Origin of the sequence: Nostoc sp. C117 (genome assembly GCF_043099735.1) — a bacterium.
GTDB lineage: Bacteria > Cyanobacteriota > Cyanobacteriia > Cyanobacteriales > Nostocaceae > Nostoc.
Map to the genome: position 1 here is coordinate 7,685,444 of NZ_CP170991.1, position 115,343 is coordinate 7,800,786.

101 protein-coding genes, 1 tRNA gene and 2 pseudogenes (1 of these 104 cut by a window edge) are annotated in these 115,343 nt (G+C 40.7%); 58 read left to right on the top strand and 46 right to left on the bottom strand.

What is annotated here, in order from left to right; all coding sequences use genetic code 11:
• The first annotated feature begins 114 nt into the window (after window positions 1-114).
• Window positions 115-375, top strand: coding sequence for a hypothetical protein (locus ACFG4S_RS32875; protein WP_392533031.1), 261 nt, complete (start codon window positions 115-117; stop codon window positions 373-375).
• 82 nt (window positions 376-457) lie between these two features.
• Here ACFG4S_RS32875 and ACFG4S_RS32880 read toward each other — a convergent pair whose 3' ends face one another.
• Entirely contained in the window at window positions 458-2,095 is a 1,638-nt protein-coding gene (locus tag ACFG4S_RS32880) for an iron uptake porin (protein ID WP_392533032.1), read from the bottom strand.
• Window positions 2,096-2,240: 145 nt separating this feature from the next.
• Entirely contained in the window at window positions 2,241-2,837 is a 597-nt protein-coding gene (locus ACFG4S_RS32885) for a Crp/Fnr family transcriptional regulator (RefSeq protein WP_392533033.1), read from the bottom strand.
• Between the two features lie 442 nt (window positions 2,838-3,279).
• On the opposite strand from ACFG4S_RS32885, the gene ACFG4S_RS32890 reads away from it, so the two are divergent.
• Window positions 3,280-5,169: an ISL3 family transposase gene (locus ACFG4S_RS32890; protein WP_392529995.1), complete on the top strand. Its 1,890-nt coding sequence runs from the start codon at window positions 3,280-3,282 to the stop codon at window positions 5,167-5,169.
• Window positions 5,170-5,201: 32 nt separating this feature from the next.
• Window positions 5,202-5,552 (top strand): four helix bundle protein, encoded by a 351-nt coding sequence (locus tag ACFG4S_RS32895; RefSeq protein ID WP_094343524.1) that lies wholly within the window; start codon window positions 5,202-5,204, stop codon window positions 5,550-5,552.
• A 264-nt stretch (window positions 5,553-5,816) separates the two neighbouring features.
• On the opposite strand, the gene phoU is transcribed toward ACFG4S_RS32895, so the two are convergent.
• Genes phoU through ACFG4S_RS32910 form a run of 3 tightly spaced genes read right to left on the bottom strand, consistent with a single transcriptional unit; the run spans window position 5,817 to window position 8,651 of the window.
• Complete coding sequence (phoU, locus tag ACFG4S_RS32900; protein ID WP_392533034.1) at window positions 5,817-6,485, bottom strand: phosphate signaling complex protein PhoU; 669 nt, start codon at window positions 6,483-6,485, stop codon at window positions 5,817-5,819.
• A gap of 28 nt (window positions 6,486-6,513) precedes the next feature.
• A complete protein-coding gene (locus ACFG4S_RS32905; RefSeq protein ID WP_392533035.1) occupies window positions 6,514-7,845 on the bottom strand; it encodes a sensor histidine kinase in 1,332 nt (443 codons plus the stop codon).
• 53 nt (window positions 7,846-7,898) lie between these two features.
• Entirely contained in the window at window positions 7,899-8,651 is a 753-nt protein-coding gene (locus ACFG4S_RS32910) for a winged helix-turn-helix domain-containing protein (RefSeq protein WP_392533036.1), read from the bottom strand.
• 473 nt (window positions 8,652-9,124) lie between these two features.
• Here ACFG4S_RS32910 and ACFG4S_RS32915 point away from each other — a divergent pair, with 473 nt between their 5' ends.
• From ACFG4S_RS32915 to ACFG4S_RS32925, 3 genes are all read left to right on the top strand, one after another.
• A complete protein-coding gene (locus ACFG4S_RS32915; protein WP_392533037.1) occupies window positions 9,125-10,108 on the top strand; it encodes a hypothetical protein in 984 nt (327 codons plus the stop codon).
• A 60-nt stretch (window positions 10,109-10,168) separates the two neighbouring features.
• The gene (locus ACFG4S_RS32920; protein ID WP_392533038.1) at window positions 10,169-11,248 is read left to right on the top strand and encodes a hypothetical protein; all 1,080 of its coding nucleotides are present in this window, start codon (window positions 10,169-10,171) and stop codon (window positions 11,246-11,248) included.
• A gap of 518 nt (window positions 11,249-11,766) precedes the next feature.
• Complete coding sequence (locus tag ACFG4S_RS32925; protein WP_392533039.1) at window positions 11,767-11,973, top strand: HNH endonuclease; 207 nt, start codon at window positions 11,767-11,769, stop codon at window positions 11,971-11,973.
• Window positions 11,974-11,984: 11 nt separating this feature from the next.
• On the opposite strand, the gene hisA is transcribed toward ACFG4S_RS32925, so the two are convergent.
• The 3 genes from hisA to ACFG4S_RS32940 form a co-directional block, all read right to left on the bottom strand.
• Complete coding sequence (hisA, locus tag ACFG4S_RS32930) at window positions 11,985-12,758, bottom strand: 1-(5-phosphoribosyl)-5-[(5-phosphoribosylamino)methylideneamino]imidazole-4-carboxamide isomerase (RefSeq protein WP_392533040.1); 774 nt, start codon at window positions 12,756-12,758, stop codon at window positions 11,985-11,987.
• Between the two features lie 118 nt (window positions 12,759-12,876).
• Complete coding sequence (locus ACFG4S_RS32935) at window positions 12,877-13,164, bottom strand: DUF3593 domain-containing protein (protein WP_392533041.1); 288 nt, start codon at window positions 13,162-13,164, stop codon at window positions 12,877-12,879.
• Window positions 13,161-13,496: a DUF2499 domain-containing protein gene (locus ACFG4S_RS32940; RefSeq protein WP_392536139.1), complete on the bottom strand. Its 336-nt coding sequence runs from the start codon at window positions 13,494-13,496 to the stop codon at window positions 13,161-13,163. The genes ACFG4S_RS32935 and ACFG4S_RS32940 overlap by 4 nt, the downstream gene beginning before the upstream one ends.
• Window positions 13,497-13,819: 323 nt before the next feature.
• Here ACFG4S_RS32940 and csaB point away from each other — a divergent pair, with 323 nt between their 5' ends.
• Window positions 13,820-14,857, top strand: a complete 1,038-nt coding sequence (gene csaB, locus ACFG4S_RS32945) for a polysaccharide pyruvyl transferase CsaB (RefSeq protein WP_392533042.1) — start codon at window positions 13,820-13,822, stop codon at window positions 14,855-14,857.
• A 245-nt stretch (window positions 14,858-15,102) separates the two neighbouring features.
• A complete protein-coding gene (locus ACFG4S_RS32950) occupies window positions 15,103-15,570 on the top strand; it encodes a VOC family protein (RefSeq protein WP_392533043.1) in 468 nt (155 codons plus the stop codon).
• Between the two features lie 140 nt (window positions 15,571-15,710).
• Here ACFG4S_RS32950 and ACFG4S_RS32955 read toward each other — a convergent pair whose 3' ends face one another.
• Window positions 15,711-16,292 (bottom strand): hypothetical protein, encoded by a 582-nt coding sequence (locus ACFG4S_RS32955; RefSeq protein WP_392533044.1) that lies wholly within the window; start codon window positions 16,290-16,292, stop codon window positions 15,711-15,713.
• 311 nt (window positions 16,293-16,603) lie between these two features.
• Between ACFG4S_RS32955 and ACFG4S_RS32960 the strand changes: the two genes are divergently transcribed.
• A complete protein-coding gene (locus ACFG4S_RS32960) occupies window positions 16,604-16,885 on the top strand; it encodes a hypothetical protein (RefSeq protein ID WP_392533045.1) in 282 nt (93 codons plus the stop codon).
• Between the two features lie 122 nt (window positions 16,886-17,007).
• Here ACFG4S_RS32960 and ACFG4S_RS32965 read toward each other — a convergent pair whose 3' ends face one another.
• Both ACFG4S_RS32965 and ACFG4S_RS32970 read right to left on the bottom strand, forming a co-directional pair.
• The gene (locus ACFG4S_RS32965) at window positions 17,008-17,706 is read right to left on the bottom strand and encodes a Uma2 family endonuclease (RefSeq protein ID WP_392533046.1); all 699 of its coding nucleotides are present in this window, start codon (window positions 17,704-17,706) and stop codon (window positions 17,008-17,010) included.
• 34 nt (window positions 17,707-17,740) lie between these two features.
• Window positions 17,741-18,493 (bottom strand): class I SAM-dependent methyltransferase, encoded by a 753-nt coding sequence (locus ACFG4S_RS32970; protein ID WP_392533047.1) that lies wholly within the window; start codon window positions 18,491-18,493, stop codon window positions 17,741-17,743.
• Window positions 18,494-18,499: 6 nt separating this feature from the next.
• On the opposite strand from ACFG4S_RS32970, the gene ACFG4S_RS32975 reads away from it, so the two are divergent.
• Together ACFG4S_RS32975 and ACFG4S_RS32980 are read left to right on the top strand one after the other, a co-directional pair.
• On the top strand, window positions 18,500-19,318 hold the full coding sequence (locus tag ACFG4S_RS32975) for a class I SAM-dependent methyltransferase (RefSeq protein ID WP_392533048.1): 819 nt from the start codon (window positions 18,500-18,502) through the stop codon (window positions 19,316-19,318).
• Window positions 19,319-19,501: 183 nt separating this feature from the next.
• On the top strand, window positions 19,502-21,772 hold the full coding sequence (locus tag ACFG4S_RS32980) for a cation:proton antiporter (protein WP_392533049.1): 2,271 nt from the start codon (window positions 19,502-19,504) through the stop codon (window positions 21,770-21,772).
• A gap of 98 nt (window positions 21,773-21,870) precedes the next feature.
• Here ACFG4S_RS32980 and ACFG4S_RS32985 read toward each other — a convergent pair whose 3' ends face one another.
• The 6 genes from ACFG4S_RS32985 to glcD form a co-directional block, all read right to left on the bottom strand.
• Window positions 21,871-23,439 (bottom strand): metallophosphoesterase family protein, encoded by a 1,569-nt coding sequence (locus ACFG4S_RS32985; RefSeq protein ID WP_392533050.1) that lies wholly within the window; start codon window positions 23,437-23,439, stop codon window positions 21,871-21,873.
• A 790-nt stretch (window positions 23,440-24,229) separates the two neighbouring features.
• A tRNA-Lys gene (locus tag ACFG4S_RS32990) sits at window positions 24,230-24,301 on the bottom strand.
• Window positions 24,302-24,364: 63 nt separating this feature from the next.
• The gene (locus ACFG4S_RS32995; RefSeq protein ID WP_392533051.1) at window positions 24,365-26,620 is read right to left on the bottom strand and encodes a GAF domain-containing protein; all 2,256 of its coding nucleotides are present in this window, start codon (window positions 26,618-26,620) and stop codon (window positions 24,365-24,367) included.
• A gap of 438 nt (window positions 26,621-27,058) precedes the next feature.
• Window positions 27,059-27,628: a hypothetical protein gene (locus ACFG4S_RS33000; protein ID WP_392533052.1), complete on the bottom strand. Its 570-nt coding sequence runs from the start codon at window positions 27,626-27,628 to the stop codon at window positions 27,059-27,061.
• Between the two features lie 53 nt (window positions 27,629-27,681).
• Window positions 27,682-28,911: a glycoside hydrolase family 10 protein gene (locus tag ACFG4S_RS33005; protein WP_392533053.1), complete on the bottom strand. Its 1,230-nt coding sequence runs from the start codon at window positions 28,909-28,911 to the stop codon at window positions 27,682-27,684.
• A gap of 302 nt (window positions 28,912-29,213) precedes the next feature.
• Window positions 29,214-30,686 (bottom strand): glycolate oxidase subunit GlcD, encoded by a 1,473-nt coding sequence (gene glcD / locus ACFG4S_RS33010; RefSeq protein WP_392533054.1) that lies wholly within the window; start codon window positions 30,684-30,686, stop codon window positions 29,214-29,216.
• A 220-nt stretch (window positions 30,687-30,906) separates the two neighbouring features.
• Between glcD and ACFG4S_RS33015 the strand changes: the two genes are divergently transcribed.
• A complete protein-coding gene (locus tag ACFG4S_RS33015; RefSeq protein WP_392533055.1) occupies window positions 30,907-31,119 on the top strand; it encodes a DUF2281 domain-containing protein in 213 nt (70 codons plus the stop codon).
• A 70-nt stretch (window positions 31,120-31,189) separates the two neighbouring features.
• Here the strand turns inward: ACFG4S_RS33015 and ACFG4S_RS33020 are convergent, their stop codons facing one another.
• Window positions 31,190-31,438: a hypothetical protein gene (locus ACFG4S_RS33020; RefSeq protein ID WP_392533056.1), complete on the bottom strand. Its 249-nt coding sequence runs from the start codon at window positions 31,436-31,438 to the stop codon at window positions 31,190-31,192.
• Between the two features lie 251 nt (window positions 31,439-31,689).
• Here ACFG4S_RS33020 and ACFG4S_RS33025 point away from each other — a divergent pair, with 251 nt between their 5' ends.
• Window positions 31,690-32,418, top strand: coding sequence for a Uma2 family endonuclease (locus ACFG4S_RS33025; protein WP_392533057.1), 729 nt, complete (start codon window positions 31,690-31,692; stop codon window positions 32,416-32,418).
• Window positions 32,419-32,478: 60 nt separating this feature from the next.
• Here the strand turns inward: ACFG4S_RS33025 and miaA are convergent, their stop codons facing one another.
• On the bottom strand, window positions 32,479-33,381 hold the full coding sequence (gene miaA, locus ACFG4S_RS33030; RefSeq protein WP_392533058.1) for a tRNA (adenosine(37)-N6)-dimethylallyltransferase MiaA: 903 nt from the start codon (window positions 33,379-33,381) through the stop codon (window positions 32,479-32,481).
• 276 nt (window positions 33,382-33,657) lie between these two features.
• On the opposite strand from miaA, the gene gyrB reads away from it, so the two are divergent.
• Entirely contained in the window at window positions 33,658-35,595 is a 1,938-nt protein-coding gene (gene gyrB / locus ACFG4S_RS33035) for a DNA topoisomerase (ATP-hydrolyzing) subunit B (protein ID WP_392533059.1), read from the top strand.
• A 1,523-nt stretch (window positions 35,596-37,118) separates the two neighbouring features.
• Window positions 37,119-38,288 (top strand): RNA polymerase sigma factor RpoD, encoded by a 1,170-nt coding sequence (rpoD, locus tag ACFG4S_RS33040; RefSeq protein WP_335118850.1) that lies wholly within the window; start codon window positions 37,119-37,121, stop codon window positions 38,286-38,288.
• Between the two features lie 138 nt (window positions 38,289-38,426).
• Here rpoD and ACFG4S_RS33045 read toward each other — a convergent pair whose 3' ends face one another.
• From ACFG4S_RS33045 to ACFG4S_RS33055, 3 genes are all read right to left on the bottom strand, one after another.
• Window positions 38,427-38,612, bottom strand: a complete 186-nt coding sequence (locus ACFG4S_RS33045; protein WP_118165232.1) for a chlorophyll a/b-binding protein — start codon at window positions 38,610-38,612, stop codon at window positions 38,427-38,429.
• Window positions 38,613-39,242: 630 nt separating this feature from the next.
• A complete protein-coding gene (locus tag ACFG4S_RS33050; protein WP_392533060.1) occupies window positions 39,243-39,434 on the bottom strand; it encodes a hypothetical protein in 192 nt (63 codons plus the stop codon).
• Between the two features lie 32 nt (window positions 39,435-39,466).
• The gene (locus tag ACFG4S_RS33055; protein WP_392533061.1) at window positions 39,467-42,010 is read right to left on the bottom strand and encodes a DNA topoisomerase (ATP-hydrolyzing) subunit A; all 2,544 of its coding nucleotides are present in this window, start codon (window positions 42,008-42,010) and stop codon (window positions 39,467-39,469) included.
• Between the two features lie 569 nt (window positions 42,011-42,579).
• On the opposite strand from ACFG4S_RS33055, the gene ACFG4S_RS33060 reads away from it, so the two are divergent.
• A complete protein-coding gene (locus ACFG4S_RS33060; RefSeq protein WP_392533062.1) occupies window positions 42,580-42,984 on the top strand; it encodes a response regulator in 405 nt (134 codons plus the stop codon).
• Window positions 42,985-43,299: 315 nt separating this feature from the next.
• Here ACFG4S_RS33060 and ACFG4S_RS33065 read toward each other — a convergent pair whose 3' ends face one another.
• Window positions 43,300-44,184: a tetratricopeptide repeat protein gene (locus tag ACFG4S_RS33065; RefSeq protein ID WP_392533063.1), complete on the bottom strand. Its 885-nt coding sequence runs from the start codon at window positions 44,182-44,184 to the stop codon at window positions 43,300-43,302.
• A gap of 491 nt (window positions 44,185-44,675) precedes the next feature.
• Here ACFG4S_RS33065 and ACFG4S_RS33070 point away from each other — a divergent pair, with 491 nt between their 5' ends.
• The 7 genes from ACFG4S_RS33070 (at window position 44,676) to ACFG4S_RS33100 (ending at window position 51,481) form a co-directional block, all read left to right on the top strand.
• Window positions 44,676-45,263: a hypothetical protein gene (locus ACFG4S_RS33070; protein ID WP_392533064.1), complete on the top strand. Its 588-nt coding sequence runs from the start codon at window positions 44,676-44,678 to the stop codon at window positions 45,261-45,263.
• 102 nt (window positions 45,264-45,365) lie between these two features.
• A complete protein-coding gene (locus ACFG4S_RS33075; RefSeq protein ID WP_392533065.1) occupies window positions 45,366-46,973 on the top strand; it encodes an efflux RND transporter periplasmic adaptor subunit in 1,608 nt (535 codons plus the stop codon).
• 22 nt (window positions 46,974-46,995) lie between these two features.
• Window positions 46,996-48,276: an ABC transporter permease gene (locus ACFG4S_RS33080; protein ID WP_392533066.1), complete on the top strand. Its 1,281-nt coding sequence runs from the start codon at window positions 46,996-46,998 to the stop codon at window positions 48,274-48,276.
• 11 nt (window positions 48,277-48,287) lie between these two features.
• On the top strand, window positions 48,288-48,539 hold the full coding sequence (locus ACFG4S_RS33085) for a four helix bundle protein (RefSeq protein ID WP_392533067.1): 252 nt from the start codon (window positions 48,288-48,290) through the stop codon (window positions 48,537-48,539).
• 52 nt (window positions 48,540-48,591) lie between these two features.
• On the top strand, window positions 48,592-49,263 hold the full coding sequence (locus ACFG4S_RS33090; protein ID WP_392533068.1) for an ABC transporter ATP-binding protein: 672 nt from the start codon (window positions 48,592-48,594) through the stop codon (window positions 49,261-49,263).
• Window positions 49,264-49,382: 119 nt separating this feature from the next.
• Complete coding sequence (locus tag ACFG4S_RS33095; RefSeq protein WP_392533069.1) at window positions 49,383-50,795, top strand: TolC family protein; 1,413 nt, start codon at window positions 49,383-49,385, stop codon at window positions 50,793-50,795.
• A gap of 122 nt (window positions 50,796-50,917) precedes the next feature.
• The gene (locus tag ACFG4S_RS33100) at window positions 50,918-51,481 is read left to right on the top strand and encodes a DUF3124 domain-containing protein (RefSeq protein WP_392536140.1); all 564 of its coding nucleotides are present in this window, start codon (window positions 50,918-50,920) and stop codon (window positions 51,479-51,481) included.
• A 158-nt stretch (window positions 51,482-51,639) separates the two neighbouring features.
• Here ACFG4S_RS33100 and ACFG4S_RS33105 read toward each other — a convergent pair whose 3' ends face one another.
• Entirely contained in the window at window positions 51,640-53,193 is a 1,554-nt protein-coding gene (locus ACFG4S_RS33105) for a cation:proton antiporter (protein ID WP_392533070.1), read from the bottom strand.
• 158 nt (window positions 53,194-53,351) lie between these two features.
• Between ACFG4S_RS33105 and ACFG4S_RS33110 the strand changes: the two genes are divergently transcribed.
• The 5 genes from ACFG4S_RS33110 (at window position 53,352) to ACFG4S_RS33130 (ending at window position 63,436) form a co-directional block, all read left to right on the top strand.
• The gene (locus tag ACFG4S_RS33110) at window positions 53,352-53,891 is read left to right on the top strand and encodes a PadR family transcriptional regulator (RefSeq protein WP_392533071.1); all 540 of its coding nucleotides are present in this window, start codon (window positions 53,352-53,354) and stop codon (window positions 53,889-53,891) included.
• 39 nt (window positions 53,892-53,930) lie between these two features.
• Window positions 53,931-57,164, top strand: a complete 3,234-nt coding sequence (locus ACFG4S_RS33115) for an efflux RND transporter permease subunit (protein ID WP_392533072.1) — start codon at window positions 53,931-53,933, stop codon at window positions 57,162-57,164.
• 140 nt (window positions 57,165-57,304) lie between these two features.
• Window positions 57,305-58,738, top strand: coding sequence for an efflux RND transporter periplasmic adaptor subunit (locus ACFG4S_RS33120; RefSeq protein WP_392533073.1), 1,434 nt, complete (start codon window positions 57,305-57,307; stop codon window positions 58,736-58,738).
• 140 nt (window positions 58,739-58,878) lie between these two features.
• Window positions 58,879-62,838, top strand: a complete 3,960-nt coding sequence (locus tag ACFG4S_RS33125; protein WP_392533074.1) for a PAS domain S-box protein — start codon at window positions 58,879-58,881, stop codon at window positions 62,836-62,838.
• A 166-nt stretch (window positions 62,839-63,004) separates the two neighbouring features.
• On the top strand, window positions 63,005-63,436 hold the full coding sequence (locus ACFG4S_RS33130; protein ID WP_392533075.1) for a DUF6228 family protein: 432 nt from the start codon (window positions 63,005-63,007) through the stop codon (window positions 63,434-63,436).
• A 51-nt stretch (window positions 63,437-63,487) separates the two neighbouring features.
• Here ACFG4S_RS33130 and ACFG4S_RS33135 read toward each other — a convergent pair whose 3' ends face one another.
• The 6 genes from ACFG4S_RS33135 to radC form a co-directional block, all read right to left on the bottom strand.
• The gene (locus ACFG4S_RS33135; RefSeq protein ID WP_392533076.1) at window positions 63,488-64,075 is read right to left on the bottom strand and encodes an Imm21 family immunity protein; all 588 of its coding nucleotides are present in this window, start codon (window positions 64,073-64,075) and stop codon (window positions 63,488-63,490) included.
• Between the two features lie 260 nt (window positions 64,076-64,335).
• Window positions 64,336-66,015, bottom strand: a complete 1,680-nt coding sequence (locus ACFG4S_RS33140) for a patatin-like phospholipase family protein (protein ID WP_392533077.1) — start codon at window positions 66,013-66,015, stop codon at window positions 64,336-64,338.
• Window positions 66,016-66,295: 280 nt separating this feature from the next.
• The gene (locus ACFG4S_RS33145) at window positions 66,296-68,239 is read right to left on the bottom strand and encodes a GMC family oxidoreductase (RefSeq protein WP_392533078.1); all 1,944 of its coding nucleotides are present in this window, start codon (window positions 68,237-68,239) and stop codon (window positions 66,296-66,298) included.
• A gap of 144 nt (window positions 68,240-68,383) precedes the next feature.
• The gene (locus tag ACFG4S_RS33150) at window positions 68,384-69,292 is read right to left on the bottom strand and encodes a hypothetical protein (RefSeq protein WP_392533079.1); all 909 of its coding nucleotides are present in this window, start codon (window positions 69,290-69,292) and stop codon (window positions 68,384-68,386) included.
• A 271-nt stretch (window positions 69,293-69,563) separates the two neighbouring features.
• Complete coding sequence (locus tag ACFG4S_RS33155) at window positions 69,564-71,327, bottom strand: peroxidase family protein (RefSeq protein WP_392533080.1); 1,764 nt, start codon at window positions 71,325-71,327, stop codon at window positions 69,564-69,566.
• Between the two features lie 815 nt (window positions 71,328-72,142).
• Window positions 72,143-72,874 (bottom strand): DNA repair protein RadC, encoded by a 732-nt coding sequence (radC, locus tag ACFG4S_RS33160; protein WP_392533081.1) that lies wholly within the window; start codon window positions 72,872-72,874, stop codon window positions 72,143-72,145.
• A gap of 166 nt (window positions 72,875-73,040) precedes the next feature.
• On the opposite strand from radC, the gene ACFG4S_RS33165 reads away from it, so the two are divergent.
• Window positions 73,041-73,631: a hypothetical protein gene (locus ACFG4S_RS33165; protein WP_392533082.1), complete on the top strand. Its 591-nt coding sequence runs from the start codon at window positions 73,041-73,043 to the stop codon at window positions 73,629-73,631.
• Window positions 73,632-73,735: 104 nt separating this feature from the next.
• Here the strand turns inward: ACFG4S_RS33165 and ACFG4S_RS33170 are convergent, their stop codons facing one another.
• Window positions 73,736-74,671, bottom strand: a complete 936-nt coding sequence (locus ACFG4S_RS33170) for a phosphoribulokinase (protein ID WP_392533083.1) — start codon at window positions 74,669-74,671, stop codon at window positions 73,736-73,738.
• A 234-nt stretch (window positions 74,672-74,905) separates the two neighbouring features.
• On the opposite strand from ACFG4S_RS33170, the gene ACFG4S_RS33175 reads away from it, so the two are divergent.
• The 4 genes from ACFG4S_RS33175 (at window position 74,906) to ACFG4S_RS33190 (ending at window position 80,301) form a co-directional block, all read left to right on the top strand.
• Entirely contained in the window at window positions 74,906-75,568 is a 663-nt protein-coding gene (locus ACFG4S_RS33175; protein WP_392533084.1) for a class I SAM-dependent methyltransferase, read from the top strand.
• Between the two features lie 842 nt (window positions 75,569-76,410).
• The gene (locus tag ACFG4S_RS33180; protein WP_392533085.1) at window positions 76,411-76,755 is read left to right on the top strand and encodes a hypothetical protein; all 345 of its coding nucleotides are present in this window, start codon (window positions 76,411-76,413) and stop codon (window positions 76,753-76,755) included.
• A gap of 554 nt (window positions 76,756-77,309) precedes the next feature.
• A complete protein-coding gene (locus ACFG4S_RS33185; RefSeq protein ID WP_392533086.1) occupies window positions 77,310-78,209 on the top strand; it encodes a hypothetical protein in 900 nt (299 codons plus the stop codon).
• 631 nt (window positions 78,210-78,840) lie between these two features.
• Window positions 78,841-80,301 (top strand): DUF4114 domain-containing protein, encoded by a 1,461-nt coding sequence (locus tag ACFG4S_RS33190; protein ID WP_392533087.1) that lies wholly within the window; start codon window positions 78,841-78,843, stop codon window positions 80,299-80,301.
• 371 nt (window positions 80,302-80,672) lie between these two features.
• Here the strand turns inward: ACFG4S_RS33190 and ACFG4S_RS33195 are convergent, their stop codons facing one another.
• From ACFG4S_RS33195 to ACFG4S_RS33205, 3 genes are all read right to left on the bottom strand, one after another.
• On the bottom strand, window positions 80,673-81,254 hold the full coding sequence (locus tag ACFG4S_RS33195; RefSeq protein ID WP_392533088.1) for a Uma2 family endonuclease: 582 nt from the start codon (window positions 81,252-81,254) through the stop codon (window positions 80,673-80,675).
• 90 nt (window positions 81,255-81,344) lie between these two features.
• On the bottom strand, window positions 81,345-82,061 hold the full coding sequence (locus ACFG4S_RS33200; protein WP_392533089.1) for a hypothetical protein: 717 nt from the start codon (window positions 82,059-82,061) through the stop codon (window positions 81,345-81,347).
• Window positions 82,042-82,221 (bottom strand): hypothetical protein, encoded by a 180-nt coding sequence (locus tag ACFG4S_RS33205; RefSeq protein WP_392533090.1) that lies wholly within the window; start codon window positions 82,219-82,221, stop codon window positions 82,042-82,044. The genes ACFG4S_RS33200 and ACFG4S_RS33205 overlap by 20 nt, the downstream gene beginning before the upstream one ends.
• Window positions 82,222-82,476: 255 nt before the next feature.
• Here ACFG4S_RS33205 and ACFG4S_RS33210 point away from each other — a divergent pair, with 255 nt between their 5' ends.
• A complete protein-coding gene (locus tag ACFG4S_RS33210; RefSeq protein ID WP_392533091.1) occupies window positions 82,477-82,773 on the top strand; it encodes a hypothetical protein in 297 nt (98 codons plus the stop codon).
• A gap of 325 nt (window positions 82,774-83,098) precedes the next feature.
• Here the strand turns inward: ACFG4S_RS33210 and uvrB are convergent, their stop codons facing one another.
• The gene (uvrB, locus tag ACFG4S_RS33215) at window positions 83,099-85,096 is read right to left on the bottom strand and encodes an excinuclease ABC subunit UvrB (protein WP_392533092.1); all 1,998 of its coding nucleotides are present in this window, start codon (window positions 85,094-85,096) and stop codon (window positions 83,099-83,101) included.
• 253 nt (window positions 85,097-85,349) lie between these two features.
• Here uvrB and ACFG4S_RS33220 point away from each other — a divergent pair, with 253 nt between their 5' ends.
• From ACFG4S_RS33220 to ACFG4S_RS33235, 4 genes are all read left to right on the top strand, one after another.
• On the top strand, window positions 85,350-85,817 hold the full coding sequence (locus ACFG4S_RS33220) for a hypothetical protein (RefSeq protein WP_392533093.1): 468 nt from the start codon (window positions 85,350-85,352) through the stop codon (window positions 85,815-85,817).
• 345 nt (window positions 85,818-86,162) lie between these two features.
• Window positions 86,163-86,345 (top strand): CsbD family protein, encoded by a 183-nt coding sequence (locus tag ACFG4S_RS33225; RefSeq protein WP_392533094.1) that lies wholly within the window; start codon window positions 86,163-86,165, stop codon window positions 86,343-86,345.
• Window positions 86,346-87,052: 707 nt separating this feature from the next.
• Entirely contained in the window at window positions 87,053-87,691 is a 639-nt protein-coding gene (locus ACFG4S_RS33230) for a histidine phosphatase family protein (RefSeq protein WP_392533095.1), read from the top strand.
• Window positions 87,692-87,897: 206 nt separating this feature from the next.
• Window positions 87,898-88,449 carry a hypothetical protein gene (locus tag ACFG4S_RS33235; protein ID WP_392533096.1) on the top strand — a complete coding sequence of 184 codons (552 nt, stop codon included), beginning with the start codon at window positions 87,898-87,900 and terminating at the stop codon, window positions 88,447-88,449.
• Between the two features lie 73 nt (window positions 88,450-88,522).
• On the opposite strand, the gene ACFG4S_RS33240 is transcribed toward ACFG4S_RS33235, so the two are convergent.
• Window positions 88,523-88,756: a hypothetical protein gene (locus ACFG4S_RS33240; protein WP_392533097.1), complete on the bottom strand. Its 234-nt coding sequence runs from the start codon at window positions 88,754-88,756 to the stop codon at window positions 88,523-88,525.
• A 402-nt stretch (window positions 88,757-89,158) separates the two neighbouring features.
• Between ACFG4S_RS33240 and ACFG4S_RS33245 the strand changes: the two genes are divergently transcribed.
• From ACFG4S_RS33245 to ACFG4S_RS33265, 5 genes and pseudogenes are all read left to right on the top strand, one after another.
• Entirely contained in the window at window positions 89,159-90,139 is a 981-nt protein-coding gene (locus ACFG4S_RS33245) for an aldo/keto reductase (protein WP_392533098.1), read from the top strand.
• A gap of 154 nt (window positions 90,140-90,293) precedes the next feature.
• Window positions 90,294-91,667, top strand: coding sequence for a DUF2252 domain-containing protein (locus ACFG4S_RS33250; protein WP_392533099.1), 1,374 nt, complete (start codon window positions 90,294-90,296; stop codon window positions 91,665-91,667).
• A 187-nt stretch (window positions 91,668-91,854) separates the two neighbouring features.
• Window positions 91,855-92,709, top strand: coding sequence for a sulfurtransferase (locus ACFG4S_RS33255; RefSeq protein WP_392536141.1), 855 nt, complete (start codon window positions 91,855-91,857; stop codon window positions 92,707-92,709).
• Between the two features lie 350 nt (window positions 92,710-93,059).
• Window positions 93,060-93,548 carry a DUF1499 domain-containing protein gene (locus tag ACFG4S_RS33260; RefSeq protein ID WP_392533100.1) on the top strand — a complete coding sequence of 163 codons (489 nt, stop codon included), beginning with the start codon at window positions 93,060-93,062 and terminating at the stop codon, window positions 93,546-93,548.
• A 117-nt stretch (window positions 93,549-93,665) separates the two neighbouring features.
• Window positions 93,666-93,825 (top strand): annotated as a pseudogene (locus ACFG4S_RS33265) (Uma2 family endonuclease); the annotation flags it as partial.
• A 195-nt stretch (window positions 93,826-94,020) separates the two neighbouring features.
• Here ACFG4S_RS33265 and ACFG4S_RS33270 read toward each other — a convergent pair.
• Both ACFG4S_RS33270 and ACFG4S_RS33275 read right to left on the bottom strand, forming a co-directional pair.
• Window positions 94,021-94,443, bottom strand: coding sequence for a hypothetical protein (locus ACFG4S_RS33270; protein ID WP_392533101.1), 423 nt, complete (start codon window positions 94,441-94,443; stop codon window positions 94,021-94,023).
• Between the two features lie 171 nt (window positions 94,444-94,614).
• Window positions 94,615-95,496, bottom strand: a complete 882-nt coding sequence (locus tag ACFG4S_RS33275; protein ID WP_392533102.1) for a phosphodiester glycosidase family protein — start codon at window positions 95,494-95,496, stop codon at window positions 94,615-94,617.
• 278 nt (window positions 95,497-95,774) lie between these two features.
• On the opposite strand from ACFG4S_RS33275, the gene ACFG4S_RS33280 reads away from it, so the two are divergent.
• From ACFG4S_RS33280 to ACFG4S_RS33290, 3 genes are all read left to right on the top strand, one after another.
• Window positions 95,775-96,035: a hypothetical protein gene (locus ACFG4S_RS33280; RefSeq protein ID WP_392533103.1), complete on the top strand. Its 261-nt coding sequence runs from the start codon at window positions 95,775-95,777 to the stop codon at window positions 96,033-96,035.
• Between the two features lie 231 nt (window positions 96,036-96,266).
• The gene (locus ACFG4S_RS33285; protein ID WP_392530294.1) at window positions 96,267-97,595 is read left to right on the top strand and encodes an IS701 family transposase; all 1,329 of its coding nucleotides are present in this window, start codon (window positions 96,267-96,269) and stop codon (window positions 97,593-97,595) included.
• Window positions 97,596-97,686: 91 nt separating this feature from the next.
• Window positions 97,687-98,211 (top strand): DUF2085 domain-containing protein, encoded by a 525-nt coding sequence (locus tag ACFG4S_RS33290; protein ID WP_392533104.1) that lies wholly within the window; start codon window positions 97,687-97,689, stop codon window positions 98,209-98,211.
• Between the two features lie 250 nt (window positions 98,212-98,461).
• Here ACFG4S_RS33290 and ACFG4S_RS33295 read toward each other — a convergent pair whose 3' ends face one another.
• The 4 genes from ACFG4S_RS33295 to ACFG4S_RS33310 all read right to left on the bottom strand — a co-directional run bounded on the left by ACFG4S_RS33295 (window position 98,462) and on the right by ACFG4S_RS33310 (window position 101,302).
• The gene (locus ACFG4S_RS33295; RefSeq protein ID WP_392533105.1) at window positions 98,462-98,677 is read right to left on the bottom strand and encodes an NAD(P)H-quinone oxidoreductase subunit O; all 216 of its coding nucleotides are present in this window, start codon (window positions 98,675-98,677) and stop codon (window positions 98,462-98,464) included.
• A 332-nt stretch (window positions 98,678-99,009) separates the two neighbouring features.
• Window positions 99,010-99,888 (bottom strand): DNA-formamidopyrimidine glycosylase, encoded by an 879-nt coding sequence (locus tag ACFG4S_RS33300; RefSeq protein ID WP_392533106.1) that lies wholly within the window; start codon window positions 99,886-99,888, stop codon window positions 99,010-99,012.
• 282 nt (window positions 99,889-100,170) lie between these two features.
• Window positions 100,171-100,383 (bottom strand): photosystem I reaction center subunit IV, encoded by a 213-nt coding sequence (locus ACFG4S_RS33305; RefSeq protein ID WP_392533107.1) that lies wholly within the window; start codon window positions 100,381-100,383, stop codon window positions 100,171-100,173.
• Between the two features lie 328 nt (window positions 100,384-100,711).
• Window positions 100,712-101,302: a PAP/fibrillin family protein gene (locus tag ACFG4S_RS33310; protein ID WP_392533108.1), complete on the bottom strand. Its 591-nt coding sequence runs from the start codon at window positions 101,300-101,302 to the stop codon at window positions 100,712-100,714.
• A 242-nt stretch (window positions 101,303-101,544) separates the two neighbouring features.
• Here ACFG4S_RS33310 and ACFG4S_RS33315 point away from each other — a divergent pair, with 242 nt between their 5' ends.
• Window positions 101,545-101,781 (top strand): DUF3134 domain-containing protein, encoded by a 237-nt coding sequence (locus tag ACFG4S_RS33315; protein WP_392533109.1) that lies wholly within the window; start codon window positions 101,545-101,547, stop codon window positions 101,779-101,781.
• A gap of 78 nt (window positions 101,782-101,859) precedes the next feature.
• On the top strand, window positions 101,860-102,963 hold the full coding sequence (gene mraY, locus ACFG4S_RS33320; protein ID WP_392533110.1) for a phospho-N-acetylmuramoyl-pentapeptide-transferase: 1,104 nt from the start codon (window positions 101,860-101,862) through the stop codon (window positions 102,961-102,963).
• 200 nt (window positions 102,964-103,163) lie between these two features.
• Here the strand turns inward: mraY and ACFG4S_RS33325 are convergent, their stop codons facing one another.
• Window positions 103,164-103,547 (bottom strand): Fur family transcriptional regulator, encoded by a 384-nt coding sequence (locus ACFG4S_RS33325; RefSeq protein WP_392533111.1) that lies wholly within the window; start codon window positions 103,545-103,547, stop codon window positions 103,164-103,166.
• Window positions 103,548-103,693: 146 nt separating this feature from the next.
• Here ACFG4S_RS33325 and purS point away from each other — a divergent pair, with 146 nt between their 5' ends.
• Both purS and purQ read left to right on the top strand, forming a co-directional pair.
• A complete protein-coding gene (gene purS / locus ACFG4S_RS33330; RefSeq protein WP_392533112.1) occupies window positions 103,694-103,972 on the top strand; it encodes a phosphoribosylformylglycinamidine synthase subunit PurS in 279 nt (92 codons plus the stop codon).
• A gap of 168 nt (window positions 103,973-104,140) precedes the next feature.
• Window positions 104,141-104,818 (top strand): phosphoribosylformylglycinamidine synthase subunit PurQ, encoded by a 678-nt coding sequence (gene purQ / locus ACFG4S_RS33335; protein ID WP_392533113.1) that lies wholly within the window; start codon window positions 104,141-104,143, stop codon window positions 104,816-104,818.
• Window positions 104,819-105,044: 226 nt separating this feature from the next.
• Here purQ and ACFG4S_RS33340 read toward each other — a convergent pair whose 3' ends face one another.
• Together ACFG4S_RS33340 and ACFG4S_RS33345 are read right to left on the bottom strand one after the other, a co-directional pair.
• Window positions 105,045-105,758 (bottom strand): cupin domain-containing protein, encoded by a 714-nt coding sequence (locus ACFG4S_RS33340; protein WP_392533114.1) that lies wholly within the window; start codon window positions 105,756-105,758, stop codon window positions 105,045-105,047.
• A 326-nt stretch (window positions 105,759-106,084) separates the two neighbouring features.
• On the bottom strand, window positions 106,085-108,427 hold the full coding sequence (locus ACFG4S_RS33345; RefSeq protein WP_392533115.1) for an NACHT domain-containing protein: 2,343 nt from the start codon (window positions 108,425-108,427) through the stop codon (window positions 106,085-106,087).
• 218 nt (window positions 108,428-108,645) lie between these two features.
• On the opposite strand from ACFG4S_RS33345, the gene ACFG4S_RS33350 reads away from it, so the two are divergent.
• From ACFG4S_RS33350 to ACFG4S_RS33370, 5 genes and pseudogenes are all read left to right on the top strand, one after another.
• Complete coding sequence (locus ACFG4S_RS33350) at window positions 108,646-108,987, top strand: hypothetical protein (RefSeq protein WP_392533116.1); 342 nt, start codon at window positions 108,646-108,648, stop codon at window positions 108,985-108,987.
• Between the two features lie 256 nt (window positions 108,988-109,243).
• A complete protein-coding gene (locus ACFG4S_RS33355; protein WP_392533117.1) occupies window positions 109,244-109,483 on the top strand; it encodes a hypothetical protein in 240 nt (79 codons plus the stop codon).
• Window positions 109,484-109,778: 295 nt separating this feature from the next.
• Window positions 109,779-109,868, top strand: a complete 90-nt coding sequence (locus ACFG4S_RS33360) for a hypothetical protein (protein ID WP_392536142.1) — start codon at window positions 109,779-109,781, stop codon at window positions 109,866-109,868.
• A gap of 2 nt (window positions 109,869-109,870) precedes the next feature.
• Window positions 109,871-109,996, top strand: a pseudogene (locus tag ACFG4S_RS33365) (pentapeptide repeat-containing protein); the annotation flags it as partial.
• A gap of 3 nt (window positions 109,997-109,999) precedes the next feature.
• Entirely contained in the window at window positions 110,000-110,290 is a 291-nt protein-coding gene (locus tag ACFG4S_RS33370) for a hypothetical protein (protein ID WP_392533118.1), read from the top strand.
• A 140-nt stretch (window positions 110,291-110,430) separates the two neighbouring features.
• On the opposite strand, the gene ACFG4S_RS33375 is transcribed toward ACFG4S_RS33370, so the two are convergent.
• Window positions 110,431-112,311 carry an ABC transporter ATP-binding protein gene (locus tag ACFG4S_RS33375; RefSeq protein WP_392533119.1) on the bottom strand — a complete coding sequence of 627 codons (1,881 nt, stop codon included), beginning with the start codon at window positions 112,309-112,311 and terminating at the stop codon, window positions 110,431-110,433.
• A gap of 549 nt (window positions 112,312-112,860) precedes the next feature.
• On the opposite strand from ACFG4S_RS33375, the gene ACFG4S_RS33380 reads away from it, so the two are divergent.
• The 3 genes from ACFG4S_RS33380 to ACFG4S_RS33390 form a co-directional block, all read left to right on the top strand.
• The gene (locus ACFG4S_RS33380; RefSeq protein ID WP_392533120.1) at window positions 112,861-113,883 is read left to right on the top strand and encodes a tetratricopeptide repeat protein; all 1,023 of its coding nucleotides are present in this window, start codon (window positions 112,861-112,863) and stop codon (window positions 113,881-113,883) included.
• Window positions 113,884-113,954: 71 nt separating this feature from the next.
• Window positions 113,955-114,896, top strand: coding sequence for a GNAT family N-acetyltransferase (locus ACFG4S_RS33385; RefSeq protein WP_392533121.1), 942 nt, complete (start codon window positions 113,955-113,957; stop codon window positions 114,894-114,896).
• Window positions 114,897-114,952: 56 nt separating this feature from the next.
• Window positions 114,953-115,343: the beginning of an oxidoreductase gene (locus ACFG4S_RS33390; protein WP_392533122.1), read on the top strand. The gene runs 455 nt beyond the window's last position; 391 of the gene's 846 nt are visible here — the first part of the coding sequence; it begins with the start codon at window positions 114,953-114,955; the stop codon falls past the right edge of the window.

The window sequence follows — 115,343 nt, forward strand, 5'->3', positions numbered from 1 at the left end:
ATAATTAGGGTTTGATAGCCTTTTCGATTATTTGGCCGAAATATTTGTGAGAATTTTTGAATTGATTCAACTACACTATTTCCAATTCCCAACTCTTAATTCCCTGTCCTAATCATGGACGCTTTTGCTCCTCTCCCACCTGAATGGACGAATCAAGCAATACACGCTTATGAGTTTTGCTGTCCTAACTGCCGCTCAAGTAGCCTAGAAGCTGAAAAAGTTTGGTTAAATAGGCGATCGCCTGTGCTTACAGAAGACCGTCGTCGCAAATGGCAAGAGTTCTATTATTGCCACTGTGGTAGTGTTTGGTGGGCTTGGAGTAGCGATCGCCCCCCAAAAGATATATCCACTCAGTCAGACTATAATCCTACATAGCTAATTTTCTTCCTAAACAAAACCCCACCTAAAAGTGGGGTTTTGTTTATCTAATTCCGAGCTTTATACTTCATCACCAATTTTAGAAGCTGAAGGTAGTACGCAGAGTACCTACATATTCAGTATCATTATTGTCGTTGTTTTCTGGATTGAAGATTACCAACAAGCCAGGAGTGACTTGAATATTATCGGAAACCTTGTACTTGTAAAGACCCTCTAAATGATAAGAGGTGCCAGAGTCTAAGTTACTACCTGTTTTGATGCTACCACCACTAATTCTGGGTGGTTGACCAAAAATAATACCTAAAACGTTACCTTCTTTACCAAAGTCTCTCAAAGCAAGTGTTGCACCGTAGTACCAAGCTTCAGCGTCTCTACCAGCATTAGCACCAGTAAGAGCATCAGCAGTTGTATAGCCTCCCCAACCACTAATAACCAATTTAGGGCTAAATTGAAAACTAGCTTCTACACCATAATTGTTGGATTCGGTACGAGTGCCATTTCCAAAGGGATTGTTAGCAAAAGCGCTACCTGTACTCTGGAAAAGGTTGTTGTTAGCACCATCAGTTTGGTAAGTACGGGCGTAGGTTAGACCAATATTAAAAGCTTCGCTGGGTTTGAAAGATAATTGACCGAAGATGACGCTATCACCATTAAACAGTCCATTATTCACGGTAGGATCGTTAGCAGTCCTAGCTACATAAGCACCACTCAAGCTAATAGGACCTTTAGGATTGAAGGTGACAGTTAAACCAGCACCACCTTGACCTTGGCGATATATAGGACTGAAACGTCCATACCGGGAGAGCGCACCTTTACCAGAGCTTGCAAAGTCAGAGTTGAAGTTATTGACGTTTTCGTATAACTCAGCACCAGTAGCGTCAATTTTAACGCGCACTGCATCAGTCAAGTTGAAAGCATAGTTGATTTTATCGATTACAACAGAGTTACCAGTCCCAGTAACACCATCAAAACCTAAGCGGGTCATGTTTGTACCAGTTACACCAGCATTAGAGATGATGTTTCCAGCATTCAACCGAGTTTGCAACTGGTCTGTACCCATGAAACTGCTATACAAGTTCAAACGAACGCGGTCATCAAATGTGGTATTTGCGTCTAGATTCTGATTTGAATTACCAGCTGCAACCGCTCTATTTCCACCAAAAGGCTGAGATACGTTGAAAATCGCTTCTCCAACTAACTTGGTAGTGGTGGAGAATTGATTAGCTTCCAATTCAGAAGTGCGGGCTTCTAGTCCATCAACACGACCACGCAGAGTTGCTAGTTCAGCAGAGTATTCTTCTTGTAAACGTTGTAAAGTAGCCAGGTCTTGTTTGCTAACCAAATCAGCGGTAGCTGTAGCAATTAGTTCGTTAACCCGATCTAAACAGGCATTCAAACCTGCGGCAAATTCATAACGGGTCAAAGCACGATTACCACGATAGGTACTGTTTGGATAACCTGCAATACAACCGTAACGTTCAACTAAGGATTGTAAAGCTTGGAATGCCCAATCTGTAGGCTGTACGTCCGAAAACTGAGAAACTGATGTTACCTGACCCATATTGTTAGCATCTTGGGCATCAGATAACTGGGCAACATTTGTTAATTGTTCGTTTTCGTTATTAACTTCAGCAGCTAACCCACTATTAGCAGCGAAAAATGTAGCGGCTAGAACAACCGGACTGACCTTAATAAGATTCCAGAATTGCTTTGTCATGTTTTTTATTTCACTCACACCTAATTAATCCAATCAATCTAAAATGCCTAAAGCACTTTACTTTCGGGGATTCCACACACAATCACAAAACCGATTATACATGATGTCCTGTAATTAATACAAGCAAATTAATAGACTGGCGAACTCATTTTGGTAACTGCAAAATAATGCGGCGCTTGTGACGTAAAACTGTTCCTTCTTCCTCAAACTGCTGTAAAAGTCGGGTAACTGTTACTCGTGTAGTATTTAAAACTTCTGCAATATCCTGATGAGTAATATTCAGATCTATTAGCTTCCCTTTGTCTATGTCCCGTCCAAATTTTTCACTTAACCAGACTAAAAATTGCCATAAACGCAACGAAATTGGTTTACGATGTACTATGCTGAGTAAGTCTTCTGCTTGTTGAATGTGAGATAACAAAGCATTTATATCTTGATGCCACAAATGAGGGGGCACAATGCTAACTTCTACAACTGAGAGACATTCAATTTGGTAAGGCTTTATTTTGGACAAAGGATAACCAATTAGATCTCCTAGTCCCCAATAACCGAGAGTGATGAATGTTCCGTCTTCACTCCAAGTTAGGGTACGAACTGCACCATGTTCAATGCGCCAAAGTACATCATATCGAGGTGGAATGACTTCCCGACGAGTAAATAAGCATTGTGATAACTGTCCTCCTAAAGCAGAATTATTTGACAGCCCTGGAGATTTAGCATTGGGAATTGTGGAATACATCATCAACGGTAACCACAGAGATTATTAGGGATTATTGCTACTTACAATTATTAAAAAAATCTAATTTTTTTAGATATCAAAATTTACTTATGTGAAGTTTCAACAACGAGCAATTAAATCAACAGCTTAACAATGGCAACAACTTTTGATTGATGCCATTTACTAACTGAGATACTAGAAAATTGTTTAGTTGTTTCTCCGTTACTCTAATTGTGGAAGTTTAAGAACAGGTAAGCTTTTTGTAAAATATTTAGTTAATTTTGTGCTACTTTATTAAAAGTTATACCATTCCCGGTTTAAGTTAGGGGTTCTTGGCAACTTTTGGTGATCTCGCTTGGGGGAAGGCAGAGGGCAGAGGGCAGAAGGCAGAAGGGGGGAAAAAAAGAAGGAGGAAGGGATAGAATTGAATTACTAACTTCAAACTTTACTCCGTCAAACTTTTGGTATGGAATTGCTATACCACCTGTTACCTGATACAACAAACCTTCAACTGAAGAGATGGCAATTTGACAAAGTACAAGGGACGATTACGTTGATTGTCTCTGCGATGCAAACTGTCATTAATTGCCCAGTTTGTAACCACCCAACTCACCGAATTCATAGCCGCTACGAACGTAAGTTAACAGACCTGCCCTGGGCTGATTACAGTATTACCCTACAGTTACGGGTGCGAAAGTTTTTTTGCATTAACACTTTATGTAAACGGCGTATTTTTACCGAAAGGCTGACAAGTGTAACCGCACCTTGGGCGCGAAGGACTCAGCGTTTAGCGCAACGACTGAGCGCAATTGGTTTATCTGTGGGTGGTGCAGCAGGGGTAAGACTCTCACAGCAATGGGGGATAAAAGTTTCTCGCAACACACTGTTAAATTTAGTCCGCTCAATCCCACTGCCATCAATCGTAACGCCACATACTCTTGGGGTAGACGACTTTTGTTTTCGCAAATGCAAAACTTACGGCACAGCATTGATTGACCTGGAACGTAGCCGACCAATCGCTCTACTCAAAGACGCAAAAGCTGAAACCTTAGCAGAATGGTTAAAAGCTCACCCTGGTGTCAAAGTCGTCTCACGAGATCGGTCAAAAACTTATGAAAGTGGTATTCGTCAAGGCGCGCCAGAAGCCATTCAAGTTGCAGACCGTTTTCACTTATTGCAGAACTTATCTCAAACGCTCTATCAAGTCTTTGGTATTCACGCCAAAGTACTTAAAGAAGTGGAGAAACAAGTATTTAGTACTAATACTAAAGTGCATTTAGAGGTGGAAACAGCACTTGAAGAAGGCATTGGGGAATTGGATGGGGATACATACCCCACCCAATTGCAGACCACTGAAATTCAAAACTTGGCTGGGGGTCTTAAACCCTTTTTGGCAGAGAATACAGACGGATTGGCTGCACAGGAAAACCCTCAAACCAACCTTCTGCCGTCTGCCGTCTGCTCTCTGCCTTTCCCCGATAACCTTTCCATGATTGCTGAGACTAATAAAAGTTCAGTTGTGCCAAGGTTTCCCCAAAACACATCTTTAAAAAGAAAAGTTCAATCCGCCAAAGCACGGGATAGACGGAGGGAAATCCATGAGCAAGTTTGGAGACTGCGGTCTGTTGGCTTCTCAGGGCTAGCAATCGCTCAAGAGCTGGGAGTTTCTAAAACTACCGTATTCAATTACTTGCGTAGCTCAACTTTTACCGAACGTCGTGAACGTAGCGACCACGGTCTGAGTCTTCTCAACCCTTATCATGATTACCTCCTCAGTCGCTGGAATAGCGGGAACCACAACACCCAAGAACTGTTTGAAGAAATTCGCACCTGCGGCTATATCGGTGGTTATGCCACGGTCGCTCGCTTCACTCGTTATCTCAAGACCTTGCCCGGATTTGGGCCAGCAAAGTGTTCAAAGAAAAATGCGTCCCCTAGGGTTAGTTCTTCCTCCCATCGTCCTCTCACCCCCAGTCGCGTCACAGCTTTAGTCTTGCGACGACCAGAATTAATACAGCCTAATGAGCGTGAAATCATCGCTCAACTACAAACAGCCCATTCTGATTTGAAGTCAGCTATTGAACTAGCTCAACAGTTTGCATTCCTTGTGCGTCAACGCCTACCTGAGCAGCTCGATGCTTGGTTCAACAAAGCTAAAAACAGCTCTGTTTCTTTGTTGCGCTCCTTCGCTGTTAGTTTAGAGTCTGACTACAATGCTGTGAAAGCAGGTGTAACTATGTCAGTTAGTAATGGCCCAGTTGAAGGCCATATTAATCGCTTGAAAATGTTAAAGCGACAGATGTATGGTCGCGCCAAAATAGATTTACTTGAACGACGATTTTTGTTGGCTATTTGAGGAGAAAATTTTGACAATTTACACTTGATTATATGAGTTATAGAAATCAGTTTATCTGGCAAAGGGCGGTTCAACTTGCTATCAATTGTTATAAATTTACCCGCCTATTTCCTCAATCAGAATTGTATGGTTTAACCAGCCAAATCCGACGTTCTTCTGTATCTGTAGCATCCAATATAGCTGAAGGCTATGGAAGGCGCTCAAAGCCAGAATACATACAGTTTTTACATATTGCATTAGGCTCTTTGAGAGAACTTGATACCCAATTAATCATAGCTAAAGAAGTAGATTTAGCTGACAAAAACCTTTTCACTCCCCTATTGAATGAGGTCGAGGAAATGCAAAGTATATTAGTTGCTAGCTTAAACAAACTCAAAGCTTGAATTTATTACTTCTACCCTTCCGACTTCTGCCCTCTGCCCTCTGCCTTCTGCCTTGCCCCAACCAAGATCACCAAAAGTTGCCAAGAACCAAGTTAGGGTTTAAATCTTTAACACAAAGACTTAGATATCCTGCCAAATCCCCCATTTGGAAGGAGGATTTGGAAAATCTGATTCCGGCTTGTTTAATCCGAATTGAGGGGATCAAAAAATATTTGATACTTCGGAGATATCCTCTCACTCAAAGCTTGATAACTACTGATTTGATTAAGAGCGTTGACCAGTGACGATATATGCTACCCTTTGACCGATGTTAGTGGCATGATCTGCCATACGTTCCAGACAACGAATTGCCAGGGCTAGCAGCACAATAGGCTCGACGACACCTGGTACATCGCGTTGTTGAGCTAAAGTCTGATAAACGCGATCGTAGGCATCGTCTACAGTATCATCCAGATGCTTTAAACATCGCCCTCTTGCTTCATCAAAATTTGCTAAAGCCACTAAGCTAGTTGCTAACATTGCCTGAGCGTGATGGGACATAACTTCAATCTCTGGTAAAGACGTATGAGGCGCATAAGGAAAGATTTTAATCGCAATCTCAGCTAAATCCTCAGCATAATCGCCGATACGCTCTAAGTCTCGCACCAACTGCATAAAAGCACTTAAGCAACGCAAATCTTGTGGCGTAGGTGATTGCAGCGTCATAATCGCTGTACAGTCTGATTCTATTTGTCTATAAAAACGATCGATTTTTTTATCTAATAGCGGAAGTTCCTCAGCTGCTGCTAAGTCACGAGAAAATAAAGCTTGGTGGCTAAGGCGAAATGATTGTTCTACCAAAGCTCCCATGCGTAATACATCCCGTTCTAAACGCCTAATACCGCGTGCCAGCTGGGGTCTTTGAGGATTGGGACTATAACGGACAGCTTTCACACTTGTAATCTCAAAGCTGAAGATATTCTTAACTATAGTCTTGGGTTAGGGAGTTTGCCATGACTTCAGGAAATTGAATTTGCATCCACGCCCCACCGGTTTCTGGATCATTCATGGCTTTGATTGAACCACCGTGGGCGAGAAGTATTTGCTGAACGATCGCTAAACCTAAGCCATTACCAACGATCGCCCCGATAGAATTATTATCCTGTGGGGAATGGGTTCGCGCTTTATCTCCCCGGTAAAATCGCTCAAAAACGTGGGGTAAATCTGCTTCGGAAAAACCTACTCCCGAATCAATAAGATTTATTTCTAAGCATGAGAAACCAGAATTGCCCTCATTATTATTCGTTGGTAGGATTTTTGCTTGGACGTGAATGCTTGTAGAAGGGAGACTGTACTTAATGCTGTTGTCTAGTAAGTTGAGAAAAACTTGGTAAATACGGGCTTGATCTGCCTTAATCCAAAGATTTTCGGGACCAGAATAGGTCAGAGACAGATTTTGTCGCTGTGCTAAAGGTTCTAGGGTTTCCCAAACAGATGTAATTAGCGATCGCAATTCTACAGCTTTGGCTTGCAATTGTATGTTGGGATTTGCTTCCATTTGGGTGAGTTCTAACCAGCTTTGCACCAAGCTAATCAGGCGATCGACTTCTTGCATCAGGCGGTTAACCCAGCGATTTAAAGGTGGTTCTAAGCGGTTTTGTAAAGTTTCCACAACCAAGCGAATGGAAGTCAAGGGGGTTCTGAGTTCGTGGGCTAAATCAGAAAAAGAGCGATCGCGTGCTTGATTTATATCCAATAGGGGTTGACGATTTTCTAAAAATACTCCTACTTGTCCATTAGGTAAAGGCAAGCTAGATGCTCGCAAAGCCAGAGACTTCATTTTTGGCATCTCTGCTGCGTTATCACATGATGGGTGAAATACCCACTCCCTCGTCTCTGGTTTTTGCCAATCACGAGTTTGTTCAATTAAATGATCCAGCTCATAAGACCGTACCAACTCCAGCAACAACCTGACCTCTCCTGGTTGCCACTTTTGCAGATATAAAGTTTTTTGCGCTTGTTGATTGCACCATAGCAGTTGATTTTCTTCATCTACCTGTAGATATCCCACTGGTGCAAATTCCAGTACATCTTGATAAGTTTGCAAAGACTGCTGTAAATCTTGTCGTTCCTGCTTCACCCTCAGTATTTCCTGCTGCAATCGAGGAATCAAGGGTAGTCCTACTTTATCAAAGTGGGAGGTAAACGGTTGGAGTACGCGCCCCAGGTAGCGGTTAAGTTGAACCTGTTGCCAAACCCAAAACCCAATGCCTACCGCTAAACCGAGAAAAAATGCCAATCCCAATAAGAGCATTCGAGTTGTTAGTTTTTTGCTGACTACTAAAAACTAACAACTATCTAAACTAATTATCCAAACCTATAGCCAAAACCTCTTACAGTCACAATATATTCGGGATGGCTAGGATCTTGCTCTAATTTTTCACGCAACCAACGGATGTGAACATCTACGGTTTTACTATCCCCAACGAAATCTGGACCCCAAACCTGATCCAATAATTGTTCCCGTGACCAAACCCGTCGGGCGTAACTCATAAATAGTTCCAGCAAGCGAAATTCTTTCGGGGAAAGACTCACCTCTTGACCACGAACCAGCACGCGACATTCTTGAGGATTCAAAGTAACATCCTTGAATTTTAATACTGGTAATTGTGGCAAATTGCTTAGGCGTTGACGTCGGAGTAACGCACGACATCGGGCTACTAACTCGCGCATACTAAAAGGTTTCGTCAGGTAGTCATCTGCTCCCACCTCTAACCCCAAAACACGGTCAGTTTCGCTACCCTTAGCACTAAGCATTAAAATGGGTACAGGGTTTCCTTGATGACGCAACAAACGGCAAATATCTAACCCATTAATCTGAGGTAGCATCAAATCAAGGATGATCAAATCAAAGGGAAGTTCCCCTGAGCTGGTTTCAAAACTTTTGAGATACTCTACAGCAGACCGCCCATCGGGGACAGTTATCACCCCATAGCCTTCCTCTTCCAGGGCTACAGCTAGCATTTCCTGGATTAGTTCTTCATCTTCTACTACTAGAACACGGCAGGTTTGTCCAATGTCCGTTCTAGTAGAGTACTTGGTAGATTCACTTGTATACATTGATATCACAAAAGTCTAGGACTGTGCTTGTATCAATTACGATGATCAAATCTATTATCTAGCCTTAGGGCAACCGCACTTCTACTAAGGTTAATTCTTTTAGATTTCCTTTACAAAAGGTAACAGAAGTCACAGTAATGGTTTTATATTATAAAACACTGGGATGCGAAGCTGTCAATAATTTTTAGTAACTTTAAGTCTTCAAATTCTTAAATAGCTTTAATTGTTTCTTGACAAGAGTAAACCATCTATAGTACAAATATACTATTATCTCCCTAGGAAAAATATACTTAATAAACAGAAAGACACTGGTGTGGATAACACTTACATATCTAAGTGTCATATGTTGATTATTTCAGTGTTTACACTGCGCTAAAAATGCGATGCAAAGGCTACTCTGATGTCTGCATAGGGTAGTCATTGGTATGGCTTGCTACCCAATAAATCATTTGCCTATTGAACGGAGTTGGAATATGACTACAGTTGGAGTCAAAGACAGCAAACAACAACTAATGCAAGCATTTCAACAAATTATTATCCAAAGAAAAAAGCTTGAGTCTAAAATAGCAACCAAACAAGAGGAAGCGGAAAAGGCAAGAAGTCAAGAAATTCTGCAAGCAGCTTCTAAATATACAGTTGATAGTATTGTCAAAGGTTTAGCTGATTTACAATTAGAGTTTGGCAGTATTCTCAATGGATTATCGGAAAAACTGGCTCAGGAAAACTCCAAGTTAGATGAATTAAACCAAGCAATAGAAATTGAAACTCAACGGCTACAAGAACTTCAGCAAATTAGAGTTGTTGCTGATACTCTAGACATTTTAAGTCAAGAACACCAAGAGAAATTAAAAGTTTTAGAACAAGATACTATTAGTAAAAAGGAAGCTCTAGAAAAAGAAATTACAATCAGGCGTAAGGAATGGCAAAAAGAGCAAGCAGAGTATGAAGATAAACTCCAAGTATACAACGACCTATTAGCCAAAGATCGCCAGCAAGAGCAAGAAGAATATCAATATAAGTTAGAAACAAATCGCAAACTCAATACAGACAGCTACGAAGCTATAAAGCGCCAACAAGAAAGGGAAATACAAGAAAATTCTCAAAATAAACAGAAAAAGTGGGCTGAACGAGAAAAAATACTCACTGAACATCAACCTCTATTTGCAGATTATCAACAAAAAGTAGCTACATTTCCTAACGAACTAGAAGAAGCTATTAAGAAATCTAGAGAAGAAGCAATTAAGGAAACCAGTCAAAAAGCGAAGATTGAGGCTGATTTATTTGAGAAAGAATGGGAATCTAACAAACAGAGTTATGAACTAAAAATTCAATCTTTGGAAGAAACAATCAAGAAGCAATCTGAGCAAATAGAAGGTATTTCTGCTCAATTGCAAACCGCATTGAAACAAGCACAGGACTTAGCTATGAGGGCTTTTGATAGTTCTAATTCTAAATAGTTATAAGTCTGTAACGTCTTAATCATTTTGAATTTTAAATTCCTGAAGAGGAGGTTTATTGTGGTGGTAAAAAAACCGACTGATAAGAATACTAAAGTAGAAATTCTTCAGGCGTATGAGGAGTTATCCAAAGAAAAAGCAGCGCTCAAATCTCAACTTGAGCAAGTCAGCAAAGAAAACCAATCTGTAGCTCAAGAACAGCCTAAAGTAGAACAAAAAATACCTATGAATCAGCTTTCTAGTGTCCAACAAAAAATGAATAATACAATTGAAAGCTTAGCAAAAATTCAATTAGGTTTTGGAAGTGCTGCTAATGAGTTATCGGAACATTTGACAACTAAAGCTTCTAAATTAGAAGAAATCAGACGAACTTTAGAAGAGGAAATTCAACAATTAAGACAGTTGCATAATTTAGAGATGTCTGATGATATTTTGGATACTCTTATCCAAGCATATGAAGATAATTCTAAAACGTATCAGGAAGAGTATAGCCAACGTTCTGAAGCTTTATTGCAAGAAATACTAGATCAAAGAAATACTTGGGGAAAAGAACAAGAAGAACATCAAAGGGCGATAAAAGAACGGAACGAAAACCTAAATAAGAGTCGTCAACGCGATGCCGGAGAGTATAAGTATACTTTAGAACTCCAGCGCCAACTAGAAACTGACGAATACGAACAAGGACAGAAAGCACTATATAAACAGTTAGAAGAATTACTACAAGAAATAGAAAAACAGTGGGCTGAACGAGAGAAACTAATTTCTGAGAAAGAAAAACAATTTGAAGAACTTAAAGCTAAAGTTGAGGCTTTTCCTAAAGATAAAGAAGCAGCTATTAAAAAAGCTACAGAAGAAGGTAAAGGCATAGCTCACTACCAAGCTAAAATCAAATCAGATTTATACTCTAAGGAAGTGGAAGGGCAAAAGCGCTTTTATGAACAAAGATTGCAATCTTTAGAACAGACTATTACCAATCAAGAAACGCGGATTCAAAATCTTTCTAAACAACTTGAATCTGCCTTGAAACAAGTTCAGGATTTGGCAGTTAAAGCTATTGAAGGTACTTCAAATGTGAATTCATATCAGGCAATGAAAGAAATAGCTTTAGAACAAGCAAAGACTCAAGCGAAAAATAAATAAGCTTATAGCGGTTGACAATTGGGTGGATTACAGACAATGAATAGGGTAGCATAACTATGCTACCCTACTTGTAACTTATTCAAATGAAAATCGCTAGATTGATTTTTGAGAATAATTATAGAGACTTAATTCAATTAAAGTATCTACAAAGATTGATAAGAGTTTTTATTCAGTTTTCTTTGGTTTCTTGATGTCTGGGGGAGGTTGAAGTTTCTTCTTCTTTATTCCAGTAGGCTGTGTTTGATTATATGCTTGATTGGAATTTTGCTCTTGACTAGACATAATACTAAATTTTGAAATCTATTACAATAATTTAATATACATTACGGGTATTGTCGATTACAGAAATCTATCAGAGAAAATTTAAGTTTATTGAAAAAAGTAGGAATCTTAGCTTTTAACGGGATAAATACAAATCTTAATCTATATAAATCTTAATCTATGAGTTAGCGATCGCTTGGTGTGTGGAGAAAATAGATAATGTAACATGGTATCCGGTAATACTGACCACACGGATTATGCCCTCTCCTATCAAAGCTTTCAGATTTGAGGATGTACCTCATAGCTGCTGCAAGTGCTGTATTGAAGCAGCCCACATTGTTCCTTATAGAAATCAAGATTCTCATAATATTGCAAATGGTCTACTACTGCGAGTAGATTTACATAGACTTTTTGTCCGTACCATTCACTGTTTAGTTAACCCGATCAATTTACGCTGTCGCTAAAGTCGGGTGAATCAAGCAAAGCTAGAAAAACCTAAGTTGGGTGGTATATCCTGAATCCGTCCAGGACCGATCGCTTGTAATGCTTCTTTGAGTAAAATATCGCCAGTATACAAAGCACGTCCGACAATTACACCAGTTACGCCTTGTGCTTCTAACGCCAGCAAACTCAACAAATCAGTAAGAGAACTCACGCCACCGGAGGCGATTATCGGGATGGAAATTGCTGCTGCAAGTTCTCGCAAAGCTTCTAAATTTGGTCCGGTGAGTGTACCATCTCTGTGGATATCTGTGTAAATTATGGCGGCTGCGCCCAATTCTTGCATTTGTACAGCGAGTTGGGTTGCTAAAACTTCTGAGGTTTCTAACCAACCGTGAGTTGCTACGCGGCCATTACGAGCGTCAATACCGATAATAATCTGTTCGGGGAATTCTTCACATAGTTGTTGCACAAGCTGAGGTTGTTCTACAGCGATGGTGCCGAGAATTGCCCACTGTACCCCCAAATTAAAAACTTGTTGCACGCTGGTGCGATCGCGCAATCCTCCACCAATTTCAATGGGTATCGATGCCACAGAAGCGATCGCTTCTATTGCCCCCAGGTTTACTACTTTACCTGCTTTGGCACCATCTAGATCGACTATGTGTAATCTAGTAGCACCTTGATCTACCCACTGTTTGGCAACATCAGCGGGATTTTCGCTAAAAACTTGGGAGCGATCGTAGTCTCCTTGATACAGTCGCACACAACGACCTTCTAGTAAATCTATTGCTGGAATTACATCCATTTATTTTTTCCTGATGATTTATAGATTTTTTTCTCACGCAGAATTGCAGCACTTCGACTACGCAGTTCGACTGCGCTCACCGTAAACTCAGTGATCGGCGCACAGAGGAAGGCGAGAGTTAATTTTTTAGTTGCCTTATCGCTTGTCCAAAGCCCAGCACCAGCAAGATGTTAGAAAGGGTCAAAAATACTTCTGCACTACCGTGTAACCAATCTACATTGGCCAAAGACTCGCCATAATGCAGTTGTGCGTAAATTCCTGCTGGGATGGTGATGGCAACAAAGACAAGAGTCCCATAAAATCCATACAGTGCTAGACGTGGCATTTGCGGACTGCGGCTGATAAACCACAAGAAACCCAAATAGGGAAACAGTGAAAGTGCAAACAGGGTTTCTTTAGAAATCATTGTTCTGATTCAATAGGTTTTGGTTCAAGAGTGTTAGGAGATTTGGTAGAACGCCAAATCAAAAACGCCGCCGCCCAAAGTGTAAAATTACCAACTAAAGTCATGGTAGCTTGAAGCGTTACCAGCCATTCGAGAGATTCGGCGTTGTCGAAATAATGCCAGGTACAAGCACACATGGCGCTGACTAAAGCTGGTAACATGGCCAGGGATAATCCCCACCAATTCTGGTTACCAGTGAGTTCGCCATAAGTCCAAATTAACCAAATGGCAACAATCCACTCAATAACGCTAGAAATATGAATAATCCAGGTGGGAATGGAAAGGGCGTGCATACAGTTGGGAGTAATTAAGTTCTGTTGTCTTTCTATAAAATCATCTTCCCACAAGAAAATTCATCTTTGGTAGAGAGGATGGGGGACATTTAGTCAAATATTTAGAGAACTCCAAGAAATAAATTATCCCACTTGAAGTTGCTGACTGTAGTCATTGAATCTCGACTCACTTCGACGCCGCTCAGTGCAAGTCGCTCGATTTGAGCGTAGTCGAAATGAGCCGAAGTGTTAACTGTGAACAGTGGGATATTTTTTTATTTGTCAGTCCCTTAGAAAAAAGTTAATCATCCAAAATCTAAAATTCAAAATCTAAAATGGTCAAGATGCGGGCATTATTGTCTGGGTATTATGGTAAAGGAAATGGTGGTGACGAAGCTTTGTTGGCAACGCTTTTGCAAATGCTACCATCTGATGTGACGCCTGTGGTGCTTTCGGGCAATCCAAAGGAAACACGCGATCGCTACAATGTAGAAACCCACGATCGCATGAGTATTTTACAGGTTTTACAAGCTTTGCGCTCTTGCGATGCCTTGATTTGGGGTGGTGGCAGTCTCATTCAAGATGTTACCAGTAGTATCAGCCCATTTTATTATGGGGGATTGATGGCATTGGCGCAGAAAATGGGTTTGAAAACTATTGCTTGGGCGCAGGGTATTGGCCCTTTGGTGCGTCCCCAAACTCGCTGGTTGGCACGGCAAACTTATAGTAATTGTAGCAAAATTAGCGTGCGCGATCGCACCAGTGCTGCTTTATTATCTGATTGGCAAATTCCTTGTATCATCGCTCCTGACCCAGTTTGGGCGTTAGAATCTAAACCAGTACCAGGACTTTGGGATTTACGCGCGCCGAGAGTTGCTGTAACGTTGCGATCGCATCCTCAACTTACAGAAGCACGTTTGGCTAACTTGACTCGTGCTTTAGTCGATTTTCAAAAAGCCACACAGGCATTTATCTTACTACTCCCATTCCAAAAAAGTGAAGATTTAAGTATTGCCGAAGGTATTCAACCACACCTTCAAGATGTCAGCCAGATTTTATGTCTGGAAGATCCGCAACTTTTAAAAGGTGTGTTTCGCGGTGTGGAAATGGCAATTGGTATGCGCCTACACAGCTTAATTATGGCTGCTGCTGAAGGCTGTCGCTGTTTTGCTCTCAGTTACGATCCTAAGGTAAATCGGCTCATGGAAGACTTAGAAATACCTGGGTGGGATTTGGCGAGTTTACCAGATGACCCCAACTTGATTAGTCTGACTTGGATGGAGCATTATGCTAATGGCGATCCACTCTCACCAGAGCAAATACAATCTTTAGTAGATAGAGCCTTAATGCACCGTGAGTTATTGAGTCAAGTCTTAAGTTAAGGTAAAGGGGACTGGGGACTGGGGATTGGGGATTGGGGATTGGGTGTCAAACCCTTAAAATTATGGTGGGGGCTTTTACCCACCACCAAATTTTAAAAAACTTTTTTCCAGTCCCCAGTCCCCAATCCCAAAGCGGCGTTCCTCCCCCACCAACTTTTTGCGTATGGTGGGGGATGAACGCCGTGACCAGTTAAAAGCTAGAAACTTTTGTTGGTAAAAAAACAAAATTTGGCTGGGGACATACTATGCTACATACAACCAAATCTGCCAATAGTGTCCTTGCTCCAGGGAATTTGCGTAAAGTGCATCATATTGCCCTCAACGTTAAGGATATGCAAGCTTCCCGACATTTTTATGGGACTATCCTCGGTTTGCATGAACTTACAGGCGACGAAGTACCCGCAACTCTGATTGAACTTGTCGCATCAGGAAAAGTAGCCAATTTCGTCACCCCGGATGGTATGATACTAGACTTATTTGGGGAACCAGAATTATCACCGCCAGATCCGAATCCAGAAAAGACTTTTACCAGAGCCTACCATCTGGCGTTTGATATTGATTCGGAGTTATTCGATCGCGCGGTGGCAGTAATCAGAGAAAATGAAATAGCGATCGCACATGGCCCAGTCACTCGCCCTACTGGTAGAGGTGTGTATTTTTACGATCCAGATGGCTTTATGATTGAAATTCGTTGCGATCCAGAAGCTGTTTAAGTGTATATTGAAGAATTATGTGTAAGTTTTAAACATTTACTGTCTACGCTTTACAAGCAAAATTACACCATTAACAAAGATGTCAAACAACCTTTAGAGTTAGACCGCAATCTCTATTGCTTGCAGCTATGACTGAATACTCACTTTGAGGTAGGTTGTTTTTGAGTAGGTTGATTGGAAGTAGGTTGGCTAACTGGAGCTTGGAATGTTGGTTGTAACTGAATTTGGAACCAAGTTCCCAAGGCTGCACCAAGTATCAAAGTAATCACCCAAGATCCAAAAGATACAGTCCGTCTTATACCTTTTCCTTGTTCAGCTTCTGCTCTTAATTGATTCCTAAGTGCTTCTTCCAACTCTGCTCGCATAGCAGCAAAATCATCTTGATTGATTTTTGCAAGAACAGCATATCGTTCAGCAGTTTGTTTCTTCTCCTCAATCTCCTTTGCTAACAAGTCAAGTTGTTTAACTTGCTTTTCAAGGTCATCCTGTAAGCTAGTGATTATCTTGGCAGCTTCCGTTATGTGTGTCTTAGCAAAAGATATACGTTGTTCCGCTTCTGCGTCTTTTTGAGATGTAGGAAGCCAGTCAACAAAGTACTGCCCAACAACATGTTTACTGATACTTTCAATCTGAGTTTCTGTAAGTAATTTACCTGTAATAAGCTTACTAAGTTGTTTAGTTGCTTCGGAGCTAATAAGAGAAACAAGAGAATTTGTATACATCACTTTTTATCGTTTATAACTGCTAATCTTGCTTATCTGAACACTCCACCTTAAAATTAGGTAGACTTTCATCATTTTCTACACTATAAATTTCTAATAGCCTACTCAGTACAAGCTCTTAATAAAATGTGATTTAATTATTTAAGTTTGTTCAAGTTTAACTTAAAGCAATAAACTGTTAAAATTATTACATCAAGGTGGCACATTTTCAGCTTAATAGACACTAATTGTTGAAAGCCCACATTTTAAGTGTTTAATGTCCATTAAACGATGGATAATAGCAAAAGTATCTACTTTTAGTAACAACACCAATGCAAATATTTAAAGTAATTGAAGACACGATCGCAAAACCGCCAATTCCCCACGAACCATACAAGCAATCATTGAAAGCCTGGGCGATGTATTGTTTGCGAGATAAAGGTTTTATAGTTGTTTATGCTCAAAATGCCGACTTTGCTATTGAAAGAAAAGGCACAGAAAAGCTATACTTCAAAGTTTCAAATAGCCCCGATGATTTAGATAATTCTGTTAGCTGGATTGTTTGGGATAACACAACTAAAAGCGCCAGTCTGATTCCACAAAAAATAGACTAATGCCAAAATATTCATCAAATGTTTCCCTGATTTTTTAACTATTCTGATTCCTGAATTCTGACTCACTTCTCTACGAGAGGCTGCGCCAACGACTACGCAGTTCAACTGCGCTCACCATAAACTCAGTGACCACCTGAATTCTGATTAGACAACTGCTGTACGAATATTTGATGTTCTGGTGAATTTAATCCCGACTGCAACACAGCCAATACTTGCTGCACATTGCCAGCAAGTAAATTTGATATTGACAACCACAAACCAGGAAATATTTGACTTTTGATAATTCCGTTTGCGTCCACTTCTAAGGAAACATATTCTCCTTGTTGTAGGCTAAACCAATCTAATTTATTTTCAAATATTTGCCAAATAATATATTCTTTTACCCCATTACGACAATAGGCTTTTTTCTTGTCATGTAAGTCAATAGCAACACTGCTGGCTGCTATCTCTATGACAAGTTCTGGCGCACCTTCAATGTAATCGTCATCGCTGAAATGAGATTGTCCTTTAGCTGTTGGTGTAATTAATAGCACTCCATCTGGTTGTGGTTCATTGTCTCGATCTAAGCGGACTCTTGGCTCAATTCCCAATCTCACACCAGGGGTTGATGCTTCATAAACTCCCAACCAAGTAATTATATGGCCATGTGGTTCAGCATGACTTTCAAAGCGTAATGGGGATGCCAAGTATACAACTCCTTCAATTAATTCTGCTTTTTGATGACGGGGCATTGCTTGATAACGTCGCTCAAATTCGTAGCAAGTGAGGCGATCGCCATTTTCTAAAGGAGGAAATTGCTGCTTGAGTGATACTTTTACCATGATTTTCTACTCTGGCAATGAGTCTTATTTTATGTCAAAATTCGCTAGAATCCGGTTTCTGAAACACCATTAAATGCTGTTGAGGTAACAAGTTTTTGGTTTCACACCAAACTAAACCAACAGCTTGCATTTCTTTACGGACTTGCTTTTGAGTCATTTTATGCAGACCTTTGATCGTAATAAAGGGATTTTCACCCCGATACTCAACTAGCACCACCCGACCACGAGGTTTCAGTGCTTTGACAATTTTTTGCATCACTTCTTGGGGATATTCAAGTTCATGATAAGCATCCACCATCAACGCCAAATCGACACTTTCATTTGGTAGATTTGGGTCGGTAAGGGTTGCCAAAATCGGCTCAACATTGCTGATATTTTTCTCTTTTTTGAACAACTCAATAATCTCGAACATTTCTGGCTGAACATCTACAGCCAAAACCTTACCTGCTGTTAATAACGGTGCGATGCGAAAGCTCAAGTAACCCGTACCAGCGCCAATATCTGCCACCACATCGTTAGGTTTTAGGTTCAGGAGGCTGACTATTTTACTTGGCTGTTCCTCTCCCTCTCGGCTTGGACGTTCTAACCAGCCAGCGCCAGTGTATCCCATCACTTTGGCAATTTCGCGCCCCATATAATATTTGCCAATACCGTCTGGATTGTGGATTATCCGTTGTTCGTAAACCGTGGTGGATGGAGATACGGCTTGTGCTGTGTTAATTGGGTTCAGCAGCGAAAAACTCAAGATGACAACAAGATTTACTATAAAGTGGAGAAAATTGGGCATTTGGTTATGACCGATCGCGATAGTTATAAGCAGCAACTAAGAGAATTTTATGGTAGTAGAACGACTTATGACCATGAAGAAGGTACTCGCCATCCTTTAGAAGCCAAGCTTTTAGTTGACTTTGTGACGCTACATTCGGGACAGAAAATTCTTGATGTGGCGACTGGAACAGGTTTAGTTGCGATACCCGTAGCGGAAAAAGTTGGTTCAGAGGGTTACGTGATTGGGGTTGATATGACCCCTGGAATGTTACATCAAGCAAGACTGAAGATTGCAGCAGCAAGATTACAAAATATCGAGTTGATTGAGGCAGATGCAGAATATATTAACTTTAGTGATAGTAGTTTTGATGTTGTTTTTTGCTGTGAGGCAATTGTACTTTTTCCTGATATCCTTGCTATTTTGCAAAAGTGGTATCGCTTCTTGAAAACTGGAGGGTTTGTGGCATTTACATGTCCTCCTGAAACTGCTTATATGGCATCTCTTCATCAGAGGATCTACACTAAAGTTTTGGGGATATCGCTACCACATATCCTTGAACCACTTGGGACTCCAGAAAAATGTCGTAATTTGCTCAATCAGGTAGGTTTTAGAGATATCGAAATTAAGATTGAGCCATCAGGGCGTTATCGCCCTCTCAGGGATAACAAATTATCTGAGATAGCAATGAATATAAATTTTAAAGGTAATCCCCTGTTGTCAAAATTATCACCAGAACAATTAAATCAGTTGCAAGTTGAGTACAAAGCTGAAATCGAGAAACTAGCGACCGAGCAAGGTATTTGGGAAGATACTACAAAGTTCTTTGTTCGCGCTCGAAAATAAGTTGAGCGGCAAAGCTTTGCTGCCAATCTGAGAGATTGAGGCGATCGCACAGGCTCGTCTTCCTGTTAAGACATCTAATGACAATGACAGTTTAATCTCATAGGCCGATGTGGAAGTAAACATTTTCAGGATTTACTTGAACAGCGCGTTGAAAAATTTGTAATCCACCCCTTGGACGCTTATATGCAAAACCTGTCCCTAATGTTAGTGCCTGTACTCGCTGCACAGAAAGTAGCAGGTGACGGTTTAATTAAACCTCTCGGTCATCACGAGCTGCTGTTAGTACTGGTGCAACTGTCACTATTGCTTCTGGTAGCGCGGGGATTAGGTGAGTTGATGCGCCGGATTAACCTACCGCCTGTTGTTGGAGAATTACTGGCGGGTGTGCTGCTTGGTCCTTCTCTATTTGGTTTACTCCTTCCAGATTTACAAGCACAGATATTTCCTAAAAGTCAAGAACAATCTAATTTACTTTCAGTGATTTCTTGGTTAGGTGTATTATTTTTACTGATTGTAACTGGCTTGGAGACGGATCTAAAACTGATTCTGCGTAAGGGTAAAACAGCTCTGCTGATTTCACTGGGTGGAATTATTGTCCCCTTTATCACCGGATTTGGACTCGGCTGGCTATTGCCAGATAGTTTTTTAGCCAACCCCGAAAAACGACTGGTTTTCAGTTTATTTATCGCCACAGCTATGAGTATTTCGGCAGTACCAGTGATTGCGAAGGTGCTGATGGACTTAAATCTGATTCGCCGTGACATTGGTCAAGTTACCTTAGCTGCTGGGATGACTGACGACACCATCGGCTGGATTTTACTTTCTGTGGTTTCAGGTTTAGCTAGTAGCGGCAAATTTGACTTTGGGACAATTTTCCACTCGGTGAGTGCGGCTATATTGTTTCTAGCGATCGCCTTTACAATTGGGCGTACCATTGTAGACCAGATTTTGCGGTGGGTTGATGACTACGTTGGGGGAATCGCCGCTAGTATATCGGTGGTACTGATTCTTTCTCTCTCAGCAGCGGCACTTACCCATGCATTAGGTCTGGAAGCAGCATTAGGTGCTTTTGTACTGGGGATTCTCGCCGGTCAATCCCGCCGCTTTAGCAATGAAGCTGGACACATGCTAGAAGTCTTCACAGCAGCCTTTCTTGCGCCAATTTTCTTTGCTTCAGCTGGCTTGAAAGTTAATTTGCTAACTTTGTTAGTTCCCCAGACGTTGATATTTGGCTTGATTGTTCTCGTTGTTGCCTGTGTTGGGAAATTTACAGGTGCTTACCTTGGTTCTCGCGTCGGCGGCTTGAGCCATTGGGAAGGTTTGGCGATGGGTTCCGGGATGAATGCTCGCGGGGCGATGGAAATTGTCGTTGCCACGATTGGTTTATCTCTGGGAGTATTGAATCCCCAGATGTACTCGATTATTGTCATGGTGGCGATCGTTACTTCCTTAATGGCTCCACCTCTTTTGCGCTGGTCTTTGTCAAAGGTGGTTATGGGTGAAGAGGAAGCTAGACGTTTAGAACAAGAAGAGCAAGATAGTCGTAGCTTTATTAAACAAATCCAGCGTGTATTAATACCAACTAGCGGCGGTCCCAACATCCAACTAGCGGCGCAGCTAGTCGGTTACATGGCTCGCCAAAACTCCATAGAAGTTACATCTCTATATGCCCTGAGTGATAAACAGCCGCAAAAAAAAGCACGTCGAACGGCAACCCAGGTAAAAGACACCGCCGCAGAGCAAGCTCTAGCGTCCGTTGCTGAGGAAATGCAATTACCTGCTGATACTACCCTGCAAGCAAAAACGGAGTCTGGGCGTAGTAAAGCGGAGGTCATTCTGAATGAAGCGAATAAAAATTATAACTTGATCGTACTAGGAGCTTCTGAGCAGATACGCCCACAAAAAGCTTTGTTCAACTTACTTGTAGATCGGGTAGTACAAGAAGCGCCTTGTGCAACGATGGTGGTGAAGTCGCACTTACCCCACCCCAAAGGCGAGATATGCAAAATCGCTCAACAAGAGCTAAAAAAGATTCTCGTGCCAACGGTAGGAACTGAATACAGCAAAAATGCTGTAGAGATGGCAAGTACGATCGCGGCTCAAACCGGAGCATTAGTGATGATCGTCAATGTGATTAATTTGCCACAGGTTGAGTATATTCTTTACGAACAGCGATCGCTAGCTCCAGTCAAAGAAATTGCTCACGATTTACTAGAACAGCAAGCAGCAATTGGCCGCAATCTCGGTGCTGAAGTTAAAACCTATGTTCTTCAAGGAACTAGCCCAGAAAGGGAAATCCTCAAGTTTGCTCAAGCCAAGGAAGTTGACCTAATTATTTTGGGTAGTAATATCCGAATGGTTACAGGTCGCGTTTTCTTCGGTCACAGAGTAGACGCAATTCTGAGTAAAGCACATTGCCCAGTGGCAGTGATTACCGCGCCGCAGTCGTTATAGTCACAACAGTAGTAATACCAATTTGAAAAAATAATGCGACAAATAGACCATTTGTAGAGACGCGATAAATCGCGTCTTTGCGATCTCAGGTTAGCTATTTAAATCACAAAAGGTTTAGGTTCGCTATTATACCAAACTTCTCCAAGACGCTCAGTAATCAACGGTCTGACGATAAACTTCGGTGGACGACCATCTAAAACATCAATCCGCACGCATGAATAAGGTAGGCGGTTCTGGAAATTTTCGTCATAGCGACCAACAAAAAGCATTGAATCAGCAACTTTACGACTGGGTTTACCTGGAATTTCTGCAAAAGTTTCCATCAATTCAGTCCCCTCTCGCCGTTGATAACGAGGACGATGACCACTACCACCAGAAATAATGCAGTTAATGTGGGAATCAGCAAATCCAGTATCAGTTGTACAAAGATGCTCCAAACAGTGAGCGTGACCGTTTAAAATCAAATCCACTATAGGACGCTCTTTAATTAGAGAACCAAGATTTTCAGCTACTTGTTCAAACACCCAGCGCAAACGGTGGCGAACCGCCAAAGTTTGTGCTTGATGCCATTTAGTAGCCTCTGTAACGTAGGGTGGATGGTGGAAAAAGATCGCACGTCCACGCACCTCAGAAGTATTCCAAGATTCGATTAGTCTACTTCGCAACCATTCAAGTTGTTCAAAATCGATCGCAGGTATTTTCTCAGACGCTAATTGTTTTTCAATATCAATTTTAATCTCATTAATTTGGTCTAATTTGGCACTAAGCTCATCAAGTTGTTCAGCTTCAGTCGGTTTATCTGGGTTTAGTCCATCCCATATTTTCAAAATCTGCAATTCTTCTCGATCTATATCATGACGACGCTTTTGTAATTCCCGCCGGTAAATTTCTCCTTCTTGAGTCGCTGGTAAAGGTGATGGCGTATTAAAGGTATTAGAATCCAGTGCAAAAAAGTCAATCCCACCGTAACGAAAGGTGTAATAGCGATTGGGTAAGCGAGTGAATTGTCCAGGTTCGTAACGTAAACAACGTCCTTTGTCAGTCTTGGCGGTATAGTGTCGATCTAAATGACGTTCTAACTCTTCAGAAGACATCGCCGCCGTATAATCCATAAACGCCCGTGCATAGGTGTTACCTTGATACGATCCATGCCAGCCAATCTCCGTATCTTTATAGCCCAACAGCCGACGTAGCGAGGATGTTGTTCCTGTAAATAACCGATACATCAACGGCACATCGTAGTAATCATGATTACCGAGTACTGGGAGAAACGGCTGATTAAACACCATACGGTCATAAGAAATGGCTTTCGGATTATCACCACCGACAAGAAATTCCCGGTAAGGTTCAATAAAGTTTGTTGAGTAATACTCTTGAGAACCCACCACATAGATTACATCCCCTGTGTGCAACACAAAACTGCAATCCTCTCGGTGAGGAAGCATCAGTTCGGCAACTTTTCGTTGGGGGTGGTGTGGAGAATGGGATTTAGTACCAGAGTCACCAATAACCATAAAGGAAAATTCTGGATTATCCTGTTGGCGATCGCCAATAACCAGACTAGTTTGGTCGATTCCCCGTTGCACAAAACTCGGATGCATCCACCGCACCCGTTCCTTCATCTTTTGAATTTTCACAGGAATCGGTGGATCGAAAATCAAATTCATGGCTGATAACTCTTCAATGCCTAACGCACAAGCCGATTGTAACGAAATAATAAGGAATGGGGACTGGGGATTAGGGACACTTCTCTGCGAGAGGCTGCGCCAACGACAAGCTCAGTGCATCGCTGGGGACTAAGGACTGAGAAAGTACTCCTAAATACTAGTTTCTTACAGCGATTTTCAGGTAAATGAACCACAAATAGACCTTGCTGGCTATACGCTCGTGTATGGTATCCAACCATACTGGAATTACAGGTTGACCTGCTTTGATTTGGGCGTAGACGTTAGGCGGCTTGCCGTTAGGTATCGCTTGTTCTAATTCAAATTCTACAAGTTCGAGCGTCGCAAGTGAAGACCGATTTCAACAACCCTTCGGATAGAGATGGGTTAAAAAATTTATATCTTATTTTTCAGATTAGCTACAAAAGTTTTCTTAAAAAGGGTGGGTTGAAAGGACTCTTAATCTATTGGTCGTCAATGTTTTGTACAAAAAAATATTTTCTAACAAGGTGAGATGAAATGCACAGTACGTTATGGAGTCTTCCTGCAATCGCCAACTGTGGGTATTTTGCAAAAGCATTTTAGACGGTTTCTTTTAAAGTATCGCAATCACCTAAAAGTGAGATATGGGTGGAATAATATTATAGGAAAGTTATATCTTAGTTCTTTAAACTGTCATTAATTTCTCAAAGAGGATATTAATCTGTTAACAATGACATTAATTAGTGAAAAGTGAGAATAATCTGTTAACAGTGACAAATAATTAGTTAATCTACAGAAGGGCTGGAAGCAGTGGGTGACCTGAGATTCGAACTCAGAACCAATAGATTAAGAGTCTACTGCTCTACCGTTGAGCTAGTCACCCACACGAATAAGGATCATAGCAAACTTATCAGACATTTGCTAGTCCCACAGCCCAAAAAACGAGTTAAAGGGATAATTTAACGGTAAAGCTGGTTTGGCCTGCTGCACTTTCTACATCAATTAAGCCGCCCAAATGTCTAACCATTTTCTGTACTAATGCTAGTTCTAGTCCGGTGCCGCTATGTTTCCAACGATCGTGTTTGGAAAGATGATAAAAAGGCTCAAAAATCTGTGACAGTTCGCTGCTGGTAAGCTCAATTCCAGAATTGGTAATCTTCAACTCTACTTGGTCAACTCTCAGTTCAGCCGAAACTGTGATGTATTCCCCTGCTGGGGTGTATTTGCAAGCATGGTTGAGTAGTTCGGTGACAATCCGCTCTAGGTCTGTGATATCTGTTTCTAAAAGTGGGAGTGTGCGATCGACAGTCAGCTTTAAGTGTTGGCGCTGGCAGTTGGTAAGATCTCGAAAAGACTCGACAATCGGCTGAAGCCAAGTTTGTAAGTCAATGGCAATCAAAGTTGGAGGATCGGGTTCGGCTTCGAGATATGTAAGTGTGAGCAGATCGTTAATTAACTTGCTTTCTCGCGCACACTCATTATGCAAAATCTGTAACAACTGCGGAACTATTTCTATATCTAATATTTCTTTTGGTGTGAGAACACTTTCTAGAGTTTGGGCTGCAAGGCTGATGCTAGTTATTGGTGTCCGCAGTTCTTGAGAGAGATTTCTGAGAAATTCGTTTTTGAGCCGATCGCGTTTTTCTAATTCTTTTACCTGTGCCTGATTTTTTTGGTAGAGTTGTCCTTGACGAATGGCGATCGCACATTCATTTGCGATCTGCTGGACTAAACGAGTTTCAAATTCATCAAAGGCCTCTTGTGTTGGTCTTGTTAACCAAATATTTCCCAAAATTCCTTGAGTATCGAAAATTGGACAAGCCATCTTGGCGATAACTAGTAACGTTGGTTGCCATCCAGGAACAATTTCCAAAAATTGCAAAGGTTGTTTTTGTAATAGTGGCTGGTAAATTTCGGGACGATCTGCAATTTGTCTGGCCAATCCCAAAGACTGGGGTAAGTTCGTAGTGTACTCGTAAGTAATTTTTACCAGGGTTTGGCAGGTGCTATAAAGTTCGATTTGGCAACCATCAAGGTTGAGTAACTGCGCTAATTCTTGGGTGACTGTCTGCAAAACCTGACTTTCATCCAGGTTGTCTCGAATTTGTTCTGTCATCTGTCGCACCAAGGCTTCAAAATTTCGCACCTGCTGCAACTGATTGATGTGCTTCTGTTTGTGCAACTCCATCTGGACTCGGAAATCTTCGAGTTGCTGATGAAGTTCTGCCTGTTGGACAGCAATGCCGATTTGAGTAGCTATCTGCTTGAGTAAATCGGTTTCCATTTGCTGCCATTGATGTAATTGGTGGCAATGCTGGGCAATCAACAGCCCCCAAGCATCTTGCTGAAAAAAAATTGGCACAACTAGATTAGCCCTCATCTGCAAAGAGGCGATTAAATCTATTTGCCAAGGATTTAATCCAGGTGTTTGAATATCTTCAATAACTTGAATGCAATCTCGTTCGTAACGTTCTCCATGTTTGCTACTGAAGTAAGCATCGGTGATGTTTTTTCCCAAAAGCGGATTGCTATCGCTATTAACCGTAGTTGATTCGGCAATGACTACTCCACTATCATCAGTACCAAAGCGATAAATTAACACGCGATCGCTCTTTAAAAACTGCCGCAGTTCTTGGGTTGTCTGATGGAGAATTGTCTCTAATTCTACAGATTGGTGAATCCGTCCGGCGATCGCTTCTAGAAGTTCCTCTCGTTGTGCCTGAAGTCCAATTCGTTGTTCTGCCTCTTTAACAGGAGTAATATTGGTACTAGTACCAATCAATCGATAAATCCGGGAATTAGCATCACGTACAGGAGTCAGAGTTGTACTCCACCAAGTGGGAATCCCTTGGAATTGCAAACATTGTTCGTAAGAAATTGTTTCGCCAAATAGCACGCAGTCAGCATAACGCTGACGTACCCTAGCAGCATCGATGGGCGAGAGAATATCTTCTGGTTTTTTGCCCCGTAGTTCGTCTGAGCAAATTCCTATCCAACGCTCATGAGTCGGATTTAAGGCGACATACCGAAAATCCCCGTCTTCTAGGACATCCACTATAAATATTGATGTTTGCACAGAATCGTACATGCTTAGTAGAAACTGCTCGCTACTACTTTTTTTATCGACTTCTGTGCCGAAGAGAATATGAGGAGGTGATAGTTGTGTCAACTCTATAGTTGATTCAGTCGGATTTATATTCATGCGAGAGTATTCATGCGAGAGTCCCTGTCTGGAATTACTGACTCTTCTAGGCGCTCTCTTGTAGTTATGCTGATAGTAGATGCACTTGGGCGCCTAAGGCAAAGTATTGTCAGCCGTTGCTCATGGAAATTTGTATTTTTCTTTACTTCCGATCGGAAATCTAGGAAAGCTAATAGGTGTCAGCTTCACAAATCCTGCTTTTTGAAGGCGAAAATGCATTTGCAGGTTAGGGCAACTTTGGTAATTTTGAACAGTTTTTCAAAATTGTTGCATATACGTAGGTGCGATCATCAAGTTTTATCAATTAAATTTACAATTTGTCATATTGGTATTGGGCATAGGAAAGAGGAGGCAGGAGGTAGGAGTTTTAAAATGCTTGAATTTTGAATTGATTTGTCTCCCCGATCCTACTGATCTCCCTTGTTTCCCATACCCCATTCACGATCGCAATTTGTGAGCATTAATCCCTGTGAGGATGCCAACCACTAGCCAAGTGATAGCTAATCCCATAACTTCCCCTAAAAATAAGTGCGTCAGGCGGCGTAAAATAATCCCGACAACAGAACCGAAAGGAATAGCGATCGCCCAACTTGCGGAAGAGACAAATATCCATCGCCAGACTACAGCCATTGGCTGGGAAATAGCTAACCATTGTGTCAATCCTATTCCTAAGCCGCCGAGTCCTCCATAAATCGCACCATAGAGAATTCTCAGGGGAAGAAACTCAGTACTAGGTACAATCCAACCCAAAGCACCAATGCCGATGGCAGTGATGATACTCCAACCTAAAAGACTTGACAAAATCCACCTAATACAAAATATAGGTTGTTTGAGAAGACAACCTTGAAGAAGTGCGATCGCAAATCCGCCGACAGTGGCTTCTAATACTCCAATATCAGGCTTTTCGCCAATTTCAATGAATAACAAACTCAATAAAAAACCGCTAAAAGTAGCTAAAGTCCAAAGCAACGCAAAGCTAAATCTAGTATTTTCCGGCGCTAATAGCATCAAGAGGAATGGGAAAGAGGGACAAGGGGAATGACAAATGACAAATGACAAAATTAAAGTTGTAATCGTCTAATAGGCTTGGTATCAAACATATCAAGAAAAGCTTTGCGTCGCTGTTGGGGTGATTCAGGTGAGATGTAACCCCACAGACTTTCCCAGTAGAAAAAGGAGATACCATCAAAATTGCGATCGCGCACTGCCTGAACCTGTGCTTGAATTTGGGGGATTTTGACAGGATTATGCACGGTTCCCGATAATATACCAATTCCTACTGGAATTAGACTTTGAGCTAATTTTACAGATGGTTGTTCAAGTTGAGCGATAAAAGAGTTATTGTCATTTCGATATACCTGCAAAATTAACTCATCAACTAAACCTTTTTTTACCCAATTTTCCCAATCTTGCAAATAGTATTTATAGGCAAAAGCTTGATAGTTGGGTGATAAAGATATTTTGACTTTAGGCTTAACTGCCTTTACAGCTTGATAGATTTCTGCCATAAAATCAGTAATTTTATCAGCTCGCCAACGCATCCATTCTAGGTTAAAAGGATCGGCTGGAGGACTTTTGCCTTGATGCTCTTGTTGATAAAGTTCAACGGTGAAGCGATCGTAGCCAAATTGTACAGGCATTCCAAAATGGTCATCAAGTTGAATACCATCGATATTGTAATCTCTGACTACTTCCAAAAGTAGTCCTTGGATAAACTCTTGAACTTGGGGATGTAAAGGATTCAACCAAGCTTGCTTACTCACTAAAGCATTATCAATTTCTTCTGGTGGAGCATCTTGAATAGACTTTATACCTTTTTGTCCAATTGTTAACCAGTCAGGATAACGCCTTGCTAATTCTGAATAATGCGGCGTCATAAACCCATATTCAAACCAGGGAATAACTCTCAAATCTTTATTTTTAGCAAGTTTTACTATCTCTGTTAAAATATCGTGTCCACCATGCATAAACTTGAGAAAAGGTTGACTATCAGATCCTGTAGTCATTTTGGCTACAGCACTCTTATAAAAAGTATGTCCTCGGTTCCAAACTACAGGATAAATGGTATTAAAGTTAAGAGCGGATAATTGATTTAAAGCGCGATTAATACCCCAAGGTACAAATAGTACACCACTGGCAACATTAGTTAGCCAAACGCCGCGAATTTCTGTAGTTAAGGGACTGGTTTTTTGGGAATAAACTGGGAGTGAAGAGTGTGAAAAAACTGTTATAGCGACTACTAATCCCAAACACAGCAAGGAAGAAAAACAACGGCGTGCAACCCGATTCATTTGTCAGCGTTACCTAGTGCGATCGGAATATATATATAACTACAAAATAAAATTGTAATCCTCCGGATTATGTGAAGAAATGATGATTAAATCAGAATAGTTTAAATCATACATAAGCAATTTGAATACAGTTCAGATAAGTTCAGAACCCTGATGTAGAGACGCGATTCATCGCGTCTTCAAAAACAAATTATCTACACCAAGAATCCTTAAATGAAAAGTATTACAGGCAATTTTAGCCATCAATATACTTAACGATCGCCAAACCAGATCAAATCCAAATGAAAAATAACAAATGAAAATTAAAATCTTTCCACACTTTCAAATTGCTTGAGTGCCGATGCGTTTGCTGCTTCACCACAAGTCCGGGGTGTGGGAAATATCTTCTCAGGATTTGCTAAACCTTGAGGATTAAAAACTTGCCTTACCCATTGCATAGTTTCTAAATCAACTTGGCTAAACATCTGTGGCATATAGCACTTTTTTTCTGCACCAATGCCATGTTCACCAGAAATACTACCCCCGACTTGTACGCAAAGCTTAAGAATTTTTCCGCCCATTTCTTCTACTTTTTCTAATGCTCCATGTACGGAATTATCATAAAGAATTAGCGGATGAAGATTACCGTCACCAGCATGAAACACATTGGCAACACGATAACCGTATTGTTGACTTAATGTCTCAATTTCATGCAGAACATAAGGCAACTGAGTACGGGGAATAACACCATCTTGTACATAATAGTCTGGGCTTAAATGTCCAGCAGCAGCAAAAGCTGCTTTACGTCCTTTCCATAATTTCAATCGCGTTTCTGGGTCACTAGCAGAAGTGACATTACGCGCACCATTCTTTTTACAAATTTCAGTAACCCGCTGTTTATTTCCAGCAACTTCAACTTCTAAACCATCAATTTCTATGAGCAAAATAGCAGTAGCATCACGAGGATAACAATTAGTTGCCACAACATCTTCAACTGCATTAATGCTGAAGTTATCCATCATTTCCATCCCACCCGGAATAATTCCGGCGCTGATGATATCAGAAACAGTTGCTCCCGCAGCTTCAATACTAGTAAAATCTGCCAACAATACACAAATTGATTCTGCACTTTTGAGAATTCGCAAAGTAATTTCTGTGGCAATTCCTAAAGTGCCTTCAGAACCAACAAAAACACCAGTTAAATCATAACCAGGCATTTCGGGAATTTGTCCGCCTAAATCAACAATTTCACCTTCTGGCGTGACAATTTTTAATCCTAAAACGTGGTTAGTAGTGACGCCATATTTGAGACAATGTACCCCACCAGAATTTTCGGCAATGTTGCCCCCAATAGAGCAGATAATTTGACTAGAAGGGTCAGGAGCGTAGTAAAAACCAGCACCACTAACAGCTTGTGTTACCCAACTATTAATCACCCCTGGCTGCACAACTGTGCGTTGATTTTCCAAATCAATGCTGAGGATTTGCCGCATTAATGAAGTCACAATTAAAACAGAATCTTCCAACGGCAAAGCGCCGCCAGATAGACCGGTGCCAGAGCCGCGCGCTATGAAAGGAATAGAATATTGGTTGCATATCTTGACAACTTGGGCAACTTGTTCTGTAGTTCTGGGTAACACCACCACAGCCGGACGTTGGCGATAGCCAGTTAAACCATCGCATTCATAGGTAATAAGTTCTTCGCGGCGTTGCACTACGCCATTTTTACCAAGGACAGCCTCGAATGCTTTGAGAATGGGTTTCCAGTTACGTTGTTTTTTATCTTGGGTAAGCATAGTTTTTTAAATTTCAAGGTAGATGATTGGAGGCTGGTTAGTATAGCTGTAATTACTATTGTTGCAAGAATAGCAGCTAAGAGTGAGTAAAAGGCGATGTCTGACGACAAGCTGCTTTGGGTCTACGCGTTTGTTGTAGAGTAAGTGCGATCGCATCGCCTAATTTGACTGCGGCTGGTTAAAGTAACATAGAGTCAGCCATTAAACAGGAGAAGGTGAGATGACTTCCCAAGCTTTAGATTCCACCTCAAAATTAATTGCCAAGTTGCAAACCCTAGCACCCGAACAGCAACAACAAGTGCTAGATTTAGTGGAATTTCTAGAACAAAAATATGCTCAACCCCAACAAGCACCCCAGAAACGGGTACTAGGTTTAAGCCAAGGTAAGATTTGGATAAGTGATGATTTTAATGAACCTTTACCTTTTGACTAGGGAACAGCATAGGTTAGTGTCAAACCCAATAAAACATACATTTCCATCTAAGAACACCAAGTTTTATGGTTTATTTATCCCTCCAATATCCTTTTACTTCAGTTCCATCCTTACGACGATAACCTTCTACATATATTTTGCTGTTAGAGTTACTTAATGAATTACTACCCCAAAAATTTGTATTATTTTGCTGTTGATTTACTTGTCTAATTCCATCTATTCGTCGTTCTTCTATTTTTAATCTTTCTTGTTTATGTTTTTCTTCTCTTAATTGTTGTTCTTTTTTGAGACGTTCTTCTTTTTGCCTTTGTAGCCTCAAGCGTTCTTCTCGAAGGCGCAGTCTTTCTATTCCCGAAATTTACAATGAACTTAACGTAGCGACGGCGAAATCTATGGAAAGCAATGGAGAGCTTTGGATTAGGGTGAATTAGGTTTAAGTTTTTAATCCCACTAAGCAAACAAGTACGACAATGAAACCTTTATATTGTCACAACCTCTATCTTTCATTAATCAACTAACCTAGAAAATCAACTAACCTAGAAATAACGCTCTCAAATACTGGATATAATCATGGTTCAAGAAGTTTTAATCAATAATGATGATTACTATGTGCCAGATGCCAACCAGCTAGTCACTGAAGATGATACACCTGTGGACAATTTTGCTTCCGAAAAACAACAACGCCTTTTGGTTGGCTCTCTTTACAGTTCTCTACAAAACCAGACTTTTTTAGCAGCAGCCAATGTTGGTATATATCATACAGACGGTCAACCCGCAATTGTACCCGACGTTTTTCTCAGCTTAGATGTGCAAGTCCCTGAAAAATGGTGGGAAAAACAAAATCGTTGTTATATGGTTTGGCGTTTTGGCAAACCTCCCGAAGTTGTCCTCGAAATTGTCTCAAATAAAGAAGGTGATGAACTGGGTAAAAAGCTGCAAATTTATGAACATATGCGGGCTAGTTACTATATCGTATATGACCCAAATCAGCAATTAGGAGAAAAAGTACTACGCGTTTATGAACTTAGGGGAAGACGCTACTTTGAAACTTCAGAAAATTGGTTAGAACAAGTTGGTTTAGGCATAACTTTGTGGGAAGGTAAATTTGAAGATAGACAGAATACTTGGTTACGCTGGTGCTACCAAGATCGTGCTTTTTTGCTGACTGGGGATGAACAGGCTGAACAGGAACGACAACGTGCTGAACAAGAACGACAACGTGCTGAACAAGCAGAACAACGCACTCAACTACTAGCAGATAGGCTACGAGCTATGGGTGTAGATCCTGATACTCTATAGGACATTCGCTGTCAAGACGCAAAGTTTTTTTTGCGTCTTGACATGAGCAAAAAAATCTGACTAATTTGTGCAACTTATAAACTCATTTATTCGCTGCCAAACATTCTTTAATAAGTCAGAATCGTTCGCATCAAACCATTCAATTTGTCGATACGATCTAAACCAAGTACGTTGTCGTTTGGCAAATTGTCGCGTATGCAAAACTATTAATTCTTTGGCTTCATTTAAAGAAATATCTCCAGCCAAATATTGCTTGATTTCTTGATAGCCCAAAGTATTCAACAAAGACAAATCATCGCCATATTTTTGACAAAGAGATTCCACTTCTGCAACCAAACCATTTGCTATCATTTGCTCAGTACGCTGTTTAATCCGAGTGCCCAACTTTTCAACATCGCAATCCAAGCCAATTTGCAAAATTGGATAATTTGGTGGATTTTCTCCTTGCTGTTCTGATATTGGGTATCCAGTTACATAATATACTTCTAAAGCTCGTAAAGTTCGCACTGAATCATTAGCATGAATTTTTTGTGCGGCAACGGGATCGACTTGTTGTAATATTGCATAGAGTTGATTTTGACCGAGAGATTCAAGTTGCGATCGCAATTCAATCTGCGGTGCAACTCTCGGAATTTTCATCCCTTGAACAATAGAACGAATATATAAACCCGTGCCACCAACTAGCAAGAGTGGCGTAACACCAAGAGAAGCAATTAATGGTTGTGTTTGTTCCTGATAGTCTGCTACTGTCATCATGTCTGTTGGCTCGCAGATATCTATTAAGTAGTGCGGTATAAATTTTTGTTCAGCCAAAGTTGGTTTCGCCGTCCCAATATCAAACTCACGGTAAACTTGACGAGAATCAGCACTGAGAATTACAGAACCCAACTGCATAGCTAGAGCCAAAGCCAAACTCGATTTACCCGTTGCCGTTGCGCCACAAATCACAATTAATTTAGTCATTAGTCGTTAGTCATTTGTTATGGGGCATACATTAGGAGTGCTGTACATGGATAGCGGGGCGTTTAGCCCGTTCTGAGTTAGGAGTTTTGTTTATCTCCTTGTCCCTTTGTCCCCCTGCTCCTCTGCCCCACTCTTGCACAGGAGTGCAACCCCTGTATAAACTTCTCTTAAAATTGCCCTACAGACGCCAACAAGCCTTTTGTGTTACAATTTTGGAGTGTTTTTACTTTTGTTTGCCTTTAGGCGACTTAAACCCCACGCATCAGGAGAGTTTACATGACGAGCAGTTACAGTGCCGATCAGATTCAAGTTCTGGAAGGTCTGGAAGCCGTCCGCAAAAGACCAGGAATGTACATCGGTACCACTGGACCGCGAGGACTCCACCATTTAGTTTACGAGGTGGTGGACAATTCAATCGATGAGGCTTTGGCGGGTCATTGCACTCATATAGAGGTTGATATCAATGCAGATGGTTCAGTGACTGTAACAGATGATGGTCGCGGTATTCCCGTCGATACTCACTCACGCACCGGAAAATCAGCTTTAGAAACTGTAATGACAGTACTACACGCCGGTGGTAAGTTTGGCGGCGGTGGCTATAAAGTTTCTGGAGGATTGCACGGGGTTGGTATTTCTGTTGTTAATGCCCTATCTGAGGTAGTAGAAGTTACAGTTTGGCGAGATAAAAAGGTTCATCTCCAACGCTATGAACGCGGTATCCCAGTTACCGAACTACAAGTCAAGCCTTACAAAGAAGCTAGAACTGGAACTTCTGTCACCTTTAAGCCTGATACGCAAATCTTCACTACTAGCATTGAGTTTGATTACATCACTTTATCAGGTCGCTTACGAGAATTGGCGTATCTGAATGCAGGTGTTAAAATTACCTTTACTGACAACCGTCTAGAACTCCTAAAAAGCGATACACCCAAAGTAGAATCCTACAATTACAAAGGTGGTATTAAAGAATATATCGCTTACATGAACCGTGAAAAGCAACCCCTGCATGAAGAAATTATCTATGTGCAGGGGGAACGGAACAATGTACAAGTGGAAGTTTCCTTGCAATGGTGTACTGATGCTTACACGGATAATGTTCTCGGTTTTGCCAACAATATTCGTACAGTAGATGGTGGTACGCACTTAGAAGGGTTGAAAGCAGTTCTGACTCGGACATTAAATGCGATCGCCCGTAAGCGCAATAAAATTAAAGAGAATGAACCTAACCTCAGTGGCGAACACGTCCGTGAAGGTTTGACTGCGGTAATTTCGGTTAAAGTCCCAGATCCAGAATTTGAAGGACAAACCAAAACCAAACTCGGTAACACTGAAGTTCGAGGAATTGTTGACTCTTTGGTAGGAGAAGTCCTCACTGAATATCTAGAATTTCATCCTGCCATAGCAGACTCAATTTTAGACAAAGCTATCCAAGCTTTCAAAGCCGCAGAAGCAGCCCGTCATGCGCGGGAATTAGTTCGGCGCAAATCTGTACTGGAATCTTCGCCATTACCTGGTAAATTGGCAGATTGTAGTTCTCGCGATCCCAGCGAATCTGAGATATTCATCGTGGAAGGGGACTCAGCCGGTGGGAGTGCCAAACAAGGACGCGATCGCCGCACTCAAGCTATCTTGCCTTTACGTGGTAAAATTCTCAACATTGAAAAAACCGATGATGCCAAAATCTATAAAAACAACGAAGTTCAATCGTTAATTACAGCACTTGGTTTAGGTGTCAAAGGTGACGAATTCGATTCCACTCAACTGCGCTATCACCGGATAGTCATTATGACGGATGCTGACGTAGATGGAGCGCATATCCGGACTTTGTTATTAACTTTCTTCTATCGATATCAGCGAGCGCTCATCGAACAAGGCTTTATCTATATTGCTTGTCCCCCGCTGTTTAAAGTAGAACGCGGACGCAATCATGAGTACTGCTATAGCGATCGCGAAAAAGATCAAACAATCGCCAAATTTCCTGCTAACGCCAATTATACCATCCAACGTTTCAAAGGTTTGGGGGAAATGATGCCTCAACAACTCTGGGACACCACCATGAACCCAGAAACCCGCAAAATGAAGCAAGTCGAAATTGAAGACGCCGCCGAAGCCGATCGCATCTTCACAATTTTAATGGGCGATCGGGTCGCACCTAGACGAGAATTCATCGAAACCTACGGTTCTAAACTCAACTTCACGGATCTAGATATTTAATTCAATTTTTTCTCACGGTTCTGATAATTTGTGAAGCCGATCATGGGTAATGGGTAGAAACCTATTACCCATTGCATTTTTTATCGACTTTTATGCTACACGCACTACAAGAACTCTCAATTTTTCAGTTAACAAGCGATCGTATAATTTTAGTTATTGTAAAGATTTCAAAAAATCAAAGTTCGACTGCAACATATTTACCGACTAAGTTGGTATAGGGGATCGACTAATGCCTTTTGTACTGACTCGCTGATTAATTTCGCCCAACAGCTAGAAACACATTTGTTATGCTTGAAGAACATAACTAAATACAATTTATCAAACAAGAATTAATAAGTATCTTGAGGATTTCTCATAATTAAGATGATAAAAAGATGAAAAATTCCCCCAAATTTACTGAATTAAAAGTGTTTAAGTTTACAAAAGTTTTACTGAAAAAAACTTACAAACCAAGTCATTAGGCAACTATTGGAGTTTTCTTGGCTTAAGGCTATGACTATTGTGAGCAAACACCATCTGGCTGAAAACTTGTTAATATCTTGATGTAGTAGCGTTGCAATAGCTATTGCCTCGTATGTATCTAATTTACTAGTGCTTTATTTAAGCTAATGCCTACGATCTTCCAAGACAAATCGTTTTTGAATTGATTAAAATATCCTTGTATACAATAAGAAAAGTTTGTCAAGTTTCATAGGGCTGAAATCGCCACAGTGCGCTAACGTGTGAATAGACCGAATTAATTAAACCGACATTGATCTGCTATCAGGTCGATTCTGCCATAGCCTCGACTCCTCAGTTAAGGTAATTCTTACGCAGAAGGTTAACTACATTTGGAGCAAACACAACTCTTGTTGTATTTATTCAACGGTAAACACCCACTTTGATCGAAAGACTGAATATTTTATGAAGGAAATGTAAAATGGGTAAGTTAACACTTCTGGTCTGAGTTAATATAGCAATGCACTGTTTCTAAGTAATTAACGTTGTGTAAAATACATGAAATTGAGCAAAAGCAAGTGTACTTAACTTTTAAATGTAATGAGAGAACCACTCCAATTCCGAAAAGTGTAGAAAAGATTTAAGGGTATAACTCCCATTTTTAATGTCTTTTTGGTAAATGTGGCTAACACTTGTTTAATGAGTTCATGATTAATACACAAAAAGAGTGCAATTTCTGTGAAACAGGCTACAATCGGAAGAGTCTTTATAGGAAAATCTGCCCAGAACCTGAACTTTTTTGTATCAAGTGGCAAGTTTTTGATAAAGGCAAGTCTTTTTTTAAGACCACTCACTTAAAAGCTATGTGTGATAGCAGCACATATGACATTTACTAAAGTGAGTAAGTCATGTTTAGTAGTGACTTAAACTAAAGTAAAAAACCTCCTACCGGAGGTGCAAAACTGCCGAAAATATCTTTGGTAAATCTGCCAAAAAACTTATTTTCGGTTGGCAACTGGCTCATTTAAAAGAGCATTAAACACATCTTGAGTAATTGATTCTGCAAGGAGCATGAGGAACGCGGCATGAACCAGGCTAACAACGTACTCGAAAGCATATATCAGCCTGACCTAGAAATAATGAATCAGCCTGAGCTCGAGTTAGAAGAACTCTTAATTGATGAAGAAGAGGACTTGCTGATCATCGATGAAGGTGACGAGGAATTTTTAGAGCCTCAGTCTGATGAGGACGACGCAAAGTCTGGAAAAGCCGCTAAATCGCGTCGTCGGACACAAAGCAAGAAAAAGCACTATACAGAAGATTCGATTCGGCTTTACTTGCAAGAAATTGGTCGAATTCGTCTGTTGCGGGCAGATGAAGAAATTGAATTGGCACGTAAAATCGCCGATTTACTGGAATTAGAGAGGGTAAGAGAAAGACTTTCAGAACAGTTGGATCGGGACCCTCGTGATAGTGAATGGGCAGAAGCAGTACAACTGCCACTACCAGCTTTTCGTTATCGTCTGCATGTTGGACGCAGAGCGAAAGACAAGATGGTGCAATCTAACTTGCGTCTTGTGGTTTCAATTGCTAAGAAATACATGAATCGTGGTTTGTCGTTCCAAGATTTAATTCAGGAAGGCAGTCTCGGTTTGATTCGCGCGGCGGAAAAGTTTGACCATGAAAAAGGTTATAAGTTTTCTACCTACGCTACATGGTGGATTCGTCAAGCAATTACCCGCGCGATCGCAGATCAATCCCGTACTATTCGCCTTCCAGTTCACCTTTACGAAACCATTTCTCGAATTAAGAAAACCACCAAGTTGCTATCTCAAGAAATGGGTCGTAAACCGACTGAAGAAGAAATCGCTACTCGTATGGAAATGACCATTGAGAAATTGCGATTTATTGCTAAATCTGCCCAATTACCAATTTCATTAGAAACGCCTATTGGTAAAGAAGAAGATTCACGATTAGGCGATTTTATTGAGTCCGATGGAGAAACTCCAGAAGACCAAGTTTCCAAAAATCTCCTGCGCGAAGACCTCGAAAAAGTCCTCGACAGCCTTAGTCCTCGTGAACGCGATGTTCTCAGACTGCGGTACGGCTTGGATGATGGTCGGATGAAGACACTTGAGGAAATTGGACAGATTTTTAACGTTACCCGCGAACGAATTCGTCAAATTGAGGCGAAGGCACTCCGCAAGTTACGTCACCCAAATCGCAACAGCGTTCTCAAGGAATATATTCGGTAATCAAGAGTTATTAGTCATTTGTCATTAGTCATTGGTAAATAAACAAATGACGAAAGACAAATGACAAATAAATAAAAACCTGGTAGTGAATTAGCACTCCAGGTTTTTTTATTTATAGGTCATCTTGAATATTAAAACCTACAGGATACCCCAAAAATGTAGGAAGCCTTGACCAGAAAAAAGCTCAACTAAGATAGCTGCTGAAAAGCCAATCATTGCTAAGCGACCATTCCAAATTTCTGCTTGTGGGGTAAAACCCCAACGCCAAGCGTTGCGATCTTCAATTACAGGAGTAGTGACTTTTGTTGTGGTTGCATTTGTCATGGTTTGGACTCCAAATTTAATTTTTAAGGTTTATTGCCTTATGTAAACTAATATAACAAAAAATTTTAATAAAGCAACATTTTTTATACTTTTATTTCCATACCTTGACATAAATAGAAATAGCTATTTATACAGATTAAAACATCAGCCTTCAGTCAGATTTACTGAGGTAGAGGAAATGTTATTCAGATTTTTCCCGTCATAAATCTATTAAATTATTGGCAGTAATTATTAAATAATTGATTTACAGTGTTTGTCAGGTAAATGAAATACACAAGGTAGGGGCACAACAATAGACTTCTTGCAGAAGTCGGGAAAAGGGGAAGGTGGAGTCCCCTTTAACCTTTTCCCTTTTCCCACCTCTTGCAAAAAGCACTTTTGCAAGAGGTCTAATGTTCATACATGTCAATTTAGAGCCAGGGCGAATGGAATTACCTGCGACACATTGCGTGAATACAGCACCTTCGGTTAAGGCAAGAGATGCGATTTATCGCATCTTTCTGATCTAGAATTTTTATCAAAAAACCTTATCTGAACCGTAGACTAAAGTCAAATTAAGGTTTTGTTTGTGTAGACGCGGTTTTTAACCGCTTAACTTGACACCAATGAACAATGTTGGTTGAAAAAATACTAAGCCGCTAGCCCAACAATTTGACTATCTACTTCAACTACCCAAGCTAAAAACTCACCCAGCTGCATTTTTTCGCCAAGATATTTTCGAGTTACTTCTGCTAGGTTGGCGGTATTAGAGTTACTTTTAATATCGCCAGCCTCACGCAGGAGTTCGACGCGCAGTTGGGTCAGCGCCTCTAAGTCTTGCAAGCTAGCTTATCGCAAGTTGAATATCCCCTTCATTAAATTCGCACTTCGGCAACAGTGATAATTTTTTCATCGCGGTTGAGTTGAAGGATGCTTTCACCTTTGACATCCCTACCTAATATCGGCACTGTTTCTACAGGTATCCGCACTACCCGATCCTTGTTTGTTACTAGGGCTATCTCACCAGAGGCGATCGCCTTGACCATACCAGCTAAGTTGTCAGTTTTGCTGGCAAATTTCAGCGCTTGCGTGCCTAAATCACCGCGATTAGCTGCCCTCAACTGACTAGCAGCCATCCGCTTGGCATATCCTTCTTGAGTAACTAGCAATAGCTGGTCATCTTTACCGACAGTCACACAGCCAACCATTTGCTGATTTCTCAATAGTCGAAATGCTTGTAAGCCCATTGCTGTACGACCCATGATTGGCAGTTGTTCCTCATTGACTGCAAACCGCAATATTCGCCCACCAGAACTAGCTAAAATCAGATGTTCTCCTGGAGTGTTGAACAGGGTAAATGATAATTGATCGTCGTCCTTGAGCTTCAAAATTGTAATTCCGCGACGAGTCAAGTTAGTAAATTCTGCCAAAGACAAACGCTTAATTCGTCCCTGTTTTGTCACGAGAACCATCTGGCTAGTTTCCAGATTTTCCGGTAGTAAAAAGCGGCTAATCACATCTTCTTGAGCGCCTTGAGCAGCACTACTGAGCATGGTAATCAATGGTTTCCCCCGTGGAGAACGTCCGGTGGTTAGGGGAATCTCTCCCACCTTCACAGGGTAGACTTTGCCACCACTAGTTAGAATTAGTAAATCTTTGTCTGTATCGGTCAATACAGTTTGGATAATAAAGTCATGATCCGCTAGACCATTCTCAGTTTTTGGTTTTCTCCCAGATGGCTGAGTGCGGCGCACATAACCCCGTTGGGTAAACTCTAAAATTGCTTCCTCTGCTGGCTCAGAAGATTTGAGGTTTTCTTCTTCCTCCTCTGCCCCTCTGCCCCTCTGCCCCTCTGCTCCTCTGCCCCTCTGCTCCTCTGTTCCTCTGCTCCTCTGTTCCTCTGCCCCTCTGCCCCTCTGTTCCTGTGTTATTTTCGTCCGCCGGGGATCGTTGTACTTGCGCTTGAGCGATCGCAAATCTTTTTTCAGCGCCTTGAGTAATTCGCGGCGATCGCTCAGTAATCTTTGCAATAAATCAATTTGCTCACTTAGTTCCTCAAATTCTTGCTGCAAGTTTTGTTTTTCTAAACCAGTGAGGCGACGCAACGGCATAGCCAGAATTGCATCTCCTTGTACCTCACTTAAATCTAGTCGGCTACAAAGGTTTATTTTTGCCGTACTACCGTCAGCAGCTTGGCGCAAAATTTCAATGACTTCATCCAAATTAGTCAGTGCTTTGAGCAAACCTTCCACCAAATGCGATCGACTTTGGGCTTTTCCCAACTCATAACTGTAGCGACGGTTAAGCGTTTGTTCTCGGAAACTCAAAAACTCCTGTAAAAGTTGCCGCAAACTCAACTGTCGGGGTTGTCCATCCACTATAGCCAGGAGAATTGCCCCAAAGTTACTTTGTAAAGCTGTTTGGTGATATAAATGCTGGAGAATTTCTTGAGGATTAGTGTCCCGTTTGAGTTCAATTACTACTCGCATCCCTTCGCGATCGCTTTCGTCCCGCAGATCGGAAATTCCTTGTAGGCGTCCTTGATTTACTAAGTCCGCTACCTTCTCAATCCAGCCAGCCTTATTCACTTGATATGGCAATTCTGTAATAATAATTGCCGTCCGTCGCTTGCTTCCTCTAGTGGCTGGAATCTCCTCCAGAGTTGCGACTCCCCGCAGCACAATTCCACCCTTGCCTATGGTATAGGCTTCCCGAATTCCCACCTCACCAACTATTTCTCCACCAGTAGGAAAGTCTGGTCCTGGAATTAGCTCGAATAACTTTTCATCTGACAAATCTGGCGTGTCAATTAAAGCAATTAACCCATCAACTATTTCCCCCAAATTGTGTGGTGGAACATTCGTCGCCATACCCACAGCAATACCAGAACAACCATTGAGCAACAGAAACGGCAACTGAGCAGGTAGCACCGTTGGTTCTTGCTGAGAATTATCGAAGTTGCCGACAAATTCCACAGTTTCTTCACCGATTTCTGTCAGCATTCCCTCATGGCTAATGGGTGCGAGGCGCGTTTCTGTGTAGCGCATCGCTGCTGGCGGGTCATTATCGACGCTGCCAAAGTTACCATGTCCCGCTAGCAAAGGATAGCGGCTAGAAAAGTCCTGTACCAGCCTAACTAAGGCATCATAAACTGATTGGTCACCGTGGGGATGGTATTTACCTAGCACATCACCCACTACACGGGCACATTTCCGATAGGGTCTATCTGGAACTAAACCTAGTTCGTGCATGGCATAGAGAATGCGGCGATGCACTGGTTTTAAGCCATCACGCACGTCTGGTAGCGCTCGCCCGACAATTACGCTCATGGCATATTCTAGGTAAGACCGTTGCATCTCGGTGTGCAGGGCTGTTGGAATTACCTGTCCCGTTGAGAGAAGGTTTAACTGTTTTGCCATGAGTTTTTTCCCTGAAATTTAACTATACAAAAACCGATGGAACTCAATACTCTAGCAACCACAGCATAACGGATGAAGTAGGATTCCTGACAAAATCTTGATAGTCACAAAAGAAGAAGCAGTAGTATCATCCTTGATGACGAGGCTGTAAATTGACTATTAAAAAGAATGCAGACGACTATAATCTACATACGCTGTAATTAGCCAGGATAACAACCGCGATTGCATTTCTTAATTTTGTATTTGGCTGAAAGTCAAGCCAGTTTACTGGCGTTACCTTAGCAGTAGCGTTAGCCCAGCGTCTGATAGAGAGGAACAAGCGTCCGTAGGAATCTTGGCAATTCCTCTTGGGGAAACCCTCATGAGAAACTGCTGAAAGGGTTAGTAGACTAGTACGAACTAGCATGGCAGTTCGGAAACTGACCTCCATCCTGACGCCACTTGCTAAAAAGTGGGAACGCTAAGAGCAAATAAGCTCCGATACCCGTCCAATCCAGTGGTTCAACTTTCTAAGATGAATTTTGAATTTTCAATTGTTGAATCCCTTTACCTCTATAACTAAAATTCTCATGAAAACTGTTTTAATTGTCGAAGACGATCTAATTAATGCTCGTGTTTTTTCCAAGATTTTGTCTAAGCGCGGAGGCTTGGGTGTAAAACATACTGAAAATGTCGAAGAAGTAATGAAAATTGCCCAATCAGGAGAAGCAGACCTGATTTTGATGGATGTTTCTCTCTCTAGAAGTGTTTATCAGGGTAAGTCTGTTGATGGGATCAAAATTACACAAATGTTAAAGTCAGACCCAAAAACAGCAAACTTACCTGTCATTCTGGTGACAGCACATGCTATGGAAGGCGATCGCGAAAACTTTCTCAAGCAAAGCGGTGCTGATGGGTACATTTCTAAGCCAGTTGTTGACCATCAACAGTTTGTTGAACAAATCATCGCCCTTCTACCCAAAGATAACCAATGAGAAATTATGAGTTACAGCAGAATTCAGGAGTCAGAATGGTCTATCTCACGCCGCGCTAACACGAGTAAAACATAATTTATACCTAGCTTTGAGACTTAGCTTGTGTAATTCACAAACTTGAAATCTGCTGTATTTCAGAAATACTCGTCCACCAATGTTTTTGGGTGACTAGTCCCTGTATTAGTTAGTATATATGTACTACGAAAAGGTATGATTAAGCAAGAGTTAGGAGTTAAATATTTCAACTCCCTACTCCCTACTCCCTACTCCCTACTCAGCACGGGCTAAACGCCCCGCTATCCATGTACAGCACTCCTATTGTGTCGGCTGTTGTCCGGGAAGTGATGAGTTTTCCGGTTGCTGTAGGGCTGCTTGAATACGAGGTAATTCTAGGAATTTTTTCGTATCAGATAGTAAACGTTCACCCCAGAGATTTTCTTTGAGAAAATTCAAACTTCCATAGCGCGGATCGATACGGAGTGCGGCTTCTCCGAAGGTAAGTCCTTGCTGGCGCTCGCCTTTAGTATATAGTGCCACTGCCAAGGCTAATAAAGGTTCTGCGGCTTGCTTATCAAGGCTAACAGCAGATTGCCATTGCTTAATCGCTCCTGCAACATTACCTTGTTCGTAGTTGATTAAGCCTATATTGTTGATCGCCGGCCAGAATTTTTTATCTTGGGAGACAGCTTGATTATATTGTGCGATGGCATCTGGAAATCGACCGGTCTGAAAGTAAGCATTACCTAAATCAAACAACCCTTCTGGGTCATTGGGTTTTAACTTCAAACCCTCTTGGTAATTGACAATAGCCTCCTGATACTTTTGCTGTTGAAAATTAGCTGAACCAAGAGCAAACAGAATATCACCATTTTTGGGGTTGAGAGATTGTGCTTTTTTTAAGGAAGCGATCGCTCCATCAAACTCTTTGGTTTGCAACTGCAATCCACCTAACAGCAACCATACCTTATCATTTTTAGGAGCCAGTTGAGAAGCCAGCCGCGCTCGTGGCAAAGCTAACTCAACCTGTTGAAACTGAGCTAGTTGAGCCGCTTCCTGTGCTAAAGTCAACCCCTGCTTTTCTAGCTTTGCTGGATCTAGCTGCAATGTATGGGGTATTAATGCCTGCGCGTTAGCGGCTTTTGGTACACTCCAAATACTACAAAAAACCAGAAGAAAAATCAAATAAAAATGTTTAGGCACACTATCGCCTCTAAGCCACTACTCAAAGAATCTTTCAGCTAGCTTAAACGATCTCCGCGGTTGACGGCAGCAAAATTTTATGTGATTTGTCATTTGTCATTGGGAAAAAGAGTTCTGTTAGCGGATAGCTAAGGTTTAGCCCGTGCTGAGTTAGGAGTGCTGAGTTAAGAATTAGTATTATCTCCCCAGACTTCGGCTACTTCGGCTCCACGGTAGTTGAGCGTAGTCGAAACTCAGTACAAGTCTCCCCATCTCCTTGTCCCTTATGCCCAATACCCATTAGAAAAATTGGTGACTTTGGTCATACACCACTCTGAAATTACTAATGACTTTGGTCATACATTGATTTGGGCTTTTTGAGCAATAATTATTATGTATGAATTTATACGACTAAGTAAATATTAGACATTTTAATACCAAAATAACTGTCTAAAATTGCTGAATCGAAATCGAAGCAGAACAGAATTTTAATGGAATAAGGAGTCAATTATATGTTGAAACAAAACCGTCTATCTATACTTTTAGCTGCTGCGATGATTGTTGTTCCGACTCTCTTGACTGCACCTGCAAATGCTCAAACCCAAGTCAAAGTCGTTGCTCAGAGCGATCGAGATTGGGATCGCGATGGCAGACCAAATTCTAGAGATGTCAGAACTCCTGGAAACTCCAGTAATTGGGATCGTGATGGCAGAAATAATTCTAGAGATGTCAGAACTCCTGGAAACTCTGGCAATTGGGATCGCGATGGCAGAACTCCTAGAAACTCCGGTAATTGGGATCGCGATGGTAGAAATGATTCTAGAGATGTCAGAACTCTTAGAAACTACCGCAATTGGAACCGTGACAACCAACCCTATAGCAGAGTAGACAGACTTAGTAATGGTGATGTTAGATATCCCAATGGACAAATTATTCCTGCTAGGAACATAATTAGACTACGTAATCAAGGTTATTTTAGACTTCCTAATGGAGATATTCTTCTTCCCAATCAGGAAATTGTTCCTGCTGGAAGATTAGTTAGAGTGCGTGATGATTACTTCAGACTTCCTGATGGATTGGTACTGCAAATAAACCTGTAAAACACTCAAAACTCAAAATAATTGTCAGTATGTCGCTACCAGGCTATAGTTTTAGCCGTGAAGAACCAGCTCGGTAGCCTTCTTTTTAGAATAAAAATGGACATGAAAATTGATACATCAAACCCTGTAGATTCTTCAGGTTTGGTTCCAGAGGCAAAGAAAAAAAAAGATCAGAAAAATTGGCTATCTTGGCTACTTGTTCTTACCCTTTTGGGTGGAATTGGCTATGCAGTTTATTACCAAGTAACTGTTGTTCCCGGTCAAGAAGCCAGACGCCGGGTGCTGACAAAGCCTGTACAAAGGCAGAGTTTAGTAATCACAGTTGCAGCCAACGGAGAAGTAAAGCCTGAGCGGTCAATCAACCTCAGTCCGAAAAATTCAGGAATATTGAAAACCCTGTTAGTGAAAGAAGGAGATATCGTCAGGCAAGGACAGATTGTAGCTTACATGGATGATTCCAACCTGCGGGGGCAACTCACATCTGCCCAAGGACAATTGGCACAAGCCGAAGCGAATTTGCAAAAGGCACAAGCAGGTAATCGCCCTCAGGATATTGGTCAAGCAGAAGGAGCATTAGAGGAAGCCCAAGCCAATTTACAAAAGATACAAGCAGGTAATCGTTCTCAAGATATTGGCCAAGCTCAGGCACGTTTACAAAGCGCTCAAGCAAACTTAGGCCAAGCCGAAGATGATTTTCGCCGTAATCAACAACTCTACAATGCCGGTGGTATTTCCCTTCAGACTCTCAACCAAAACCGCGCTACTCGTGATACTGCCCAAGCAGCTGTCAATGAGGCACAACAAGCATTAGCTCTCCAAAAAGCTGGATCGCGTCCAGAAGATATCGAGCAAGCACGAGCTGTAGTCAGGCAGAGACAACAAGCTTTGGCACTCCTTAAAGCTGGAACTCGCCAAGAAGATATAGACGCAGCTCGCGCTCAGGTGACATCAGCTCGCGGTTCGCTGCAAAATATCCAAGCCGAAATCAATGACACGATCATTCGCGCACCTTTTGAGGGTGTGGTGACAAAGAAATATGCCGATCCAGGCGCTTTTGTGACACCCACAACTGCCAGTAGTGAAGTCGCTTCTTCTTCTTCTTCTTCAATCTTGTCTCTAGCTTCAACAAATGAAGTTGTCGCAAATTTAGCGGAAACCAATATTTCCAAAATCCGCCTTGGACAAAAAGTCTCGATTAAAGCAGATGCCTACCCAGATAAAACCTTTGAAGGTAAAGTCAGTCAAATTGCTGCCCAAGCAATAGTAGAGCAAAACGTCACCAGTTTTGAAGTGAGAGTATCACTTTCAGACCCTCAAAGACTACTACGTTCTGGGATGAATGCAGAAGTAGATTTTCAAGTTGGTCAAGTTGAAAATGTTTTAGTAGTGCCAACGGCGTCAGTAGTGCGCCAAGAAAATGCCACAGGTGTATTTGTGCCAGGAAAGAATAACAAACCTGTGTTTACTCCCATCGAAACTGGCGTCACAGTGAATAACTTTACTGAAGTTAAGTCTGGATTGACAGGAAATGAGAGAGTATTACTCAGTTTCCCACCAGGATCGCGTCCCCAATCAACACCAAGAGGTGGAGTTTTTCCGGGTCTAGGAGGTGGTGGTGCTGGAGGAGGAGGTCGTCAAGGCAGTGGCGGTGGCTCTGGTCGTCAAAGCAATGGTTCTGCTGGAGGTCGTCAAGGCGGTGGTTCCCCTTAAAGTTAGTGTTAAATAAAATCTTATGTTTAAGATATTTAAGGGCTTTTATAAAGCTAAGAATACCCGCACAGTACCGTTGCTAGAAATATTATCAATGGCGGTAGAAACACTGTGGAGCAATAAATTACGCACAGGATTAACTATGTTAGGGGTGATTATTGGGATTTCCTCAGTGATTGCTATTACCTCTGTTGGTCAAGGAGTGCAAAAGGGAGTTGAACAACAGATACAAGCATTAGGTACAGATGTACTGCAAATTTTAGCTGGTGCAGCCAGAAGCGGAAATGTCCGTCAAGGAGTAGGTTCTAGCAGCACCTTGACTTGGGAAGATGCCAAAGCGATCGCCACACAAGCACCATCGGTTCAACTTGTTTCTGCCTATCTCCAACGCACTGCACAAGTTGTTTATGCCGGACAGAACACTTCAACAACAATTTATGGTACAGATTTAAATTACCCAGAAGTTAGAAATACTCACCCCCAGCAGGGGAGATATTTTACTCAACAAGAACTAAATAACACTGCACAGGTTGCCATTCTTGGACCCACAGTCCAGCGTACACTCTTTGCACAGGGTGGTAATGTCATCGGTGAGAGAATTCGGATTCAGGGAGAAGCTTACGAAGTCATTGGGGTAATGGAACCTAAAGGTTCTCAAGGACCGATGGATCGAGATGACCAAATTTTTATTCCTCTAACTACTATGTCAGCAAGACTGGTTGGAAACAATGCCTTGGTAGGCGTTTCTGTAACCGGGGTTTTAGTTAAAGGTGCTAATCAAGAAGATTTAGAAGCGGCTCAGTTTCAAGTCACCAATTTATTACGCCTACGTCATAATATTTATCCACCCCAAGCTGATGATTTCCGGCTGACCAACCAAGCTGATATTGTGAGTACCTTCACTAATGTTGTCGGTTTATTTACAGTAATGGTAGTGGCGATCGCTGGAATTTCCTTAGTCGTTGGCGGCATTGGTATTGCCAACATCATGTTAGTTTCTGTAGTCGAACGCACGCGGGAAATCGGCATTCGCAAAGCTGTAGGTGCCACAAATTCAGCAGTCCTCAATCAATTTTTAGCTGAAGCGATCGTCATTTCCATTCTTGGCGGATGTATTGGGATGATAGGTGGAATTTTGATTGCTTATGCAGCTGCAAATATTTTTAAGTTTCCATTCGTGATTTCTTTCTTATCAATTATTGCCGGATTCGGACTTTCATTAACTGTTGGCTTACTTGCTGGAGTAATTCCCGCCCGAAATGCGTCGAAATTAGATCCAATTACTGCTTTACGAAGCGATTAAGCTTTTCTATTATGTCTAATATTGCTGAGGGTTTTGAAAGAAGTTATTTAGGAGAATTTCATCAGTTTCTTTCCATAGCCAAGTCATCTTGTGCAGAAGTGCGTTCTCAACTTTATGTAGCTTTAGATGTTGGCTACCTCGAACAAGTCAAATTCGACCAACTTCTAAATCAAGCAGAAGAAGTGGGCAAAATTATCGGCGGTCTTCGGATCTCAGTTAGTAAACAAAAAGATCAACAAAACTCAGCCACTACCACTAAATAAACTCTTAAAACTCAGCACTCAAAACTCAAAACTCAGCACTCACCACTGACTTATGACAACGATGATTTGGATGGAATCTATTACGAAAACTTACTATTTAGGAGAAGTAAGTGTTCCTATTCTCAAGGGAATTGAACTCTCGATTGAAGAGGGGGAATATGTCTCTATTATGGGTGCATCCGGTTCGGGTAAATCTACACTGATGAATATTTTGGGATGTCTAGATCGTCCAACAACTGGAGACTATATTTTTGAAGGTAGAAACTTAACAACTTTTGATGATGATGAATTAGCCTATATCCGCAACCAAAGAATAGGTTTTGTTTTCCAACAATTTAATTTATTGGCGCGGGCGACAGCACTAGAAAATGTTATGTTGCCAATGGTTTATGCTAACTTACCTAAACCAAAACGGCGTGAAAGGGCATTAGAAGCTTTAGAAAAAGTAGGACTAGCAGGACGCATTTCTAACCGTCCTAGTCAACTTTCTGGTGGACAACAACAACGGGTAGCGATCGCTCGCGCCTTAGTCAACCGACCTGCATTAGTTTTAGCAGATGAGCCAACAGGTGCTTTAGATACTGAAACTTCCCATGAAGTTATGAATTTGCTGACAGAACTTAATGAGCAAGGTATCACAATTGTAATTGTCACTCATGAACCAGATATCGCTGCTCAAACCAGAAGGATTATTCGAGTTCAGGATGGTTTAATTGTAGGTTAGGGCATTGGGTATTGGGCATTACTTATTCTTCATTTCCCACCACCCAAGCTAATTACGAATTACGTTAGCGTAGCGTTAGCGAGTTTTCGAGTGTCATTACGAATTACGAATGTATGAATATGAGCTTGATTTTTTGGTGTGTAAATTCTACCTGGGTTATCTTGGGGGTCGTTATTTTTTTTCCAACTTTAGTTACTGCAACAACTCCCCCAAAAATAGAAAATTCTGCAAGCACTTTACAGCCTCCTAATTCCCTCAATCCTAATCCCAATCCTTTGCAATTTCCTACTAAACCAGAGGAAGTCAAAATTCAAGAAACTGTGTCAATCAGTTTGACACAAGCTTTGGAATTAGCACAACGCAATAATCGAGATTTACAACTAGCGATATTACAACTACAACGCAGTCGTTCATCACTACAGGAATCTCAAGCAGCCTTATTTCCTACTCTTGGACTCAATGGAAATCTGACTAACAATGGTAACGGTTTTAGTAGCAGTTCATCTCAATCCAGCACTTCTTTTAGTGGTTCAGCACAACTGAATTATAACCTCTATACTTCTGGTAACCGAGAAGCTACTATCCGAGCAGCTGAGGAACAATTACGTGTGGATGAATTCAATGTTGAAACTCAAGCACTGACAATTAGGTTAAATGCCACCACTCAATATTATGATTTGCAACAAGCAGATGAACAAGTAAGAATCAATCAGTCTGCGGTGGATAATGCCCAGGCTAGTTTGCGGGATACTCAAGCTAGATTAAGTGCTGGAGTGGGTACGCAGTTTGATGTACTGCAAGCTCAGGTGAATTTAGCAAATGCCCAACAACAACTGACTAATGCTGTCTCACAACAACGAATTGCTCATCGCCAACTGGCTACCTTGTTAAGTTTGCCACAGTCAGTTGATATCAATGCAGCAGACCGTGTAGAATTAGCAGGTCTTTGGCAGCCAACATTAGAAGAAACTATTGTCCGAGCTTTTCAAAGTCGTCCGGAATTGCAACAGCAATTAGCACAACGTAATATTTATGAGCAACAGCGACGACAGGCACTTTCACAGTTGGGACCACAAATTAGTTTAGCGGGTAGCTACAACCTACAAGATCGCTATAACGATGGTGTTAGCGTTACTGATGGCTATTCAGTCGGATTGCAAGCAAGTCTAAATGTGTTTGATGGCGGAGCAGCAAGAGCGCGTGCAGCTCAATCGAAAACTGATATTGCGATCGCCGAAACCCAATTTGCTAGCCAGCGCGACCAAATTCGCTTTGATGTAGAACAGTACTATTATCAATTACGATCCAATTTGGATAATGTACAAACTTCTAGTCTGGCTTTAAGTCAAGCCCAGGAGGCTCTGAATATAGCAAGGTTGAGATTTGATGCTGGTGTAGGGACTCAAACAGAAGTGATTTCTGCGGAAAACGCACTGACAACGGCAGAAGGAAATCGAGTCACAGCTATTTTAGATTACAATCGCGCTCTAGCTAATTTACAAAGATCCGTTACTTCCAGAGCTTCGCGCTAAAGTCAAATCATTACACCTCTTGCAAAAGTTGTTCTTTCCTCTCTGCTCGTGCGTGAGACAAAAAATATTTCTGCAAGAGGTCTATTGCAGAAAAGTTTGAATAATTGGTGTAAATAGTTTTGATTAAACTGTATCCCCATATTTATTTAGCGATCGCTGTTGTTTTTCTTGCGTCTTGCCAATCAACAGAGATTCCAGCAAAATCACAACCCAACGCTACTCAGACAAGCGAATCTCAAAAGATAGTGACTCTGGATAAAAATTTCCAGATTGCAATGGGTCAGACTATCTATGTTCCTGTCTATTCCCATATTTATCATCACAATCGCCAGGAGATTTTTGAGTTAGCAGTTACCCTAAGTATTCGGAATACAGATTTGACTAATCCGATGGTCATTAGTTCTGTGCGCTACTATAACTCAGATGGTAAATTAGTTAAGCAATACTTAGATCGCCCGATTCAACTCGATCCTCTAGCTTCCACAGATTTTTTTATCAATAGAAATGATACTAGTGGAGGTTTAGGAGCAAACTTTATTGTTGAATGGGTAGCTCAAACAGAAATATCTGAACCTATAGTAGAAGCAGTCATGATTGGTACTGATTTTCAGCAAGGAATTTCTTTTACTAGTACTGGTAGGGTTATTAAAAGTCAAAATAACTCTAAGCGATCGCCTTCAAAATAGACAAAAATAAAGTAGTAAATATTCACTACTAAATCTTAATTAGTGTGCGTTAGGCTACAGTAATTTTATTTTACTTACCAAAGGTTGATTCACAAAGCTCAGAGGTTCCTGAGCGAGTATTAAAGACTCATCCCCAATCCCCAATCCCCAAAAACTATCTAATCATCCTCAAGTTGAAGCAATTGTTCATCAATAATTCGTATCCGTCCTTGCACAATTTCTTCTGACAGAATTCGCTTACGAAATGCATCATTGAGCGCTCCTTTTTCTGCCAGCAATAAGCGGCGGCGGATGGCCTCAAGTTTATTATGGTTGCGACTTTTGCCTTCCAACTCCTCTGGGCGACGATTATAAAATTCCCGCAGTGTCTTTTCTGCACTGGCGATTCGCACTTGATAAGCTGAACGCATCTCTTCATAGACGGCTTTTGGCAAGACTCCTGATTTTAATAAGCTATCTAATTCATCTTGTGCTGCTTTACCCGTCATCAACTGAGCTTGCAATTCTTCAACTTGCTGCTGAGCCTCTGAAAATTGAGATAATTTTAAGCGTTTTACTACCCAAGGCAAACTTAAACCCTGTCCCACTAATGACACCAGCACACTACCAAAGACTATAGCAATAAGGATTTCTCGCCCTGGTAGTGTGGTGGGTAAGCTCAAGGCTAGAGCCATTGAGAGTGAACCTTTGATGTTGCCTAAAAAAAGTAAATGTTGCCAGCGCAAGGGAATTGGGCGGTCAAACCAACGAACCCCTGCTAATAACGGATAGACTGTAAGAACTCGCCCGACTTGATAAGCTAAAACTGCAAATAGAATTGCAGGTAAAGTTTTCCAGAGGGTTGGCAGGTCTATTTCTACACCAATCAGCAGAAAAATAAAGGTGTTGACAGTAAAACTGGCATATTCCCAGAAACTTAATAAGGTGATGCGACTAGAAGCAGAAGTATTGCGAGAAAGTCCAAAATTCCCAAAAATTAATCCAGCTACAACTACAGCCACAGCACCAGATACGCCAAGAGATTGCCCAACTTGAAAAGTTCCTAAGGCAACTGCAACCGTGAGTAAAAGACTGCTGAGGGGATCGTCTAAACGAGCGAATACAGGTATGCTCAAGTAACCCAAGACTAATCCCACGACGCAGCCTCCGACAAAGATAAATACCAGTTGTTGGATTCCCTCTAGTAAGGTGAGTGAACCTGTTGAATATACTTGCAAAATCAGGTTGAAGGAAACGAGAGCAGCGGCGTCATTAAATAAAGTTTCTCCTTCAACGATGGTAGAAAGCCGAGAAGGTACTGGTATTTCCTTAAAGACGGCAATCATGGAAACTGTATCAGTGTTTGCCAGAATTACTCCGACAAATAAGGCAGGTATCCAACTCAGTCCCAGCCCGAATTTCAACAGAACAGCAATAATTCCACTGGAAAGCAAAGCTCCCGGTCCGGCGAGGAGAGCGATTGGTTTAAAGGTGCTGCGTAGGCGGCTGACATCTGTATTAATTCCAGCTTCAAAGATGAGAATTGGCAGGAAAAGGTTCAAAACAAGGGTTGGATTTAAACCAATGGGACGAGACAGCAATTCAGTGATTGGTAAACCCGCCAATACCAAACCCGTGACATAAGGAATTCGCAGCCGCCGGGACAGCAAAGCTACAACTGTAGCCACCAGTAAGAGAATAATTGAAACTTTGACTAATTGAGTTACATCCACTACACATTCTAAAAAGTTATTTTGACCTGATTGATTCTCACCTGATTACTGCTCAACGAGCAACTTCAGCAAAAAATTCTCACAAGTGCGTCCTAACTACTTGGCGAAAAAGACTCAATTTGATATTGTTGTCTAACATATCAAACTGATATATCAAAATGTTAAAGCTTTCAGTATTAGGTCTCTTGCAGCGAGAGCCATTAAATGGTTATCGGCTCAAGCAGCAACTAGAGAGATTTATGAGTTGCAGTATTTGTGTCAATTATGGCGCGATTTATCCTTTGCTGAAGCGTATGGAAGAACAAGGTGAAGTGATGCTATGTACAGAACAGGTACAAGAACCTGGACACTGTGGAAAAATCTATCAGATTACACCTCTCGGTAAAAACACTTGGTATCAAGAGATGCTGGAACATCCTCATGAAAGTTGGGTAAATGCCCGATCGCGATTTTTAATTAAATATTTTTTCTTTAGTCATTTATTGCCCGAAGAAAGAATGCAGCTAATTGAATATCGATTGATGTCATGTCGATTACGCCTGACAGAGAAAAAAGCACTTGAAGCTACTGATGATTTATACCAAGTGAAATTACAAAAGCGTGCAATTGCAGTTATCCAATCGGAGATTGAGTGGTTAGTTGAGCAACTCCAAACAGAACAACTTCAATTAACTCAAACGCCAACTTCAATCGAATAGTTCTAACACCAGAAAACTTTTGAAGGATCGTAACTAACTATGTGGATTGTTCGACTTGCTCTGCGTCGTCCTTACACCTTCGTCATTGGTGCTATCTTAATTATGGTCTTGGGTGTCGTAACTATTACCCAGATGGCAACAGACATTTTTCCGGAAATTAATATTCCCGTCGTTAGCGTAATTTGGTCGTACAACGGTGTTGCACCAGAAGAAATGGAACAGCGCATAGTTACGGTGAGCGAACGTGCTTTTACGACTACAGTTAATGACATTGAACACATTGAATCGCAATCACTCAGCGGTGTTAGTGTCATCAAGGTTTTCTTCCAACCTGGTGCCAAAATTGAAGCAGCTGTCGCTCAAGTTACCTCTATTACCCAAACAATTCTCCGGGTTTTACCACCTGGAATTACGCCACCGTTGATTATTCGCTACAACGCTTCTAGTGTGCCGATTCTCCAGATGAGTGTCAGCAGCAAATCGCTATCCGAACAGGAACTTTATGACAACGGTAATAATTTCCTGCGAACTCAGTTAGCTACGGTTCAGGGTGCGTCTGTACCATTGCCTTACGGAGGTAAACCGAGGCAGATCATGGTTGATATTGACCCGCAAGCATTGTTTGCCAAAGGTCTGTCGGCAACGGATGTTACAGCTGCAATTAGTGCCCAAAATTTGATTTTACCTGCGGGAAGTGCGAAATTAGGCGATCGCGAATATAGTGTCAGGCTCAATAGCAGTCCGCAAGCGATCGAAGCCTTGAATAATTTACCAATCAAACAAATCAACGGTACTACTATTTACATTCGTGATGTCGCTCAAGTCCACGATGGGTTTGCAGTCCAGACTAATATCGTCCGTCGCAATGGCAGACGTTCGAGCTTGTTGACTGTTCTGAAAAATGGTGGTGCTTCCACCTTAGATGTTGTTGCTCGGATCAAACAAACATTACCAGGTATCCAGGCTACCTTACCCAAAGAACTAGACTTAGACCTGTTGTTTGACCAATCCTTATTTGTTAAAGCTTCAATTCAAGGTGTTCTTACCGAAGGGCTAATTGCTGCCTGTCTTACAGCCGCAATGATTTTATTGTTCTTAGGTAGTTGGCGCAGTACTTTGGTTGTGGCTATTTCAATTCCTCTATCAATTCTTTGTTCGATTATTGTACTGCGGTTGGTGGGACAAACCCTGAACATTATGACTTTAGGGGGTTTGGCTCTAGCAGTGGGTATTTTGGTAGATGATGCGACTGTGGAAATTGAAAATATTCACCGCAATCTTGGACAAGGCAAACCGATCGAGCAAGCTATTTTGGATGGAGCGCAACAAATAGCTGTCCCTGCTTTTGTTTCCACCCTAGCAATTTGTATTGTATTTGTACCCGTTGTCTTTTTAACAGGAGTTGCACAATCTCTATTTATTCCTCTAGGGATGGCGGTTGTCTTTGCTATGCTTGCCTCTTATCTGCTTTCCCGAACAATAGTACCAATGTTAGCAAATTTTCTTTTGCGATCGGAAGTACATCTCTACACTGCACACGAAGAAGATAATCACAACGGTCACTTATCTTCTCAAGTTGTGAAAAAAGACATCTTTTGGCTAATTCATGAGCGTTTCAACCGACAATTTGAAAATTTTCGCCAAAACTACCGCAACACTTTAGCTTGGACATTAAGTCATCGTCGTTCAGCCTTTGTTATATTTGGCGCTTTTTGGGTAAGCGCCTTAGTTTTATTGCCATTCATCGGTCAAGACTTTTTCCCTCAAGTCGATGCGGGTCAATTTCGCCTACACGTCCGCGCCCCTGCGGGTACTCGTGTAGAAGAAACAGAACGAATTTTTACTCAAGTTGAAGACGTTATCCGACAAACTATTCCTAAGCAAGAATTAGAAATTATTCTCGATAATATTGGTTTACCCGTTGGTGGGATAAACCTTGCCTTTAGCGACTCAGCGACAATAGGTGCTGGAGATGGTGAAATTCTTGTAGCGCTCAAAGAAGGGAAACATCACCCAACTTGGCAATATGTCAAGGAACTCCGCCAGAAATTGACAGCACAGTTTCCTCAATTAAACTTCTTTTTCCAACCGGCAGATATAGTAACTCAGATTCTTAACTTTGGTTTACCGGCTCCGGTTGATGTTCAGGTTATAGGCCCTGCGCGGAATCGGAAAGCAAACTACAAAATTGCCAAACAAATCAAGACAAAAATTGCTCAAATTCCCGGAGCAGTGGATGTTCATTTACATCAAGTACTTGATGCTCCAGAGCTACGTATTAATGTAGATCGTTCTCAGGCACAACGGATTGGTTTGACACAACGAGATGTCGCCAATAACTTACTCACATCATTAAGTTCTAGCGGTCAAACATCACCCAACTATTGGCTCGATCCTGTAAAAGGAGTCAGCTATCTAATAGCGGTACAGGTTCCCCAATACAAACTCAACTCCCTAGCAAAACTTGAGAACACGCCAATTGCTGGTAATTCTAATTCACCACAACTTTTAAGTAATCTTGCAGTTGTCCAACGTGGCACAGCGGCTTCTGTTGTTAATCATTACAATGTACAGCCAGTGTTTGATATTTATGCCAATGTCCAAGGTCGTGATTTAGGCGGTGTCGCTGGGGATCTCTATAAGATAGTTGCAGAATTTCAGCACAAGTTACCTCGCGGAAGTTCGATTATAGTGCGAGGTCAAGTGGAAACAATGAATAAATCTTTCCTGGGGTTGGAAGTTGGATTGATATTTGCGATTGGACTGGTTTATTGCCTAATGGTAGTAAATTTTCAATCTTGGCTCGATCCGTTCATTATTATGATGGCATTGCCGAATGCCTTGGCAGGGATTGTGTGGATATTGTTTGTAACGAATACTACTTTCAGCGTACCTTCCTTAATGGGTGCAATTATGAGTATTGGGGTTGCTACTGCTAACAGCATTTTGCTAGTGACGTTTGCCAACGAGCAACGTTTAATGGGTGAGAAAGCAGTTCCTGCGGCTTTAGCAGCAGGGTATACCCGTCTGCGTCCAGTGTTAATGACTGCCGGCGCAATGATTATTGGGATGTTGCCAATGTCTCTTGGTTTAGGAGAAGGTGGCGAACAGAATGCACCTTTGGGACGTGCTGTTATTGGTGGGTTATTGGCAGCAACAAGTGCAACGTTAATTTTTGTCCCTGTAATGTATAGCATTTTGCGCCGACAACCGCCTCGGAATTTGGATGAGGAACCGTCAACTACTGCCGAATTAACAACTGTAAATAGTTAAGTAATATTTATTTCCTTGTTTGCTTTTTTGCGTTTCGGTAGTTAATTTTGTGCCATTACAAACCTAAAGAATAACTTACTGCAATCAGAAGTCCATCTCCAAAAGTAGAAAACCAACAAACAACTTATACTTCAACCACAATGGATACTCAAGAAAAACACGAGACTGATAATCTTGACTTAAATTCAGTTCCCAAAAAAGCCCGAAAAAGTCCCTGGAGTTCAATTACAATTTTTGCTGGTAGTAGTTTTCTGGTACTTGGACTTTTGGCACTGGGAATTTTACCTCGCGTACAACGTCAATCAGAATTAAATGCTTTTGCTAAATCTGCAACAGTTGATCTTCCCACAGTTAATGTTATTAAACCAAAACTTGCTGCTAATACTACTGAGTTAGTATTACCCGGTAGTATTCAAGCTAACCAGGAAACCACAGTTTATGCCCGTAGTAGTGGTTATTTGCGTCAAAGATTTGCTGATATTGGCGATCGCGTGCATACTGGTGAGTTCCTAGCTCTAATCGATACACCTGAAGCCGATCAAGATGTACAACAAGCCCGTGCGGAATTAGCAAAAGCAGAGGCAAATCTTGCTCAAGCCCATGCAGACTTAGCACAAAAACAAAGTAACTTTTCTCAAGCAAAAGCTAACTTAAAAGCTAAACAAGCCGAATTAACTCAGGCGCAGGCCAACTTAAAATTAGCTAATAAAACATGGCAACGCTGGCAAGCACTAAATCAACAAGGTGCTGTCGCTTTGCAAGATGCTGACGAACGTCAAACAGCATATAGTGCCAGCCAAGCAAATGTAGACTCTCTCATTTCTAGCGTCAGATCGGAGCAAGACAATGTTAATACTGCCCTTGCTGGCATTGACTCTCAAAAAGCTAGTATTGATGCTTTTGTCGCAAGTGTCGGGGCTAGTAAGGCAAATCTTCAACGTCTGTCTGTTTTGCAATCTTTTAAACGAGTTGTTGCTCCCTTTCCAGGAGTTATAACTGCTCGGAACGTAGACACCGGAGCATTGATTTCCGCAGGTAGTAATAGTAATTCGGCAAATGCGTGGCTATTTAAAATTGCTCAAACAGGTACTTTGCGTATTCGTATTAATGTACCACAGGCATTTATTCAATCGATTCATCAAGGCCAAACCGCCCTTCTTCATGTTCGTGAGTTACCAACAAAAACTTTCACAGGTAAAATAGTTCGCACTGCCGATTCGTTAGATCCTAATTCCAATACTTTGGTAACTGAAATCCAAGTACAAAACTCAGGCAATATCCTTCGACCTGGAATGTATGCTGAAGTGACTTTTAAGACTAACCGTGCTAATCCACCCTTACTAGTACCTGCTAATACTTTGGTTATTAATGCCGATGGTACGCAAGTAGTCACTGTTACGCCTGAACATAAGATACAGTATCAGAAAATTGAAGTTGGTCGAGATTATGGTACTGAGGTAGAAATTATTTCTGGTTTGAATCCCAATGTTATGCTAATTACTAATCCTACTAACGATTTACAAGAAGGTGGACGAGTTGATGTTATTGCAATGAAATCTAAAAATCATTCGTGACAAACATTAACTTGACCAAAACAATTCGCAATTCGCAATTGTTTTTAACTGCGAATTACGAATTGGTTTGATATCAATCAGTTCTTGTAGAATCTGACTCCCTAACACTTGATAACTTTTCCGACAAAGGATCTGAAAGGATGAAGTCAGAGCAAGACAAGACAAGGGGCAAAAACCTCTTTTTTGGTGGTGGTGAGATAGGTGCATTGTTGAGATCGCACGATTGGTCGCAAACGCCGCTAGGGGCTGTGGAAACCTGGTCGGACAGCCTAAAAACTACTGTGCAGATCCTGTTGACAGAACTCGAACGAGCCCAGCAGCGAGAATCTGAGCTGCTGTTGGTTAGCAGATCAACAGATGCCTTGCGTCAAGCTGCCCAAGCCGATGCGTTTCGAGTCAAGCTCACCAATGCGCTACGCCCCCTGACTGACGCTAATGAGATTCAGGCGATCGCAGCCCTCGTTCTAGGCGAATCTTTAGGCGCAAGCCGCGTTATTTATATTGAAGTCTTAGCGAGTGGCAAGGAGGTCATCGTTCACAAAAACTACACGAATGGCGTTGCCGAACTGAGTGGACTGTACAATCTAGAAGACTTCGGGCGCAACCTGACAGATGACCATCGAGCAGGGCAAACGGCGATCGTTCCTGATGTGGCAAACTACTCTAAATACACAGCTAGAGAAAAGGCAAGGTATCGAGCGATCGATATTGCCGCGCATATTGATGTACCGCTGATCAAAAACGATCGATTTGTCGCGTTGCTGGCGGTGCATCAGGCAAACCCTCGCCAGTGGACGGAAGACGAGGTAAGACTAGTTGAAGAAACAGCCGAGCAGACGTGGGCTGCCGTGGAGCGTGCCCGCGCCGAAACTGCACTACGCGAATCTGAGGCAAAATATCGTACCTTATTCGATACAATTGCTCAAAGCTTTTGTCTCTGCGAGATGCTGTTTGATGAACAAGGTAAAGCGATCGATTATCGAATCCTGGAAGTTAATCCGATCTTTGAAGCCATGACGGGACTTCAGAATGCGATCGGGAAAACGGCACGGGAACTGGTTCCGGATCTGGAAGCACACTGGTTTGAGATTTACGGGAGAGTTGTGCAGACTGGTGAACCTGTTCGGTTTGAGAATCAATCTATCGCCATGAATCGCTGGTTTGATGTCAACGCTTTTCGGGTGAGCGAACTGAAAAATAATCAATTCGCCCTGTTATTTACCGATGTTAGCGATCGCAAACTGGCAGAAAAAGCCTTGCGCCAAAGTGAGGAGCAGACTCGGAATATTCTAGAAAGCATTGCTGAAGCCTTCATGGCCCTGGATGAGAACTGGCAGTTCACCTACATCAATCGATCCGCAGGGGTACTGCTCGATCGCGCTCCCGGCGATTTGATTGGGAAAAATTTATGGGAAGAATATCCAGGACTAATTGGCCATGAGTTGGAGCAGATTCATTGGAACGCTATGCGCGATCGTGTAGCTGCCTCATTAACTGCGTTTTACCCTGACCACGATCGCTGGTACGAAGTTCGCACCTACCCTGCCCCACAGGGCATCACCATTTATTTCAAGAATGTTACCGAGCAAATTCAAACTGCCGCAACTCTGCGTGAATCAGAGGAACGCTACCGGACGCTGTTTGAGTCGATTGATGAAGGCTTTTGCATTATTGAAGTGCTATTTGACGAAAATGATGGTAGTGGGCTTCGCGCCAGCGACTACCGCTTCTTAGAAATCAATCCTATTTTTGAGCAACAAACGGGACTTCGACAAGCAGTCGGTAAAACAGCCCGTCAGTTAGTTCCAGATTTAGAAGACCATTGGATTCAGATTTATGGTCAAGTTGCTTTAACGGGTGAACCTGCTCGCTTTGAAAATGGTTCTGAAGCAATGAATCGATGGTTCGATGTGTATGCCTGTCGCACGGGTGAGCCAGAGGCGCGAAAAGTTGCCGTTGTCTTCAAAGATATTAGCGAACGGAAACGGGCAGAAGAAATTTCGCGGCGAACCGCTGAATTTAATGCTTTCCGTGTCTCTCTCACCGATGCGCTCCGCCTACTTGCCGACCCAGTGGAGATTCAGGCTACGGCTAGTCGTGTGCTGGGCGAATATCTTGGTGCAAACCGTGTGGCCTACTTTGAGGTTCACGGCGCTGATTACGTCGTTGAGCATGATTATGTCAACGGAGCCGTAGCACTCGCTGGAAACTACCCGATTGATTCCTTCGGTCCCAAGCTGCTTGCAGCCTACCGCACCGGTCGTGCCGTGTCCGGGTCTGATGTGGAAGCCGATCCCAACTTGTCCCCGCAAGAGCGAGCAGCCTACGCCGCCATTCAGATCGGTGCTTACATTGGCATACCGTTGATCAAGAGGGGCGAATTCGTAGCGGGGTTAGCAGTCCACACATCCGGGTCGCGAGCTTGGACGCCGGACGAGTTGTCCTTGGCGGAAGAAGTAGCTGAGCGCACTTGGGCGGCAGTGGAACGCGCCCGCGCAGAAGCAGCCTTGCGCGATAGTGAAAACCGCTTCCGCATGGCGATCGAAGCTGCCCAATTAGGAACCTGGGACTGGAATCTCATCACCAATCGATTGATTTGGGATGAGGGTTGCAAAGCCATGTTTGGCTTACCACCAGAAGCCGAGAGCAGCATTGAGGTCTTTTTTGCCGGACTGCACCCCGACGATCGCGAACGACTAGAACAGGTAGTGCAATGGACTTTGAACCCAGCCAGCAGCGGCAAGTATGACGTAGAATATCGCACGATCGGGATTCAGGATGGGGTTGAACGGTGGATTGCAGCCAGAGGACAGGCTTACTTTGATGCTGCCGACAAGCCACAACGCTTTGTTGGTACTGTACTCAATATCACTGAGCAAAAACGCATTCAGGCAGAACGAGAACAACTCCTTGCCCGCGAACAAGCTGCAAGAGAAGCAGCCGATCGCGCCAACCGGGTCAAAGATGAGTTTTTGGCGGTGCTGTCTCATGAATTGCGATCGCCTCTCAATCCGATCTTGGGCTGGACGCACTTATTACAAAACGGCAAACTGAGCGAAGCCCAGAGAGCTGAAGCCTTGAAAAGCATCGAGCGCAATGCCAATTTACAGACACGACTAATCGAAGACTTGCTCGACATCTCTCGGATCGTGCAGGGCAAACTAAGCTTAACAGCAGCGTCAGTCAATTTGACTTTTGTGATTTCTGCCGCCGTTGAAACGGTGCGTTTGGCAGCAGAAGCAAAAAATATTGCGATCGCTTTCGATCTTGATCCTGAGATCGCTCCGATTTCTGGCGATGCAACCCGCTTGCAACAAGTGATGTGGAATTTGCTTACCAATGCGGTTAAATTCACACCCAACAGTGGACAAGTAACCGTTGAACTAAAGCAACTCGACAGGCTAGCTCAGATTCGGGTAATTGATACTGGTAAGGGCATCAATCCACAGTTTTTACCTCATGTATTTGAGTATTTTCGCCAAGAAGACAGCTCAACAACACGCAAATTTGGCGGCTTGGGATTGGGGTTAGCGATCGTCCGGCAAATTGTAGAAATGCACGGGGGTACAGTTACAGCCGAAAGTCAGGGTGAGAATCAAGGCGCAACCTTCATCATCCAATTACCTGTTATGCAGCAGGTGAGAGCGATGCCTACGGTAAGAGCAAAGCTCAACGCATCCGAACCAATTCACACACAGATAGAAGCAGAAGTGCTTTTAGATGGCATTCAAATTTTGCTGGTGGATGATGAGCCAGATACCCGTGAGTTTCAGGCATTTGTGCTGTCAGAAAGCGGGGCAAATGTGACAGCCGTCGCTTCTGCCTTAGAAGCTTTGCAAGCTCTAGAGCAGTTCATTCCTGACGTGCTAGTGAGTGACATCGGAATGCCTGAGATGAACGGCTATATGCTGATGCAGCAGATTCGCTCTCGCCCACCGAATCAAGGAGGAACCATTCGGGCGATCGCACTCACCGCTTATGCCGCAGAAATTGACCAACAAAGAGCGCTTCAGGTAGGATTTCAAACTCACATTACCAAACCTGTAGACCCAGAAAAGTTAGTGAGGGCGATCGCAAGTCTCCAGAAGTATAGAACCTAATTCGGTTCGCAATTCATCTTGAGGTTCTAAAGATGTTAAACTTAGAACAAAACCCTAATCATTCAATTATTGATAAACCGTAGTAATACGCCACTCTTGGAGAATAGAATGAAATCGCTCTCGGCATTTAATAATCATTAATAGTTTATTCTATTCAAGTAAAGATATGTCTAGGAAATTTAGCATTAAATCAACAGATACAGGTGCAAAACTAGAGTTCTTTAATTTTAGGAATGATTACTTCACACTCATGCTTTCAAGTCCCGCTTTGAATGCATCTAAGGACATCTGGCTTTATACCGAGAATGATTATTCTGATTTTCAGTCTTTAGTTAATTTCTTCAAAGAGATAGCTAGAGCATGGAAAGGTTGGGAAGGTAAAAAGACTTGGAGTTCTATCGAAGGCGACTTTGTATTGTCTTGTACTTCAGATAAATTGGGGCATATAACGCTTCAGATAGAGTTAGTACAATTAGATGAGATTGAAACTTGGTCAGCAAACTTCAACCTCAAGACTGAAGCCGGGCAACTTGAAAAAATCTCCAAAGAAATAGCTATGCTTTCATGTGGGGATGTTTACCCCTTAAATTGCATCTGACAAAATCGTATTATGTAGCAAATCATTTTTCTGTTGTGTGGACAGATTACTTTACCCACGACGGTGTTTTTCGAGTTTGTGTAACCTTAAATGCGTAGATACATCAGGTTGATACTCAAGAGTTGCCAAGTCATAATTTCCTGGATTTAATGTAATAGCTAGTGATTCATTCTCTTCTACGTCTATCCCTGGACAAGAAGAATCTATTAATTTAAAACTAGATGACTTTGCATTAAATATTCCATTTTTCTCCCATCCCTTATTTGGTATGCCATTCAAACTTTTCAGCATTGATTCTTCATCAGGAGCAAAAATCCATCTTAGAAAAATTCCTCCTTCTTCATCGGGGTAGGGGAACCAAGCTGTAGTAGCTGGTTCATCGCCTAGTACGATTACTTGCTTGTCATCAAAATCTATTATTCCGCAAAGATTAGGATATTCACAAGCTTTTCCATAGTGAGTCTTCTGGGGATTGAGAAAATCTTCTTCTAGTACCAAACCGCCTCCCTCCAAATAAATTTCTATTTTGTTTTCTTCAGTGGTAAACGAATAGACTCCGAACCATTTGTTTAGATATTGCGTATGAATGAGGACGAGAGGACCTCCAGTTGAAGAAACCCACTTTAATCGATTTTCCATTTTGTGTAATGCTCCTCAGCTTTAGGCAAAGCGTTCTCCATTAAATGTTCCCAGGTATGCGCGTGGCATTAAATACAAGGTTCTGGCTTAACTTGACCGTAGTAGCGACTGCGATGACCCTGTGTAGTAAAAGACAATTTTGATACTTAACTGATATCAGCCTAAAAGCCATCTTTCATTAGCTGACTCAAGTTTTGGCTCCCGATGCAAGTTGCCGCTCAAAACAACCAACAATATCCATACTCATACAGCATTTAGTCCTATAGCTGACCATATTTTTCTAAGTTGTCGTGAATGATATCTCGTATCTTTTTAGCTAAACTTCCACGCTTAAAAAACCAGAGAACATTGAGAGCAGTACGGGTAAAAGGATCGCTTATAGATTGATTAATCAGACGAGGAATAACAATCTTGACTCGCTCCTCAATTTGTTTTTCGAGAGATTTAAAGTTTTCTGTTTGATATTTAGGCCAATTGGGTAATTTAATTTCTTTTTTTACTGAACCAACAAGAGGAATAATTGGTAAAAATGTTTCTTTTTTCCCCTCTTTTTCAACCTGCAATTGTGGATTTATTTTGAGGGCTTCAGACCAGGAATTAAATAGGGGATTAGAAGCTGGTAAAACAAAATATTTTTCCAGAAATCTTTGACAATTGCGACGACCAAGTACATAATCGTGATGACGAAATTCTTGAGATAGGAAACCACCAAAAGCATTGAGGCTACCACAGGCGAGAGGTTTTCTGCCTTGCTCGTCGCTTCGTTCAGGCGCAATTAAAAAGCGACTGTAAACATCTTCATCCAAAGCGAGAATTAACTCATCGGGTTTGAATCTATTTTGATTGATAAAACTTGTAAATATCCGCGATACTAAGTTGACTAAATTACTCTCTGGGTTAACTGCATCTACATCATTGGGAAATGGATCTATTAATAAAGTAGCTCGGTTTGCTTGGTCTCCATCCCGTGGATTTCGCTCTTCGTGACCTCGCAATCCCAAGCGAACAAGTTCTATTGGTTCATTGCTAATTATGCCGCCATCAACTGTCATAAACTGATAGGAACCTGGAGTCACTAAATCTTTGTCAGGACTGATAGAGCGATACTCTAAACATGTACCTGTTTCCATTGGGTTACGAGTTGGTACAGCCCACTTTCGTTTTTCGTATTCATCAATACTAGCTCGCTCAAGTTGACGAGGAGGAAACCCCACTGGAAAGGCACTGCTGGCTAATGCTGAGTTAATCAGTATTTTCCAGTTATCAATGTCGCTTTTATCTGGTGAAAGAGCGATCGCATCTTCAATTTCACCACTTTTTTCCCCAATGGCAAAATGCATGAAATCTGCATGTTTAACCATAGTAAGTCCTTTGACACTGGAGTTGGCTGCTTCAGACGTAATTAGATAAGGAACGCCCCGCAAATTGGTAACACACACATAAATTTCAAATGGATCGTCGATGTAAGGCCGTTTTTTACCTGTAGATTTTATGTTCAGAACATCTTTCCCAAGTTCATCCAAAATAGTAGAATCAAGAAATGACAAAACCGGGGCTTTTGGATTGTCTAAATCCTCAGCCTTCAAAAGTTCAGAAATATCTATTCTTTGTACCCAACTTTCATAAAGCTTATTCTTGACTGGATTGTTTAACGGATTGCTAATTACAGGGATGATATCGCTAGACAATGAGGATGCGGTAATAGCAGCAACAATTGCACCTGCTGAGGCTCCAGACATAGCCTTAATGAAAATATCATGAGGTGGAATTTCCCATTGTGAAAAATCATCACCATACTGCTCTTGCTGCTTTGCTTTTTGCTCATACCATTGATCTAAAGCTTCAAAAATAAAGTCAATTACACCAGAAGTATATGCACCGGCTGAGACAGCACCAGCCATAACTAAACCAATCTCAAAATGTGGTAATTTGCCTTCCATATCTCAATTCCTGATTGTGCTTTATTAATGGGAATTTAGTAGCTAGGTGTAAATAAATTCAAGTTTGTAGTAAGGACTTTAGTCCTGATAAGTAAGTCGGCGAGAAAAAACCAAACTATGTAACGAAAAGGAAAATCTCTGTATTTGGCTCGTAGTTGCGCTTTAGCGCTAAAGCACAACTACAAACCAATAATTGCGCCGACTTACTTAATCTTTCTTTTAAGCGATGAATCGCTGACTAAGAATTAGGGTTTTAATTATGCCTACTTGGTGAGGATGCTTAAGATGATTTATTCGCAGCATGTTGCAAAATCACATCACTGGCTTTTTCACTAATCATATATATGGGCGTCACAATAAAGAATCCAGGAATAAAAGGAAACACAGATGCATCTACCACGCGTAAATTCTGTGTTCCATATACTCGGAATTCACTATCTAAAACTGCCATTTTGTCATCTTTGCGTCCAATTTTACAAGTCCCACAAGCATGGTGTCCCCAAGCTTCGTCCTTGATGAACTTCTTAATTTCATCTCGCTCATCTATACTGTTTCCTGGTAGCATTTCAGCTTTTGTGAACAACTCACTACGTTTTGTCAATCGTCTGACAAATTCTACTCCCTCAACAATAGATAGTAAGTCCTCTTCATTGACATCATTACCTTCATTGAAGTATTTAAAATTAATTTCTGGAACATCTCTAGGATCGGTTGTTTTCAGTGTTACTGAACCGGCTGTGTTATTGGTATGAGCCTTGAGTATCGCCCAGGTAAAAAGGTCTTTATACTTACCAATATCTTCAGAGTATTTAAGAAAGTAACCTTTGAAAAAAGCTGGTAGTCCAAAAATAAATAAGTCAGGTTCTTTTCTCTCTTTATGGGATTTCTTGATAATTCCTAACACGGCTCCATTCGTTACATATACACCTGATTTGGAAGCATTCCATTCTAATAAACAGGTATCGGTAATTTTCTGTTCGGGTTGCGGTTCAGTGAATGTACAATTATCCAGGATGCTAAATTTTTCAGTCATTTCACTGACCACACCCACTTCGTAACGATCCTGTAAATTCTTACCAACTCCCGGAAGATCCACGCGGACTTGTATACCTAAATTAGTTAATTCTTCTTTTGGCCCAATTCCAGATAGCTTGAGTATTTGAGGAGTATTAAAAGTACCTCCAGACAAGATAATTTCTCTTTTGACAAAAACTGTATGTCTATCTTGGGAGTTATTTTCTATCTTATCTGCTTGCGGATCTGCACGATATATATGTTTACCTTCAAGATACTCTACACCGATCGCAGTATTTTTTTCATCAAACAAAACTTTGGTGACTAATGCATGAGTTTTCACAATCAATCTGTCGGGAAATTGGCGTTCAGTTTCCCGAATATGTTCTCTTGTACCAGTGCGTTTACCGTCCTTGATAGCGAGTGGTACAGAGAAGACACCCTCACCACTGGCTTTGGTAATTCTCCAGTCATTGGGGTCTAAAAGTGTGTCTAAGAACTCCAGAGGATCTTTTTGTCGGAGTTTGAGAAAAGCTAAGATATTCCCTAAAAAACTCTTAAAAACTACTTTAATAACTTGGGGTAGACTTTTACCCTGTTCTGCTAAAGCTTCAATCGCAGATTTAAGAATAACTTTTAGGAGTTGGCGATCGCGCACAACTAACTTCGGATCTGCTAAATTGGTTGTTAGCCAACCATCAAAGCCGTGCCGAGAAGTATTATCATTAGGGTCAATAGGGCGATCGAGATAATTGCAGCGTTCTAACCTTTCAAAATACTTCCGCATATTATCGCTGTTCCAAGAAGCATCTCCTGTAATTTCCGCAATTTTGTCCCAGTCACTATTGTGAGGATATACAGTAATCATCGCATTATGAGCAGTGCATCCCCCTAATGTCCCCGCTCGCGGATACAGAATACCCTTATACTCTGGGCTAAACTTAGAATCACGACTCTGTTGCTCTTCATTGGAATAGTGTTTAACAAAAAAATCCCATCTCAGATCGTCATCTTCTGTCGCCCGTGCATGAAAAGCGGGTACTGAATAAGTGTAGCGTTCTCTATCTTGGCCATTTTCATCGCGTAACGGATCGCCACCTGCTTCTAATAACAAAACTTTGTAACCTGCTTTTGCTAAATTCGCAGCTACCGGTCCCCCTCCAGCACCGGAACCAACAACAACATAGTCATACTCAGCTTCTTGATTCATAATTTTTCTTCAAACTGTTAAATAAAGCAATAAATTGAATATCTTAAACCTCTTCTTTCTCTGCGCGACGCCAGGTGCTTCAAGTCGGCGGAGCCGCCCAACGCACTGGCTCCTCTGCGTCTCTGCGTGAGGTAAATATTTCATCTACCCATTGCGAAACCGTTGATGTCTAAAAAATAGCTGACTATCACCATAAAATGATGATACAAATTCCGATGTAGTTTCAATATGTCCAATAACCTTAGCTTTTTGACGGTTATCATTTTTGTCTGTAGCTTCTTCTTGACTGACACCATAAACAGAATATAAAGATGTTCCAGCTGAAATTGTCGCCAAATCATTCCTAAAATCATGTGGATTTTCAGGAAACTTGATATTTGGATTAGGAACAAGAAAAATCTGAGCGGGATAATAAGCTTTACTTTCTTTTTCTCCGTATTGATTAATTTCTCCCAAATCTTCTAAATAGAGTTTTGTCGGATATTTAGTAACTCGAGTAAAGATTAAATTGGTGATAATTGGTCCCAGACTCTTAGCTATCGGAACGATATTTGATAATTCATTGGCAAAGAAATTATAGTTTTTACCTTGACCAACTAAAGATACTAAAGCCGAGAAATTTTCGGAATGATTTTCATCCACAAATAACTTGATAGCAAGACCTGGAGCAAAACCGCGATCGCTTGGATCTCCGGTTACAGATAATCGCAATAATCCGTAGTCTGCTCCCTTAAATAAACCGGAGAAAGAAGTATTATTTGTTGGAATAAATTTTATTTTTGCAACACTTCCGTGAGCATGAATTGCTTTTTTCCAATTAATCGGAGCTTCGTCTGATTGACGATCCATCTTGGTTTTGAGTACAGTGAAAAATAAAGCAATAATATCAATTTTTTTTAAGGGCGGAAGTTCATCATATTTAGACTTGAGAATTCTAGAATTCCATAAAAAATCTTGCTTTTGAGCAGCTTTCCAGGATTGATAATCTTCCGGTAAAGAACCCAAATCTTCAGCATTATGCCAAAATTTCTGAATTTCTTCTAAATGTTGCATGATCTTCCTCCCTTTGCATGTATGAAGTAGTTAGGAATATAGACGCGATTAATCTCGTTTCTATATTCAACGAACTGGGGATTGGGAAAAAATTATTCTAATCCTTAAGGTGTGTTTTCAAATTACTCGTTTAGCCTCTTAACTTTTTAGATCCCCCTAAATCCCCCTTAAGAAGGGGGACTTTGATAAGTTTTTGCCCACCTTTTTAAGGGGGGTTGGGGGGATCTAAGACTTTGAAAACACGTACTGTCCCCATTCCCCAGTCCCCAGTTCAATCCACCTTTCTCCAAGGTTTAAAGCCATTACTAACGCCAAATAAAGCTGGCGCTAGTTCGGGATAATGACGACGCAGGATTGTTAAGAAGGTGTTGTTGTCAATCCAATCCAATCCAAATTGAGTGTAAACTTCAGCGGTATAGTCTTTGGTAAAGAAGCGATCGCTTTTTAATCTTCGAGATGCCATCAGGATAAATACACGAAAAGCAGTATCACTAAAACCAAAACCCTCTGGAAGATCCTCAGCAAATAAACCCACCATCAAATCTACGCTGTCAATATCGTTGTTATAGACTTCGCGTAGTTCCTTAACCCATTGTTTATTACTTGTAATCTCTTCAAAAGAATTGACTTTACCCCGACCCAATAGTTCACGAAAACGGTTATAACGAGGAACGCCTCTTTCCCGATCCCGTAAAATATCAACAGCAGCCAAATCAAATGCTGGTGTATCATCTCCAATAATTTCTCCCGTCAACTGTCGCAAAAAGCGGGGATAATTATGCAATCTGACTGCTCCTGGGTAAGAAGTTCCAAAAGAGTAAAACAAATCTTTCATGGGAATTTCTTCTAAAATCCCACGAGTATGCTTACCCGCCACTTCCGGAAATTCTTTTTTCTGTAATAATTTCCCATCACTAACTGCATGAAACTCGAATTCATCTGGAATTAAAGGATGCATCCGATATACAGATACAAATTCTTGAGTTAGGTAATAGGGAGCTGTATGGTGGTCAGTTGGTGAGCCAATAATTCCACTTAACAGTTCACTTTCACCAACACGACCCCAACGCTTTTTAAAATCCTCTCCGAGTAATCCCCACCAGTTAGAATTCAAAGCAATCTCTGTAACTGGATGTGGAAGAATTGCAGGAGTCCATTCGACAGTATGAATTTTGGCCGTCAAAGCTGCAATAATTAATCGAGCATGGTCGAAAAGATCATCATCTGTCCACTCAGGATATATTTGCTTTAAGTGGTCGCAGATAACATTATGTTCTTTGACAAATAAGTTGTGTAACATGCTTAGTCCTACCCACCAAGCACCAGAAAAACCTACTTTGTCAATGCCATTTTCTGGGTTAGTTAGTAATAAGCCGTCTTCGCCAATAAGCATTTTTCCATCGACATGAGAACGCACTTGGTCAATGGTTTCTTGACTGCTGCCATAAATTTGTGAGGCATCCCACCAGTGAGTAACATGATTAATAAAACTGGGAGGGTTTTTCGTATCTCCTGTACGCGTTGTATCTTCTAAGGTTTTGTTGACCGGCATTGCTCCATGTTCTGGTAACCACGGGTCATTCTGCTCTACAGGAATCTCAAATTTGTTATCGCGCTGATTGCCACCATGAGTAAACCAATCATGGGTTTGAAATTGAATCCATGAAGCAGCGAGTAAATTTAAGATTGTGGCGGGTTGAAATTCACCTCTTGCCAATAACACTCGGCTGACAGTACGAGGATTTGGATTGAGGATGTTTTTCTCATCTAATTTGGCTTCTTCTAGGGGCACATTCCGCCCAAATCGAGTTCCAGCCATACCCATTTCTGGGTGCTGAAGGTCATTATAGCTGCCATCTGCTGTACGAACTTTCAAATGGCGATCGCCGTCACTTGGAGCGGGTTTAGGTAGCTTGTCGCTATTTGCTAGTTGGGACGTATCGCGGAGGTTATTTTGCCGCAACTTTCCACGGAACTGAACTAATTTTAAAAGTCCAAGGGGAGTGGGCAATTTATGCCACGGAATTCCAAACATTATTTTCATCTCCTGGCAAATATTTCAATTTTCGTCAAACCTAGATATCAAGGCTATTTGATGTGAAAGATTTCCTTGAGTCTGCCGAGAACAAAATAACAAAATCATTGAAATTGAACCATATTTTTAGGAGGTATTTTATAAAACAAATCTTAAGTTATTAGGTTAGATTCACGGAGTGTCAACCACAACCATTAATGGTGTGTTACAGCATAATAAATCGTCAACCAGTTAAGAAATTAGACCTTAACTACGTTTAATACAACAGCATATATTTAGCGGTATAAGCCGCCATTCAGAATGCCTTGGATTACCTAAATTTAATATTTGCTTTATAAATGATCTCTGAAAATAGATGGTAGTGATAATAAATTCAGTGCAAAATTACAAGCAGCAGCAAAAACTTGCAGCGAGTATGTCAGTAATTTGAACTTTGGATCGATCCTGCTCCTGATTTAGATCATAAACCATAGACGATCCCCACTAATGTGGTTAATTGAATAATGCAATATAATTCTTATTATATCAACCGAATTTTAGTAACAAAACATGTCAAATTAAGAGATGTTTTGTAAATGATTGTGAACTAATAAATTGGTATTTTTTGAGCAATTTAAATCTCAAAAAGAAAGGCGCATTGGGGATTGGGGATTGGGTAGGGTGAAAATTCCTCTCCTCTACACCCCGACTCATTGTCTTCATCTCCCCATGACTTCGGCTTTGCGGTAGTTGAATCTCGACTCACTTCGACGCCGCTCAGTGCAAGTCGCTCGATTTCCGCGTAGTCGAAACTCAGTACAAGTCTCCCCATCCCCCTAATCCCCCTGCGGATGCTCATCCCACAAGGTTGTCAGTTCGCGTAAACTTTGATGATTGCCATTACCCAAAATCAGATGATCTAGTACTGGAATGGCTAAAAGCTGCGCCCCTGCTAACAACTGGCGCGTCAATTCGATATCTTCTTGGCTGGGTTCAAGGTTACCAGAAGGATGGTTGTGGGCAATTATTACCCGCGTTGCACCTTGACGAATAATTTCCCGAAAGATTTCACGGGGAGAGGCTAGGGTTTCGGTGGCGGTGCCAATAGTAATTACTTGCGTACCTAGTAAACGATTCTTAACATCTAACAGCAGTACTGCAAAACGTTCTTTTGTTTGCCACATCAAATCTTGGCTGAGGGTAGCAGCAGCAGCAAGTGGGCTATCAATGAGTGTGCCTTCTGAAGGGCGAGATTGAAAGGCACGTTTCCCTAATTCAATTGCTGCTAAGATACTTGTGGCTTTCGCTGGACCAACACCAGGAATTTGCATTAACTCTGCGGGTGTCACTTCTCGCAGAACTGCTAAAGGATCGCGTTGGTGTTTGCTTAATTCACTCAAGATATATTGTCCTAAACCCACAGCCGAGAGTTTGCCTGGTCCTTGACCGGTGCCTAGTAGAATTGCAATTAACTCGGCTGTGCCTAAAATTTTGGCACCATGCGTCATTAGTCGTTCACGTGGACGCTCATTTGTAGGTAAGTCGGCAATTCTAAGGCAATAGGTCATAGCAAACTTAGAGAATAGTCACCATACATGGAACTATCCTTAGTTATCCCTTGTTTCCTTTGCAAATCATCTTTATTTGAGAAAATCTTTAATTTTGGCAAGTTTGTCTGGGCAATCTCATTTGCAAATTTTAAAGGGAATACTACAAATAATATGATTTAGGGCTATGCCTACGCCGGTAAACTACGCTATGTTCGACGATCTATTCAATAATTTAACAAGTTTTATTGGCTCTAAAATTCAGGAAGCTGCTAAAGAGGTGGAAAAACGCTTCGCCGTTCCCGAACCCGCAGAGCCATTTATGCTAACTCGTAGATTCACACCTACCGATTCCACGGTAACAAGGGGAGGCATTGCAACTGTAGGAGAAAGCTGGCAAATTGAAGCTTATGACGATAACGATCAACGCTTAATAACTACTGTAGATCCTTTACGAAATGTTATCTTGTTTGAAGTATCAGAACCAAACTCTCAAGAGTGTGTTATCGCTTGTCAATTTTATGCCAAAGCTTTAAACACCGAAAAAGCAATTAAAGTGAGTTTAGGTTTACGTAGACCAGGACAGTGGGGCGCAATGACGACAACCTCATGGTCTACAGGAGTTTCAGCAACGGAAGATTTTCAGCTGTACGAAGTGCGCGCACATTTTAAAAAAGAAGCAGATGATACCAAAGTTCAAATCAGTGTGCAATTCGAGAGTAGTGGCATTCTTCAGATTAGAGACATTGAACTTTTGCAAGCCCCAGTCAAGTCATAATCACGATCTATATTTAGAATTTGAGTAGTTAGCTGTTAGTGCGATCGCATAATTCAACAGTTCAACACTATACGCGATCGCTAGCAACTCCAAACCGTTATATTTTATAGATACATTTGCGTTGCTTTGAGCATATGGTAGGTAATTATTAACTGGGTAAGAGCGAGAGGGTAACTTTGTAGCGTTTCCCCAGTTGTACCAGCTATTTTACCTAATTCTGGATTGCTTTCGCGATCGCAAATACTTCTTAAATGAGGCATATCCGAACAAATAATATGCTCTAGCTTATTCACTTGTTCTAAAGTAGCATGACCATCAACTTCTAAGACATCTACAGGTTTACTCATATCCCTGTCTAGTCCCAGGCGAATAGCTGAATCAGAATTACCGCTAGAGTTGGTAATTGTGGTGAAATCTGGGTGAGGTATTGTTGGACGCAGCACCAGACGCACATTTAGATGTCCATTGCTTTCATCTTCTTCCTCGGTGGGAGGATAGAAACTAATCACAATATCAGACCATTGTCGCTGGGGACGGATATATTCTGCTGAATCTGGTTCGCGCTTTTCTAGTTCCGCCATTACCTGTTCAGCACTGTAGCCCCGTTTTTGGGTGTCTCGTTTGACTTTCCACTTGGCGCGTAGTTCTTCAGGAGGCGCAAGATAAACTTTCACGTCGTAAGAATCCCGGGCGGCGCGGGTAGAATAACCGAGTAATCCCTCAATAATCACGAATTTATTCGGCTTGATATATTGCGGTGGCTCGAATGTGCCTGTTTTGTGGCTATAAACTGGCTTGAGAATTGGCTGTCCTGTGCGTAATAGCGACAGGTGTTGCTGCATAATATCTAAGTAGTTGCAGTCAGGGTGGAGGGCAGTTATGCCAATTTCTGCACGTTGTTGACGATCGTAACGGTGATAATCGTCTGTACAAATAAGCGTGACATTTTCTGGGCCGAGTACCTGAGCAATTCCCCGCGTTAGTGTTGTTTTACCAGCAGCGCTGTCGCCTACAATACCAAGAATTATTGGACGGCTCATCCTACCTCCCAGAATAAAAGCTAGTTTAGTAATAAAATTTCCCTACAATAGTTCTAATTCTAGAAGGGTTTTGGCTAGGAACTCAAGCAAAGACTTGGTATGCAATATCTCTACACACTATAGGCAGGAGTGCTGAGTTAAGAGTGGGGAATTTCACTTCTTTACTCAGAAACAGGCTAAACACCCCTTACCGCTAACGGAACTCAGAACTGTTTTGCCCAATGCCCCAATCTTATGACAACTCAAACACTAGGACTCGAACAAAATTTATATGACTATTTACTGTCAGTTTCTCTGCGCGAAGCGGAAATATTAACCCAACTGAGGCAAGAAACAGCGCAGCATCCAGTAGGTAGAATGCAGATTGCTCCCGAACAGGGGCAGTTTTTAGCGTTGCTGGTGCAGTTACTAGGAGCTAAGAAAACGTTGGAAATTGGGGTATTTACAGGCTATAGTTCCTTGGTGGTGGCATTGGCGTTGCCGAGTGACGGGAAGGTGATAGCTTGTGATATCAGTGAGGAATTTACATCCATCGCCCAGCGTTATTGGCAGCAAGCAGGAGTAGCCAATAAAATTCAGTTGCATATTGCCCCAGCCTTGCAGACTTTAGATCGCCTACTGGCAACAGGAGAAGCAGAAACTTTCGATTTTGCTTTCATAGATGCAGATAAGAGCAACTATGATGCCTATTATGAGCGATCGCTGCAATTAGTGCGATCGGGTGGGTTGATTGCGATCGATAATGTCCTTTGGTCAGGTAGAGTTGCAGACTCGCAAGTGCAAGATAATAGAACTAAAAGAATTCGAGCCTTTAATCAGAAGCTACATCAAGATCGACGAGTAAGTCTTAGTTTAATTGCGATCGCAGATGGCTTGACTCTGGCATTGAAAAAATAAGCAGTTCAGGAGTGAGTGTCTCAGTAGGAGTAGGCGTTAGAATAGGGCTTTCCTGAGCAACCAAAAAACCTGAACATACCGCTACATAAAACAGATGTAGTAGACAAGAATCCTAGTCAGCTAAAAGATGCTAGGCGTTTTCATATATTTAATATCCATAGAGAGTATAACTACTTATTATGAACGCTGCCAAAAATTAGCCCTCTCACAAAAGTTAGAGAATGGGTTTAACACATCTAAATTTCAGTAATCACTTTTATTGATTAATTTCAAAAGTAAAACTATTTGCTTTTATATTGTAGATTTTCTAGCATATTGATGTAGGGAGTTTATCCCCCCTAATCAAGTTGAATTTTAGCTGATAATTTCAGGTAGAAAATCCAGATCTGAAACTAGCCTAATTAGAATTATCAACTTGATAAATTCTGAAAATATTGTTCTGGGAATTAATTTTATGCCTAAATTCTTTAGGATTGTTACAAAGAATAATAACAACAGTAATTCATCAATAAATACAGCCGTCGATTTTAAAAATTTACCTTGCCAGTCTCCAAATATCAATTGCCTCAAAACCTTTGATACAGCTTTTATTGCATATTACATGATGGGGCTTGACAACTATTAAAATTTTCAGCTAGATACAGCAATCCTAAATTGTCTGTGAACATATTCTATGCTTTCTTTCTTCGTATACTTTGCGTATTTCTCTACGAGATGCTAAGCCTAGCTTACTTATTGGTAGGAGTGGAAGATTCGTTTGCATAATTTTGTGTTCACAAACTATCTGAGATTGCTCTAAATGCTTCGGTGTATACAAAAAACTTTCTAATGAGGATAAAATTATGAAAATCATAAACTTGATAAATTCTGTACTTATCGTTGCTTCTATTGCGTTTATACCTGCAATTGCTGGCGCAGAAACAGCCAATAATAATAATGGCAGTTATGTCCAACCCTTCAATATTGTCTTTCTCGCTTATCAAGGTTATTTGAAAAAACAGGGTATTCCTAGTATGGGCACTTTGTTATATGAATACCAAATAGGAAAGGTGAGTGCAAAAGATGTAGTTCAGGCTGCTGTTAAAGCGAACAAGTTACCAGTAGAAGTTTTAAACGATCAATATTACCTAAGTGCAGTGGAGTTGCAGCTGAAATCATTGGGGAATAGCAATGAGTTATCTAACTAAGTATATATCTAGGAATCATATAAGACTCCGATTTGATTTGTGAGAAAACTAAGTACACATCAAATACGGTTTAGTTAAGCCAAGAAACGCGATAAATTGTGTCTTTGTGATTGAGAATTTTCACCAAAAAGCCCTAACCTAAATGTATTGAGTACAGATCTGTTCCCTGTTCCCTCACTACCAAGTAAGTTCAGTCATCAAATCGGATTCCTATATGTCAAAGTTTACTAATTAATTTTTCGTCACAATAAAATTTATAAAACTAAAACCCCTGCGAATAACAGGGGTTTTTAATTGGGATTTTTTTTTAATGAATATTTATTCACTAACTATGTGACTACAAGCAGTAATAAACTTGACAAAGTTTTGCAAGTTAAATGTCGAAAAACTCAACTATCTTAACTATCTAAAATATTTTATTAAATATCTTAATTATCCTTGCATTGTCGCTAAAAACCTGATAATGTCCTGTTTAGAGAAAGCTAAATGCTGGTTAATAGCAGCTTTTTAGCATGTCTGCAACAACGAAGTAAATTAAACCACAGGAGAAAACGATGGGAATAGTACCAAAAACGCCATTTAAAATTGAGGCAAAAGTAAACTCCTCAACCGAAAGCACATTTTTTGATACAAAAATTGACTTAGATTATGGGGACTTACTAATAGTTGATGTTGACACCCAAGAGAAATGGAGTGCATACGGATTTTCTTCAAAATCATGGGTGAATGCTAACGGTATATCTTTCGCAACACAAACCAATGATGGTATCTATCAAGAACCAGCAGGAACAGCAAGAGGAATAGCGCAAAGTGCTGACTTTCAATTTCCTTTTGGCAGTCTAATTGGTACTGTGGACAATGGCACCACCTATTTTCCTATAGGAACCCATTTGGAATTGACAGTTTTAAGATCGGGTAGACTGAAATTGGTTTTTTGGGGTGGAGACCACAACACAAATGATGGAGCGATAGTAGCGAATATCGAAGTCCGAAAAGCATTTAACCATGACGCCACCATTGACAACAATATAGCGTTATATGGGAACCATTTTGATGTTCATTCAAGAGTACATAGTTTGTTTGGTAAAGCGGATACAGAGACTCACTTAAATACACATATTGAATTAAAGCCAGAAGATGTATTAACAATTGATGTTCATCCCAAAGATTTGTGGAGTGTAATCTCGGATGGTAGAGCGTGGGATCTAAATGCTAACGGTTTAGGTGAGGACAATAAAACCAAGTGGGGCGCCGGATTCGCAGGCAAAAATTTTATCTTTCAATCCGGTACTTTGGTCGGTACTCTCGACGATGGCAAGACTTATTTTGCTGTAGGAACCCATTTAAAATTGACAGTTTTAAACCCAGGTACACTCAAATTAGTACACTGGGATCAAGATTACACAAATAACAACGGTTCTGTGAGAGCATTTGTTAATGTAGACCGCAAATAAATTAGTCTTGAATCTTTGTAAATTTCTCAGCTTAAAGATAGCCAAATTGAGCTTTGTGTATACTGAATATGTCAAGAGTACATATTTAATAACAGTACTAAAGCATTTGGCGAACTACGAATATGAAGTGAAAAGAACATATCTAGTAGTTCGCCAAGGAAACTTAGCGGGGTAAAGGGTAAGGGGAAAAGGGAAAAGGTTTTAATTCCTTCCCCCAACCCCAGTCACCTTTTCCCAGTCAAAACCTAGCAATTTTGGGTTCGCAGACTACTAGTACTTTGTCAAGCTAGTTTTGATTTTTTTAGTAAGCACTAAAGTGATGAGAAAAAAAGGACTAAAGTCCTTACTACGAATTTGCTTAAGCATCAATTTAAACTTGGCAAACTACTATACAGTTCAGTTAGTGGTATTTGGCTACAGAAGATACCCCTCAACCCTACTGAAAATACTTGCTCAATTCGCTGCTTTTTAGGGAAGGTTATGGGATTTATAGCATTCTTAAATAGGATGTGAACAAGTTTAGAGATAATCTTTGTTCACATCCTAAATAAGATTGCTTTAATGCGGTTATAGCCATTGGAATAGAAGCATATCAACATTCTAGGTTGCTATCAGTAAAAAGGAGAAAACGATGGGAATAGTACCAAAAACGCCATTTAAAATTGAGGCAAAATTAAACTGCTCGACCGAAAGTACATTTTACGATACAAAAATTGACTTAGAGGATGGGGACTTACTAATAGTTGATGTTGACCCCCAAGAAAAATGGACTCCATATGCGATTTCTTCAAAATCGTGGGTGAATGCTAACGGGATATCTGTTGACCCAAAAACCTATGATGGTATTTATGAAGAACCATCAGGGACAGCAAGAGGAATATCCCAAATTGCCGACTTTAAATTTCCTTTTGGTAGTCTGATTGGTACTGTGGACAATGGCGTTACCTATTTTCCAGTAGGAACCCATTTAGAATTGACAGTTTTAAAACCAGGTAGACTGAAATTAGTCTTTTGGGGTGGTGACCACAACACAAATGATGGTGCGATAACAGCGAATGTTGAAGTCCGAAAAGCGTTTAATCATGACGCCACAATTGAGAATGATATATCGCTATATGGCAACCATTTTGATATTCATTCTAAAGTACATAGCATAAATGGCAAAATGGCTACAGAGACTCATTTAAATACAAATATTCAATTAAAGCCAGAGGATGTACTAATAGTTGATGTTCATCCTAAAGATTTGTGGAGTATATACTCAGAGAATAGAGTATGGGATATTAATGCTAACGGTGTAGCTGAATCAGACAATAAGACCAGGTATGGGAATGGATTGCCAACCAAGAATTTTAACTTTACATACGGTAGTTTGGTTGGGACTTTGGATGATGGTAAGACCTATTTTCCAGTAGGAACCCATTTAAAATTGACAGTTTTAAATCCAGGTACACTCAAATTTGTCCATTGGGATAGTGATTATACAAGTAACAACGGTTCTGTCAGAGCATTTCTCAATGTAATTCGCAAAGAGCCTGAAGGTGCGATCGCTACTGAGCCGAAGACAAGATATAAGATTAAGATAACTGTTTATGTTCCTACCAGTATTGCCTACAATAACACTTTTGGTATTTTCGCAATGAATAATGATGGTAGTGTTGCTGGAATAAAACCAGGTGAGCCTGATTATGCAGCAACTGTGGTTAAAAATCGTATTCCTTTACCTGGCGCAGATGAAGGTTCTTATAAAAAAGGAGATACGTTTCAGGGTGAGTTAGTGGGTGGTCCAATATATGGAGTTTTCCTCATTGCAAATGGCACTCCAAACCAATTCTTAGAGCAAAATCCTAAAAATGAGCAAAAAGAATGGCGGACTCCTAAAGCTTACTTCTTTAATACGGCAGCTAACCCTGATAAAACATCTCATGCCAAAGTGTCATCGTCAATGGTAGCTAATCCCGATCGAGCATCTAATGTCAAAGTGTTACCGTCAATTGAATACGGTTTTGAGGATTTATACGGCGGAGGAGATCAAGACTTTAACGATCTGATTGTTAAGATAGAAACTTTGGCAGTTGAGACTATCATCTAATCTCAAATAGGTAGCTAAGGAATAAGAATTAAATAACATGCAATTTATCTCTCTAACTTACCTCACCCTCAATCCCTCTCCTTTACAAGGAGAGGGAAGCTAGAGACAGGATGAAGTTTTGCATTTTATTTAATCCACGTTTCTAAGTGGGGAAGGTTTATGGGAATTTCAACTCCTTTCACCTTTCCCCAATTTATGCATCAAGGGTAAGCTTACTTTCTGAAGTTCGGGAGTTGCGATGTCTACGACGGTCACTGAACAAAGTCGTTCGCGGAGCGTCTCGTAGAGAAGTGCGGGCTACGCCTATGCTATTTTGAGAAATACTTAGTCTAAATGGGTGTAGGCTTAGCTTGTCATAGAAATCTCTATATTCAATTTTCCGTAGCTTCGGTTTCAAACTGCACTTGTCTGTACAAATGAGCGATCGCTATTTCCACATCCACCGATTCCAGTCGCAATATATCATCCAAATTATACTCCGACAGCACCCATTTTCTCTGTTCGTTGCGCCGAAACACTTCCACAACCGGTTGAGTTACTTGTACTAAGACATATTCTTGCAAGGTTGGAGATTGGCGATATTTGGCAAACTTTTTCCCCCTATCGGCTGCTTCTGTTGAAGGTGATAGCACTTCGATAATTAAACAGGGAAATTGTACCAATTGTGGATCGCGATCGCGTTCATCGCAAGTCACCACGACATCTGGATAGAAATATTTTTGCCCTGGTTCTACCTGCACCTTTACATCTACAATGTATACTTCACAGGTGCGATCGGCTAGGGCATCGTCTAGAAACTTCGAGAAATTCAGAGAAATCCGATTATGGTTGCGTGTAGCACCACTCATCATCACAATTTCGCCATCCCAATACTCGTAGCGTTCCTCTTGGGTAGGTTCCCAAACCAGATATTCCTCTGCACTCATCAAAATGCGATCGGGTAAAGCAACCATTGGCGCAATCTCTTAATGATTCACTTTATTTAGGATAGCGAAAAAAGGGCGTTGTCTTTAACTTGGTAGTTAGATATATGTAGTTCATGATTATTTCTCATCCAAGAATGAATCTACAGCTTTTTGCTTCCACTCTGGAAGTTGTATTTCATTTTTATCAAGGTACTTTATGAGTGCAGCGTGTGAGGCTTTTAGCATTTTTCTTGAAACTTCCTTGATGAAATTGAATTGTTTATCAACATAAGTCTTTGATATAACCAATGAGTCAAAAAACGGACGATCCTTTCCGGACAAAAGTATACTTTTATTTTGTGTGATATACGAAGAGGTGTATGTTCCTCTGTGATGAACTAATAAGTTGCGATCTCTAAGCAAATCGCCATATATCTGCATCTCGTCTTTAGAAAATGGAGAAATCAAAATCAATGCTCTGTAGAGCGCATTAATTTTTTGTGCAGTACCAAAGTCATACTTCTCTGCAATCATAAAACCAATACTGTAAGAGAGAGCATTACCTAGCTCAAGTACTTGAACTGGATCAATACTAATATCCTGTCCGTTTTTTGATAAGTTTCTCAGAATTGATGGCTCTATGTTGATGATTGATGCAAAGTGGTCTTTGCAAAATGCTTCAAAGTAGGACACAAGACCAATCACACACAACTCATTTAACTGGCTACTACCAGGTTTATCTGATTGCGCTAAATAAATTTGCTCTAGCCCATCAAGCGTGTAAGAGAAGAAAAAAGGGGCTGTTGGAACTCCTCCAGAAAATAAATCTAGCCAATCATATGAATTCCTTTCCACACACATACCCTATTAATTTGTAGTCCAGTTTATCTCTGAACACCCACAGATAACCGAGGAGACGATACATATACAACTTGTGTCTATTGACATCTAAAATCCAGTCATCAATAATACCTAACTTAGCATAGGCGATCGCTTTTACTTCTCGATCTAACATTTTATCCCGCAGATGTTTAATGCGATCGCTTTAGCAAGTCATTAACGGCTCAAACACATTCTTTGATTGGATTTTAATGTAATTATTTATACTTCGCGCTTTAAAAAAACGGCTAGCTTTACCGACGACAGATAAAATATAAATGAAGCCAGCGTGTCCAGTACAAGCGTTTTTTAGGCATTTAAAGGACTGGGATTGTTGGGTTTCGTTTCATAGTCTACTAAGTGACTTAATTGCACTAAAAGGAGAGTAGCGATGAAAAAAGTAGCGGTGTTTGGCAATACTGGAGGCGGTAAATCAACTCTAAGCAAAAGATTATCGGAAATCACTGGTTTGCCACTTCACATCTTAGACAAGATTCAATATCAATCAGGCGGTATTGAGGTTCCACACGAAGAATATAAGCACACCCATGAGAAAATTTTGGTTACTGACCATTGGATTATTGACGGGTTTGGTTCGATAGAAACCGTCTGGCTGAGACTAAACGAGGCGGATACTCTAGTTTTTATCGATACTACCGCTATATGTGCATTTCTGGTGGGTGACTAAACGACTAATCACAGGTCGCTTTAAACCGCCAGAAGGCTGGCCCCAAAAGAGTCCAATATTTAAGAGTTCGCTTACTAGCTACCGCGTACTTTGGTTATGTCACAAATATTTGACCCCAAAATATCGTGAGTATATCGAACAGACTCAAAGTACTAAAAGTGTTTATCACATTCGCTCAACTGAACAGATTTCGCAATTTTTTGAATTAATTAAAAATGAGACTAAGTTTCAAGATGATGCATCAGCCTAATGCCGGAGTTGCATCACACCTCCGGCTAAACCTAATTCATATTATTGGCGAATATTGGTCAGCAGAAGATTCACGCTAACGTCCCAACATTTTATCCCGCAGATGTTTAATGCGATCGCGCAATTTCCCCGCCTCTTCAAATTCCAGTTTCTTCGCCGCTTCTTTCATCTGCGCTTCTAACAAAGTAATCAATTGGGGAATCTGTTCTAATGGCAGTTCATCTAAATGTTCATCTACAACTTTCAAGTCAGTTGCATTTAATCGCCGAGATACATCTAAAAAAGCCAAAATAGCATTACTTGATTTTTTCACAATTGGTTGTGGTGTAATTCCATGCAGTCGATTATGTGCTGTTTGAATCCCACGCCGCCTATCTGTTTCATCAATAGCTTTAATCATGCTACCTGTCATATTATCGGCATACAAAATCGCTTGTCCCTGAATGTGACGCGCGGCTCTACCAATAGTTTGAATTAAGGAACGCTCGGTTCGTAAGAAACCTTCTTTATCTGCATCCATAATTGCCACTAAGGAAACTTCGGGTAAATCTAAACCTTCCCGCAGCAAGTTTACGCCAACTAAAACATCAAATTTACCTTCGCGCAAGTTTTGCAAAATCTCAATGCGCTCAATAGAAGTAATCTCGGAATGTAAATACCGTACCCTGATACTGCGGTCTTGCAAATATTCGGTTAAATCTTCCGCCATCCGCTTAGTTAATGTGGTAATTAACACTCGTTCATGGCGATCGGCTCTATCTTTAATTTCGCCTAACAAATCATCAATTTGTCCTTCTGTGGGACGCACGGAAATTTCTGGATCGACCACTCCAGTTGGTCGAATGACTTGCTCAACTACACGATCTTCAGAAATTTCTAATTCCCAATTTCCGGGAGTTGCAGAAACAAAAATACACTGATTTACTTTTTGCCAGAATTCCTCGGCTTTTAAAGGACGGTTATCAGCAGCACTAGGAAGACGAAATCCATGTTCGATTAAAACTTTTTTTCTCGCTTGATCGCCGTTATACATACCGCGAATTTGGGGTACGGTAACGTGAGATTCATCGATAATTAATAGCCAATCTTTAGGAAAATAATCAATTAAACATTCTGGTGGATCTCCAGCTTGTCTTCCTGCTAAGTGACGGGAATAGTTCTCAACGCCGTTGCAATAACCTACTTCCCGCAGCATTTCCAAATCATAGCGTGTACGTTGATCTATACGTTGGGCTTCTAATAATTTCCCAGCTTGTTCTAAGTCTAATTTTTGCTGTTTTAACTCGGCTGCAATGTCATGACAAGCTACTTCTAACCGTTCTTCTGGGGTGACAAAGTGACGTGCGGGGTAGACATTCACCGCTTCCAAACTCTTGAGAATTTCCCCTGTCACCGGGTCAATGTAGCGAATCGCGTCTATTTCATCACCAAAGAATTCGACACGAATAATTCGGTCTTCATAAGCTGGCCCAATTTCTAAGACATCACCACGGACGCGAAATTTTCCCCGACCCATTTCGATGTCGTTGCGGCTATATTGAACATTTGCCAAATCCCGTAAAATTTGGCGTTGATTTACTTCCATACCTATCTGAAGGGGGATGGCAGCTTTGAGATATTCTGCTGGCATTCCCAAACCATAGATGCAACTGATGGAAGCAACGACAATGACATCACGGCGTTCAAACAGCGATCGCGTCGCTGAATGCCGCAACATATCTATTTCATCATTAATCGCCGCCGTTTTTTCAATATAAGTATCGGTAACGGGAATATACGCTTCTGGTTGATAATAATCGTAGTAGCTGACAAAGTACTCGACTGCATTGTTGGGAAAGAAATCTCGTAACTCGTTACAAAGCTGTGCAGCCAGGGTTTTGTTATGCGCCAAAACTAAAGTCGGCTTGCCAATTTTTTCAATAACTGCTGCTACTGAAAATGTCTTACCAGTTCCAGTGGCTCCTAGTAAAGTTTGATAACGATTGCCTGATTGGATACTAGCAGTTAATTGGGCGATCGCTTGTGGTTGATCGCCTGTGGGACTAAAGGGAGCTTGAAGACAAAATTCTGTCATACAGTTTTGCTGTAAATACCCTATCTCATGGTGACGATTCCGCCCTGTATCCATTGTAGCTGGCTTATCAGAGCAAATAAATAGTAATAATTATTTACAAGAGTTAATAATTTAAATTTACTTATGTATCAGTTTTAAAGATTCTTATATCTATATGAGGTTTTTTAAGGTTAAACTCTAAGGTATATGGAAAAAAATTTCATCTTTCCTTAATTATTGTAAAATTCAATTAACAAACCAGAGGTGTTCGTTTATGGCTATTAGCAGCGCTGGCAAAGCAATCAGTTCTCGGCAAAACAATGCTAAGTCTCCGGGGGAAACCACAGAAGAAGTTGAAAATCAACCAGACCAGAGCTTGAATGCTGATAAAGTCGAGGGAGTTACTGAACAGCCAGTGTCGGGATCTTCTGGGCCACTAGCTATTGCTGGAATTCGTCCCATAGGTCCTAGTGACTTAGAAGTTGCTGAAAAACTTTCAATTGCTGGGGTGCGTCCTGTTAGCACCAGTACGTTAGAAGTAGTTGAAACTTATAACGCAATGGGTATTCGTCCAATTGGCGCTAATACATTCCAAGTAGTTGAAAGTATAAATCTCTCTGGAATTCGTCCAATTGCCTCAAGTTCATTGGCAATTTCTGAAAGCTATTCCACGTTTGGGAACCGTCCTATAGCATCAAATGAGATTGACAATTCTGAAAGCCTGATGGGTTTTCTAGATTAGACAAAAAATATCTCCATAAATAAATTTATAAACCCAGTTTCCTAGAGAAGCTGGGTTTTTTATTTAAAGAGTCAAAATTAATTATAAATTACAATCAATATTTTCCCTTATTCTATGTCTTTTAGCATAGGTAACTAAACTGTTATTGCTTTACTTTAACTTCCGCCAACAGCTAGGATGCCTACTAGAATTAAGTTTATTCATTTTTAATTTTTAATTATTTAATATGTCTTGTGGTGGAAGGCTTTAATAAAAAAATTAAGCTACTCTTTAAAAGTAATAACAAAATATTTCAAAGTTAGTTAAAAGCTTTGGAAGAATTTTTGATTAAATCAGGAGTATAAAATGAGCACAGAAGATCGCGCAAAAGCAGCTGCTAAAAATATTGAAGGTAAAGCCCAAGAAGCGTTAGGAAATATCACTGGAGATCCAGAAGATAAAGCTAAAGGTAAAGCAAAGCAAGCTGAAAGCGAAGTGCGTCATGGAATTGAAGACGTAAAAGATAACGTGAAGAAAAAGCTTGACTAATAATTCATAATTTTTTTGCAAAAACTCTTTTTTTAGGGATGCAAATTGGATGGATTGCATTTTTGCAAAGGAAGATGAATTGTTCAAGAGCCAAGCTAAATTCCTTTCATGTTTTCTGAACAAGGAATAGAGAATATTAGCTTCCGTAGCACAGCAATTATAGAGACGTAATGAATTGCGTCTCTATAATTGTAATTTAATTATTTTTATACAATTGATAACTTACTAAATCAGATTTACTACCCTTGTGAAAAAATCCTATAGTGGCAGATATTAGAGGAATTCTAACTGCTAATTAGTTCGGTAGTAGCTAATAAAAATAGGTTCTGATTTATTAGTTTTTATGACTTAGACAATAACTCTCTAAAACTATTAATTATTTCTTTTTTGTGAGAGGCTATGCGTAGCTTGCTTACTCCTTCGGATAAGCAATTCGTTTTTTCATTATTTTGTATTAATCCTGGTTTTTTCTAGTGTTGCGTAATAAACAAGGTGGGCAATGTCCACCTTTATTTTTTGCTTATTATCCAGTAGGGATTCATTATGTATTAAAGATTAGTAAATTATTTGTTTGGTGAAACGACTTTGTGCAATCTAAAAATTATTTTAATTATCACCAAACTGTAGTAATATACCACAGGCATTAACTATCTTCAATTACATCTGATTATTAGCGCTCTTAAATTTCAAATCAATAAGAATGTACTATGAGCCTAACTCTTTATTTCCTCCGTCACGGACAAACAGAATGCAGTCGTAATAATTCCTTTTGCGGTTCCATAGACTCAGAACTTACCCTAGAGGGTTTGGAAATGGCAAAAGCTTTTGCAGACGCATACAGTTCTACTCCGTGGACTGCAATATTTTGTAGTCCGATGCGGCGAACTGTGGCCACAGGAAAACCTCTATGTGAAGCCATAGGTATGGAAGCACAACTTAGGGATGGGTTAAAGGAAATTAATTATGGTGAGTGGGAAGGAAAAACGCCAGAGATAATTAGCCGTGACTATCACGATGATTATATTCGCTGGTCAGCCGATCCGGCTTGGAATGCGCCAACTGGTGGAGAAATGGGAGTGACAATTGCTTTTCGCGCCTTACAAGTAATTGAAGAAATTAAGCAAAATTACAGTAGTGGAAATATTTTAGTTGTTTCCCACAAAGCTACGATTAGAATTATTTTGTGTAGTTTACTGGGAATTGATGTGGGACGCTTCCGGTTTCGTTTGGGATGTCCTGTGGGGTCAGTCAGTCCTGTAGAATTTACCTCACATGGTCCATTGTTGAAGGCTTTGGCAGACCGTACTCATTTGAATGAGCATTTGCGAAATTTACCAGGAACGTAAAGAGGACGCGAGAGACGAAAAATCAAGCAGGAGTTATTTATTCTCCTCTTGGTTCACCTCACTGTCTGGTTCAGGGTATTTGCAGAAAATTTTTATCCCAATTTTTAGAATATATAATACGACAATTGTGGCGATCGCTTAACATCTAAAAATACTGGCATGATTAATCACTACCAGCTTCTTTGGGAGAAAAACTTAAATTTAGTATGAATCAAAGTTTAGCAGCCACACTAGGCGAATTACAAGCTCAAATTTATTGGTTACATGATGCGGAAAAGTTTACAGAATTGGCATCATCAACAGCTACCATATATATGAAACTTGGTTATACTCAACACCAAGCAGAAACAGCAGGTAACTTAATTAGTCAGGCTTATCAATTAGCTGATTATGCTGATAATGCCAAGAAAGCAAGTCATCGCGATCGGGAAATGGATTTTTATCATCAAGCTAAAGATAAATTAACTGAAGCTGAAACTGTATTAAATTATAAAAATACTATTGCCATACATCAAATGCAATGGTGGATGTATTTTCGCCACAAACAAAAAATACAAGTCTTGCTACATTTATTTTTACAAAATTTAAAAGCAGTGGGATTAATTAACTTACTTACTGCGATTAAACTTACCTATTTCCTAATGGAGATAGGCAGGGTTCACAAATTACGTGACATAGAAATCACAAAACAGAATGCTATACAATATTGGGCTGAATTATTGAAAATAAAACCGCCACAATATCCTTATCTTGGTTAAATTAGCCTATTTTTATTTATGGGAATTCCCTTACGCCCTCAGCAAGATAGCATAGCTATCTTATAAATTTTATTTATGAATTAGATGATGTAGATGATTTCTCTGGCTTAGCTTTTTTGATTAATTCCATGTAGACATTAACCTCATTCACTTCTAAATCATGTTCCACTCTAGTTACTTTCCATTTCTCCTTTTTTAGGTAAACTTCCTCTCCTGTTCTAGGAACAAATTGTAGATCGTGGAACTTTTTGAGAAAATCTTTTTGATTTTCTTCCCATAAGATTACTTTCGCTACTTCTTTACTCATTGGTTCTCCTTTTGGATTAGTAAATTTAAGCCAGAATTTGATGACATACATGCAGTGAGTTTATCTTACTAATTTAATTCAATAGCTTAGTTAAAACAATATTATTTTTTAACACTCATTGACTCTGTATGTTATTCATTCTAAATACACAGTAAAGATTCACAAGTTTTTATACTAAAAAAGGTTTGTAGTGAGGGCTTAGACCCTTACAAAAGAACTGAATCTATGATTACGAGCTAATTTGATTAATTTTCTTGCGTTGTGTAATATAGTTTGATTTAAATCTTTTAACCTACTGATATCAAAAAGTACTCCTAATAATAGATGACTTAGTGAGAGGGAAAGGGATAATGCTGAAAGACCTAATTTTCTCTGACCAATTACTGACTAGGAGATTATTTTATGAGAACCAGAAAGCTAGGCAAACAAGGGTTAGAGGTTTCAAATATCGGACTTGGTTGCATGGGAATGTCTGAGTTCTATAGTGGTCGTGATGAAGATGAGGCGATCGCCACAATTCATCGAGCATTAGAACTTGGGGTAAATTTCCTGGATACTGCTGATATGTACGGGCCGTTTACCAACGAGCAACTAGTAGGCAAAGCAATTAAAGATCGCCGAGATAAAGTAGTTTTAGCAACTAAATTTGGCAATGTCCGCACCGAAGATGGTGGTTTTAAAGGAGTTAGCGGTAAACCAGAATATGTCCAAACAGCTTGCGAAGCCTCGCTAAAACGTTTGGGAGTTGAAGTGATTGACCTCTATTATCAACATCGGGTAGATCCAACCGTCCCCATTGAAGATACAGTAGGCGCAATGGCAGAGTTAGTCAAGCAAGGAAAAGTTCGTTATTTGGGGCTTTCGGAAGCTGCACCAGCGACGATTCGCCGAGCTGTAGCAGTTCACCCCATTAGTGCCCTGCAAACAGAATACTCTCTTTGGAGTCGAGAACCAGAAGATGAAATTTTACCGACTGTGCGGGAATTAGGAATTGGGTTTGTTCCTTATAGTCCATTAGGAAGAGGGTTTTTATCAGGTGCGATCGCCAGTCCGGAAGATTTGGCACCTGATGACTATCGCCGAAATTCTCCCCGCTTTCAAGGTGAGAATTTTTATAAAAACCTGCAATTAGTAGAGCAAGTGAAGGCGATCGCCACCGAAAAAGGTGTAACTTCTAGTCAGCTTGCCCTAGCATGGCTTTTGGCTCAAGGAGAAGATATTGTGCCAATTCCCGGTACAAAACGCCGTACTTACTTAGAGGAGAATATTGCAGCTACGGAAATTAGCCTGACTGAGCAAGATTTGAATCGACTGGAAGCAGTTGCACCCAAAAATGTCGCAGCTGGCGATCGCTACCCTGACATGAGTACTGTTAACCGTTGATTAATCTGAGTACTAGAGTCATGAATAGTTATTACATTGTGCTTTAAATCACTTACTAAGCAATGACTCAAGGTGGTAAAAGGATTGTTGTTGGATGATTGTCCCTAGACAACAGTCCAGCAAGAGTTAATTTTTTACCACCTAAGAGACTTTCATGCTAAAAAAGATATCTGCAATTGTCACCATCTTTATCTTAATTTTGGGGTTTGCATCTACATCTCAAGCTGCAACTCCCCGTTCTAGTTGGGTGGAAAATGAAATTTACCAATACAACCATCCCTTTGCTTCTCAATTGCCCCAAGAACTGGCAACGAAAATGCAAAAGATGACAGCTAGCCCCTTCGCCTTCTATCGGGGGACGGCTCACATTTTCTATCGTGATATGCAAACTTTACCAGGTTCAGCATTTGTCAATTCTGCGACATCAGCGATTTGGTTAGAGGGAGATATGCATATGCAAAATCTGGGGGGAATGAGGGATAACAACGGTAACAACGTTTTTGATACCACTGATTTTGATGAAGGTTATCTTGGTCTCTACGTTTGGGATTTGCGACGGATGGCAGTTTCTATTCTCTTAGCAGCTAAAGAGAATGGTCTTAGTTCCAGTGATGCTCAAGATGTTGTGCGGAATTTCCTGGACACTTATCTCAACAAAATGAGCGACTTTAAAGGGACTAATGACGAGCTATCATATCGTTTAGAAGAGAGCAATACCAACGGTGTCGTTAAGGATTTGATTCAAGAAGCAACAGGTAAGAATCGGTCTAGTTTGCTAAATAAATATACGACGCTAAATAGCAGTGGCAATCGAGTTTTTCAGACAACCGCTGAACTCCAGGCTGTATCTAGCGGCACCTACTCAGATATTGCAGGGGCTATAAGTAGCTATATCGCTTCAATTGCTAGCAGTAAGCGCTATAGCAATAGTTACTACACCCTCAAAGATATTCGTCTGAAATTAGGTTCTGGGACTGGTAGTCTTGGTAAATATCGGTATTACTTGCTGATTGAAGGACCAAGTTCCGCGACTGATGACGATCGCATTTTGGAGATGAAGCAGGAAGGTAGTAGCGCTGTGGCGATCGCTGTTCCGGGTCTCTTGCCAAGTTCAGTCTACGGAAACAATGAAGGAGCAAGGGTGACAATCACCACGAAAGCGATGCTTTCTAATACAGATCCTTTGGTTGGCTACACTACTGTTAGTGGCATTCCCTTTATGTTACATGAAAAATCACCCTATCAAGTGGACTTTGATTATACCTTGCTAACCACTAAGTCAAAATTCATGGATGCAATGGGCTATGCAGGGAAAGTCGTTGCCAAGAACCATGCAATCTCTGATAAAGACTACGATCCTACAATTATTTCTTACAGCGTTGATAAAGAAGTGACTGATATTACCAGCGGTAATAAGGCTGTATTTAAAGATGAGATCGTTAACTTTGCTCTAGACTACGCAGCTCAAGTGGAGTACGACTACGCAAGTTTCAAAGACGCCTACAACCGAGGAGTGACACTCTACTAAACTCTACTGTTTGATTGCAATTGTTGCATCTGGGCTACGCCTACGCCCAAGATGCATCACCCTGGGGCGATCGCGATAAAAGTTCTCTGGTAACATTCAACATTGATTCTGGTGTGATTTGCATTCCAAAATGCAAATCTATCGAGGGGGATAATGCTTAATGGTACGAAAACAGAACCATGAAAGCGTGAATACAAAACTCCTCATTTCTCCTCAAGAACTCACGTCTCTGTTAGCAGAAAAGGCATCACATACTGTCATTATCGATACGCGAAGTCCCGCAGATTATGTTATTTCTCATATACCTCAATCCATAAATATTAGAGATTTTTTCACCTATCTTTTAGAGAATTCCTCCTCAGCAGAATTAAAGAAATTGCAAGAGTATTTTGCAGAAATTATGAGCAGGGTAGGAATATCTGGTGGAGAATGGCTAATTGTTTATGAGGATGCCTTAGATAAAGGCTATGGCCAATCTTGTCGAGCAAGTTTTTTACTGAAATATTTGGGTTGCGCTCAGGTATCTATCTTACATGGAGGATATACAGCATGGGTCAAGGCAGGATTATCTACTAGCGATGAAGTACCATTACCTGAAAGCAGAATATTTAGATTGCATCCCAACGCCCAGATGATGGTGACTACCGCCGAGATGTTGCAAGCAATTGACAATCCAGCAATTATTAAATTAGATGTGCGCGATCGCAACGAATGGTTAGGGTTAAGTTCTTCTCCCTACGCTGTTGATTTTTGTCCTCGCAAAGGTAGAATTCCTAACGCTGTATGGTTAGAATGGCATCGTTTGATGACATCTGATTCAGAAATCTCGATGTTCCGCTCAAAGGCAGAAATCTTAGAAATTTGTCAATCTGTAGGTATTACTTCTGACTCTATAGTGTACGTTTACTGTTTTAAAGGTTCTAGGGCGGCCAATACTCTAATTGCTCTGCAAATGGCAGGAATTGACGCCAGAAATTATTTTGGATCTTGGAATGAATGGTCTCGTGATTTTTCACTACCCATTGATAGCAAGATTTTGTGAAAAAGGCAGTCTCGGTGAAAAAATTTTCAGATTATTGTAAAGACGCAATTTATCGCGTCTCTTGCTTTAACCGAACCGTATTGAGGGTGTGACTGGATAGATGATACTCCAATACTTTTCGGTTAAGGGGGAAAGAGGAAAGGGAAAGGGTTTGAATTTCCCTTTCCCCATTACCCTTTAACCTTTCCCCAGACCAAAAGAGAGATTATTGGGTTTAACCGAAAAGTATTGGATGATACTCTGTAGAGCGAAACAAAAACTTGCAGCGATCGCCCAAAATGACCGAAAATCATTGAGTGCGAATTCAAATCTTCAGGAGTAAATTTATCATATCCCGTTTGCTAACAGCGATGCCTAAGTTGGGCTATGCCTACGCCCAAAGAGTATTGTGGAGTGTCACTTTTGCAATACTCTTCACTTTTATTTGTAGTTTAATATTTCCTGGAGCTAGTTGGGCTGCTTCTAGCTTGGGAGTTGATAATGGTCATCTTAGTTCTTGTCCGGCTTCAAACAACTGTGTTGTCAGTCAAAATGCAGATCCCAAACACGCTATTGATCCAATCGCTTATCATATAGACCGCGATTTAGCTAAAGAAACCGTACTCAAAGTTCTCGCTGTTGTTCCGCGTACAGAAGTCATAGAACAGACAGATAATTACATCCATGCTCTTTCTAAAAGCCGCATCTTTCAATTTGTTGATGATGTAGAGTTTTATTTTCCTACTAATGAGTCAGTCATTCATTTGCGATCGGCATCTCGCGTCGGTGAGTCGGATCTTGGTGTCAACCGCAGACGTATGGAACAAATTCGTTTGGCTCTGCGTGATTTAAATATTTGATTTTAGCGATTTGTGATTACTGATATGCGTCTAAATTAGAGAAACACTCTTTTAGAATAAAAGCAAACCCACAGTAATCAATTGTTATGACCCAAGCCTTACCAACAATAATAACCATTGGCGGCTCGGAAGTTTATTGGTAATCCTAAACAACCGACTATTTTAGTTTATCAGAGAATACTAAGTCAGTCAGTTTATGGGTAGCGACCGTATTATATCTCCTAGTTTCCCTGAGTTAATTTTGACAGCAGAACAAATTTTCAAAGCTGGTCAATAAATATTTACAGCGTTTCTCGCTTTAGCGAGGTACATCTCATTAAGTTCAGGGGCTAGAGACTTAGAGGTTAAAGGCTAGAGAGTGTACCTCATATAATCGGGAACTACTATAATTCACCATCTAAAGGATAATCAGCTATGCACAGTATTACAAGCGTGACAGATGAATAGATAGATTCATCACTAAAAAGTTTTATCAAGAGAACCGATACAAAACATTTCCATTTTCAGTCACTTCAAAAGAAGCATTGAGTTCCTTGGCTTTTTCATCTAAATATTGTTGAGCTTTCTGGGTTGATATCTCAGCATTTTTTGTCATTTGTAATACCGTTATCGTTCCAGCATTGTTCTCAATTAATTCTAAAAATACTAACTGAAGACGTTTTTGTTCTGATTCAACAAGTAATTCTTGTTCTTTTTTGTTCTGCTGCACTAAAGACCAACTCAACCAGCATCCTATGAGTGTTGAAGGGACAGTCAAAATAGTTAAAGCCGCTACATCATTTTCTTTGTCTTTAGTGGTAGTTTTGGGATTCATCAGTTCCAGCATTATCACAACAGTTAATGGAATACCAAAGAAGAGAAAACAGAATGCTAAAACTTTTTTAACTAGTTTCATATAATCCTGAATCAGTTACTAATAAATATTCAATTCTTTAACTAATCAAAACTATTTTACTCGGTCATCTTTATCAATATTCTCCATTACAAGTTATGACTACTTCGAGTAGAGAAATTTAAAAAGAATATTTATATTATATGACGTATAATATAATACGTATCGTTAATTTTACTGAACCAGTAAAACTGATTTTACACGTCGCTTGATGGGATTGCCGTTTAAATCAACCTTTCCGTAAAAGGTTTTACCCTTGTAGTACAGCGAAGATGAACTACCTCCATCTAAATTCATCGCTTTCTCGACACCAAGGGTTTTCATCAAATCTGCCAGCACTGGTAAGGATATACCAGAGTTAGCGCCAAGTGAAGGTTTTTGAGCCACCATGACTAAAACAATATTGCCATCACGAGTAATTCCTATGGCAGTTCTAGCATTGGGTTGGTTGCTACCAAGTGCATCTCGTTTATTGGCATTATCCACAAAACCTTCTTTTACTAAGGTGAGTTCTGGTAATAGCTTGGGTCCGGCACCTATGGCATCGACTAACTGACAAGCTGCTGGCGGTGAGTCATTGTGCAAAGCAATATCATATCTGACAGTTTGCCCACATTGATAGCGGCGAAATTCTGTGCGATTGAAAATTTGATTCAGGTAGGGCTTTAAGTTGGGATTGTTTACTAAGCGATCGTTTTCCTTGGGATCGGCTACTAACTGACCTTGTATGACGACATAGGATGTAGATTTTTGATTGGCTGGGTCAAAAAAGCCTGCATTGAAAATAGCGATCGCTCGATGTTTCTGGGCAAATTCTTCTACAGTATCTACTTTCTGTGATAACGCAGGAGTTACGAAAAATTGGTTATTAGCTGGAATGAACAGGATGTTAGCTATACCTTGCGACAAAGTACGCTGTTCATAGCGCATAGGTTTTGGTGGTGAAGCTGCAACTGTTACTACAGTTGGGATTGACGGTGGAAAGGAACGCATACTCAACCACAACACTATCCCCAAACTAACTAATGTCAAACCTAGTAGCCAAATTTTCCTCACTTTTTACTCCCAAACTTATAGATACGATATGAGGACTCAAGAAACGCTTAATTGCTGTATACTTAGTTTTGTGTTCCCTTTTAATATCAGGTATAATACTTACCCAAATAATAGCTAAAACCCTGATTTTCTGGTATTAGCAATTCATGAATTGCCACTATGGCATGTAGTTTTGCGTAAGTCCTAAGTTAGTAAGGTGTCAGATATCTAACTTGAACATCATTTCGTAAACGCTATTGAGTATCATTGGTAAAAAATCACTTATTGGGGGTGAAGTAATGGACGAACCTAATATTGACGACAAAGAAAAATTTCTTTTACCTCGCAGTCGATACTATGGTCACGTAAAACCAGAGAATTTAGTATTTAATGTCAATCTTCAAGAATTTGCTCAAAAAGTTGGCTACATTACCAGTTTAGAAACCAATGGCAAGCTTAACCCAGAAGATGCTTACAATCAGATTAAGGAACTTTGGAAACAGTTAAAATCTAGTAAAAAAGGATTGTCCATTGGTAAAGAACCACCTGAGAAACCCTGAACTTACTCTAATAACCATCCCAGCTCAATGGCAATTGGATTTGAAAATTTACGCCTGAGCTTAAGCTGAGAGTAGGAACTACTAAATCAGGCTTTTTAAGTTGTACAGAGTTTTCTCAAAAATAAAATAGGAGTCTTGTATTATAAACACGTAAGTATCCCTCTTCTGTCACTTTCCGGTTATTCTAAATAAAAGAATAAAAAAAGAAAACCCTGAAAGGTAAGTAGGGCAATGGATGTAGAATTACAAATTTTGAAACATTTGGCAAGAGATGCTCACCCAACAGTTGCGACCATAGATGAATATTGTGCAGAGTATAAAGACCTGTTTAAAGAAGTAAGAAATTATGAATGCTTCAAATATTTACATCTGGGAATAATGTCACAAATTAAAAGAAAATCATTACCAGAGATAGCGAAAGTCGTAAGTATAAACTCCGCACAGTCATTACATCATTTTTTAGCTAATTCAGACTGGTCAGTAGATAAATTAAAACAACTAAGATTAAATAAACTTAAAAAAGCACTAAATGGAAATGCGATTACAGTAGTAATAGATGAAACCGGAGATAGAAAAAAAGGTAAAAAGACTGATTATGTAGCCAGGCAATATCTAGGAAGTGTAGGAAAAGTCGATAATGGAATAGTTTCAGTCAATGCCTATGGAGTTTATTCTAATATAACGTTTCCATTAACTGTAAAAGTATTCAAACCCAAAGGAACGTTAAAAGAGGAGGATAAATATAAAACTAAAATAGAGTTAGCGTCAGACATCATTACAGAATTAATTGAATCAGGTTTTAACATTAAACTGGTACTGGCAGATAGTTTATATGGTGAAAGTAGCCAATTTATTAGAAAAGTAGCTGAATATAAATTAGATTATGTCGTAGCAATAAGAAGTAATCATGGAGTCTGGTTGCCAGCAGGACAAAGCGTTAGGGCTAATAAGTGGTGTAAATTTGAAAGAACATTTAGCAATCAAAAATCAGAAACCCGATACATTAGGGAAATAATTTATGGTAAAAAAAGAGCCATAACTTACTGGGAAATAACTACTGACCCAGAAACCATGCCAGAAAATTCTACAACATTTGTGATGACAAATCTTCAAGGAAAACTCAAAAAAACTTTAGGCGATTTATATGGATTAAGAACCTGGGTAGAATATGGATTTCGACAGTGTAAACAGGAACTCGGCTGGACAGATTATCGGTTCACAAATTTTCAACATATAGAAAGGTGGTGGGAAATTATTTTTTGTGTGTACACAATGATTAGTTTAAATTCTCCAGCCTTCTTAAGCTTAAATAAATCTCGTCAAATTGAAGCTGAGGTTCAAAAAAATAGTGATGTTGATTTTTCTAATCATCAACAATGGAACCATGAATGCGGATGGAAAAATACTCTAAATAATCTGCGTCTCATTGCCCAACCACTCTTACTATTTTGGTTAATTTATCCCTGGATACATATTTTCCCAAATTCTAAATTATTGCTGGGATTCAATCAATTAATTAGTGCAATGAATCAATTTAAAACCTGTTATGCTTCTGGATAATTTCACTTTGTTACTACTTGCTTATCTCGGAGAGTGACAGAAGAGGGGTATATTAAAAAATACGGGAAGACAAAATAGAAAAGTACATTTTATGCAAAAAATTATTTCTCACACACAGTTACAATCTTCCCAAAATCTCAATTGGATTAGTTTGATTGCTGACATTATGCTAGCAGGAATGGTTGTCGGTCCTGTAACTGCCCCCTTTTTGGCTGCGTCTGGGATGTCTTTGCTGGGAGGGATTGCCAACATCATTTATTTCATGGGTAATCATGTCTGTCCGCAACCGACTATGGGGTTAGATTTGGCGTCCCCATTTATTATGGCTGTGTGTATGCGTTGCTATGGTACTGTCACGGGTTTGCTGATTACTCGTCTGTTGTATGGGGTAACGAATGGTAAAGGTTTTTACTGGTTAAGCCAGTATGGCTGGAGTGGTGCAGCGTTAACTAGCGTGTTAATGATGGCTTATCCATTGGAATTAGCAGCACAGGTTTTCGGTTTGTGGAGTTTTAATAATTATGTAGTTACGCCCTTTGGGTTGATTACGGGTTTGGCGTGGGGATTATTTACTATGCCAATTTTGCATAGGTGGCAAGTTGCTAAAACCATCTGAGATAGATTTTAGAGATGTAAAGCGATCGCCTGTCTTCGCCACAATGATTAATAATTTAAGTGGAAGTACGGTTTTTTTCAACCAAAATCACAATCCAGGAGGCAGAATCAATGCTAAATTCTGCCTTCTGCCGACGTTCTCTACAAGACGCTGCGCTTAGCTTGCTTCCCCTGCAAGAATCTGTATCAATCTTAAAGTGAAACGGTATAAGAGTACGTGGAATCTCTAACGCTGTGTCATCCTACCTCCTTCATTTAAACTCTTCGAGTTGATCTACACGTAACCAAATATTTGGTGTTGGCACTTTCCCGAACTTAACAAGTGCATAATCACCTTTGAGATCTACAATTTCGCCTTTAGAGTCAAATAAATAGGAAGGAAAGCGATTATCACTGGCTTTTGCTTCCAGACTGTTTTCCAGTTTCTCGCGGACAGCGCGAACCATATCTCCTTTTTTGACTGCCATCAATTCCCCCCTCAAATTTGTAACTTGTTTCATCTGCATTGTAAGTGAGTTACAACTCACAACTCACAAGTTAGGTCTAAAAACTCCAAACTCCCTATTCTCAGTAGGAGTTTAACATTCTTAAACCATTACTTCCCATAACCTTTGACCAAATTAATTACTCATTCGTAATTTAGGAGGGTACAGCCCTTTTTTCCAAAATATCCAATTTGGTGGTGCTTTTAGGTTAAGGGTATAAGCTCCAAATGCAACTAGAAATTACGAACTTATACTGAGTTTCGACTACGCTCAACTACCGCGTAGCCGTTGGCGCAGCCTCTCGTAGAGAAGTATTACGAATTATTCTGACACTGGGGACAAAAGTGACTCGATCGCCCACCTAGTTTAATCCGCATGATTGTTGTACCACAAACTCTACACGGTTCTCCAGCACGGTTGTAAACCAAGGCAAGACCCCCATAGTTACCGTTAATACCTTTAACATTCAAAAAATTACTAAAAGTAGTACCACCAGCCTCAATGCTGGTTTCTAATACTTGAATTATTGCTGTTCGCAAACGCTCAATTTGCTTTAGGTGCAAATTCGTACACAAGGTTTCAGGTAAAATTCCACTCTTGAATAGCGCTTCATCAGCATAGATATTACCTAATCCCGCCACCACAGACTGATCCAGTAGCGCAGTCTTAATCGGACGGCGGCGGTTTTGGAGTTTGCTTGCGAGATACTCGATGGTGAATTCCGGTGAAAATGGGTCGGCTGCTAATTTTGCCAAACCCGTTATGATACTTTCGACAGCAACACCAGGCGGAACCCACCACATTTTACCGAAGGTACGCTGATCGACAAAGCGTAATTCCTGGCGATCCCCAAAGAATAATCTGACTCGCGTGTGTTTGTGTAATGGTTCATCTTGATGTACCCACAGTAGTTGACCGGTCATTCGTAGATGAACCCCTAGCCAGCTGGTTGATGAAGAGGATGAGGAAGCCAGTTCAGCTAGGAGATATTTACCGCGACGATGCCAAGTGGCGATGGCTGCGCCAACCCCTCCGGGGTACGCATTATTCTTAATTCCATCAACAAACTCACCTACAGAAAACGGGTAGGCGATGGTGCGATTGAGCAACACATCTCCACCCGTAATTTCTTGGTTGAGGGTCAATTGATTTAGACCCGTTCGGACTGTTTCAACTTCAGGCAGTTCAGGCATTTAAGCTGATCGAGCAAGCAATTTTGATATATTTGCGGACTAACAAAAAAGAGATTGGGGTAGTTATGTAAACACACCTGGGTAACTTGCCGTACTACCAATGAGAAACCGTAGATCCCCGCAGGGCGGCTTCTCTTAGATTAAGGTAGGCTAGGATGAAGGATGAATGAACTGAAAGTTTCATACTAGCTTTCGGCAAGCCGTACAAACGGCTTTTACAGACTTCATGCTTGAGACTTCCCTTCCTCATCCCATCAAGCAATCGCCTTGTGGCTTTGGTACTTATTTTTTAGCCTTAGCCTTTGGTGCTTCCACTTCTAATAGTTCATCCTCGGCAAAGTTGTTGGTATTGATACCAGAGTAATTTACCTTTTCAAAACGGACAATTACTGGGTATTTAATGCCGCTTTGATCGACAGAAGCTACTGTTCCCACATCTTGAAACCAGTAGGATTCGGGGCGGAGAATACGTACTTTAGAACCACGTTGAGCCATGATTATTTTCCCTTTTAGTTATCAATCGCCAATCTAGAGGGCTAATTGATTTCACTCTACAACCTCAAGGACGCAGCAGGAGTCTTTGTTAAGTTATTTGTCTGAATTGGGGATTGGGGATTGGGGAGTAGGGACTGGGGAGTGGGGAATGGGGAATGGGGAATGGGGAATTGGTATTTAGTTATTCTTTCTCCCTCATCTCCCTCATCCCCCTCATCCCCACTCCCTACTCCCTACTCCCCCCAAACTTAAGAATGGTATCAGACCCTACTTGACAAGGTAAACGTTATAGCGTACCTTCGTTCGCAAATAGTATTTTTGCACAAGCTTATGTTTTACTCAATACGAACACACTTCCCTCATTACCTCTGCCGATCCGCAGATCTTCATCTATATAAGTAATATCTAACCAGCCTTGCTGTCTATTATTGTTATTGTTTATGGCAACATCAATCCCCGGAAATTTTCTACCTGCTTCAATTTGTTGGATAAAAGTTACCGGAGAATTGTATTCTATTAAACGTTGTAAGCCGATAATAGACCGCTCAAATTTTACTTGGACACGCCGCTCGGAAACTGGCTCAAATTTTGCAGCAACGCTGACTAATCCTTCTAGATAGGGTAAGCCAAGAATCTCTGCTATGTTGTAAACGCTGGTAGTTTCTACCCGAATACACTGATAAATTTGACCGAGTTTGCACAAAGGTAGACGATCTAAGTTTAAAAGGGCCTTGCTAGTGGTGTATAGTAATCGCCAATTGCCATCAAGCAAGTTGTTAGCTTCTACCGGACGTGGTGTAGGATTAAAGTCTTCTAAGTTGGCGATCGCTGCCAAGATATCCTGTTTCTGTAGTTCGGTCGCCAAAAGACCGCGATTTGTACCAGCGATCGCATTTATCAGAGCCGCTTTTCCTATCATCGCCTGTCACCTCAAAAATCAGTCACTTTCCATCAGCATAAACAAGTTATTCATCACCTATGTGTAAACCCCAAAAAATTACTAATAATCGCTTCAGCTAAGCGATATGCCTATCAAATAAAAAATTTCTATCGGAATGCGGATTTATCAACCAAAGGGTTGAAAAGATAACTAAATTAATCCGTGTCAAGTGATAGACTCTAAATGTCAACTTACGTAAACCTTTTCTTGTCTTCCTCGATATGTTGAACTCTCCATTACGTGAAAACCCCCGTAACCAACGAGCCGATGTAATCCCCTTAAAGCAAGAATCTTCACTCATTGATTGGTTACAAACTAACGGTCGTCTGATCGCGCGTAATGTTCATGAACCGGATTTTCAAAATGACGAAGAAGAAATAGAGTCACTAATGGGTGTAGAAGATGGAATTGGCTACGACCTTGATGATGACGACGATATAGAAATCGCTGAAGATTAGTCTTTTAGTTTAGGAACTTGGTAATATGCCTAGTTCGTAGTATTCAGTTTTGTAAGTGTGGAGTGAAGGGAAACTTCTGTGGACGCTAAATTATCTCCTGAGCAAGGATTAAACATTTCTGGAATCGCTCTAGCCTCTTTATTAGCCGTAGGACTGGGCACAACAGCATTTTTCTTGGATTCGATGGCGAATAGGTTTCCCTGGCAAGCTATGTCGCTAACCCTGCCACTATTATTGAGTGCGCTGGCTTCAGGTATTATGGGCTATTTGGTAATACCTCTATTACAAGCCCTGAAAACTGGACAAATAATCCGCGAAGATGGGCCTCAAGCTCATCTCAAAAAAGCAGGTACTCCAACAATGGGTGGTATATTTTTTGTACCTGTAGCTGTGCTACTTGCCTGTGTATTGTCTAACTTTGCTAGAGATGTACTGGCAGTTTCCCTATTAACTATCAGCTATGGATTAATTGGCTGGCTGGATGATTGGCAAATTCTCCGCCGCAAGTCAAATAAAGGTATATCCCCTAAGATGAAACTGGCTTTACAGGTGAGTTTCGCGGGAGTGTTTTGTCTATGGCTGATGTTTAATCAACCTTCTAATATTACAAATATAGCTTTGCCTTGGGTTAGCTTTACACTACCTTTAGGTTTTCTATTCTGGCCTCTGGCGGGTTTTGTGCTAGTTGCAGAAAGTAATGCTACTAATTTAACTGACGGTATTGATGGCTTAGCAGCAGGAACAGTGGCGATCGCTCTTTTAGCATTAGCCGCCGTAATCGCACCAACAGCACCAGGTTTGATGATTTTCTGTGCTGCTTTAAGTGGCGGTTGCTTAGGTTTCTTAGCTCATAACCGCAACCCAGCCCGCGTTTTTATGGGAGACACTGGTTCCCTCGCACTAGGAGGAGCTTTAGCGGCTGTGGCGCTATTGACAAACACCTTAGTCGCACTGTTCATTCTCAGCGGTATCTTCTTCGTAGAAACTCTGTCTGTGATGGCGCAGGTAAGTTATTACAAAGCCACCAAGGGTCCTGATGGTAAAGGTAAGCGTCTCTTCAAAATGGCACCTCTACACCATCATCTAGAATTAACTGGCTGGTCAGAATTGCAAGTGGTGGGAGTGTTTTATATCATCGCTGCTATTTTAGCTGCTGTTTGTTTAGCGATCGCTCCATTCTGAAATTTTCTGAATGTTTTAAAAAACTAGTTTAAGACCAACTAACAACCCCCGCATCTACGGGGGTTATTTTTTATCTCAAAAAACGCAAACCTTTTTTACCAAGCTGAGTGTTAAGTGAATTAAGAAGTACTCACTACTTATCTACTTGGGTTTTAGCCCCGCCCTTTGTCGGAGTTTTTCAACTCATCACTCAGCACTCTTCATAAAGTCTGACATTGGCTACACAACCCAAAAAACTCTAGGGTATGGTAAAAAATTTTAAACTGATGGCTGCCTTCTAACTGGTCTTCTAGATTATGGACAGGGCATTGATTAATCTGAATTGAGACACCGCATTGCAAACAGGTCAGGTGGTGTTTGTCTTGCTGCGCTAGGCTATAGAGGGCTTCACCGTTAGCTAAATTCCGCACTTGTACCATACCTTCGAGTTTTAAGGCTTCTAAGGAACGGTAAACTGTTGCTAAACCCATACCTTGATTGCTATTACGTAGTTCTACGTAAATATCTTGGGCAGAAATGCCTTTTTTGATAGTTTTTAGCAGGTTCAGAATACGGTCTTGACTGCGGGTACGTATAGCTCTCATAGACAATTATTTAAATATGCCACTGTAAATTGAAGCTGTTGGACTAGCTAATTAATAAATTAACTCTAACGGCTTCATAATCTTATTCTCACTCAGTTGGAACAGAAAGTTATAGTATAGCGATCGCAGCATTCAGCAAAAAGCCCGTGCAAAGGAAGTATCTAGCTAAAATTCTCGTAACACTTCGTCCTTCAGTCTTAGACCCTGCTGGTGTGGCTGTACAATCCGGTCTTCAGCAGCTGGGATACGATAAGGTTGAACAAGTGCGGATTGGTAAGTACATTGAACTAACCATCACCTCCCCTGATGAAAAGAAAGCGCGTCAAGACCTCAATAACATCTGCGATCAAATGCTCGCAAATCCCGTGATTGAAAATTATCGCTTTGAGTTGATTGAAGTCGAATCACAAACGGGGGTATTTTAGGGAGTGTTTACTGTTGACTGTGGTCACTGAGCGAAGTCGAAATGTTCACTGTTGATTGTTCACTATTGATTGGGGAGTCAGAGAGAAATAAACAATGTTCATGCCCCATTCCCTATTCCCCATACTTCGACTTCGCTCAGTACAAGTTCCCCATTCCCCATTCCCCAAATGACAAAATTCGGTGTTGTTGTTTTTCCGGGTTCTAATTGCGATCGCGATGTCGCTTATGTGACTAGAGACTTGCTCTTACAACCAACTCGCATGGTTTGGCATCAAGAAACAGACATTGCTGATTTGGATGTTGTGATTGTACCTGGTGGCTTTAGTTACGGCGATTATTTACGCTGTGGCGCGATCGCCCGGTTTTCACCTGTGATGCAGCAGGTGATTGAACATGCCCAAAAAGGTAAGTTTGTCCTCGGTATTTGTAATGGTTTTCAGGTATTAACTGAAGCTGGACTTTTGCCGGGAGTGTTAACCAGAAATCGGGATTTGCATTTTATTTGCGATCGCGTTTCTGTAAAAGTTGAGCGTACCAATCTACCTTGGACGCAAAATTATAGTGCTGGTGAAGTTATCACTTTGCCCATTGCCCACGGCGAAGGACGATTCTACGCTGACGCAGCCACTCTGGCAGAAATTGAAGATAACGGACAAGTCTTGTTCCGCTATGCAGGAGAGAATCCCAACGGTTCATTAAACAACATTGCCGGGATTTGCGATCGGCGAGGCAACGTGTTGGGAATGATGCCGCACCCAGAAAGGGCGTCTGACGCGACGCTGGGCAATAGCGATGGTTTACGGTTGTTTCAGGGATTGTTAGAGAAGGTAGCGGCGCTGGTTTAAAGTTAGTTTGCGCCTTCTTGGAGATTTTCAGTCTGGTTTGGCGGACTTTGTGAAAGTGCGGCGACTTCAGTACCTGTGGACTGAAGTCGCTATTTTACTTTTTGTGACTGTAAGAATTAGATGTGGTGGCTGATTGCTTTTGCTACTGGAGATGACAGCAACTTTTCGTCTCAAAATGAAATTAAAAATGTAACTATTAGCAGATGAAATAGCACAGTGATAAACCTCACTGCATCAAAGTTTTGGTTTGAATTTCTGGCAGATTTGAGGCACTAATACCCGAAACCATTGTACGTTTAAGCATTGGGTGATCGGTATGAGTAAATCCCGTGTCAGAGTCGGGATGAAAACAGACAACAGTTAATTTATCTTCCATTGTCCGAAACTTATGAAGGCTATTAGCAGGAATAAAAATAGTGACACCTGGCTGCAATGGAGTAGTACCACTAGGTGTTTCACATTCCCCACTGCCTTCGACTACAATAATTAGCCTGTAACTAGGATGAGTATGAGCAGTCTGATCTACACCTGGGGGAAAATAGAGAGCATTAAGGCAAGGATCTCCTTGCATAATTGGGGGAATTAGCACATTATCTGTGCCTCCATTTATGTAACCCAATCGGCCGATCAATTCAATTGCCCCTCCAATCAGAAATACCCCTTTAAAAGCTGGACAGGTAATCAAAAAACCCGATGAATCTTCACCACCAATCGAACCTTCTCCAGGCAAACTAAAGTACATACCAGGATAAAGTTTATAGTCCTGCAAACCGGCACTACGATGCAAAACAGGATGACCACTGTAAACGAAACCAAAATGAGTTCCCGTATCGGGAAGTTGAATAGACTCTCCGTTCCAAGCCATAAACAAATCTGGTGCTTGGTCGTTAAATTTGGCAAGAGTACCGTGAATTAACTGTTGATAGATTTGAACTGCCATAAGGAATTTACTTTACGCATTGCATTTGTTATTGTGATGTTAAAAATTTCGGGTAGAAAAATACCGAAACCTTTGTTGGAGAAGGGAAAAGTCAATCAGGTAAAAACGATTCCAATTTCCTTCAATTCAGTTATATCAAAAAAAACGATAAATACATGTAAAATACATTACATCTAACTTAAAATAATAATTTTTACAAAATCCTATTCGATATATCAAAGATACGATTAATTTAAATAAATTCCATGAATAATTTACTCAGTTACTAGAAATTAGTATGAATAGATGATTAAGATATATTTTTATCAATCTATCAAAGGCTAGGTCTATTCATGATGCAAGGCTGAATTATTATCAATAGGTAATAACAATGTATCTAAAATTTGTTTTCGAAGTTTGCGATCGATAATACAGTCAGTATTTAAACACTCTATTAAGAGGAGATTAGCTTCATAATACTTCTTCAACAAATTTTTTTCCTCATCATCAAATTGCCAATCATTACTCCCAATTTGACGAGTTTTCTTAGCTAAACTTCTAGATTTATCAGCTATAACTTTAAGCTTTTCTTCATCAAGTTCATCATTGTCAGGCGGAGCATCTTTTTGGTATAGCTTTTCTAAAATATTTTTGATTTCTGGTTGTAACTGGTTAGATTCCAGAGCATATTTAAGAGCAATATACACAGCTTCATTAGCTGAGGATACCTCACTAATTTTTCGCTCTCCCGGAGCCAATTTTTGATCGTATTTCTCAGCGATATGAATACCTTCTTCAAAATCGGTATTTTTCAAGACACGAGCAAAAAAGCTTCCACAAACTAAATAATTAGCTGAAGGGTCTAATAATAAACTAAGTCGCCGCTCTTGATCTATATCAAAATCAATATCAAAATAAAAAGCTCTGATAGCAGATAATTTAACTGAAGTCTGATGAATTAACGATTTTTGCTGTACATAACCAAGAAATTGTTGCAGTTTTTCGTTTTCTTCTAGAATTTTATCAATTTTATGTTTCATACTTTCTAAAAGTAATGAAGCATCTGGTTGAGCCATTTCTGCTGATAGAAGAAATATTTCTCGCCAGTAACGGTCACTCAAATTATTTACCAATTCTTGAAAAGCCTTGTTCTGTGGACGCTTTCTAATGTTAATTTCATGTGCAGTGAAATATTCATGAAAAGTTAGGTGAGAAAAAGAATAAATTCCTTTAGCTCTTTCTACTAAAAGTCCATGTTGTGCTTCAATTGCATGTAAAATTGCTTCACTATCTAACTCTAGAGCTTCTTGTTCTCGATCGGCATTACTGCGGAGATTTTGTATATATTCTTTGATATACTTTTTAGCTTCTTTTTGAGAAAAGAAAAATTCTTTTTCTTGGAAAGTTTTGAAAGCGATATAACTTAATAAATCCTTCTTTCTTTGAAGAGAGAGTTTTTGATAGACTTGCTCTCGCTGAATTCCTCGTTTAGCATCCCACTTACTCAGAAGAATTTCAATTCCTTCTGTGTATAATTCTGAACGATTATTAGGAGAGTGACATTTTTCCTCAAATACTAAACATATTAAAGTTAAGAGTAGAGGTGTTACTGCTAATTGAGATAAGCGATGATTGTTCTTGAGAGCTTTGACTACTTCTTCTGCTTTGATCAGGTTTTTGCTTTTGGTTTCAAACCATTGATAAATAAATATTTCAATTTGCTTTTCCTCGAAATCGGCTAGTTCAACTTCAGTAAACTTGTCTAATACATCATAAGAGTATTCTTTAGCTGCTATTCTACAAGTAATAATAAAATAATTATCATAATATATTCTAGACAAATTTCTAATTTCATTTAATACTCGTTCATAATGTTCATTTTTTACTTCATCTAATCCATCTAATAAAACTAAAAACGATTTACGCACGAAAAGTTCTTGAATTTGCTCAGCAGTGACTCCACATTCCGAAAAAACTTGTCCAATATATTCTAATAAAGGAGGTGAATTAAGGGATTCAGAAAAATATTTGAGGTTCAGAAAAATGGGAACCAAATTTGGCATAAATATTCCCTCGTTACATTGAAGAGCTAGATGTTTAAGAAAAGTTGTTTTTCCTGCCCCAGGTTTTCCTAAAACAATTAGCTTTTTATATTTTTTGACTGCACTTTCACCGGGAACTCGTTCTTCAGTTACTCTGCCTAATCCAAATCTTTCCAAATCTTCTAAATTAGATTCTGCAAGAAACTCTTTAATTGTTTTGCGTCTGTGAGCAGTAAGCTTCTCTAAAATATTTACATCCGTGTATATTTCATTGATTTGTACCGGTTGGGACATATCTAAAACGCGCATTGTCCCGCACCACTCTTGAATAACATCTTTTACTTTACTACGTACTTCTTCTACCAAAGGTGTTATTTCAAACTCGTCTTTATGGCTCGACTCAGTTAGGTCTTGATTAACCATTGCCTCTGAGATAGCAAGCGGATAACAGTCTTCATAACCCAAAGCCAATCCAATCTGGAAAAAGTTGTCTAATAAAATTGGTTTGCCGTTAAGTAAGGCACTGATTACTGAACGATGAAGTCCTAAGTTGTCGGCTAGCATCTTTTGGGTTAATCCCTGCTTAGTCAGCGCTTCTTTGAGAAGTTGGATTCCTTGTAACGAAGCTTGTAAAGTCGGTTTTGCCATAAATGTCTATATCGAAAGTTGTTTAGCCATCATATACTACAATAAACCGTCTTGTAAAAAACTTTAGACAGACATTGCTTGACATTTAAACCGACATGAAGATATCATTTGAGTCAATACCGAGAAGATACGGAAGCAAAGACAGGCGCAAGCACACTCAAGCTAGAGGAGGCTAAGGCTTTATGGACAGTGGGTCGATCGCGGAATTAATTAAAAATATGTCTAGGCCAGGTTGTCCCCTCAGTTGCACGTTAAGAACTGTAGAGGGAAATAATCTAGATTTGCTTGTCCCAAATGTCGGAAGCTTTAGTTTTTCTAAAAAACAGCTAAGAGACTTTGCGCTTGAGCATTGCCTACCAATATCACTTTTTGATTTGATGATTTTAGTTGAGAAGAAGGAGATTAGTTGTCCATCAATTTTTCTTCAAGCATCTCTCACTGCTTTGTCTTTAGGACATGGGTATGGTGTGATTAATCTGGAATATCCCGATGCAAGAGCATTCATTGCGACAGTTGGTCTTTCTTACCGAGTTTGTACCGGGACAAAGAAAAGTAGTTAGTTTGTTTCATCTAATTGGGATTAAAAAACAGTTGTTGAAACTAAATTGAATAATTAAAAACTTAATTTATTAGCAAGCTGGGAGGATTAGAACTTAATCACAAAAGCTGGTCTTAGTGAGATATCACTGACCAGCTTTTTTGTTTGAATTAGTAAACATCACAACTTGACATCGAATAACGAAGTTCAACGACTCTCGCTTGCTGAAGTCGAGGGTGCATTTATCCGAAAATTTCACTCTTAAAAAGGTAAAAACCATGAAAACTAAATTAAATGATGACTCTAATCTCTTATTCATTTGGGCTTGCAAGAGTCTGAAATATTTTCTGCTGACTCTGCTTGGTTTTGCGATCGCATTAGTCATATCTAGAGCATTGGGAGCTTCGACAATTGTTCAGATCCTTCTGTACCAAAGTGTCTGGGAATGGCTTTTACGGATTGCAGCGTTGATTTTTTGTTTCTTTGCGATCGCTATTATCTATGAGTCTTCTCGTTGATTTGCCCTTGTATGTAGGACTCATGTTTGATTTTTCCAAGATACATAGTGGCGTGGCAAGGCTAAATCGATTGATTAATGGATGAGAGTAAATAAGCAAAAGCTTTGATAATGCTTGGTTTAACGCCATTATTCTTTCCACTATTTCAGCCTTGCCACGCCACTATATGTACTATTTTACACACAACAAAAAGACTATGAATTCGATGTCAAATAGCTCTTCAAATAATGATTTCTCTCATCAAGATTTGAGTTGCTGCGATTTGAGCAACCAAAACTTTAGCCACTATCTCTTCATAGGCACTAAACTTAATGGCTCTAATTTGAGTCATTGTAATTTCAATGGTGCAATCTCAAGGATACACAACTATGTGGTGCTAACTTAACAGATGCTAGTTTGTGTGGGGCTAAATTGCATAATGCAAAGCTCAATGGGGCTAACTTGTTTCAAGCAAATCTGGCTGGTGCAAATTTAACGGGATCAGATTTACGGTGTTCTATTCTGAGAAAAGTCAAGTTGAGCAACACTATATTGAATGATGTGAAAGTCGAAAATGCAGTATTTGAAGGATGTGATGGACTAACTGAAGATATGAAACACCAACTGAAAATTAGAGGTGCAATTTTGAAAAATTCTGCATCCAAAGCCGAAAATATCAGATGGTATGTTCAGTATGTAGCTGTACCAATTTTGGTTGCTTTCATCAGTGGCGGTATTTTCTTAAAACCCCTAAAACCACAGAATATAACTCCTTTACCTGCAAACGCTACTAATCAAGAACTCTACAAACAAGGGACTTCAAAATAAAAATATCCCAATGTTAACAGTCAACAGTCAACACTTCGCTCCGTGACCCTAGTCAGCAAGTTTAAGCAGGATAATTTATTTCTTGGAGTTGCCTAAAGAGTTTATCCAATAATTAGATGTTAGGTTTTTGCTATTCTCATCTAAGTTCCTAACATCTGCAAGTTATGCAAAGTGGCATAAAGTCCACCTTGTTGTAGCAGTTGTTCGTGACTTCCTTGTTCGATTAGTTCGCCGCGCTTCAAAACAAAAATTCGGTCTACATTGCGAATTGTAGATAGGCGGTGAGCGATAATAATCGCGGTGCGTCTGCTTAAAAGCTGGTCTAATGCTTCTTGAATTAAAGCTTCTGTACCAACATCTAAACTAGCAGTGGCTTCATCTAGTACTAAAATTTGAGGATTACGAATAGCAGCGCGGGCAAAGGCTAAAAGTTGCTTTTGTCCACTAGAAATATTTGTCCCTCTTTCTCGAAGTTGAGTATCATACCCTTGGGGTAACTCTTCTATAAACTGGGCAATATTGGTTTTTTCTGCTGCTTGTTCGATCTGTTCAAAAGTATAGCCATCTCCTAAAGAAATGTTGCTTTTAACATCGCCAGCAAACAAAAAACCTTCTTGTAAAATTACTGCCATGTAACGCCGTAGTTCTGCTTGTGGTACATCTCGAATATCTACACCATCTATCAGAATGCGTCCTTGGGTGGGTTCGTAGAGGCGACACAAAAGGCGAATTATAGAGGTTTTACCCGCACCTGTAGGACCAACTAATGCCACTTTTTCACCAGGATGAATGGTGAAATCTAAGTCTTTAATTACATAATCATCATTTTTGTAGGCAAACCAGACACGATCGAAACGAATCTCTCCTAGTTCTGGTGGAGAAGTGATATCTGGAGATTCTAAATTTGCAACTATCTCGTCTATGTAGCCGAATTTAGCATCAAAAATTGAGTAGCGCACATTGGCGCGATCGCGGATTTCTATCGGTTCATCCAATATATCGCCGACGCGTTCAATGGCAGTGAAACCAGCTTGAATTACCGTAAATTTTTCGGCAAAATTCTTTAAAGGATCGAATAATCGCTGAGCATATAAGATAAATGTAGATAAATTACCAAAAGTTAGGGCTTTTCCTAACAGCATCCAACCACCCAAGCCCAAAACAGCAGCGATCGCTACCAATCCGATCCATTCTAAGGTTGCGGAAACAGCTGCATCATAAAAGATGTTTTTATCTACTTGCTGGGTGTAGCGGGTATTCGTGGCGCGAAATAATTCGGCATTAAATTTTTCTCGGCGGAACAACTGCACTACGTTGATGCCAACGACATTTTCTTGTAGCTGTGAATTCAGTATAGAAAGTTCTTCCCGACCTTTATAATTGGCTTTACGATACTGTTTCTGCAAGTAAACAATTACCCAGGTAACTGGTAACAGCATAAATAACAGCAAGCAAGCAAGTTCCCATTGGATAGAAAACATTAAAACTGCAATCACCAGCATGTAAAACAAATCGGAGACAATGCCGATCGCCCCAGTAGAAAAGACATCGCCTAAAACTTCCACATCGCTGGTAATTCTGGTAATTAATTTACCTACGGGTGTCCTGTCAAAAAAACGCACCGCTAAAGATGTTACATGATGGAATAAGTCTTGGCGAATTGCTGTGGTGATTTGTTGCCCTAACTTCTGTACTAGATAACCCTGGTAGCCTGTCAATAACAATCGAGTGACGATCGCAATCAGCAATAATCCTTCTAAGATATTTAGCCCTTGTGCTAAGGGGAGATTCCTCAGAAACTCGTAAGCACTTGCTTCCTTGCGAATCAGGGAAATCGCTTGTCCAATTAACAGGGGTTGTATGGCATTAGCGATCGCTAGCGGCACCAGTAGGGATATTGACAGAGCCAAAAGTCCTCTACTGCGACGCGCATAAGGCACTAGGCGCAAAAACAACCGCCAGTCATTTTCACTGCGACCGTGTTGCTTGTATGATTTTTTGAGAGATTGGTAGATGCTCATAATAAGAGCATTATATTAATGTTTCCAAAAAACACACTTTTTTTTGCAATCTTCAAAAAGTTACAAAGAAAGGCAGAGTGCAAAAGGCAGTCCCGATGAAAATAGCGATCTGCTGACTTGGAATATAGGTTTTTTGTCGGGTAGCACTGCTGTGCATAGGTATTAACTTAAGTTGAAAGCTATATGAGGTAGGTGTTTTACACATCACCTCACGCCCTCATCCTCTAACCCCTTCTCCCAAGGGAGAAGGGGAATTGAATCTCAGGCTCCCCTCTCCCAGGGGAGAGGGGCTGTGGGTGAGGGCAAAACGTTCTCACCAACAGGGTTTCACATTAATATGACACCAATGACTGCTGTGCTACCCTACTATATTTTTGTATTAATTGTTGCATTAATCTACTTTTAAGTAATATAAAATACCATAGTTCTCTGTTTACGTCTTATATCTAAAGGTAGAAGATAAAGGTTAACTCCAATTTGGGAAACCTAAGAGAAGTTCATTCCTAAGAACTGTCCTGCTTATTTATCGCAGAGTGCAACTGAGGCCAGATGACGCAACCTTTAAATCAAGTCAAAGAGTGGGAACAACGTCGTGATGAAGCCAACGGCTATTACCACCGGGGAAAATTCCAAGAATATCTCGATCTTGTGACTCAGAATTTACAGCTAGCAAGAGCAATTCCAGACCGAGTTAGGGAAGGTCATACATTGAATGACCTTGGTTTGGCTCATCTGGGTTGCTGGCAACCTCAAAAAGCATTAGAGCGGTTTCAACAAGCGCTGTCAGTTGCCGTTGAAATCGGCAATGCAACCGCAGAGGCAACTGCACTGAGCAATCTGGGTTCTACATACAGTCGGCTTGGGCGCTTTTCGCAAGCGTTGGAGTATTTTAACAAAGCGGTTGCCATCTTCAGGCAATTGCAAGATACTCAAGGAGAAGTTTCTACTCTCAATGATGTAGCCCTAATTTATACTCGCTTAGGAGAGCCAAAACGGGCACTGTTGCTACAAAACCAAATTTTGACGACACGTCGATTGCTGGGTGATTTTTCTGGTGAAGCAACAACTTTAAATGGTATTGGGTTTGCCTACAGCATCTTAGGCAAGTTTGACCAAGCTTTAGAATTTTTTCAAGCAGCACTGCCGATTCAACGCGCTGTGAAGAATTTGATTGGTGAAGCAACCACTTTAAATAATGTTGCCTCAGTTTATAGTGATTTAGGACAGCCAAAACAAGCGCTGTTACTTTATTATCAAGTTCTTTTGACACGTCGAGCCATTAGCGATCGCTCTGGGGAAGCAACAACCCTTCACAACATCGGTTTTACCCACAGTATCCTAGCCCAGAATCGCCAAGCCATGAAGTTCTATAAACAAGCCATTGCGATTTATCAAGAACTGGGCGATTGTCTCGGAGAAATTTCAACTTTGCTGAATATGGGAAGCCTTTACGCCAGAACTAAACGCAAAAAAATGGCGCGATTATGCTACCAAAATGCCCAAAAGTTAGTAGAGCAAATTGAACATCAGCCACTCCTAGAAAAGGTGCAGCAGTTCATAACTTCTCTGTAGCTTTAAAAGTTTGCAACTTGGCAAACTCTAAGTAATAGGATAGAACCTAATGCTCTCAACACCACAAAGAGATGAACGTTTCTATCCGATTACTTCAAGAGAATGAGCTAGCTGCTGCTGACCATATTTTTCGCCTAGCCTTTGGCACATTGTTAGGACTACCTGAACCAACTGAATTTTATGGGGATGCTGCTTACATCCACCACCGCTGGAAAACCGATCCAAATGGGGCATTTGCTGCGGAGGTAGATGGAAAATTAATCGGGTCTAACCTGGTAGTGAATTGGGGAAGCTTTGGCTATTTTGGACCGTTAAGCGTTCATCCTGACTTTTGGGACAAAAAAATAGGTCAGCGTCTTGTTGAAGCCGCGATCGCTTGCTTTGAGCAACGGAATACTTCGATGACAGGATTGTTTACTTTTGCTCAAAGTCCCAAGCATCACGTACTATACCAAAAATTTGGCTTTCGTCTGCGTTTTCTGACTGCAATTTTGGCAAAGCAAGTACAGCAATCACAGCCAATACCTGAAGGAAATAGATACTCACAGTTGAGTGAGGATGAACGTGCCGAAAATCTCAAAGCAATTAATCAACTGACTAATTCTATTTATGAAGGACTAGATTTATCACGAGAAATTCTCACAGTTCAGGCTCAAGGATTGGGTGATACAGTACTTTTATGGAATGATACAGGCTTGGCAGGATTTGCAGTTTGTCACTATGGAGCGGGCACCGAAGCAGGTAGTAATACTTGCTTTGTTAGATTTGGTGCAGTACATTCTGGGAATAATGCAGGACAAAATTTCGAGCAGTTACTAGATTTGTGTGAAGCATTGACAGTGGCTGAAGGAATGTCACGTTTGGTAGCTGGCGTTAATACCAGTCGAGATGAAGCTTACCGCAGGATGCTGGCTCGTGGTTTTCGCAGTGAAATCATTGGAGTTGCCATGCATAAACCTAATGAACCTGGATTCAATCGTCCAGATGTTTTTGCACTGGATGATTGGCGATAACATAGTCTTGGTTGGAAACTAATAGTACACTAATCGAAAACCCAGCGGAATCTATCGTGTCCAATAACAATACGAAAGTTTGGTTGATTACTGGTAGTTCTAGCGGCTTCGGGCGTAATTTAGCTGAAGCAGTACTAAAAAAAGGCGATCGCTTAATTGCTACTGCTCGTAAGCCTGAGCAACTTCAAGATTTGGTCGATCGATACCCAGATACAGCTAAGGCAGTTTCCTTAGATGTTACCAATGCCATCCAAGTCAAAGCCGCAGTCAATGAAGCAGTCAAGGCGTTTGGACAAATTGATGTTTTGGTTAATAACGCTGGATATGGTCTAATTGGGGCGCTGGAAGAGGTCAGTGATGAGCAAATTCGCCGTAACTTTGATACTAATCTTTTCGGTGCAATTAACACCATCCGGGCAGTTTTGCCAATTATGAGACAGCAACAGA

What these genes read in the sequence shown, in the direction of transcription:
- ACFG4S_RS32875 (WP_392533031.1), top strand. Translation starts at nt 115, where the DNA reads ATGGACGCTTTTGCTCCTCTCCCACCTGAATGGACGAATCAAGCAATA.
- ACFG4S_RS32880 (WP_392533032.1), bottom strand. Translation starts at nt 2,095, where the DNA reads ATGACAAAGCAATTCTGGAATCTTATTAAGGTCAGTCCGGTTGTTCTA.
- ACFG4S_RS32885 (WP_392533033.1), bottom strand. Translation starts at nt 2,837, where the DNA reads ATGATGTATTCCACAATTCCCAATGCTAAATCTCCAGGGCTGTCAAAT.
- ACFG4S_RS32890 (WP_392529995.1), top strand. Translation starts at nt 3,280, where the DNA reads ATGGAATTGCTATACCACCTGTTACCTGATACAACAAACCTTCAACTG.
- ACFG4S_RS32895 (WP_094343524.1), top strand. Translation starts at nt 5,202, where the DNA reads ATGAGTTATAGAAATCAGTTTATCTGGCAAAGGGCGGTTCAACTTGCT.
- ACFG4S_RS32905 (WP_392533035.1), bottom strand. Translation starts at nt 7,845, where the DNA reads ATGCTCTTATTGGGATTGGCATTTTTTCTCGGTTTAGCGGTAGGCATT.
- ACFG4S_RS32910 (WP_392533036.1), bottom strand. Translation starts at nt 8,651, where the DNA reads ATGTATACAAGTGAATCTACCAAGTACTCTACTAGAACGGACATTGGA.
- ACFG4S_RS32915 (WP_392533037.1), top strand. Translation starts at nt 9,125, where the DNA reads ATGACTACAGTTGGAGTCAAAGACAGCAAACAACAACTAATGCAAGCA.
- ACFG4S_RS32925 (WP_392533039.1), top strand. Translation starts at nt 11,767, where the DNA reads ATGCCCTCTCCTATCAAAGCTTTCAGATTTGAGGATGTACCTCATAGC.
- hisA (WP_392533040.1), bottom strand. Translation starts at nt 12,758, where the DNA reads ATGGATGTAATTCCAGCAATAGATTTACTAGAAGGTCGTTGTGTGCGA.
- ACFG4S_RS32935 (WP_392533041.1), bottom strand. Translation starts at nt 13,164, where the DNA reads ATGATTTCTAAAGAAACCCTGTTTGCACTTTCACTGTTTCCCTATTTG.
- ACFG4S_RS32940 (WP_392536139.1), bottom strand. Translation starts at nt 13,496, where the DNA reads ATGCACGCCCTTTCCATTCCCACCTGGATTATTCATATTTCTAGCGTT.
- csaB (WP_392533042.1), top strand. Translation starts at nt 13,820, where the DNA reads ATGCGGGCATTATTGTCTGGGTATTATGGTAAAGGAAATGGTGGTGAC.
- ACFG4S_RS32950 (WP_392533043.1), top strand. Translation starts at nt 15,103, where the DNA reads ATGCTACATACAACCAAATCTGCCAATAGTGTCCTTGCTCCAGGGAAT.
- ACFG4S_RS32955 (WP_392533044.1), bottom strand. Translation starts at nt 16,292, where the DNA reads ATGTATACAAATTCTCTTGTTTCTCTTATTAGCTCCGAAGCAACTAAA.
- ACFG4S_RS32960 (WP_392533045.1), top strand. Translation starts at nt 16,604, where the DNA reads ATGCAAATATTTAAAGTAATTGAAGACACGATCGCAAAACCGCCAATT.
- ACFG4S_RS32965 (WP_392533046.1), bottom strand. Translation starts at nt 17,706, where the DNA reads ATGGTAAAAGTATCACTCAAGCAGCAATTTCCTCCTTTAGAAAATGGC.
- ACFG4S_RS32970 (WP_392533047.1), bottom strand. Translation starts at nt 18,493, where the DNA reads ATGCCCAATTTTCTCCACTTTATAGTAAATCTTGTTGTCATCTTGAGT.
- ACFG4S_RS32975 (WP_392533048.1), top strand. Translation starts at nt 18,500, where the DNA reads ATGACCGATCGCGATAGTTATAAGCAGCAACTAAGAGAATTTTATGGT.
- ACFG4S_RS32980 (WP_392533049.1), top strand. Translation starts at nt 19,502, where the DNA reads ATGCAAAACCTGTCCCTAATGTTAGTGCCTGTACTCGCTGCACAGAAA.
- ACFG4S_RS32985 (WP_392533050.1), bottom strand. Translation starts at nt 23,439, where the DNA reads ATGAATTTGATTTTCGATCCACCGATTCCTGTGAAAATTCAAAAGATG.
- ACFG4S_RS32995 (WP_392533051.1), bottom strand. Translation starts at nt 26,620, where the DNA reads ATGAATATAAATCCGACTGAATCAACTATAGAGTTGACACAACTATCA.
- ACFG4S_RS33000 (WP_392533052.1), bottom strand. Translation starts at nt 27,628, where the DNA reads ATGCTATTAGCGCCGGAAAATACTAGATTTAGCTTTGCGTTGCTTTGG.
- ACFG4S_RS33005 (WP_392533053.1), bottom strand. Translation starts at nt 28,911, where the DNA reads ATGAATCGGGTTGCACGCCGTTGTTTTTCTTCCTTGCTGTGTTTGGGA.
- glcD (WP_392533054.1), bottom strand. Translation starts at nt 30,686, where the DNA reads ATGCTTACCCAAGATAAAAAACAACGTAACTGGAAACCCATTCTCAAA.
- ACFG4S_RS33015 (WP_392533055.1), top strand. Translation starts at nt 30,907, where the DNA reads ATGACTTCCCAAGCTTTAGATTCCACCTCAAAATTAATTGCCAAGTTG.
- ACFG4S_RS33025 (WP_392533057.1), top strand. Translation starts at nt 31,690, where the DNA reads ATGGTTCAAGAAGTTTTAATCAATAATGATGATTACTATGTGCCAGAT.
- miaA (WP_392533058.1), bottom strand. Translation starts at nt 33,381, where the DNA reads ATGACTAAATTAATTGTGATTTGTGGCGCAACGGCAACGGGTAAATCG.
- gyrB (WP_392533059.1), top strand. Translation starts at nt 33,658, where the DNA reads ATGACGAGCAGTTACAGTGCCGATCAGATTCAAGTTCTGGAAGGTCTG.
- rpoD (WP_335118850.1), top strand. Translation starts at nt 37,119, where the DNA reads ATGAACCAGGCTAACAACGTACTCGAAAGCATATATCAGCCTGACCTA.
- ACFG4S_RS33045 (WP_118165232.1), bottom strand. Translation starts at nt 38,612, where the DNA reads ATGACAAATGCAACCACAACAAAAGTCACTACTCCTGTAATTGAAGAT.
- ACFG4S_RS33055 (WP_392533061.1), bottom strand. Translation starts at nt 42,010, where the DNA reads ATGGCAAAACAGTTAAACCTTCTCTCAACGGGACAGGTAATTCCAACA.
- ACFG4S_RS33060 (WP_392533062.1), top strand. Translation starts at nt 42,580, where the DNA reads ATGAAAACTGTTTTAATTGTCGAAGACGATCTAATTAATGCTCGTGTT.
- ACFG4S_RS33070 (WP_392533064.1), top strand. Translation starts at nt 44,676, where the DNA reads ATGTTGAAACAAAACCGTCTATCTATACTTTTAGCTGCTGCGATGATT.
- ACFG4S_RS33075 (WP_392533065.1), top strand. Translation starts at nt 45,366, where the DNA reads ATGAAAATTGATACATCAAACCCTGTAGATTCTTCAGGTTTGGTTCCA.
- ACFG4S_RS33080 (WP_392533066.1), top strand. Translation starts at nt 46,996, where the DNA reads ATGTTTAAGATATTTAAGGGCTTTTATAAAGCTAAGAATACCCGCACA.
- ACFG4S_RS33085 (WP_392533067.1), top strand. Translation starts at nt 48,288, where the DNA reads ATGTCTAATATTGCTGAGGGTTTTGAAAGAAGTTATTTAGGAGAATTT.
- ACFG4S_RS33090 (WP_392533068.1), top strand. Translation starts at nt 48,592, where the DNA reads ATGACAACGATGATTTGGATGGAATCTATTACGAAAACTTACTATTTA.
- ACFG4S_RS33095 (WP_392533069.1), top strand. Translation starts at nt 49,383, where the DNA reads ATGAGCTTGATTTTTTGGTGTGTAAATTCTACCTGGGTTATCTTGGGG.
- ACFG4S_RS33110 (WP_392533071.1), top strand. Translation starts at nt 53,352, where the DNA reads ATGTTAAAGCTTTCAGTATTAGGTCTCTTGCAGCGAGAGCCATTAAAT.
- ACFG4S_RS33115 (WP_392533072.1), top strand. Translation starts at nt 53,931, where the DNA reads ATGTGGATTGTTCGACTTGCTCTGCGTCGTCCTTACACCTTCGTCATT.
- ACFG4S_RS33120 (WP_392533073.1), top strand. Translation starts at nt 57,305, where the DNA reads ATGGATACTCAAGAAAAACACGAGACTGATAATCTTGACTTAAATTCA.
- ACFG4S_RS33125 (WP_392533074.1), top strand. Translation starts at nt 58,879, where the DNA reads ATGAAGTCAGAGCAAGACAAGACAAGGGGCAAAAACCTCTTTTTTGGT.
- ACFG4S_RS33130 (WP_392533075.1), top strand. Translation starts at nt 63,005, where the DNA reads ATGTCTAGGAAATTTAGCATTAAATCAACAGATACAGGTGCAAAACTA.
- ACFG4S_RS33135 (WP_392533076.1), bottom strand. Translation starts at nt 64,075, where the DNA reads ATGGAAAATCGATTAAAGTGGGTTTCTTCAACTGGAGGTCCTCTCGTC.
- ACFG4S_RS33140 (WP_392533077.1), bottom strand. Translation starts at nt 66,015, where the DNA reads ATGGAAGGCAAATTACCACATTTTGAGATTGGTTTAGTTATGGCTGGT.
- ACFG4S_RS33145 (WP_392533078.1), bottom strand. Translation starts at nt 68,239, where the DNA reads ATGAATCAAGAAGCTGAGTATGACTATGTTGTTGTTGGTTCCGGTGCT.
- ACFG4S_RS33150 (WP_392533079.1), bottom strand. Translation starts at nt 69,292, where the DNA reads ATGCAACATTTAGAAGAAATTCAGAAATTTTGGCATAATGCTGAAGAT.
- ACFG4S_RS33155 (WP_392533080.1), bottom strand. Translation starts at nt 71,327, where the DNA reads ATGTTTGGAATTCCGTGGCATAAATTGCCCACTCCCCTTGGACTTTTA.
- radC (WP_392533081.1), bottom strand. Translation starts at nt 72,874, where the DNA reads ATGACCTATTGCCTTAGAATTGCCGACTTACCTACAAATGAGCGTCCA.
- ACFG4S_RS33165 (WP_392533082.1), top strand. Translation starts at nt 73,041, where the DNA reads ATGCCTACGCCGGTAAACTACGCTATGTTCGACGATCTATTCAATAAT.
- ACFG4S_RS33170 (WP_392533083.1), bottom strand. Translation starts at nt 74,671, where the DNA reads ATGAGCCGTCCAATAATTCTTGGTATTGTAGGCGACAGCGCTGCTGGT.
- ACFG4S_RS33175 (WP_392533084.1), top strand. Translation starts at nt 74,906, where the DNA reads ATGACAACTCAAACACTAGGACTCGAACAAAATTTATATGACTATTTA.
- ACFG4S_RS33180 (WP_392533085.1), top strand. Translation starts at nt 76,411, where the DNA reads ATGAAAATCATAAACTTGATAAATTCTGTACTTATCGTTGCTTCTATT.
- ACFG4S_RS33185 (WP_392533086.1), top strand. Translation starts at nt 77,310, where the DNA reads ATGGGAATAGTACCAAAAACGCCATTTAAAATTGAGGCAAAAGTAAAC.
- ACFG4S_RS33190 (WP_392533087.1), top strand. Translation starts at nt 78,841, where the DNA reads ATGGGAATAGTACCAAAAACGCCATTTAAAATTGAGGCAAAATTAAAC.
- ACFG4S_RS33195 (WP_392533088.1), bottom strand. Translation starts at nt 81,254, where the DNA reads ATGGTTGCTTTACCCGATCGCATTTTGATGAGTGCAGAGGAATATCTG.
- ACFG4S_RS33205 (WP_392533090.1), bottom strand. Translation starts at nt 82,221, where the DNA reads ATGTTAGATCGAGAAGTAAAAGCGATCGCCTATGCTAAGTTAGGTATT.
- ACFG4S_RS33210 (WP_392533091.1), top strand. Translation starts at nt 82,477, where the DNA reads ATGAAAAAAGTAGCGGTGTTTGGCAATACTGGAGGCGGTAAATCAACT.
- uvrB (WP_392533092.1), bottom strand. Translation starts at nt 85,096, where the DNA reads ATGACAGAATTTTGTCTTCAAGCTCCCTTTAGTCCCACAGGCGATCAA.
- ACFG4S_RS33220 (WP_392533093.1), top strand. Translation starts at nt 85,350, where the DNA reads ATGGCTATTAGCAGCGCTGGCAAAGCAATCAGTTCTCGGCAAAACAAT.
- ACFG4S_RS33225 (WP_392533094.1), top strand. Translation starts at nt 86,163, where the DNA reads ATGAGCACAGAAGATCGCGCAAAAGCAGCTGCTAAAAATATTGAAGGT.
- ACFG4S_RS33230 (WP_392533095.1), top strand. Translation starts at nt 87,053, where the DNA reads ATGAGCCTAACTCTTTATTTCCTCCGTCACGGACAAACAGAATGCAGT.
- ACFG4S_RS33235 (WP_392533096.1), top strand. Translation starts at nt 87,898, where the DNA reads ATGAATCAAAGTTTAGCAGCCACACTAGGCGAATTACAAGCTCAAATT.
- ACFG4S_RS33240 (WP_392533097.1), bottom strand. Translation starts at nt 88,756, where the DNA reads ATGAGTAAAGAAGTAGCGAAAGTAATCTTATGGGAAGAAAATCAAAAA.
- ACFG4S_RS33245 (WP_392533098.1), top strand. Translation starts at nt 89,159, where the DNA reads ATGAGAACCAGAAAGCTAGGCAAACAAGGGTTAGAGGTTTCAAATATC.
- ACFG4S_RS33250 (WP_392533099.1), top strand. Translation starts at nt 90,294, where the DNA reads ATGCTAAAAAAGATATCTGCAATTGTCACCATCTTTATCTTAATTTTG.
- ACFG4S_RS33260 (WP_392533100.1), top strand. Translation starts at nt 93,060, where the DNA reads ATGCCTAAGTTGGGCTATGCCTACGCCCAAAGAGTATTGTGGAGTGTC.
- ACFG4S_RS33270 (WP_392533101.1), bottom strand. Translation starts at nt 94,443, where the DNA reads ATGAAACTAGTTAAAAAAGTTTTAGCATTCTGTTTTCTCTTCTTTGGT.
- ACFG4S_RS33280 (WP_392533103.1), top strand. Translation starts at nt 95,775, where the DNA reads ATGGACGAACCTAATATTGACGACAAAGAAAAATTTCTTTTACCTCGC.
- ACFG4S_RS33285 (WP_392530294.1), top strand. Translation starts at nt 96,267, where the DNA reads ATGGATGTAGAATTACAAATTTTGAAACATTTGGCAAGAGATGCTCAC.
- ACFG4S_RS33290 (WP_392533104.1), top strand. Translation starts at nt 97,687, where the DNA reads ATGCAAAAAATTATTTCTCACACACAGTTACAATCTTCCCAAAATCTC.
- ACFG4S_RS33295 (WP_392533105.1), bottom strand. Translation starts at nt 98,677, where the DNA reads ATGGCAGTCAAAAAAGGAGATATGGTTCGCGCTGTCCGCGAGAAACTG.
- ACFG4S_RS33300 (WP_392533106.1), bottom strand. Translation starts at nt 99,888, where the DNA reads ATGCCTGAACTGCCTGAAGTTGAAACAGTCCGAACGGGTCTAAATCAA.
- ACFG4S_RS33305 (WP_392533107.1), bottom strand. Translation starts at nt 100,383, where the DNA reads ATGGCTCAACGTGGTTCTAAAGTACGTATTCTCCGCCCCGAATCCTAC.
- ACFG4S_RS33310 (WP_392533108.1), bottom strand. Translation starts at nt 101,302, where the DNA reads ATGATAGGAAAAGCGGCTCTGATAAATGCGATCGCTGGTACAAATCGC.
- ACFG4S_RS33315 (WP_392533109.1), top strand. Translation starts at nt 101,545, where the DNA reads ATGTTGAACTCTCCATTACGTGAAAACCCCCGTAACCAACGAGCCGAT.
- ACFG4S_RS33325 (WP_392533111.1), bottom strand. Translation starts at nt 103,547, where the DNA reads ATGAGAGCTATACGTACCCGCAGTCAAGACCGTATTCTGAACCTGCTA.
- purQ (WP_392533113.1), top strand. Translation starts at nt 104,141, where the DNA reads ATGACAAAATTCGGTGTTGTTGTTTTTCCGGGTTCTAATTGCGATCGC.
- ACFG4S_RS33340 (WP_392533114.1), bottom strand. Translation starts at nt 105,758, where the DNA reads ATGGCAGTTCAAATCTATCAACAGTTAATTCACGGTACTCTTGCCAAA.
- ACFG4S_RS33345 (WP_392533115.1), bottom strand. Translation starts at nt 108,427, where the DNA reads ATGGCAAAACCGACTTTACAAGCTTCGTTACAAGGAATCCAACTTCTC.
- ACFG4S_RS33350 (WP_392533116.1), top strand. Translation starts at nt 108,646, where the DNA reads ATGTCTAGGCCAGGTTGTCCCCTCAGTTGCACGTTAAGAACTGTAGAG.
- ACFG4S_RS33355 (WP_392533117.1), top strand. Translation starts at nt 109,244, where the DNA reads ATGAAAACTAAATTAAATGATGACTCTAATCTCTTATTCATTTGGGCT.
- ACFG4S_RS33375 (WP_392533119.1), bottom strand. Translation starts at nt 112,311, where the DNA reads ATGAGCATCTACCAATCTCTCAAAAAATCATACAAGCAACACGGTCGC.
- ACFG4S_RS33380 (WP_392533120.1), top strand. Translation starts at nt 112,861, where the DNA reads ATGACGCAACCTTTAAATCAAGTCAAAGAGTGGGAACAACGTCGTGAT.
- ACFG4S_RS33385 (WP_392533121.1), top strand. Translation starts at nt 113,955, where the DNA reads ATGAACGTTTCTATCCGATTACTTCAAGAGAATGAGCTAGCTGCTGCT.